The organism is Sporolactobacillus kofuensis (assembly GCF_024125425.1).
GTDB lineage: Bacteria > Bacillota > Bacilli > Bacillales > Sporolactobacillaceae > Sporolactobacillus > Sporolactobacillus kofuensis.
Genome location: NZ_JAMXWN010000002.1, coordinates 1 through 115,343, shown reverse-complemented (window position 1 = coordinate 115,343; position 115,343 = coordinate 1). Strand labels below are relative to the sequence as shown.

The window sequence follows — 115,343 nt, the reverse complement described above, 5'->3', positions numbered from 1 at the left end:
TCCAACCAACACTTGAGCACTTCCGGGTTTCTTTCTATTTTTTTCGTTGATCTTTCGCACGATCTTCGAAAGTGACACATCCGTTCCACTTATAGGCTCAACTAAGTAGATCATCTGATGCTCTTCCCGAATCGATGCAAGTAGCTTATATTTTTTCGAAAATTCTCCTTCTATTATATAAGTGAGTGCAGGCGGAATGCTCTGATCCGTACCAAGCGTACACACAACAATTGCAAACGATCCATCTATTTTTATGTTTAATTGTGTAAACGCATGAGCAACATCATCACTCGAAACATGATGATATAGGAGCTTCGCTAGTGCATCTTTCGTTTGCGTATGCGTCTGCTCCGCCATGGCCAGATACTGCACGGTGATTTTCACAAAATCAGCCACCCTGTACACCCATGGCATTTCAAAGACCGGAAACTGATGCACATCTGCAAATCGTATCACCTGATCCGGAATCCGAGGAATGTATGGACCAACATTAAGAATAATACCGGATGCATGGCGATCAAATGCCTGCCGCACCATCGCAATGACCTTCTGCTCATCCCTTCCCATATTAATCCCCGTTGTCACGAGCAACTCATTTTCTTTAAAAAATTCAATTAATCGGTCACTTTCCATGACATTAACGCCGGTAATCGGCCGACTAATGCCCTCTTTCCCGGCTACAAGTTTAATTGGTGCAAGTTCAGGCAACGCAAACACATGATTCAGTGTGATCATCACATACCTCCATGGAACCAAGTTCAACAAAATCATCAGTGATTAAAGGGAAGTAATACCATGAAAGGTATCCAAGATTTTAGAAATAAATAAAAAGCAATAAAACCATATTCATATGTTTGAATTGTGCCAATGTTGTCACATATTAATAGTTTCACTATAAAGCGATCCCTTGACAATGTCTAATTTCAGCAGGGTAAAAAATGGGGAATGATTGATCCTTACTTACGAAAACATCACATCCATCAAAAAAAGCTGCCCCATCAGTTAACGAAGTAACTAATGGACCAGCATAATTATTTTTATTTATAGTAAGCGTTTACACAAACATGTTTAATATGAGCACCCCAGCCAGGCCAACGAGCGAAAGAATAGTCACCATAACCGACCAGGTTTTTAGTGTCTTTCCGATCGAGAGATTAAAATATTCTTTATAAATCCAGAATCCTGCATCATTTACATGAGAGAATGTAATACTGCCGGCTCCGGTAGCAATCACCATGAGTTCCGGACTAACATGAGTCATCGCAACGAGTGGAGCAGATATGCCTGCTGCCGTTAACCCCGCTACGGTCGCCGAACCTAGGGAAATACGCAGAATGGCAGCGATAAGCCAAGTCAATAGAAGCGGTGATAGTGTACTCCCTTGCATGATGTGAGCGATATATTTATCGACTCCGCTATCGATAATCACCTGTTTTAATGCACCGCCACCACCAATAATAAGTAGAATCATACTAATTGATGTAATTGCCGACGGTACTGATTTCATCACTTCTTGTAACTTCATGCCCCTGAAAATGCCAAGTGTAAAGAAAGCAATAATAACTGAAATCAGTAAAGCGATTGATGGTTCACCGAAAAAGGTCACTGTGCTCAAGAGTGGTGATTTCGGGAAAAAGATTTCTACTAAAGCTTGAACAGACATTAAAATGACCGGAACAATAGCCGTAAATAGGCTGATCGAGAAACTCGGCATTTCTTCCTCTGTGAACTGTTTCGGATTAAAAAGTGCCTTTGGAATTTCAGCATGTAAATCTTTCATCTTAAATAGTTTTGTAAAAAGCGGTCCACCTGCAATAACCGCAGGTATCGCTAGAATAATGCCATATAATAATGTTTTGCCAAGATTGGCATGAAAAACTGAAGCGATTGCTGTTGGTCCTGGGTGTGGTGGCAAGAAACCATGAACCGTGATTAACGCCGCTACAATGGGCATCCCAACATAGAGAATCGGTAATCCAGCTTCGATGGCAATTGTAAAAGCAAGTGGAATTAAGATTACAAAACCTACTTCGTAAAAAAGTGCAATACCGACAATAAATCCGGTGAGTACCGCTGCCCATTGTACATATTTTTTCCCAAATCGATTAATCAGAGTGATCGCAATGCGATGCGCAGCACCCGAGTCTGCCATCAATTTACCGAGGATCGCACCAAAACCAAGCACCATCGCTAGGTTTCCCAAAGTACTTCCCAGACCGGTTTTAACCGAAGTGATCGCGTCAATCGGTGCCATTCCCTCCATAATACCTACAACAACAGATACCAGTACTAACGAAATAAAAGCGTTTACTTTCAATACAATCATCAATAATAGCAACAAAGCAACTCCAATACAGACAATAACGATCGGCATGATGTTCTTCCTCCTATTTCTGAATAAGGTTCAGCAAATACTGTGCACAACATGAGCCCTAAGCATCAGATTCTTTAGGAAACGTTTGCAAATAGGCGTATAAACTTTCTCATTGCCAGCTCTGCTGCAATCTGCATTTTCGAAGTATGTGTCGATAAATGTGCAGTTGAATGCGTCTCAAAAGAGTTTTGCAAACTACGTACCGCTGCAATGGATATTTCTGTATTGACATTGATCTTTGTAATGCCACGTTGAATTGCCTCACGAATAACCGCATCAGGTGTGCCGGATCCCCCATGAAGAACCAATGGAACGGATACAGATTCACGGATTGCACTTAATCGCGCCAAATCAATATGCGGTTCCCCTTGATACATACCGTGAACGGTGCCGATTGCTGCAGCAAGAAAGTCGATTCCTGTACGTTCTACAAATTGTTGAGCATCGTGTGGATCAGTGAGCACTCCCTCCCCCTCTGCTTCATCGGAGTAGCTTCCTCTCTTCAAGGAACCAACCTCTCCCTCAACAGAAACACCCACCAGATGAGCCAATTCAGCGATTTCCTTTGTCTTGATGATATTTTCTTCCAAATTATATTTTGAACCGTCATACATCACCGATGTGAATCCACAACGAATGGCTTCAATAATTGATGATTTGTGCTCCGCATGATCCAGATGCAGAGCAACAGGTAGGTTTGTCTTTGCTGCCAATGTCTTAACCATGGCCGAGAAAGCATCCATTCGGACAATGGGCAAGTAGCGTTCACCTAATGCGAGAATGATCGGTTGCCTCTCTTCTTCTGCTGCACGAAATGCAGCTTGGACAGTCTCCATATTGTATACATTAAAAGCAGCGATCGCTCGCTTTTCTTTCTGCGCTACTTGCAACAATTCTAATGTATTGACGAGCATCAATGATCCTCCTATCGCACCATCACATAGATGGAGATGTGTTTATGATGAAAATTCTGTTTTTTGTTTCTCTAAAATATCCACAGCTTCTCGAAGTGCCGAAGTAGTTCCAACATTCCCAGGGAAGATGACATAGGAAATGCCAGGGTATTTACTTTCACTACCGATTTGCCAAACAGGGATCCCTGGTAGAATTTGGCCAAGTACCTTTGCCTTTTTCACACCTAAACCTTTTGTACCAATATCGCTTGATGTGATACCGCCTTTGGCGATCACATAACTTGGCTGAACCTTGAGATCGCGGACAATCCGTGTTACCGCGTTCGATATGCTTACGGATAATTTCAATTCCTCTTCCTTTTTCCCAGGCCCTAGATCAATGCGCTTTCTGCTCGTATACACAGTCACCGTTTGACCCTTTCTAATTTGCTCTTCACATTGATGAACGACGCGGCTTAGCTCCTGGTCTGCCGTTGAATCATTAATAATCAATTGAACGTCTAATTCAATAAAAGTAATATTTGGATTTTTTTTCAGTTCTTGGAGTTGATTCGTTGTCTTTTGAACATGAGAACCAACAATAATCAAACCGCCATGATCAGAATCATTAGGGCAAAGTTCTGAACTGGACAGAAGCGCGCGATCTGAAACACCGCCAATCGCCTTAGGAAATGCTGCTGCGGTACGGAACAGAAAATTTTTCCCCGATTTTATTGCTCGGACAAAAGCAATCGCAGACACCAAGACATCTGACTGATCTACAGCATTAACTACAATTTTGTTGAAATTCTTCACTAAACAGAGTTGATTTGTCATTGAATCAATTGCCAGATTTCGAATTTGATCAAGAGAGAGATACGTTGTTTCATCGGCCGTATAGTCACCGTTTGTCTTCTCCTCAATCCATTCACCTAAGTGAGAACTCTTGTAACCAAAAGTTCGATCTTTGGCAAATTCCGTCTCTCCTGCAGGTACGAGATCTTCTCCATATTGTACATAGTGAATATTGTTATAGGTGAGACGCCCACCCTCTTTGAAAAACGGCATGATCAATTCTCCATCATAAGAGAGATCCGTCATTTTCTCGATCGTTTCTTTCAACACCTGAGTTTCTGTAGGGTAATGACCCCTCAATGTTGAATCTCCGCGACTAATGATGAGAAACGGCCGATTAAATTTCTTATAAGCGTTGACAATATGTTCAGCGATTTCCCTATGTGCACGAACAGTTTCCTCATGGGTAAATCCTCTGGAATTGGTCAGAATAAAAAACATTGAGTTTTCTTCCTGAAACCCTAGATCAATACTCTCTTGCGACCAATCCGTATATACCGAGACATCATGCACGGTTTGAACACCGGTCGGATCATCGTCGAGGACAACAATCTTAGGTGTAAAATCAGCGAGCTCTTTGTTCAACATGTGTTCTGCAAGTTCTTTATCAATAACAGGCAAACGGTTTAGGATATCCATAGTTAACATTTTCGAATCCACCATCGATCAACCCTTCTTCGCTACTAGTTTTTCATTGGTACGATTTACTGTTACGTTTGCTACTTTTTCGTAAAATTGTATGATGCCGCTGTGATCCAGATTGACCTTTCCATCAGCCTTTAGCGCATGAAAAATTTCTAAAAGTTGACTCGTCAACGGAAGCGGTACATCGAGATCATGTGACGTTGCGATAACATTAGTAATATCCTTCATATTGATCGCAATTTTTCCTCCGGGATTAAAATTGCGTTCGAGAATCATCGGCACCTTTGCATCCAATACCGTACTACCCGCAAGGCCACCACGAATTGCTTCGTACATTTTTTCAATATTGATCCCAGCCTTTGCAGCAAGAACGAGTGCTTCAGACATTGCCGCAATATTTAAGTTAACGATGATTTGATTTGCTAGTTTTGCAGTTGAACCGCACCCTGTTCCACCAACTAATGTCACACTCGCTCCCATGGCATCGAGAACATTGCGAACGCTTTCAAAAACAGTCTGATTACCACCAACCATAATTGCTAACGTACCATCAATCGCCTTTGGTTCACCGCCGCTCACCGGCGCATCCAGCATTTCAATCTTATGTTCAGCAAGTCCTTTTGCAATGTCTATTGATTCTGCCGGAGTAATCGAACTCATATCGATAACGATCGTTCCCGGTTGTGCACCCTCGATAATGCCATTTGATCCTAATGCAACCATTTTGACATGTTGCCCTTTTGGAAGCATAGTGATGATTACTTTACAATTTTCTGCGACTTCTTTTGCAGAAGACGCAGCTGATGCGCCTAATTGTACCAATTCATCAACTGCCGAACGATTGAGATCGTGTACCATCAATGAATAATTTGCTCGAATCAGATTGCGTGCCATAGGTTTGCCCATGATTCCCAAACCGATAAAACCAATTGTTTTTTCCATCCCACTAACCTCCAAATAGATTCATAGTTTCACAGAACATATATAAGCGCTTTCATTTATTATAAAAAAATAGTTGTATACAAATATCACTATTAATGTATACAATTTAATTCGTTCTGTATATTTCATTATATCCTCATCTTTGTGTGATATCAATCATTTACTTTTTTATTTTTTTATATTTATCTAAGTAGGTATTATGGAATGTCATCACCACTTTGCTATAATTGGATAAGATTTTACATACCACGGATTGGAAAAAGGTGACGCTCATGCAGAATAACTCAGATGATTCCCAGCAGACTTCCGCTGCTTCAAAAGCCTATGAAGTGCTACGAGATATGATTTTAAACGGAGATCTCCCTAGCGGAGCACGAATTACAGAGGGTAAAATCGCAACGATGGTTGGGGTAAGTCGAACCCCGATCCGAGAGGCGATTCAAAGGCTTGAACATGAGCATCTCATTGTCAATAAGATTGTCGTCAAACCAACAGAAACGGAATTACGTCATACCTTCCAAGTACGTATCTTGCTTGAAGGTTATTCCGCGCGTTGTGCCGCAATGTTCTTCACAGAAAAGGATTTTGAAAGCTTAGCTGAGTTCGTCAAAATCGGAAGGACAGGTTCATTAGATGAAATCATGCGTGCCAACGAACAATTTCATGAGACAATTGTTCGTGCAAGTAATAATCCGATCATGATCGATATCATTGAAAGTATGAAATCAATCATTTATCTTTTTAGCCGCACTGTCGTCACCCGTGAACGCCCTTTTCTCATCGACGAGCATGAAACAATCTATGAGACAATTAAAGCTCATGATGCAGACAAAGCAGAACAATTAATGAACCAGCATCTTCAGGCAGATCTCGATTTTTCCCTGCATTTTATTAATAATTAAAGAAGACCAACAGCACATCATGTCTGTGGTCTTCTTTTGCATACACTAATACACTAATCTACAAATCAATCAAAACCGAATTTATACCCCAAATCATTTGGTAATGATGAAAAATAACTGACTTAAGTATCCGATTACTAATCGTAAACGTTCTTACAAGGACGTCCTATTATTCTTTTATGGAAGATCCAATTGGTTATGCAATAACTTATCTTCATTCTTTATTAAGTGCTCTAATATATATTTTCGAGAATCATGTTCATCATGTTTCCTCAGAGCATTAATAATTTGTACGTGTTCTTCTTGAGCTATCTTGAAATAATGATAAGACATACTCTTTGATTGTTGTTTGGTAATCTTAACCGCTTCTTTAAAATACATAGCCATCATTTCAAACATTTTTTCATAAATCGTATTGTGTGATGCAAGTATAATTAAGTTATGGAAGAGAAAATCCTCATCAATACCTAATTTACCTTGTTCATTTGCTAAAATCAGTTGACTGTTTGCTTCTTCAATAGCTAGTAATTCCTCATTTGTGATTCTTTTCGATGCAAGCGCTGTACCTTCTACTTCAATTCCTCGTCTAAATTCAAGAATTTCTAATAAAGACTGCTTCCCCATGATCAATTTATTTGTCACTTCATCAAGCATGATTGATCCATTAATTTCTTTGACAACACTTCCCACTCCTGGGCGTTTTTCTATAATTTCTTTAGCAGCCAGTACACTTAAAGCTTCTCTTACGACAGTCTTACTTACATTAAAATCTGCAGCAAGAACATTTTCAGAAGGCAGTTTATCACCTGGCTTTAAATTCTCTCTCTGGATAAAGTCAACGATTTGCGTTACAATTTCTTCGTATAAATTTTTCTTATTAATTATTTTAAACGACATTATTTCACTACTCTCTATGGTTGTCGTAAACGATTTGATCGAGCACACTTTAATGCTTAGGAGCGGGAACGTGGACGAAAATAACTTCACTGTACATCGTCAAGATAGAGTATTTGAACAAGTTGCAAAACAAATCATTCATTTTATAAAAAGTAACAGTCTAAAACCTGGTAATAAACTTCCTGCAGAACGTCAGCTTTGCCAATTACTAGGTGTAAGCCGCTCCTCAATACGAGAAAGTATTAAAATTCTTGAGTTGTTAGGCTACGTTACTTCCAAACAAGGTGGAGGTACCTTTGTTAATGCTCCACCTCTTTATATTATCCCTGGCAATACACTTCATTTTAAAATAGACCACTCTGAATTAATTTCTTACTACAGTGTATTTCTCATGTGTTCAATGAAAATTGTATTACAGTCCTTAACCGATCATTCAACATCTCAAGAAACAAAACTGTACGTTGATGATGAAGAATCCAGTTATTGCATGCATCCCTTTTTCAATTCATTCATTAATTGGATCCACACGCTAATTAATAATAATGACAATATTCGTTTTCAAGATTTGTGGTCCTCAACGTGTATATTTTTACAGCACCATCAATACTTTGATAATTTACCTGAAGTCGACACTCAAGAGCTTCAATTATTTCTATCAGCATATCATCAAAAAGATTCTGCTGCACTATTTCTTTTATTTGAAAACCTAGACTTTAAATGATCATAACATTTGTTGAATACCTTTTATGCAGCAGAAATCACATAGCGATCACTGATTCATTTTTAGATAAGCATTGTTTTGTTCAAAATATTCTGTCCAATGGTGTTCCTCTTCATAGTGCTTTCCAATAGATAATAATTGATCTTCAGAATACGGTTTCCCAATGATCTGCATACCAACAGGTAATTTTTTTGATGAGAATCCACATGGTACAGTTAATACTGGATAACCCAATAAATTTCCAATAGGGGTCTTTCCTAAGTCAAAAATATTATTAATGCTCTCCTCTGGACTTCTTTCCCCTACGTCAAACGGAGTAATTGAATGTGTTGGCGAAAGAATATAATCACATTCTTTCATAGCCTCTTTTACATTTTCCAGAAAAGATCGTCTTACACGTTGGGCTTCAATATATTCTGATGCTAAAACCTTAGATCCAGAATTCAGTCGAAATTGAACATCCTTTCCGAAATCATTTGGATACTTTTCAAATGTATTTTTATGAAATGTATAAGCTTCAGATTTGGAGATTATTTTTTGAGCATTTAACCCCTCTGCTATTCCCGGAATTTTTATGTCGATAAACTGAATACCGATAGCTTCTAGGTCGTACATAGCTTGCTCAACAATCATCTGAATTTCCTCTTCGATTCCATCAAAAAAATACTCCTTACATATTCCGATTTTAATCGAACGATGCTTTATCGTATGGATATTTTCAATGGAAAGGTCTAATCCATGATTTTGAATCATTTTCGGATCTACGATTACCTGAAGAATCAATGCACAATCATCAACTGTTCTTGCCATGGGACCAATATGATCAAATGACCAGCTTAACGGTACACAGCCCTTACGATTTACAAGATTAAATGTCGGCTTGAGACCTACGATACCGCATAATGATGAAGGCAGTCTGATCGAACCTCCAGTATCTGTCCCAAGTGCCCCATAACACATTCCAGCTGCCACAGCAACAGCAGAGCCTCCACTTGATCCGCCGGGTATCTTGGTCAAATTCCAAGGATTACGAGTTGGTCCATAATGGGGATTTTCGGTTGTAGAACCCATTGCAAATTCGTGTAAATTAGTCTTTCCTATAATCACTGCACCGGCATCTTTCAATTTGCTGACAACTACTGCATCTTGAGCAGGTTTCCACTTACTCAATACTTTCGAACCAGCTGTTGTTATGCTTCCTTTCGTCTCAAAGATATCCTTAATTGCAATTGGTACCCCATGTAATGGACCACGAATATTCCCACGAATAATCTCGTCATCCGCTTTCTTAGCCTGTTCCAAAGCAGATCCATCCATGACTTGAATATATGCATTCAAAGCAGGATCCAATTTATGAATCCGATCGAGCATCTTTTCAGTGATCTCCACCGAAGAAATTGATCCTGATTTCAATTGTAGGGAAATTTTTCTGATGTCTTCAAAAAATAAATGATCCATTATTATTCATCTTCTTCACTAAAAATTTGAATGGTATCATAAACGAATGCTGGCTCAATCATGGCGTCTTCGAAGTTTGATTCTACATCCAAATTTTCTTTTAGATATTGTGATAATTCCATTTGCCAATCACTCCTTCATCTAAACTAAATATAGTTCGTTTCAATTAATAGAATTGATTTCATAAGCTTCACTCTTGATTTCATTTAAACTACCATCAAGAGTTAATATTGAACCAAGCAACTTTTTTGTTACTTTATTTTGCGGATGCCGAAAAATTTGTTGTGCTGTATTTACTTCAACAATTTCTCCCTTATACATAACTGCAACCCGATCACAGAAGTATGCTACCAGGTCAAGATTATGAGCGATAAAGAGATAGGTAAAATTAAATTCTTTTTGTAAATTTTCAAGCAGACTAACAATCTGTGCTTTCACAGATACATCTAATGCCGAAACAGGTTCATCTAATACAAGAAACTCAGGATGAAGTACAAGAGCTCTAGCTATTCCAGCTCTTTGGCGTTGACCGCCGGATAATTGATGTGGATAACGATTCGCAAAATCTTTTCTCAGGCCAACCATTTCCAAACAATGATAAACTTCTTTCATGGCCGCATCTTGACTATATTTCTTATTTTTAATAAGTGGATAGGCAATCTGTTTGCCGATTGGTCGCCGTGGATTAAATGCAGAACCAGAATCTTGAAAAATAATCTGAACTTTTGAGCGATAGTCTTTCATTTCCTTTTTTGAGAAATGACTGATCGATTTTCCATCATATAATATTTGACCATCTGTAGGATCCATAAGCTTCATGATCATTCTTCCAATTGTCGTCTTCCCTGAACCTGATTCTCCAATTAATCCAAAAGTTTCACCTCGATTGATTGAAAGGCTGACATCTTTGACCGCATGAATGCTTTTACTCTTAGAAAACAAACTTCTTTTTCCACCAAAAGATTTAATCAAATGATCTACTTTCACAAGTGGGACATCAGCTTTTGTCATCATTCTTAATCCTCCTTGGCAAAGATACACCGTGACAAATGTTCCATATTATTCTCTGAACTTAGAGCATTAACTTTCTTCAATTCTGGTTGAATTTGAGAGCATTGAGCGACAGCTTTAAAGCACCGAGCAGCAAAGCGGCAACCTGTAATTTTCTTTGTTAAATCTGGTACTTCTCCTGGAATATTGAATAATGAAGTATTATTATTCGAATTACTGTATATCCATTTTAGATCCGGTATGCATTTTAATAGACTTTTTGTATACGGATGCTGTGGATCATTTATGACATCTTTTGCTAATCCCGTTTCAACAATTTGCCCAGCGTACATGACAACCACTTTATCTGCCATGTAAGAAACAACCCCAAAATCATGTGTGATCATCAATATAGTGGTTCCAAAGTTTCGATTAACATCCTTTAATAAATCCAACACTTGTAATTGAACAGTTGGGTCAAGAGCAGATGTTGGTTCATCTGCAATAATTATTTCCGGATTACAAGATAATGCCATCGCTATAATAACCCTTTGTCTTAGCCCACCACTGAGTTGGTGAGGGTAAGACTGATAAATTCTCTCCGGATCCTCAATTCCCATTTTCTTTAATAAATCAATAGTTTTTCCTTTAGCATCTGCCTTTGAGACATGCTGACTGGCGAGTATAATTTCTACAATTTGTTTTCCAACCCTATAAGAGGGATCAAGGGAAGTCATAGCATTTTGAGTAACTAATGAAATCTTATTTCCTCTTAATTTCCATTTATCACGGTCATTCATAGTTAGAAGGTCAGACTGATCTAATTTGATTGACCCTTCATAACCTTTTAGAAGTTTCTTAGGAATGAGCTGCATGATTGAATTAATGGTCATCGACTTGCCTGAGCCTGATTCACCAACAACGACCATAATTTCACCTTTATTTAACTTCAAATTAATATCCTCTATAACACTAACTTCACCCGAAGATATTTTGATCTTTGTCGTTAAATGTTCAATATTCAATACCGGATCTTGACTATCCGTCTTTTCAATCATGTTCATATGCTAAATCACTCTCCTTTCACCACTCATCATTTTTGCGTTGGATCCAATAAATCTCTTAACCAGTCGCCAAGGGTACTAAACGCAAATGCCAGGATAATTATTGCCAATCCAGGAAACAAAGTAACATAAGGGTCTCCTTGCATTAATACATTTTGTCCCTCACTTGCCATGAGACCCCAGTCTGCAGTTGGAGGCTGTACACCCAATCCTATAAAGCTTAGTCCTGCAACGGTGACAATCGTGACACCGCATAAAGTTGCTGAATAAACGATTAAAGAAGGTAAAACATTTGGCATAATTTCACGAAACATGACTGCAGCCCTACCCATCCCATATGCTCTAGATGCTTCCACATATTCTTTTTGCATTTCCTGAATAGTATCTGTGTAGACAATTCGAGTCATATATGGAATTCTCACAATAACCATAGCAATACATACATTTAATAAACCTGGTCCAAGAATCGCAGCAATAGCTATTGCAAGTAAAACTGAAGGAAATGCAAAAAATACATCCATAATCCTCATTAGTGAGTTACCAATTCTCCCTTGGAAAAAACCTGCAATAATTCCAAGACACATGCTGACCACAGCTGAAATTACTACCGGAACAATGGAAGAAAACAATGAGGTTCGTGTTCCATATATAATTCTGCTTAAGATGTCACGGCCTTGATCATCTGTTCCGAAGAGATGACCAGCAGTTCCCGGCATTGCCAACCGTTGCGCAGTATCAGCAGCTGAATTTGGCCCATATGGTGAGAGCCAATCTGCAAAAATAGCAACTAGTGCCGTAACGATAATAATCGTGATTCCTAGAGCAGCAGTTTTATCCTTTCCGAAGATCCTCATTACTTTGCTACCCCAGCTAAGTTCTGTATTCATTCAGCAGCACCCCTTTCAGCTTGTTTTATTTGCTCACTGATTCGTGCAATTTCGGGTTAATCATAATATTTATGATGTCTACGATTAAATTAACAAAAACAAATCCACAAGCGATTAACAAAATACCCGCTTGAATCATTGGATAATCCTTAGATGAAATTGCTGTATACATTGCCTGCCCAACACCCGGCCATGAAAAAACAATTTCACTAAATAATGCACCCCCAATGATATAACCTACCTGCAGGCCAATTATATTAATAATTGGCGGTAGGGCATTTCTTAACACATGGAAAATATTGATGTGTACTTTTGATAAATTAAAAGATTTAAAAAAGGAGACATAGTCTTTCTTAATCTCATCAAGAACAGCATTTCGCGTTAATTGAGCAATAACCGCAACAGATACAAGTGAAGTAGCAAATGCTGGAAGAACTAAGTGATATAAAAGATCCAATGGGCCTCCGTTTCCTCTCATATTGACCATACCGTTTATAGGGAAGATAGGATATTGTAAAGCAAGAAGCCACATCAGCATGAGCGCAATCCAAAAAACAGGTATACTGGCACCGATCGATGAAATTGCCATAAAAACTTTATCAAAAATACTTCCTTTGTATATTGCACTAAGCACTCCTGAACCAACACCTAAAATAATAGCAATGACTAAACTTGCAAGAGTTAAGATTATGCTGTTCCAAAATTTTGGTAATAATTCACTTGCAATATTCATGTGTAAGGTATAGGAGAAACCTAGATTTCCTGTTATTATTTTCTTCAGCCAATCAAAATATTGAATAATCAATGGTTGATCAAGGCCCATCTGACTCCGTAATTTTGCTAATGCACTTTTTGTTGCTTCTCCACCAAGAATTGTTTGAGCTGGATCGCCAGGAATTAGATGTATCATTAAGAAAACAAGAATAGTTACTCCAATCAAAACCGGTATCACATATAATAATCTAGAAATGATATATTTGTACAAAGTAATCACCTCACATACTTTCTTAATGATCAATCATGTAGCGATGATAAAAATTTTCCCGTCATTTATCTTAAATAAATTTAGAAAATGACGAGATTATTGAAATCAAACTTCTAATTTTTATCACCTAATAATCAGTGATTAATTTTTATTTTCAACCCAAACTTTTGCAAGTGAGTACCATTCCTCAGCAGGTATTACAAACCCATGAACGTTCGTGCTCAGTACATACGGTGCGGAATCGTTAACAATAGGTGCCCATCCTGGGTTTGTCATCATCATATTTTCAGCTTTTTTCCATAACGCAAGTGACTTTTTCTGACTAACTGCAGTCGTTGCATCGTCAAGAACTTTATCAAGTTTCGGATCATGGTATCGACCGGAATTATATCCACCTGGTGCCATGAATTTTGAATTAGCGATCATCGATAAGAAGTATGGCGTTGTACGTCCTGAAGACATCTGATTCATCCCTACACTCTTTGGCATCCCCATATTATATTGAGCAACATAGGCAATCCATTCAGTTGTGCTGATTTTTAGATTGATGCCCACTTTTTTCAAGTCACGTTGTATCCATTGCGCAATTGCTGTCGGCATAAGCTGACCTGATCCGTCAACTGAAGTTTGCAATGTCGTTGAGAACCCGTTTGGATATCCGGCCTGTTTCAACAATTGTTTCGCCTTTGCCGGGTCATAGGAATACCACTTTTTTGAAGGATCAAAAGCGAGATTTGCCGGACTTTGAATCGTATATGCGGGTTTAACAGAACCCTTAAGTAAGTTATTGGCTATTTGTTTTCGATCAATCGCATAATTGATTGCTTGGCGTACTTTAACATTTTTCATAATCGGATTATCCATGTTAAATGTTAGATACCAAACATGTGGTGGTGTACCACTCAAGATCTTAAACTTTTGCTGTTTCAATTTTGCAAGTGCATCCGCAGGCGGCACAGCAATCATATCTACTGAATTATTTTGCAATGCTAATACCCTACTTGATGAATTAGACATTGGTCTAAAAATGACTTTATCAAGATATGCTTTCTTTCCCCAATAATCTTTGTTCTTAACCAATGTAATATTTGATCCACGCTGACGACTTTTAAATTTAAATGGTCCTGTCCCCACTGGGTGATTACCCAATTGTTCATTGCCATATTTTTTAACTGCTGCAGGACTGACAATCTGAAGCGAGTTAATTTCGCCTAGCATTCGAGGAAAATCTGCAAAAGGCTTGGACAATATGATCTGAATTTTATAATCGTTTATTATTTTGTACCCTTTATTGTATTGCAATGCTCGGAATGTTCGTGCTGCTCCAAGCTTGTAGTAATATTTAAACTTTGGATCTGTTAGTCTCTTCAAATTAAAAGCAACTGCTTGTGCGTTAAATGGCGTACCATCCTGAAATTTTACATTTTTTCTGAGATTAAAAGTGTACGTTTTTCCATCATCAGACTTGCTGTAACTCGTTGCCAAAATAGGAATAAGTTTTGGAACAGGAGCTTCTTTGGAAGACTTACTTAAATCCTCACCAATCAATGGTTCATAGATTTGATTATTTATTCTCATCGTTACCCATCCACTAGCAGAAGATGGGTCTAGAGTATCTGCTTCTGATTCTATTCCAATGATCAGCGTTCCACCGTTCTTCGAGATATGCTTACCACCGGCGACCCCTCCACCACAACCAGATAATACAAGGAGCATTGCAAGTAAAATAACAGCTAACCGTTTAATTGGCATTTTGCATCTCACCTTTTTTCATGAAATATGTAAAAATAAAAATTCCAACCATATTACCCAGAATTATCTCAAATAACATTATTTTCAGATTTTAATTTGTGAATAATCACCACCTTTTTATCAAAATAGATAATCAATACTGACAGTTATGCTGTTACTATGGTCTGACCAATAAACGAAAAATTTTTCTTCGAAATCAATACTACTCCTGAGAAATCCTTTTTCAATACTATTGTCAGAATTTATAACAAACTTTTTTTTGCGTTTTCACTACCTCCACCTATTGAATCATCTGGTACTCTCTAGTGAGAATATCACTTATGTCCTCACAATGAGAATCATCATGGATCAAGAAACAACGCTTTACTAATGAGTCATTGTTATGAAACAATCGGCAATTGTGAACTTGAACTAGACAATGTAACGACACATTTGAAAATTTATCACAGTGATGATCGATAAGCACAAAAAATCTTGTTCAAAAATTTCAATCATGGTATATAAAAACGAGAGGAAAATTAAGTCCTCTCGTTTTTTGTAATGTTGGCATGGATGTGTGGAGAGAAAAGATGAAACTCATCTCTCCACACATTTATTTTTTTGAAGATCTCGGAATAGTATTTTATATTCTATGAATCTTACAACCCATTAACCGTGTAATACCAAATGTTCTTGTCGACTGCACCAACGACTCCGCTTGATGTACCGCTGCTCGTATATTGCCAAATATCGACATTAAAGTTTGCACCCGGACCTTGATTCGTTTCTTGACCGCGATAACGCGAAAGCCAGATTAAGAATTTCGGTTGCGCAGGCTGTGCCCTAGAAATCGCAGGTAGATTGATATTGTTATTAAAGAAATAGAGATTCGAATAGATACCCAACTGATTGAAACCGTTCGTCCTCATTTGTTTAATAAAGGCAAGTACATTATTCGTCAGTGTATCTTTGTCCACACCGTTTGTGGTTTCCACATCGATAAACAGATAGTGAACCTGAGCGCCTTGTGCATTTGCCGCACGAATCTGATTTGAGAAGACATTTGCTTCATTCTGAGCACCTGATACATTTGATGCGCGGAAGAAATGATAGGCATCGACGGAAAGCCCCGCCTTGTTTGCCGCTACAGCATTGCCAACAAACGTACCATCCGTACTGCCACCTTCAGAAGCTTTGGCAATAATGAAACTGTTTCCATCTTGCTTGATTGCACCAAAATTAATTTGGCCATCTCCAGCATCATTCTGATAATGGGAAATGTCTAATCCAAACTGAGAACCGCTCGTTTGAGGCGGATCAGTCGGCTGGCTACCGTAAGATGCCGGCTGCGTAATATTTAAATATTGAGCCTGAACATAGCCTGTAACATTACCAAATTTCACCTGTGCATATTTATTACCTTTACCTGTTACTGTTACACGATTACCCATACTCATAACCAACTTAGTGCTGTAATCCACGCTGGCATGATCACGAATTCTCAAAGTATTTGAGGTCACATAAGCAGTGTATGCCTGGAACGGCTGCGAATTCAAATGAATGTTTTGGACGTAACCAATGGTGCCACCATAATTCACAAGTGCATATTTATTCCCTTTACCGATAACAGATACTTTGTCACCCATGTTCAATGTGCGTTTCACTGAATAATGAGTACTTGCTTGACTACGCACTTTCAATGTATAAGAGGTCACATAAGCATCCATTGATTGAAATGGCTGCGGATTTAAATGGATATTTTGAACATATCCTGTCGTTCCACCATAGCTGACAAGTGCATATTTATGACCTTTACCAAGTACCGTAACTTTGTTTCCCATGCCCAGTACACGTTTTGTTGTGTAATGCACACTTGCACGGGTTCGTACCTTCAGCGTGTAAGAAGTAACGTAAGCGCTGAAGGATTTATACTTGCTCCGGCTCAGGTGCTGAGTCTGAACATAACCTGTTGTACTGCCATACTTAATTCGGGAATATTTACCATATCTACTGGTCACCGTAACTTTATTCCCCATATTCAATGTGCGTAATAGACGATAATGAGTGCTTGCCTTACTGCGGACTTTCAATGTGTAAGAAGTGACGTAGGAACTGTACGAAGAACTTGCGTGTGCGGTACCGGTCGTGACATTCAACGAAAGCGCAATCAATGCTAAAACCACAAAACCGGTAATGAACTGTCTTACATGTAGCTTCACTTTTCACTCTCCCTTTGAATCGTTGAGACCTCATATAGTGGCTCAAGTCTATTATCTGAAAATATGTACTATGTACTCTATTAAAATAACATTTTACAAGTAGCGTGTATGTAGGTCAATGCGCTCATTAAATGTTAAGAAATCCCAACGAATAATTTACAAAAATATTACTGATCATTACTCCCTAATTGATATCAATCCACATCGCTCATAAATCAGTTTTCTTAACTCTAAAATTATTAAATGTTATGATAAGTAAAAGTATTTTCTGAGAATTGCTCGAAGAAAGGCTCAAAATACGCAGCAAGACCAGATTGAGATTTACGATTAAAATGAGGGATTAAATATGTTCTATCTTTTTGAAGGCTTGGTTTTTACAAGTGTATTGGTGAGTATTCTCTCCCTTTTCTTCCTCCTCTCATCACCGGTGATTGAGAAGGAAATTAATTTTCTTGAATTAGAGAATACAAAGGCACATTTGCAAAATAAGCTTCAGGAAAGTGAATTATTGCAGCTGAGCAGGCAAATACAACCGCACTTTATGTTCAATACATTGAATGTCATTTTATCGCTTGCCCGTTTAGATAGAAAAAATATATTGGTAGAAAGCATTGAAAGCTTTTCAAAATATTTGCGCTACAAATATACAGATAAAAAGGACCTTATTCCATTCCATGAGGAACTAGATCAAGTCAAAAACTACTTCTATATTCAAAAACTGAGGTTTGGGAAAAAACTTCAAATCTCTGTACAAGTGGAGCAATCTGAACTGACAACAGGCATCCCACCCTATACGTTGCAAATTCTGGTTGAGAATGCGTTCAAACACGCTCTCGAAGAAAAAGAGGGCGTCATGAAACTGACAATCATTCTTCAACGGATCGGAAACTGGGTGGAACTGCGCGTGATCGATAATGGAGACAAGCAGTTGGATCTTCAAGCGGAACATGGGATTGGGCTGGAAAATATCCGAAAACGATTGAATCTCATTTTCGATTTATTTACGGAAGTGAGCATAACCCGAATTAAAGATGAGGAAACCGTAGCAAGAGTGATTTGGCCATATATGATTGTGGAGGATTAAACATGAACGTATTGATCGTAGATGATGAATATTTGGAACTCGAACAACTCAGCCAATTAATCTATTCGCGATACCCTCATTGGCATCTCATTATGGCAGAAGATCGAAAAGATGCATTGAAGATTGCTGAAGAAAACGCGATTGGATTAGCTTTGATCGATATACATCTTCGTGGTGAATCAGGCCTGGATCTTGCGGAACATCTGAAGACGATCCATAAACACGTCAAGATCATCATTGTCACCGCCTACCAAAATTTTGACTATGCCAAGCGAGCGATTAAATTAAATGTTATGGATTACATCGTAAAACCCATTATTCAAGAAGAACTTTACGAACTGCTCGATCTTTACGAAGAACAAATTAATAGTCATTCGGTAACACCTTCACTACGAAAAGCACTGAACTATTTGCATAAACATTATGATCACAATGTGCATCTACAGGATGTTGCTGACTTTATTCATGTATCGCCGAATTACCTGAGCAAGAAATTTAATGATGAGCTGCATCTCTCATATAATGACTATTTGTCTAAAATCAGAATTAATAAAGCAAAGCAATTAATGACCAATCATCCGGAGTACTCCTTTCAATACATCTCCGACATGGTTGGATTCTCAAGTCAGAATTACTTTACTAATTCTTTTAAAAAACATGAAAATAAGACACCAACACAATACAAGAATGAACAGTTTGAGGCCCAAGATGAATGAGATTAACCTATTTGTCCCTTTTCTATTTCTTTTAATTTTTGTTCTTCCCTATCTTAATAAAGTCAAATCGATTTCTGAATATGTACAAAGCACATCAAAATTGGGTCTTAGTGAAAGTGCGCCACTATTGCTCGCTCATTTAGTTAAGGGGTTCATGATTCTCATTGCTTTTCAATTTATTTCCCGTCACAATTTGACTTTGGGTGTACTACTCTGCACAATCCTTTTCCCTATTACTGTTCTCTATGAAAAGTGGATTCATTCTGCAATCTCGACGCATCTGAATAATCCGAATCAAACCCCACTGACTTATTTTAAGGCAAAGAGCAGCCGAATCGCCTTTTATGGCATCCTGTTTATCATGGCGAGCATTGCTTTTTTTGCATTTTTCGCTGAAATAACGTGGATGACGCTTTCAATCTCTTACTTATTTCAAGTATCTAGAGGAGTAATCTTTATTTCGTTACTCTTTCTAGCCTATGTTTATGCAATTGCCGGTGGCCTGTCGGTGCTTGTCAGGGTGAGCAGAGTAATGATGATCTTCTCCTTTTTCGTCTTAATCTGCTTACTGCTCTATACCTATCTCACGAATGGCATTTATTCAATCTATAACAACTGGATGAGGATGCAGTCGCCAGTGAGCACGATCACTTTTCCCAAAGTAAGCCATGTTAGTCTTTGGTTCTTGGCAATCCTCTTTGTTTACGTTGGCTATCTCCTGACCAATTTATCACTCTGGCATATTAATTTCTCCATGAAAGAAAATAGAATCAAGACCATTTATAGTTGTACCTCCTTTTGTTTTACAAGTCTCCTTATGACCTTGATGATGATTGTTGTCTTTGTACTCAGTTCTCAACCCGACCATACGTCCTCTGTAAATCAAATGCTTCATACGTTGTCACACCATGCTCCTTTTTTTGCTTACTTATTAATCATGGCACTTCTCTCCATAGGTCTGATGAGTGCTTTTGTAAGTCTAAAATCAATCATCGATGCATGTGTATTAGCTCTGCATACAGAACAAAAAGAGAATCCTAAATTGTTCAGAGGCATTTATCTCACCTCTTGTGGATTGCTTTTACTCCTGTTCATTGTTCTGCGACCCACGCATACGTTCCTTTTCACATGCATTAAACTTTTTTCATTGCTCTGTATTGTCTCGATTCCCACGTATTCTTTGATCATGCTCTCCAAACAGAAGATTACTGTATTGAGGCTACTTCCTTTGACCATTGGATTTTTGACAGGATTGTGCCTATTTACGCAGCCTTCTTCCCTTCTTGCAGATTTGTTTTGGAGTTTCTCCGTCAGCCTTAGCCTTCAATTATTTCTACTTTTATGTCAGAAGTTCTTACATAAATAATAGATTATTATAAAAATTGAACATTTTTTTATAAAATTGCAAGCACCCATCATTTTATACTAGAAACAACAACGATTAGGGGGTGCATCGATGGTGACAACCATTAAAAAAGGAACACCAATTTATGCGTTCAGTAAGGATAATAGTCCTGTGGCCAGTGTCGATCCGGGAGAGCCAGTGACAATTGAAACGTATGACTGCTTTGAGGATCAAATTATCTCGGAAGATACAGATTTTGGCGCAATTGATTGGAACAGAATCAATCCTGCTACAGGTCCGATTTTTATTAATGGGGCCACACCAGGAAAAACATTGGCCGTCCACATTGACAAAATTGATGTAAAAAGTAAAGGTGTCTTGTCGACTGGAAAAGATTTGGGTACGATGGGCCACAGACTCGATGGGCTCCAATTCAAGATCGCTCCCATTGAGGAAGAACATGTACTCTTTAATGACAAGATAAAAATTCCTTTCAATAAAATGATTGGGGTCATTGGCGTCGCGCCTAAGGAAGGTGCAGTGAACTGTGGCACACCTGGCGAACATGGTGGAAATATGGATACCACGCTAATCACAGAGGGGACCACTCTTTATTTTCCTATTTTTCATCCAGGTGCACTCTTTGGTTTAGGCGACATGCACGCGGCGATGGGTGATGGAGAAATTGGCGTTTCTGGTGTGGAAATTTCCGGATCAGCGACGGTTCATTTCGAAATAAGGGACGACCTGTCCATTCATTATCCAATGATTTCGAACAATGCGGGCATCGCAATGATTGTGTCAAAGGACACATTGGACGAAGCTGCGAAAGTAAGTGTTGAAGAAATGATTGATTTTCTATCTCCGCGTACGGATTTAAGCCTTGGAGATCTAACCATGTTGATGAGTGCGATCGGCAATGCTCAGATTTCCCAAATTGTTGATCCAAAGTTAACGGCACGCTTCCTTGTTCCTAGATGGTTTCTTAATGCCTATGACATTCAATCAATCTAAATCTGAGGTGAGAATAAATCATGACTGAATCCAATATTACTGGAAAACAAGAATTTGGCTATAAACAAGAACTAAATCGCGCGTTATCTTTTGGCGATTTGCTTATCTATGGATTGATCTTTATGGTCCCGATTGCACCTTTCGGTATTTACGGCCAGATCGCCATTGGATCCCACGGGATGGTCGCTCTTGCGTATGCAATTGGTATGATCGGAATGCTGTTTACAGCCTTAAGTTATTCTAAGATGTCTTCAGCAATACCAATTGCCGGGTCGGTCTATTCCTATGCACAAAGAGGGATTAACGATAATGTCGGCTTCATTGCAGGATGGCTCATTCTCTTAGACTATATATTCATTCCTGCTCTACTCTATTTAGTTAGTGCCGTGGCACTTGCTGATATTGTCCCGCAAATTCCCGTCTTGGTTTGGCTCATTATTTTCATTGGTTTTAACACAGTCATTAACATTCGTGGTATTGCGTTCACAGCGAAAACAAATAAGATCATCCTTATTCTGGAGTTCATTGTTTTAACCATTTTTCTTTTTGCAGGTATAACGGCAATTGTTGAACACGTAAATGGAGCAACATTTACCATCAAACCGTTGTATAATTCCAGCCAATTTTCATTACCGACCGTCATGGGTGCTGTTTCCATTGCCGTCCTTAGCTTTCTCGGCTTTGATGCCATCTCTACGTTATCCGAGGAATCTAAGGGGGGAAGGAAAGCAGTTGGCCGTGCAACGATTTTTTCACTCATAATCGTTGGTGTGCTCTTTATTATCCAGACTTGGGTTGCTGCGCTGGTGTTTCCGAATTACAATGCGTTTAAAAATCCGGACACTGCATTTTATCAAGTAGCGGGTATCGCAGGCGGTAATTGGCTCAAGGTCATGACCATTGTGGCGACCGCAGTATCATGGGGTATTGCCGATGCGTTGGTTGCACAGACTGCAATCTCCCGTATTCTCTACAGTATGGCGCGTGATCGTAAACTGCCGCATATTCTTGCGAAAGTTCATCCAAAGTATAAGACTCCTTACATCAGCACACTACTTGTTGCGATTGTCTCACTTGTTGTGACAACAATTTTTTCTTCACAGATTGGAAAGTTAGCATCTGTTGTCAATTTTGGGGCGCTGACCTCATTTCTGATTTTGCATCTTGCAGTGATGAACTTTTACTTAAGAAAGAAGAAAAGCAAACAGTATTTCAGATATCTCGTCATGCCGCTGATCGGATTTCTCATTATCGGATTTGTTTGGTGGAATCTGGATTCACTTGCCAAAACACTGGGCTTTTCGTGGTTAGCCATCGGCATTATCTATTTAATCTTTTTAAAAATCTTCGGTAAAGATACCAAGATTTCCGATGACTTATCCTAAATTATTAACCCGAACACAAATCGGACAAGTCGCCCGGTTTGTGTTTTTTAATTAGAAAATAATGCCGAGGAGGTTCTGCATATGCGAAAGCCTGATCTTGATTCGTTGAAAAAGATTACCACAATGTATCACCTATCTATGGATGATGAGGAACTCAAAGCCTATCAAGAAATGATTAATGAAAGTTTCTTGGAGTCCTACATGCATGTAGATCATATGGTTGAACCAGATCTTCCAGTTAACTATAAACGCACGCCTGGACATCGCCCAACCAAAGAGGAAAACCCACTCAACGCATGGTATTGGAAAACTGAAATTGATCATGCTGAAACCGGAAAATTATCCGGCAAACGGATCGCGTTAAAAGACAATATCAGCGTAGCCGGAGTGCCGATGATGAATGGAACCAAGGTGCTGGAAGGATTTATCCCCCAAATCGATGCAACCATCGTCTCCAGAATTCTTGATGAGGGAGGAAAAATAAAAGGAAAAGCTGTTTGCGAGAGTCTTTGCTGCGATTGCAGTAGTTTTACTTCAGACACTGGACCTGTACTTAATCCGCACAACACCGCTTATTCTGCCGGAGGTTCATCAAGCGGAAGTGCTGCTTTAGTTGCGAGCGGTGACGTTGATATGGCTATCGGATGTGATCAAACCGGTTCGATTCGTATGCCAAGCTCTTGGTGCGGCATTCTTGGCTTAAAACCCTCTTGGGGTCTCGTTCCATTCACGGGAATTTTTCCCGTCGATGTCACCTTAGACCATGTAGGACCAATGGCGCGGACTGTTGAAGACATTGCTCTGCTTCTTGAGGTGATTGCAGGGCCCGACGGACTTGACCCTCGCCAGTATGATCTTCAATCGAAGAACTATTCACAATACTTGACCGGTGATACCAAGGGGTTACGCATTGGTGTTGTTGAAGAAGGATTCAGATGGCAGATTTCTGAAATGGATGTAGATCTCACAGTCAGAGAGGCAGCTGAATCCTTTCAGCAATGCGGAGCAACGGTAGAATCCGTCTCCATCCCCATGCATCGTGAAGGCATCCATCTGTCTAATATTATTAATACTGAGGGATCTACTGTGCAAATGTTCAGAGGCAATGCACTTGGGACAAGTTGGCGCGGATACCACCAGACACAGTTGCTTGATGCTTTTTCGAGCGGAATGATTGCGCGTGCAGATGATCTTTCAGCTGCGGCAAAAATAACGATATTAACCGGGGAATATATGCAACAAGCATATCACGGCCGATACTATGCCAAAGCCCAGAATCTCGCTCGTCAATTGAAAAAGGAATACGATAAAGCATTCCAGAAGTTTGATGTACTGATCATGCCGACAGTACCATACAAAGCAACAAAGCTTCCTGATTTTGATGCGGATCTTAAAGAAATCATTGATCTATCTTTTGGCGTCGACACGAACACAGGTGTTTTTGATCTCACCGGGCATCCGGCATTAAACGTCCCCTGCGGAGCAACAAACGGACTTCCAATTGGGATGATGTTAATTGGAAGAGTTGGTGAAGAAGAAACGATCTTACGTGCTGCTCACGCTTTCGAAACAATGACACACGGCATTTATGAACAACCGGTCGGACTTAACGCTCAATCGAAGCATTCATGAAATATAGTTTAATAACTAGTGAAAAAAGATCCTGAACGGACAAAAATAATGTCGACTCAGGATCTTTTTGTTTTATCTTCTATTATCTGATTAACCGGAGTATTCGTGCTCAAGCTCGGGATAACTACATCAACGGCCGAATAAAACGTTGCAACGGCTGGATAATCCGCGATGAAGACCCAATGGATGATCGGCAACGACTAGATGATTCGTGATCGAAACCAAATTGGCTGCCGTCGAACAATGAAATGGTCGGTAAAGCTTCAAAACCCGCCAATCACATCTGCATCCAAAGATTTTAGAATCTCAGTCACGAGTTTGAGTGTCGAAACATAATCTTCAAAAGCTACATAACAGTATGGGGTATGCGCGTAACGAACCGGAATGCCAATCACCACGGTTGGTGCACCCTGATAGAGGTTAATCACCGCACCATCATTTCCGCCACCTGTTCGCACTGCCCGTTGCACTTTGATTTCATGCGCACCAGCCTTGTCCAAACAGTATTTCTGAAACCTTGGATTGACAATGATCGATGTATCAAGATCACGCAGCATCGGTCCTCTCCTCATCCCAGTCTGAATCAAATAATCCGGTGTGAACGTATCATCCGCCGGCGGTCCCTCAAGAACAATCGAAAGATCCGGTTGAATTTTCCGTACCGTAACCTGTGCCCCTCGGTCTCCGACTTCTTCCTGAGCAGATAGCGAAGCAACGAGATCAACATGAAGTTCCTGATCCTTCAATTCATTCAAGATGTCTACCATACATGCTGTACCAATACGATTGTCAAACGCCTTACCTAAGAGTAAACCCTTGTCTTCCAAATAGTCAAAAACCACATCTGGAACCACTGGAGCACCGATATCAATTTTGAAATCATTTCTCACTTCTTCAGCTGATGTCGCACCAACATCAATAGCCATTTCGGAAATCTGTGGCACACTTTTGCGCTGCTCCGCAGTCATAAAGTGTGGCGGTGTACTCGTGATTACTGCGGGGAGATAGCTCCCATCCCGATTGCGGACGCGTACCTTATGTGCTGGAATGTTCACAGCAGCCCAACCACCAACCGTTACAAAACGAAGCGTCCCATTCGGTTTGATCGCCTGCACCATGAATCCAACTTCATCACTATGAGCGTCCAACTGAACGACCGGCCGATGACCACTATTCCCCTTTCGCTCCACATACACATTACGCATAGTATCTTCAGTAACTTTACCTAAGCCCTGTACCGCTTCTGAAAATATATGTACAACTTCGTCCTCAAATCCCGAGACACCATACGCATTTGATAGTTTTTCTATTAAGTCTAAAGACTTTTGCTTGTCCATTTGTCTTCCCTCCTCTACTATCATTCATTGTACTGCATTGAGACAAGTCTTATTAATAGTTCTGTTCAACCCTTCTCACTTATTATTTAGAAAGACTATCCTGTACAATCTATGGCTTCGCTATGTCTCTCGAAGACACCGTCGCGCTTATGCTAAATTTCGCTAATCTTTTAAGATTTAATAATTTTGTATGGTATAAAAAAACCGGATGCCGTCCCATGGACAGTGCACCCGATTATATACCTAGTGTTATTCCCATTTTAAAAAGAGCTGCTCCAACAACTTTGCAATGAGATCCGATATTTTTCCAAGCAGTGCATAAATAATAATGCTCAGTACAATAATGTTCATTTGCATAAAGTCACGCGCATTCATAGCCATATAGCCGATACCAGAATTGGTCGCAACAGTCTCGGCAACAATAAGTGTCAGCCACATCACACCAAGTGCATAGCGAATGCCTACAAAAATAGATGATAGCGCCCCAGGAAGAATAATGTTCGTAAAAAGAGCAAAACGATTCAATCCATAGACCCTGCCCATTTCGATCAATTTTGGATCCACGGAGCGGATACCGTGTAGCGTGTTAATGTAAATAGGAAACAATACCCCTAGTGCTACGAGGAACACCTTTCCTGTCTCCCCAACTCCAAACCAGACAATAACAAGCGGCAATACCGCAAGATGGGGAATGTTACGGAGCATTTGAATCGAGGAGTCTGTAAACCAGTAAAAGCCTTTAAATAGGCCATTAAAAAGTCCAAAGATGAAGCCTATGCCGCCACCAATGAGAAAGCCGATAATGGCTCTACCTGCACTGATCCCAATATTACTTTCCAATTCTCCATTCTTCATCAATTCAATAAATGCTTGAATAACGTCTGAAGGCTTCGGAAATACATTGGATGGAATGAATCCATTAGCAGTAAATATCTGCCAGAAAATAAGCAATAGTAGCGGTATGATCCAAGGAATGACTTTTAATAGATATCTTGATCGTTCCTTTTCGTTCACAATTTGTCACCTATCTTCCTGTTCAATCATTAATGTCACATTTGATAAAATACTCATGAACGCAGCGGAATTAAAACATCCACAGACGATCATGAGTCTATAACTTTCTTAAGAAATGGTTGCGAAAGGAAACAACGAGGACACTTTCGCAGACTTTTTATCTTTATTAATTATTTTTGAAATTCCAATTGTAACTTTTGTCGTAAGCATCAATCTTTTTCGGGACAACCTTCAAATCATAGAAGGTATTTGCTTGAGTTTGGAACATAGAGAGCAAATCATGAGTAATCGGTACAATTTTTCTACTTCCAGCTCTTTCTTCTTCAGTAAGCATGATCTTATAGTCACTGTTATACGCTTTTGACAATAATTTTGCTGAAGCTTCAGGATTTTTCTTTGCCCACTTGCCAGCCTTTGAGAGTTCATCAAGAATAATCTTGACAACGTCCGGATGATTCTTCACTAAAGACGGAGTTGCGAAGTAATACGGCGCCGTCTGTAAACCTGCTTCCTTGCCAAATACTGATCCATTATCAGCGATTACTCTTGTCTTTGTGCTCGCTTGAGCTTGAGCCGTAATTGGATCCCAAATCGCCCAAGCATCAAATTGGCCACCTTTCTTAAATGCTGCCAGCGCCTCAGATGGTTGAATGTAAAGCGGCTTAATATCACTGTACTTCATTCCTGCTTGCTTCAATGCACTAACAAGCAAATATTGTTGAGCAGAACCTTTTGTTACAGCAACGGTCTTCCCTTTTAGATCGGCTACACTCTTAATTGAAGAGTTTGCACGCACAAGAATGGCGGAGCCATGACTGATCCAATCCTGAGCGGCTACTTTAACAAATTTCTTGCCGGACGCTTGAGCGAAAATGTTTGCCGTTGCACCGCCACCACCAAAATCAATACCATTGGACACGCCAACAGCATTCATCATGTCTGTCGTTGAACTAAATTGATGCCACGACAATGAAATACCCTTTTTCTTCAAGCGTTCAGCGAGTTTTCCTTGTTCCTTCACTGTTGTTAACAATGGAACACCTTGCTGATAACCAATAGATAAGTGCGTGAGTTTCCCGTTATTCTTACTTGATTGTGATTGACCCTGCGCACCGCATCCGGCAAGCGCAAGAATAAAAGCCATAAGTATTGATACAATCGATACAAATCTGAATTTTTTCATGATGTTCTCCCCTTTATCCGATCAAGATGGCCAATTAAGCGATTCATTCGCTTGCGTGAATCGTTCAATACCGTCTTTGGTAACTAAAAATTCGTCTTCAATATTGTAACCGCCCTTAGTACTGTAGTAAGGGACTTCCAAGCAGAAAACCATGTTCTCTTGAAAAACAAGATCCTGATTAGGCGCAATAAAAGGGGCTTCCTCACTAAACGCACTCACACCAATGGAATGCCCCTGGTGACCCCTGAAATAATTCGGAATACCAACTTTTTGAATTGTTCCATTTACTGTCTCAAAAAGGTCGGCCAGACGTACACCAGGTTTAACTAATGATAAACCTTTTGAGAAACCTTCGTACAAGGCGTCAAACTTCGATTGCTGTTCCTCAGTTGCATGAGCGCCAATGACAAATGTACGCGCAACATCCGACTGGTACCCATAATAATTAACGCCGCCGTCCAAGCGTACGATGTCGCCATCCTTTAATGCATAGTCTCTCAAGATGAATGGCGCCGAATAATTAGGACCAATAGATGTCACAAGCGTCGTATTAATCGCGTGATTATCTAATGCATCAATATGTTTGCGATAGATGGCATTCATATCGAATTCATTCATTCCAGGTATTAATTCTTGCGCGGTGAGTTGTGTTGCCTTCTCAGCAAGCTTTGCTGCGTGTCTGAGAATCTCAATCTCCCATTCTGTCTTAATCACCCGGACTTTAAGTAATTCATTCGTCACATCAATAACATGATCCGCACCGTAATCTGAATACAATTGTTCCGTCAGTTTCCACGTTAGTGAAAGAGGCTCTACGCCAATGACCGGTGTAGGACTGATCTTCGAAATGAGTTCTTGAACGATCTGATAAGACTGATTCAGGTTCATTTGTGTTGTTTTCTTATCTGACTTTTCTTCTCCATCATCAATAAAAATCCAAGAATCATATTGAATGATATCAATATTCTTGCACTGCAGATCAGCAGTTTGCTTCTCAAAATTATTAATGATTAATTTACATGTGCCCTCAGCTGGAACAATAGCATAGGCTACACCCGGCTGCTTCATAAGAGACAGAAATTTACTTGAATAACCTGTCGCATAGAAGATATTTTCCTGACTGGTCAATAACAGAACATCAATATGATTCTGCTTCATGTTTGCCTGTAGCTTCTGTTGAAACTCTACTTGATTTCGTTCTTTTAAGGAAACCATCATTCTCCTCCATCTCTCTTTTTATTTTGCAAGTATTTTACTTAATACGTCATTCTCGATTTGTGCGAATTCTACGCTCCCCCGCTGCCTTGGTCTTGGTAGATTCACCGGCTTATCCAGCTTCACCGCACCATCTTCAATCAAGATAATGCGGTCAGCGAGAAAGACCGCTTCGCTGACATCATGAGTGACGAGAACGGCTGTGAATTTTTCATCTTCCCAAATGCTTGAGATCAGGCTCTGCATCTCAATACGTGTCAATGCATCGAGTGCGCCAAGGGGTTCATCCAACAGGAGCAGTCTAGGTTTACTTACAAGAGCTCGAGCAAGTGCCACACGCTGCTGTTGGCCACCAGATAATGATTTTGGCCAATCTGTCTCTTTGTCTGATAAACCAACACTCTGTAACGCGGTTCTCGCACTCTGAAGATTATCTTTCTTCATATTAAGACCGACATTATTCAGGACGCGCTTCCATGGAAGCAATCGCGAATCTTGGAACATAATACGTACGTCTGGAGAAAGACCTTTGAGACGAGTAGAATCATAGTTAACTGATCCTTCTGTTGGCTGATCCAAGCCCGCAATTTGACGTAACAACGTGCTCTTTCCGCACCCACTTTTGCCAACTATGGCGACAAACTCCCCCGAAGAAATTTTTAAGTCAATGTTTTTTAACACTTCATGGTTTCCAAATTTCTTCTGAACATGACTTAATTCAAGGATGATGCCTTTTCTTGAAGTATTAACCATATTGTCCTCCCTTTTCATGAAAAATCACTTTTTCATATAAATTTACTCGGGATAAAGGCAACAAAAAAAACTCTTCCAAGAATCAAAGAGTACCAGATACCTTATCGTTAAACATTGTTGGATTCACGATTTAGCACATACTTTATGGTTGCTTAGAAAACATCAGAAGCTATGTTGCCAACTCTTATTAGGTTGTTGCATATAATGGAATTAATTCTAAATTCAGAGCTAGAATATGTCAACAAAATGCACTCGAAACTACCTACGAATAATAGAAAACAAACAACTGATTAGTTGTCCACTTCTTCTCCCGCTTCAACGTAGAAACGATACAGAAAATACCCCACAAGAGCACCGGTTGTATTCAGAATGACATCATCAATATCCGTCATTCGATTTGGCAGGAAAAGTTGAACCCATTCAATCGTCGCTGAGAAGAGTGCACCAAAAAATCCAATTTGTCCGAACTTAAACTCTGGAAACCTCATCGATAGAAAAAGTCCAAAAGGAATAAATAACATAATATTCCCCAGGTCATCGACGAGAAAATAAAAGAGTGAGTCTGTTTTAAAATTTTGGAAGATCAGCAATGGATTTAAATTGTAATTGAATCGCTGAACAACTGCTCCATTCACATCCCCTGTGTGAATGAGTGCATGAGGTATCATCGTCAGATACAGCACAAATAGGATAGAAAATGCCAATAAAATATTAATGAGTGCGAGTTTTACTTCTTTCATAGGAACCCCTCCTCACAAACGAATTTTCACAGCGAAAATGAACGTAACTTTTTCATGGATTAATCAATACTCAATTCATCTCATCTTATTTTTTTATTATAATCGTTTCGTATATAAAAGATCAAAATGACTCAATTCAATAAAATAAGTTTGCTGCAGTTGGTTACAAAGAATGAAGGAGGCATCCCCTACATCTTTGGAAATAAAATGAGTTCAGAAAAAGAACACGCCTCATCGCAAACCTAACATCGTTGCAATGAGGCGTGTTCCCTTTTACCGAGCGTTAAATTGTCCGCTCAGAATTTCATTTCACCTTTATCTATGGTCTTCTGATCATCAATCAATACATCAGGTTGATTAAAGACGCAATCAATATGAACGCCGGCTTCCACCGTACCGCCAAAGGTTAGGTTGCTGCCAAAGGCGATATGAACGGTTTTGTAGACTTTCTCATCTTCGAGAACATTCCCTGTGATGCGGGCACTCTTATTGGTCCCGATGCCGAACTCGGCAACTGAGCGGCCAAGCCCGTCGCCCAGAATGCTGAGTAACTTATCCGAGTGTTCACCTTCCGCATTGACCAATCGACCTTTTTCTACCGTGAGAATCATTGGTTGATCAAGTTTACCAACACCAACCACCGATCCATCAATGTAGAGCTGCCCATTGGCGGTTCCTTCAACAGGTGCAATGAACGCTTCACCAGATGGCAGATTCCCAGATTTACCAGGATGAACGTAGACGCCTGTACTCGGAATACTTGCTCTTCCTTTAATGGAGAATGAGAATGAATAACCATTCTTATTAATCACGACATTATTGCCTTGATCCAAAATGTTCTTCATTTTGTAGGTCAGCTGTTCTACTTCATGGTAATCAGCAGTAATTGCTCCATTCATGAACATATCCTTTGAGATACCCGGCATGGTTGCTAATCGTGTACCAGCCGCAACAGCTTCTTTACGTGCTTTCGTATGGGTCAGTGAACATTGCGTAATGCATACCGCAACATCTGCTGCCTTCATTGCCTCTGCAATAGCATCTGGAGGCTCTTCACCTGATCGAATCCGATCTTTCATAAGTGTTAGCATGGACTCTGCACCCATTTGTTTGCCTGCTTCGTAAATAGGACGCGCGAGTTCTTCTTTAGTTTCATCAGTAACAACTAGAAATGTTTCATGTTCTTTAAGTGCCATACATTTCTCAAGGATATTTCGGCACACTTTAATCATTTGTTCATCCATTACGATTACTTCCTTTAAATAGGTCTTCAGATAAATTCTGAGATGATCTTTGCCATCAAGGCATTAGAAAGCAGGACAGGCAAGTGGGTATAATGAGCAACCCAACTTCTCATCTCTTCATTATAGCCCATGCAATCCATTACGATAAGATCTACCTGATCCTTTAAAACCATTGCCGCTTTAATAAAATCATCCTTATTCTTTTCATAGGGTGATGCATGTGTGAGTAGAGGATCCAAATCTACATCAGAAAATTTATGATCAATATTTGCCACCTGTTCTGCCAAAGGCACAATGACGCCTAACCTTTTATTTCCCAGCATGAGTTTAATTACCTGTGGAAGCACATGATCTGGTTCAATGATCTGTGCCGTTTTTGTTGTCAATTGCGGGAAGACGCCTGTACAAAGCAGAAGGATATGATTGACATTCTCTTGCTCGAAATCATTAATTCTCTTCTGGACAAGTGGCTGAAGCTTTCGCCGATCCATTGCAACATGGTCACCGTTCTTCAAGCGTGAGGTTAAGATATAGTCACTGTGCAATGCGTTCGATGGCGCCAGTTCCTTAATCCTTTCCTTCGAAAGACCATCCAAAGCACCTTTCTGAATCAGGTCAGTATTTTTTGTCAGATGAGCTTCAATGATCGGCTGCACGTCCGTTCGTGGAGCTTGTCCAATAGTAAGGACACCTAAAGAAGCCACCACAATCAGCTCCTTACCGAATGACCCTGTGTCTGAAGAATATTCATCGTTCCATACAAGTCTTGAATCCGATCAAATTCCCCTACATCATAGAAAGCGCAAGTTCCATTCGTTGTTTCCTTTGCCACTTCGACAGCGAAGGTAGCAGCTGCAGCAATGTCTTCTTCATGACTTGCGCCCGTCCCACAGCCCGGAACAACCGATTGTGCGGTAATTGCGACGCCGACAACCGGTGCGGATGTTGCAACTGCCGGCTGCAGAATCGAATTCATGTGATAAAGTCCGTTGCCATAGGGTGTAATGTCCTGGTTACTAATCGGAATGGTGAGTGCGCATTGTCCTGTCGTCATCTCTTGTATCCGAAGTAGGTCTTCACTGACGCGCAAGATATACCCTTCTTTGACAGTAGGTGAAATGGCAATACCCTTTTGATTAACAATACGATTGCCTCTTGTTGTATCAATCGATAAAATGACATCCATTTCAGGTGATACTTCATGTTCGTTCATCGTTTGAATATCAATGGGCGAATCCATAAAGTCAACCGGCTCATGCTTCAATGTTGGTGCTGTTGGACAAATGTGTGTGGCAACTATGACATCACCCTTTAGTTGGTCTCCTTTTAATTGCATCTCTGCCAACTTCAATGCTGCGGTAAGTGCAGCAACGGCCCCATCACCATCGGATACGAGCCCAATTCTGGAAGGACGCGCCCCGATTCCACCGAGCCGTCCGATAATGCCAACCGTCGGTGCTTGACCAGACACAGTTTTTCCTTCCGTTCCCGGAATAATAATCTTTACAAAATCTGTGCTTCCTTTTTCACCTTGAACGGTTTCATATGTTGCCTTCACATTTGGAAATTCATCGAAAAAGTGAACGACTCCATTACCGTTTATATGGATATCATCGAGTTTATTAAGTACAGTTATGGCCTGGCTAAGTAGCATGAAAGTACCTCCATTTATGTTCATTTAATTAATTCATAGAAATATATAGTAAAAGTTTAAGCGGCTCTTAGTTTCTCTATATAAAATTACTGTTTTTCATTTGTATGTCTATTTCTGAAATATACATAATAGTCAAGGTTGATTTGATGGAAATTGAGCAGTGTATTCAGACGATCTGCTGTTTTTTTGACCGCTGCCCCGATTTCTTGTTCATCATTTTCTTTCACGCGGTAAGTAGGCTTCGCAATGGTAACTGAGCCAATCACATGGGCGTTCAAAAACAAAGGTGAAGCAACTGCAATAATATCCGGTGTAAATTGACCATGACTGGAAACCCAGTGATATTTCCGAACAAACGCCAGTTTCTCTTCCAATAATTGCGGTGTTAACGTACGAGGTGAAAGCAATGCTTCGAATGATCCTTTTTCAGTGCGATTAATGAGATCGTTGCCAAGATAGGCAAGCATTGACCAATAGGATGCGCCTGCATAGAGTGGAGCTCTTCCGTCCAGTGCTATTGAAAAGCCCACTTTATTTTCAGGTACAAGAGCATCCAAAGTGACACCCTGTACACCATTTAAACCAACAAGAAAAACCGCTTCCCCAGTTTCATGCATTAACTTTCGCATTTCGGGGCGAAGGAGTTCAACAACATCCCGTTTCTTACCTGCAATTTCACTTAATTGAACCAAACGCTTTCCCAATTGATACTGTTTCGTAATGTCATTCTTAATGACATAATCGCCTTGTTCAAATGATTCAAGAATGCGATACACATTCACCTGAGGAAGGTCAAGTTCTTCAGAAAGTTCACGTGCTGTCCAGGAAGATTTTTCAATGGTGAATTTATTAAGAATCATCATTGCTGTCTGCAACGTCTTTAACATCGCCACACCTCATTCATTAGAGTTCAGAGTATATCTGGAAAACCATTCCATCATTAATAATAACCTCTTTACACGTAGAGAGGGGATACCGCTTCTTGACAATTCATGGGATGACTGGGGAAAACGAATAAATTCTGCTACCTTATTGTCATATTTCAATGCGGTATACCATTGTTCTGCCTGCTCCATCGGGCAACGGTTATCATTCTCGCTCTGCATAATAAGCATTGGTGTTTCAACATTTTGGACATAAGCTAAAGGCGAATGCTTCCATAGTGTCTCAAAGTCATGGATATCCGCAGCCATTTCATCAATAAAAAAGTGATAGCCGATATCCCCGGTCCCAAATAGGCTAATAAAGTTCGACATAGACCGCTGAGTGACTGCAGCCTTGAAACGATGCGTATGTGCAACGATCCAGTTCGTCATAAACCCACCATAACTGCCTCCAGTAACAAACAACGAATCTGGGTCAATAAACCCGTAATTGGCCAAAACAAAATCTAAACCATCCATCAGATCTTGATAGTCGCCCTCACCATAATGACCGGTCACCTGACTAACAAATGATTGCCCATATCCGAAGCTGCCTCTGGGATTCAGAAGTAATACAGCATAGCCAGAAGCAGCCATAACCTGTACTTCATGAAAGAATGTTGCGGCATGCATCATATAGGGACCACCATGAATATTCATAATCAGTGGATATTTTCTGCCCTCTTCATAATCTGTTGGATAGACAAGAAAACCACCTAATGTTTGATGATCAAAGGTACGGCAATGGATGGGTTCATACTTTGCCGTTCGTCGTTGATGAAGTATTGCTTCATTAACATGTGTGAATACGTCATCATGATGATCCGTCAGATCAAACATGTAAAGTTCGCTCGGTGAATCAGGTGCACTCAGTCCAATCATCGCCTGGGGCTGAGCAGGATTTAATACAAACTCGAAAAGATGCTGATGAAAATGTGTCACCTGTTCAAAAACGTGTTCAACGGTCACTCTAAAGAGTTCCACATAGCCGTCCACGCTTGCCGTAAAGTACATTGACTTGCTGTCGCATGCCCATTGGATTCGCGGACGCATGCGATTCTGCTGAAAGTCACCGACTGCCCAGTCGCCTAATTGCATGTCCTGTTCGGATAATAAATCAATCAATGCTCCGCTTTCTCGGTGATACAAATATACCGAAAACTGATTGGGCGTCTCATAGCGTTTTGGATTTCCAAATAACGCAATATACTTCCCATCTGGGGAAAAAGTTGCTTCACCGAATACACCAGTCTCATAGTGCTCTGTAATCCACTTTTGTTCTCCGGTCTGCAAATCAAGCAACCAAGCACCAGTATCAAAATTAAATGCATTCTCTTTTTCTACTTCCCGTTCGCATAATAAGTAGCGTCCGTCTGGTGAAACATCACCAACCCTTGTTAGCCCATAGCCAATTGCATAATCCGAAATGACCTTATTATCAGTCCCATGGATCGATTTCAGACAAATCTTGTTCTCCAAATCGGGATCGAAAATACCTTCTGCATCTGTTTTGTAGCTAATTTTGGTTATTCTCTTAATCTCGAGCTGTCCCGAAGAATCAGTTGAACCGGCTTGTTCATGCGTCGAATTCACTTTTGTACTATAAAAGAAGTGCTCGGAGTCGGGGTGCCAAAAGATATGGTCGATGCCATGATCCGCTTGTGTGATTTTTCTCGGTTGCCCTCCATTAGAAGATATAACATAAGCCTGCTTGTCCCCGCCACGATCAGATAAGTACATCAGCATGGATCCATCCGGTGACCAAAGTGGAGAATTATTTGAAGCGTCATCCTCTGTCAACCGCTTTTCAGCACCTGTTTCTAGGTCGCGAAAAATCAGTTCAGAACGGTAGCGATTCAAAGCCTCATCAATGTTGGTTTTGACGTAGACGAGTTTTTTCCCATCACGGGAAATATCCGGAGAAGAGACCGATGACAGCTTCAATAAGTCTTTAATCTCAATTCCTTTTCTGTAATTCATTGAATAAGATTCCTCCTCTGAGAGAAAGTTCCAGTAAATGGATGACCTTATGCTTGTAGAAAATCAAGTGCAGCAAGGACGTATACAAGCGCACAATCCACAACATCCTGAACTTTCACACGTTCATCGAAGCCATGAATCGTTTCGGTTTCAGCTGGCCCATATTGAAGCACCGGAATGTTATATTCTCGGAAGTGACGCGCATCACTGCATGCCCATTGCAACACACCATAGCCATGATCGTTCTTTACGTAGCTGATATTATCAACCACTGATTTGCAAATTGGGTCTTCTGCTGGAGTGTAGTTCGCATTACTACGGAAACCGAAACGTTCAATAGAATAGTCAATGCCAAGTTGATTCAATTTTGTTTTCACATAGTCGTATACTTCTTCCTGAGTCGTACCGAATGGCAGGCGGCAGTCGAATTGAACTTCACACTTATCCGCAACTACGTTAGAGCTTGTTCCGCCTTTAATCGTACCTACGTTGCACGTGATTTTCTTTAATACTTTATCGTAGCCCTTCATTCCTGACCCTCGAATGTACTCATTGGAAAGATCGATGAGGGGTAACACGTCTTCCGGAATTTTGATTTCCAAATCCGTTACGGTTTGTACTTCTTTAATTGCACGCATACAGTCAACAATTGCACTGCGTCCAGCAAATGGTGCAAGGCTTCCGTGTCCCGGCTTGCCGTAAACCGTTACTTTGAAGCAACAGGAACCCTTTTGACCAATGGTTGGGTTAAGTGGAGATGCCGGCTCTGCAATCAAAGCTCCGTCTGCAGAAAGGTGATTATTCTTCAATAACCACGGAACCCCATAGATATCGCCGCATTCTTCATCAGGAACAAGCGCAAGTGTAAGATTCCCAGGCAACGAAATGCCTTCTTTTTTTAAAAAGGCCATCGCGAAGACAATGCCTGCAACTCCGCCCTTCATGTCACTTGCACCGCGTCCTAATAAGTACCCATCCTTCACTTCACCGGAGAAAGGATCAAAGGACCATTTTGATCGATCACCTGCAGGTACTGTATCCGTATGTCCGCAGAGGATCATACGTTTATTGCCCTCACCTTTAATCTCACTAATGAGATTAAAGCGTTTTGGAGCAGCCTCATAGATCTTTGTTTCCAACCCTGCTTCTTTCAGATATTCATCAATAAACTGTGTGATTTCGGTTGAGTCGCCCTCAGGGTTTTCACTATTTATTTTTAATAGATTGGAACACAATTCAATCAGTTCTTCTTTTCGACTGAGTAATTTTTGAATCAGTTGGTCTTTCGCTTCACTTTTCATGTGTTTCTCCATCTCCATTATTGATCTGTTCATCTAGTGTCCCTAATTTTCGTTCAAAGGGAGAGTCACTTGGAATCGCACTAAGCAATTTTTTCGTATAGTCTTCTTTTGGATGTGAGTAGATCTCATCCGCGCTTCCCATCTCAACCAGATTTCCATAGTACATCACGGCAATGCGATCGCAGAAATACCGAACCACATTCAAGTCATGTGAAATGAAAATGTAGGTAAGTTTGAATTCATCTTGCAATTGATTGAGAAGGTTGAGTACTTGTGATTGAACGGAAACATCCAGTGCCGAAACTGCCTCGTCGCAGATGATGATCTTCGGTTTAAGCATCAGCGCTCGTGCAATATTAATACGCTGCCGTTGTCCTCCTGAAAATTCATGAGGATAGCGTTCTGCATGCTCAGGCTTCAAACCAACCTTAACGAGCATATCGAGTGCTTGCTTCTCACGTTCTTTCTTCGTGCCAATCCCATGAATCACAAGTGGTTCAGTTAACAAACTGATAATTCGTTTTCTCGGATCAAGCGTCGCATATGGATTCTGAAATACCATTTGAATGTCACGTCTGAAATGGTGTAACTGATTTTTATTGAGCTGTGCAAGATTCTGTCCTTCATAAATAATCTCACCGGAAGTAGGCTTGATTAATTGAGTAATTAAACGCGCCATTGTCGATTTGCCGCAGCCGGATTCCCCGACGATTCCCAAGGATTCTCCTTTCAGAACGTCAAAACTCACATGGTTCACCGCTTGGTTGTAGCTCGCTTTTCTCATAAAAAGACTGTTTGACGGTAATTTAAAAGCCTTGCTTAGATCGCGCACCTTCAAGAGTGTTTCAGCCATTCTGATCACGCTCTTTTCTGCTCAAGTTTCTCGTCTTTGTTTGAAAATGACAAGCGACTTTATGTCCTTTATTCTTCTCAACATATGCCGGCTTCTCTTTGAAGCAGACTTCCTCGGCGTACGGACATCTTTGAGCGAAGGGACAGCCCTGAAGTGGTTGGCTCAAATCAGGAGGACTTCCTGGAATGACGTGAAGAGCTTCATTAGGATCCGTTCTCTTGCTGATTTGTGAATCATACAATCCCCATGTATACGGATGATACGGATTTTCATAGAGTTCTTGTACCGTCGCTTCTTCCATGGCCTGGCCTGCATACATGACAATCACTCGATCACACATTTCCCAGACAACGCCCAGATCATGAGTGATTAATATAATAGAAGCATTAAATTTGATCTGTAACTGCTTCATCAGCTTCATGATTTGTGATTGAACGGTAACATCCAGCGCTGTCGTTGGCTCATCTGCAATTAATAGCGATGGATCACAGGCAAGCGCAATGGCAATCATGACACGCTGCCTCATTCCACCTGAGAATTCATGCGGATACATCTTTAACCGTTTCTCTGCTTCATGGATCCCGACCATCTCAAGCAAAGCGATAGCCTGCTTTATCGCTTCCTTCTTGCTGACTTTCTTGTGAAGGCGAATCGCTTCGATCAGCTGATTGCCAATCGTATAGGTAGGATTCAAACTCGTCATTGGATCCTGAAAGATCATGGAAATTTCGTTTCCGCGAATTTTTCGCATGTCCTTCTCTTTGTACTGAACCAAGTCCTGACCCTTATAAAGAATTTCTCCTGAAGCAATTTCTCCAGGCGGAGTAGGAATCAGCTTCAGAATTGATGCAGCCGTCACACTTTTCCCTGAACCGGATTCACCGACAATGCCGATAACCTCTCCCTTATTTAATTGAAAGGAAAGCCCATTGACTGCACGAATGGTTTTCTTATTTGTATGAAATTGAACATTAAGGTTCATTACTTTAAGCAGCGGCTGTGACTCGCTCATTCCAATCATCTCCTCTCCGCTCAGACTCTTGTTTTCGGATCAAGCGCATCACGCAACCCGTCGCCAAATAAATTAAAACCGAGTACGGAAAGAAAAATAGCCATCCCTGAAAACAAACAAATATGTGGTGAAACCTGAAGATAATCTCTACCCTCTTGAAGAATATTGCCCCATGACGGATTTGGCGGCTGAATGCCCAGTCCAAGAAAACTGAGCGCAGCTTCAGAAATGATTGCGCCCGCAATTCCCATCGTCCCATAGACGATGATTGGACCAGAGCAGTTCGGCAGAATATGCTTAAATAACAGATTGAAATCCCCTGCGCCTAAAGAGCGGGTCACTTCAATAAACTCTTCTTGCTTGACCGCAAGCACCTGTCCACGAACAATACGTGAGAACGTCGGCACATTGGCAATCCCGATCGCCAGAATAACATTTCCAAGCCCGCTGCCAAGTACAGTCATCAAGACAATGGCAAGAAGAATGAACGGAAATGCATACATGCCATCCATGATTCTCATAATCACTGAATCCACCCATCCTCCATAGAATCCGGAGATAAGTCCGAGGATGATACCGATTGCTCCACCGACAACAACAGCGCCGACACCAACAAATAGAGAAACTCGAGCGCCAAATACGATTCTGCTAAAGACATCTCGCCCGTAACTATCCGTTCCTAGTAGGTGCCCATCTTGACCTGGACTTTGGAGCGCATCATTAACATCCATTTTCGTTGGGTCAAAATGAGCGATGAATGGCGCAAAGATTGCAACCAATGTAAAGAGAACGACAATGATCAAACCGACAACGGCTAACTTATTCGTAAAAAGCCGTCTCAGGAATAAATTTTCTCTTCTCTTCTTTCGCTTACCTTTGGTTACGGATAATGCATTTGGAGGAACCATCTCATTTACCTCCTTTTGTGTCATAACTAATCTTTGGATTAACAACTTTGTAGAGAATATCTACTGCCAAATTAATCAAAACATAGAGAACTGCTAGGAAGATGACACTCCCCTGGACCACGATATAATCGCGTTTATTAATTGCTTCAACAATCAGTTGACCCATACCCGGCCAGCTGAATATTGTTTCAGTTAATACCGCTCCGCCAAGCAATGAAGAAACCTCCATACCGGCCACCGTTAGAATTGGGGTGAGTGCATTCTTAAATCCATGTTTCATTACAACAAAAAAGTGTGAGACACCTTTAGCCTTTGCAGCCGTAATATAGTCCTGATTCATCACTTCCAGCATGCTCGCACGTGTAATCCGCGAGAAATTCGCCATTGGAATCGTCGAAAGTGTCACACTTGGTAAAATTAAATGCGTAATGAACGCAAGTGCACCATCTCCTGACGAAGCCATTCCTGTTGCTGGCAACCACCCAAGCGTCACACTGAATAAGAGAACAAGCATCAGTCCAAGCCAGAATACCGGGATGGAGATTCCAAACAACGAAGTCACGGTAAATAAATAATCCATCCATGAGCCCTTCCGCGTTGCGGCAATCACGCCCGCAGGTATGCTGACGAGCAAGGCAATGAAAAATGCACAGAACGTTAGGATTAATGTATTTGGAAAACGTTCCAAAATAAGTGTCAAAACGGGTTGCTTATAGGCAAAGGATTGGCCGAGATTGAAATGAATCAAATCATTTAAATACTTGATAAATTGGACAAACACCGAATCATTCAATCCGAGCTGTTCTCTCAGCCGATGGACATCCGAAGCGCTCGCCTGTGGTCCAAGCAGAACACTCGCCGGGTCACCGGGGATCATCCGGGTAATGATAAAGACAATAGCAGCAACGATGAACAGTGTCGGGATTAAATTAATTAATCGTTTAATAATAAATTTAAGCATAGAACTCATTTCCTCCCCCAGATATCTGATCATGGGATTGTTGTTGTACATTCACCGTCTAAAGCAAATTATAAAATTGTGCCGATACAATCTGTATCAGCACAAGAGTAAACACTAACTGCCGTTATTATTTGCTTAACCAAGCATTAGTCTGATCACTGGCAATCGTTATCGAACTATCTGGACTGATCGTAAACCCATGAACCTTCTTACTTGTGCCATAGACAACATCCTGATCAAAGAGATTCACATGCGGAATATCTTTATTAATGATTTCAAGTGCTTGTCCATAGATCGCTTTTCGTTTTGCTTGATCTGTTGTATCTGCAGTGGCCTTCGTGAGCAATTGATCGAGTTGCTTGTTCTGATAACCACCACCGTTACCAAGTGAACCGATTTGTTTTGAATCGAACATCTGGTAGAGGAAGAAGTCAGGATCCGGATACCAAGACCAGCTCATGATATACATTGGTGCTTTTGCTTTTGATACAGTATCACTGAATGTGCCCCATTCAACCGTTTTAATCGAGACATTAATTCCAATTTTCTTCATTTGTGATTGGAAAATAGTCGCAATCGGAACGCGTGCTGGCACAACATAGACATTGGTATTAAATCCATTTGGATAGCCCGCTTCTTTAAGTAACTTCTTTGCCTTTTTCACGTCAACAGTCGTTTTATTTTGATCTGCTAACTTCTGGTCATAGCCCCATGAAGCACGTGGAAGAGGAAGATCTGCTACTTTTGCGCCACCGTATTTAAATGAGCCCTTGAGCAAGTCTTCTTTATCCATTGCCAGTTTAATCGCTTGACGTACTTTTAATTTCTTCGTAGGACCACTCTTAAAGTTGAAGGACAAATAGGAAACTTGAAGACCTTGATCCGACACAAAGTTAAGATTTTTATTCTTTTTAATTGTTAAGATGCTTGGTCCTTGCAAGTTCGTCGCAACATCAATATCACCAGATGCCAGAGAATTAGACATTGTATTCGGATCACCGATAATTGCGAACTTCACAGCGTCAAGATGAGGTTTCGGTCCCCAATACTTGCTGTTGCGATCAACAAGAACATAGGAATCAGCTACCCATTTCTTAAATGTGAAGGCACCTGTGCCAACAGGGTGCATACCGAATTTGTCGCCCCATCCTTTAACTTCTTCCTTCGGCACAATCGCATTCCCCATATCTGTCAGCATTGGCAAGAATGCTGCATAAGGCGTATCAAGATCAATCTTCACCTGATGATTGTTAATCACCGTAATTTTCTTAATATCACGGATTCGGTGCATTGCCGATTGGTTCAAGGAACGCTCTAAAGAATATTTAACATCAGAAGCAGTCATCTTTCTGCCCTTTTGAAATTTTCCTTTTTGAAAATACACATTGGTCCGGAGATTAAAGGTATACGATTTATTATCTTTGGAGATTGTCCAGCTTTTTGCTAGAGAAGGAACAATCTTTGAATTATCGTTGTTATATTTCACCAATGTATCAAAGATACTCCGCATCACATTTGATTCATAAGTTGACGTATAGCCAATTGGGTCAAGCGAAGCAATATTTGATGACAAACCAATTTTCAGTGTTCCTCCATCGACCGCTTTGCCAGAGCCTGATGAAGTTGTGTTCGTACCACAGGCGGTAAGTGCTAACAGACAGGCAACAATAATCAACGCAAAAAACTTTTTCAACAAATCCCCACTCCGTTTCACTATATGTAATTTTCTTTCACATTATTAAATTAAAAATAATATACGACATTTAATGTATTTAGTCAATTTGTTTTTTTGAATTTATTCCTTATTGGGTTAATTTTCTGATTAGTATTAGTGTTGGTGTACATCATTCATTTGTTGTTTGTATCCTACCCAGAAGGGCGGACGCTCATCATGATTGCCAAGATTGGCAAAGCCAAACACCCCAAGCATTTCCTTTTTTCCTTAATCAGTTTTTTCAAAGCTCTATAATCTTCAGCAGACCCTTCATGAATTAAATCACCGCTGATCACAAAACTGCTCTCACTAATTGCTGTAAGTTTTCAGAAAAGAATGGTCTTTTGAGGCCATCAATCATCATGATTCGTATTATCCAGAATGTGGGAAAAGTAGCTTTTTTGATGAAGTAGCGATGAATTAATCTGATTATCATCATCATCATCCAATTAAAGTATTAACTTGTTTATCACCCCTTGTTTCAACACAACTCGTTTTCTATAATTAAAAAATGGGCTATTTGTTTTCCCAAAAAAGATTGTGATTTAATCGATGATCTACGAGGAAGATCAGGCATTAGCAATCTAGTCATAGCTTTTCCATTCTTGTTCATGAGATTATGGGCAAAACTATTTTACTGACTCCAAAAACTACATTTAATTCTTCATAAAAACATCGGAGGCATCATCAATGCAGAAGGCAAAATTTATTGTTCCCGCATTAATTAGTAGCGCTGTTTTTTCAGCAACTGCCCACCAAGCTTATGCAGCTACCGGAAAAGATCTTGTATCAAATTCCATGAAATACCTCGGCATTCCTTATAAATACGGAGCGGCCGCATATTCAACGCAATCTTTCGACTGTTCATCGTTCACTCAATATCTGTTTAAAAAAGTGTACAAAATGACGCTACCTCGAACATCGACGCTACAATCTCAAAAGGGATTAGCCGTGAACAAGGCAAATTTAATTAATGGCGATCTACTCTTTTTCGATACCTCCGGTGATGGTAGCATTGACCATGTCGGAATCTACATAGGAAATGGAAAAATGATCAGTTCAGAGACATATGTTGGGGTTCATATCACAAATGTATTCAGAGGTGGAGGTTCGGAGCATTATTGGAAACCCCGTTTTATTAAAGCACGGAGAATCAACCCAACACCAACGGTTTCGGAGTTATCTTATCAACCACCTACGAAGTCAAAAAGTAGTACATCAAAATCAACAACGAAGATCACTTACACCGTTAAGCGTGGCGATTCGCTATCTAAAATAGCGAACAACTATCATACAACAATCACGAAATTAAAATCACTCAATAAGTTATCTTCTAATATGATTCGTGTAGGTGAGAAACTAACGATTTCATCCTTCAGTACGTCAACGCCAAAAAAGTTGAGTGTTAAACCAGTCCTTAAGAAGTCCGTTTCAAAAACGAGTACGAAGCATACGGTTAAATCCGGCGAATCCCTTTGGGAAATTGCAACACTGCACGGCACAAGTATTAATAAATTGATGAAAAAAAATAATTTGAGTTCTACGCTTATCTATCCAGGTCAAAAAATATATATTTGATGAGCGAATTTAAAAGCTAAAGTCGCTTATAAGAATCGAACACCACTCGGTTAACAGCCGGGATTTTTATTACATCGCAGGCTCCCATGTATCAAACATATATTAAAGGTTGGCAAAATTAACGTAATAATTCGTGAAATTCCTGGTTACATAATAATCGATTTAAAAAAAGTAATCGGTCCTAATTCCTACCACTTAAAAAAATAAAAACTTCTTTAGAAAGTGACCTGTGATGGACAAATTACCTATTAATAAAGTTATTAGTATGCTAAATCAAGGTCGAGAAGTTGATCTCGTGTACCAGGGCACATTATATCAAATCTCTCACACGAATAGGCTAACGTTAATTGCCAGTATAGATGTCCAGAAAGAATATAAATCTACCGAAGATCTCTTTCGTCACTTTAAAATAGACGGTAAAACATTCGCTGAGATTTGGGACAAAATTGAAATTGACCATATTTTTTAGGCAACAAAAAAGACCCGAACCCATTTCAGTAATGGATTCGGGCATTTTTTTATCGATCCCAATATCTCAGAGTTTTTAAATTGCTTACTTCTGGGATAAGTTTTTATTTCTCCCTACTTTTACAATGATTCCTTCACTACTTTGCGTTCAAATGGATCTGAACTTATGCCTTCTGCCACAATTTTTTTCGCCCATTCTTTTGCTGAGAAGAGTGAGTGATCGCGATAATTGCCGCAACTTTCAATTGTTGTTCCTTGAACATCGTCCCATGTCGCTTCGTTCGCGATAAATTCCAGAGAGCCTTTCAGCGCTTTTGCAACGTAAATCGGATCGTGCTCCCCCCAAAGAATCAAATGAAATCCGGTCCGACAGCCGAACGGCGAGCAGTCGATTACTCCTTCAAGCCGATCCCGTAGCAAACTGGCAAGCATATGTTCAATGGTATGCAGCCCGGCTGTAGGAATCGCATTTTCGTTGGGCTGCACAAATCGTAAATCATAATTTTGAATCAGGTCGCCTTTAGGTCCTCTTTGTGTCGTAATTAATCGAACATAGGGAGCTATCACTTTCGTATGATCAAGAGTAAAACTTTCAACCTTTGCCATAATTAATCTCCTCACCTGTCTATATTTTTTTATAAACATTAATGCCCCTAATTTCTAGGTACTATTTCTTGCATGATAACATAAGACCTATGCTTAATACTTGAAGGCAGGAACATAAACACCATTGTAAAGATTTTTAATTTTATTTCCGACCGATGCAGTATGGTAAGCTTGCACAACTTTCTTATAGGTGCTGTTATTCTTATCAGCCGTCCGCGCAACAATGACGTTAATCCACGGTTTATTATTCGGATCATTGAGATCAGGTTTAATGCGATAAATCGAATCAGTTACCGGGTTCATTTTATTATCAATAATAAAGTTACTGTTTGTTATGCCCGCTGCAAAATCCGGGAGCAGACTTGGAATCTTGGCTGGATCCACTTCGACAATTTTCACGTGATGCTTATTTTCTGTAATGTCTTTCACAGCCGGGGAGTATCCTTTACTTGGATCAAGTTTGATCAAGCCTGCACTCTCCAGAACTTTAAGTGCTCGTCCTGCATTGGTAACATTGTTAGGAATAGCAATTTTATCACCGTTTTTAATCTGACTGAGACTTTTAATCTTTTTTGAGTAGACATTTAAAGGAACAATGTATGACTGACCGATGACGGTAAATTTATAGCCCTTTTGCTTTTCTTCCTGATGCAGGAAAGCATTATGCTGAAATGCGGTGAGATCAAGTTCTTTATTGGCCTGGGATTGGTTGGTAATGATACCGTCAGTGAACTTGACAAGCTTTACCTGAATGTTTTCTTTTATTAAGTTCTTATTGACTTGCGCCCAGATGGGATCATCACTATTGCCGACAACCCCTACTTTCACTTCTTTTACTTTATTAGTGCTGCTGTTTGATGCTGATGAACTGCATGCCGCAAGCACCAGAGCAAAACTGAGGATAACGATAAAACTGCTTAATTGGAAAATCCTTTTCATGATAAATGCCTCCTAATGAGTGGTTTTTTTAGAAATTAATGTACCTATTATTTGAACGATGCTAACAAAAATGAGTAGAACAATAATGGATACATAAGTAGCATCTAATTGATTTTGCTGATAACCGTAACGGATCGCAAAGTCCCCTATTCCTCCACCTCCGACAACACCGACAATCGCAGTCAGTCCGATAAGACTAATGATGGTGATGGTTGATACTCGCGCAATGGACGAGATTCCTTCTTTCAAATAGACGGAGATTATAATTTGAAATGGCGATAAGCCCATGGCAATCCCTGATTCAACCAATCCCTCATCCACTTCATTAAAAGCAGATTCGATCTGCCTAGAGAAAAAAGGTGTAATTCCGATGATGAGCGGAAATATAGTACCCTGTACACCGACAGCCGTCCCAGAAATCAATCGAGTAAGCGGGATCAGAGCCGCAATAAGAATAATGAATGGAATCGAACGGAACAGATTGATTACTTTATCAAAGAAATTAAAAACGAATAAATTCTCTAAAATACCGCTTTTTTTCGTAGATATAAGCGCAATGCCGATAAATAAGCTGAGCACAAAAGAAATCAGCCCTGATAGGAAGACCATCTGCAGTGTTTGAGCAATCGATAGATAAAATTCATCCATGACTTGAGAGACATTTGGAAGAAAAAATTGTATCAAGTTATCCATGATTCAACACCTCAATAGCCACATGCTTTGGTATTAAGTACTCGAGCGCATGATCAATAGTCGACTTCTGACCACTTAAAATAATAATGAGTCCACCAAGCGGATTATCGTTCAAAATTTGAATATCACCAAACACAATATTGGCATCGACATTATAAGTTCTCGAAATATAAGAGATAAGCGGTTCGGAAACACTGTTTGTCGTATAGCTTATTTTCAGCAACAGCTGTCCCGGTTGCAGCCGGACAACTGGAGAGTTTGTTTCAATTAATGTCTTCACACTGCTCAGTGCAGACGTCGTTTCAATAAATGACTGTGTCAATTCCTGCTGCGGATTGGAGAAGACGGAATAAACATCGCCCTGTTCAATAATCTTCCCTTTATCAAGGACTGATACCTTCTGACAAATTTCCTTGACAACAGACATTTCGTGAGTAATCACCACAATCGTTAAGCCTAGTTCTTTATTCAATCTCTTCAATAAATAAAGGATTGATTTTGTTGTTTTTGGATCCAAGGCGCTTGTTGCTTCATCACACAACAGGATTTTCGGATGATTCACTAGTGCCCTGGCAATGGCCACGCGCTGTTTCTGTCCGCCGGACAACTGAGAAGGATAGGCATTCCTCTTGTCCGGCAAATTAACAAGTTGCAGTAACTCGGTAATCCGCTTATTAATCTGCTGCTTTGACAAACCGCTATGTTTCAAAGGAAGCGCAATATTATCAAAGACTGTTCGGGAAGGCATGAGATTAAACTGTTGAAAAATCATGCCGATTTTTCTCCTTATCGATCTCAGTTCCCGTGCTTTTAATCCGACAATATTTTGGCCTTCAAAGAAAATACGACCTTCAGTTGGCTTTTCAATACCATTAAAACATCTAACAAGCGTCGATTTTCCAGCTCCACTATAGCCGATGATGCCGAAAATCTCTCCCTTTTCTATAGAGAGATTCACATCTTTTAGTACAGGATGAGCCTTTTTATCTACGGTAAAGACCTTAACTACATGGTCCGTACGTATGATTTCTGATGTTGACACGGCTTCGTGCCTCCTTTCCTATGTTTTCTAATTGAAATACTTGGTTTTATGGTTTATTATTTCTTCGCCAAATAGGCCTGTGTGCACAACTCAAGCTGTTGGATCGCTTCAAAAACAGTTGCCTCGTTCACTTCAAAGGGAAGCAAATGGATCGTCTTATCTGGGCTTACAGAAAAAGCTGCTAACTTGTGAATATCTTGTATAGAACACGCCTCAAGATGCAGATCCTGAAGATTCGTCGGCAACTGAAGCTGCTGATAAAATGGCAGAAGCTTCAGTATCTCCTCCCATTTTTTTTCAAGGGCTAATTGAACCAAGACCCCATAAGCAACCTTTGCGCCATGCAGGAGATGAACGGTTTCTGGGAAATAAGTCAACGCGTCATGGATGGAATGCGCTGCGGTCGCGCGTCCGTATTCGTCCCCGAAGCCACCCACCAGACCACCGGCAATAATATTTGTTTCCATCACCAGCTGCCAGGCGTTGGATAAAATGCCCCGCTTCATATCATCTACAGCTTGTATTGCATATTTTAGAGGGATGTCGTGACAGATTTTTGCCGAATCACGCGCATATAAAAGAGCTAGATGATTGGTGCCAATATGTGTAAGCAGACTGTCGGATTCATACCATTTGGCCAACGTATCGGCGATTCCGGCGATAAAATAGTCCACCGGAGAGTCTAGGATGACTCTAGGTTCAATAAGCACAAGACTAGACTGTCTTGGGTAAAGTTCATGTCCGATAGAAATGCCGTTTTCCTCATAAAGAACACTGAGCGCAGACCATGCAGCGCAGTTACTGGCCATTGTCGGTAGAATTATCAAACGACAATCACCTGATTTAACGGCAGCCGCTTTCGCTGTATCAATCACCTTTCCACCACCAAGACCGATGATCAAATCAATGTCTAAATTTTTGATTTCTTGAATGACTCGATCAATTTCTTTGTGCGAACATTCACCGCTGAATGTCATTTGAAACACATCAAATCCTGCTTGAGCAAGATTTGGGAAATAAGGTGCTGCCTTACGCCATGACTTGATGCCATGAAGAATAAGGAGTCGATTAGCTGACAGCGACTTAAGAAACTCCGGAAGATAGTCATATGCATCTTTTTCAGAGAGATATTGTTGCGGTCCCACCCTAGAAACAACATGAAAAGACATTATACTGAACTCCTTTAACGGCAGGATGAGAAAATACTGCCCGCCTTTAATTCATGGTCATACCGCCAGTCACATTAATCGCCTGACCAGTCATATACGAAGACAGCGGACTGGCTAGAAACAGAGCTACATTTGCTACATCAGACGGAAGGGCTGTTCGCCCCAGCGGGACTTGTGAACAATCTTCTTGGTAGATCTCTTCTGGCGTCATGTTTCTGAGTTTGGCACCGTCAATCCGTTCCCTATGCTTCATACTCGTTTCCACTATGCCGGGACAGATCGCATTAACCAGAATCTGCTGAGGCGCTAATTCGATAGCCATAACCTTCGTAAATCCGATCACTGCGTGTTTTGAGGAGCAATAATTTCCCATACAGCGATATCCGTTTTTCCCAGCCTGGGAGGCAATATTAATGATCCGCCCCTCAATTCCCCTTTCCTGCATCTGGCGGGCAATCGCCTGTGATACCAGAAAAGTTCCTTTGGCGTTTACCTCCATAACTCGGTCCCAATCTTCTTCCTTAATGTCAACCGCATAATCCATTGTTGAGATCCCCGCGCTGTTTACAAGAATGCTAATGGGACCCAGCAGATCAGCTGCTGTCTTCACCGAATGCTCAACATCCTTTTTATTTGTTACATCCAGATTAAGATGAACATGACGATCTGATTTCTGCTCCACCTTTTTTTCAAAGGCGACATCAGCTACAGCTACTCCGGCACCGGCTTCAAGAAATAATTCAGCAATTTCCTGGCCGATCCCCGAGCCGCCTCCTGTAATAAGTACATTTTTATCTGTTAAGTCGATTGTTATCATTTTTCGCTTTCAATCTCCTAACCTATTTGAATAAGTGTAGCGCTTCAATACGCTTAACAGCCTCAGCCAGCACTTCCTCACTGTTTACCAAACTGATTCTGATAAAGGAATCGCCTTTTTCCCCAAATCCGATTCCTGGTGCAACAACAATATGTGCTTTCTGAAATAACAGTTCTGAAAAAGACTGGCTATCATAGCCTGCAGGGACCCTCAGCCAAGCGAAAAATGTACCGGGCGGGGAAGCAACCTTCCAGCCAATACGCCGTAATCCATCAATGAGCACATCTCTTCTTCGCTGATAGATACGTAGGAGATTAATCGCACATTTCTGCGATGATTGCAATGCACACGCTGCAGCGTCCTGAACCGCACCAAACACCGTACTGTAGGCATGTGTGTGAAATTTGTTGAAAGCCTTTATAATCGAGGCATTACCTACCGCAAAGCCAAACCGCCATCCTGCCATATTATATGTTTTCGACAGAGTATACACTTCGACAGCAACGCTTTTCGCATGCTTTGTTTGCAGAATGCTCAACGGCTTGTTTTGATCAAAGCCGAGCGAAGCATAAGCAAAGTCATTAATGACCGGAAGACGATGTTCTCTGGCAAAATCAATCGTTTTTCGAAAAAAGTCCTTGGTTGCCAATGCCCCAGTAGGATTATTTGGATAATTGAGCATGAGAAGCCGCGCCTTTTTCAATACATCCCCTGGGATGCATCGATAATCCGGAAGAAAACGATTCGATTCCTCTAGCGGAAGGGCAAACGTTTTCGCCTGTGATAGAGTGGCCGAGGAATAATAAATTGGATAACAAGGATCTGTAATCAGCATATAATCTCCAGGATTAAGCAGCACTTGCGGTATTCCAGTAATACCGATGTGAGACCCATGAAAGATAGCTATCTCATTGATTGGGTCTAAGAGCACTCCATACTCTTTTTTATAAAATTCGGTAATCGCTAATCGCACGTTTTCCTTACCGAGGAAAGGTGGATAAGCATGATTTTTCGGTTGATCCACAGCTGCCTTAAGGGAAGCAACAATGTGCTCAGGCGTCGGCAGATCCGGATTTCCCTTGGAAAGGTTAATGAACGGCAACCCTGTTTGTTCTGATTCAGCTAATTTATTGTCCAACCGATCAAAAAAGTTAACAGATAGCTTCTGGGCACGTTCAGAAGGTTGAAAATAAACCAAATCGTCTCCTCCTTAAATCCTCCAACACTACATCCTATCTTCTTTCTTAATTCCAAAAACCAATGGTGCGAGCTGTTCAAGATATGTGGCATCCGTGGAATCAAAGTTATTGAATAATGGACTGTCTAAATCCAGAACACCAAAGAATCGATTGCTCTCCGGCCAAAAAACTGGAACGACAATCTCTGAATTCGAACGCGCATCACAGGCGATATGCCCAGGAAACTGATGAACGTCAGGGACGATTTCCGTTTTTTTCGTAAAGGCCACTTTACCGCAAACTCCTTTCTGAAGCGGAATATGCATACAAGCAACCCTGCCTTGAAACGGTCCTAAGATTAATTCATCGTTTTTCCAACGATAAAATGTTGTTCCATTCAACCCGGGCACTCTCTCGAAAATAAGTGATACCATATTGCTCATATTCGCGACTAAATCCAGTTCCTCATCAAACAAGGCTTGTAACTGTTGAATCAAATCACAATATACTTTCTCTTTCTCCATGACCTCACCTCAACTGTCCTCCAGATAAAAACAATAAAGAAGCCGAAACTCCTCTCTTATTGACTAATGATTATTCATATACATAATTCTTATATGTTAACTTGGAATTATGTATCATTTTATCGTCGTAGGCGGATTAAATGCTCTCTCTGATATATCACCTCTTAATAAAAAAATTGCCTTCTTTGAGATAAGAAGACAATTGTCGCTTTCATGATTCATTGGATGAATTGTTTCTCTTATCTTTCAGAATAAATCTGCAGGAATTAACACCATGCGTTATACCGCTGGTTGTTGGGTTTCATTGGGCCAGTCCCTCCACCACTCTTGATAAGAAGATGACTATTAAATTATCAAAGTAATTCTATGGGGATTATTGTATATTATATTGCTTACAAGTGCAACACTTTTTTATCAAACTTACACTGCATGCATACGGCATCTGCATCTGTGCGTTCGCCGACTTGATCTACAAAACTCACCAGCTCCTCTTCAGACCAGTAGCTTGTCTTTTTCGGTCCAATTTCCTTTTAAAAATGCAAGTTAGTTGTTTCTCAGATTTCATCTCTACTTATCTGGCAGCAGGGTTTTGAGCATAGCCTTGTCCCATTTGCCCGTCTGCGCATTATAGATTCCAAAATAAGATGCAAGTTCCCAGTACCCCCAACTGAATCCAAAGTGTTCGGCCTGCTCGCGTACTTCTTCCGTCCAGCGAAGTCTCGATTCATAGGGTGCTTGATTGTTCGCACCGAACTCCCCAAGATAAACTGGAACATGATGCTGATCCGCCCACCTTTTGACACGGGCAAACCGTTCGTGTATCTCGCTAACTTCCTGGTTTGTACCCGTCCATTGAATATCATGATACTGTGAAAACCCTAAGTAAGGATTAGCCTGGAAGGTGAAATTATTGGGTTCATAATAATGAAAGGAGACGATCAGATTCCGGTCAGTCGGTATCTGGAGCGCATCAAGACGATACAACGAGTAATAATTGTCTGGGCCAACAATGATTTTACGCGTTGGATTTGTTTTTCTGATGATATGGATGGCTTCCCCCAAGTACTGATTCCACAGCCCTCCATTCAGATTATCTTTCGGTTCATTCAGTACTTCGAACAGGAGATGCGATGAGTAATTCTGATAACGCTCGGACAATTGTTCCCAGATGCTCAGGAAACACGCGTGATACTGCTCCGGATCCTGCATGATTTCCTCGAAATGATGAAAATCAAGGATCACATATAAATGTTGCTGCAGCGCATCCTGGAGGTAGCCATCCAACTTTTTCATAAAAGTCGGATCGAGCGCGTAATTCGGATTATCTTTCGCATAATCTGAAAATCGGACCGGTAATCGGACAGCATTAAACCCCGCTTGCTTAATCGCCTTAAAATATTCAGACTTCATCTGAACATCCCAAGGCGTATAACGCGGTGCATCCAGTGCATTTCCTATATTCATAGAACAAAATCGAACCATTTGCTTGCCCCCCGAACTTCTTTGCTGAAGATAAGGAATGAGTGATGAAATCAGAACGATGACAATAAAAATGAGCGTGAACATAATAAGTTTTTTCTTCATCGCTTGAACCCCTCTGGCATGTTTCATCGAAGCTTTTATTAAAAGTTTTTCCGGCAACTTGGACATGACTGATCAAACCGTGAACACGAACGCAACACTGTATGTCCTATATCTATCCCACTAACAGGAGAATAATGCATCCTAACTGAAGACGTAAAAAGCAAAACCCATCATTTGCGTAGCCTAAAATCTTCCACTTGTGTTCACCATGCACCGTTAGTCTGCTTTTGTTTTCAATAAAGATTTGATCGGATTATTCCTATATCGGTACATACGACAAGCAAATTTAAAATGGTACAAAAAAACACGATCCAACAGCACCTACTTATCTATGAATTGCGCATAAAAAAAGATCCCTGCTCGACTCAAAACCGAACAGGAATCAATTTATATCGCGTTTATTTTTCTTCAGTTAAGACTCATAAATTAATTAAACACAATCCCACCGTCGATCAGTACAGACTGTCCGGTCATGTAGTCGGAATCGCTCGACGCCAGGAAGGAAACAAAGTTGGCGATATCTTCGGGCTCTTCGCTCCGTCCAAGGGCGATACTTTCGATCGCCTGCTTGAATGCTTCACCTTTCTTGATCCCTTGATAGTTCGTCATCACATCATCAATCCGCTCCCACATGCCGGTGCCAACGATGCCCGGGCAGTACGCATTGACGGTAATATGATCTTTGGCCAGTTCCTTTGCCGCAGCCTGAGTAAAGCCACGCACAGCAAACTTAGTTGCCGAGTAGAGCCCCATCATCGGGAAACTCTGATGTCCGGCAATACTGCAGGCATTGATAATCTTGCCACCGGTCGACTGCTTTTTCATTTGTTCCGCTGCTGCCTGAATTCCGTATACCGTGCCATAGACATTGACTTTGAACAACAGATCCAGATTTTTCTCTTGCAGGCCAATCACCGGACCGACATGGGCCACACCAGCATTATTCACGAAAACATCGACACTGCCGAATGTATCCGCCGCATGCTGAACGAGTGCTTTCTGATCCTCGAATTTGGTGACGTCGCTGACGAGCGACGATACCTGGTAGCCGGCATTTTTGAATTCATCAACTGCACTTTTGAGTACGGTTTCATTGACATCGCTCAGGACAACAGCAAATCCGTCCTTGGCCAAACGTTCTGCAATGCTCTTTCCAATCCCTTGCCCTGCGCCTGTGATGACTGCTGTACCTTTCGACATAATTCCAACCCCCCTGGTATAGATCCTAAAGCGGTATAGCGCAATCGAGCGGTATTAAACTCCTGGATGGATGATCGTTTAAACAGCTTATTGTCCGGAATGCGCTTTCATCATTGTAAATGTATATGCTTGTATCAATTAGTTATGTCACGGTAAAAAACATATTTACCAAGCGTTTAACGTGAGTTCGCATGTGATCAAACGAGTCTATTCCCTTTCTGAGTACGGATGACCACTGCAACCGGAACATCTAGTCATAGTTTTAATAAAAGCAGCGTTACGGATCATCGGAGTAATCAAGTAAAGGAAGGCGGAGATTCCCGGTTTCACTTCCTTAATCCTGAAAACAATGGACTTCTACGATTAGTGCTGATCAAGCCAATCCAGTGCAGTCACAATCTCCTCGTCCCACAGATCCCAACTATGTCCACCTTCTCGATCTTTAAAGAAATACGGTAAATCAGTTGCCTCCATGCGCTCTTTAAATGCCAGATTGTCCGGATAAAGCGCATCTTCTCGTCCACAAATCTGCAAGAAGGACGTGCCACTCGTTAATGGAGATCTTTGATCCAGAAGATGGTATAAATTGTTTGGTGATGTTCCAAATTCCTGCGGTGAACCGAAAATCAAGTGAAATTCTTGATCCCGAGCCTTACACTCTTCCCGCATTCTGGTGACATCAATCGCCGGAGACAGCGCAAACACTTTTGCAAAGCTTTGCGGCTCAGATAATCCCCATTTTAATGCACCATATCCGCCCATAGATAGCCCGCCAACATAGGTGCTTTCCCGCTGTTGATTGATCGCAAAAAGGGCGTGAACAATCGTTGGAAGTTCTTTTGTCAGAAACGTCCAGTACTTACCGCCGCTTTGCATGTCTGTATAATAGCTCCGATGCACATTCGGCATAAAAACAGCCAGATTTCTATTTTCCACATAGCGAATAATCGAAGAGCTTTGAATCCATTGCTTGTCATCACCAAAAAGACCGTGAAGTAAGTACAATACCCGCAGATTGTTTGAACGTTCGCGTGGCAGTATCGCTTGAAAAGTTGTTTGAAAACCAAGAATTTCCGAATCATAAGCTACAGATAGAACAGCCATGCTTTCACCCGATTTCTTTTCCAATTATTTCATTCCGGAAACGTTAAAACCTTGCAAAATGTACTTTTGAAGTGCCAGAAACACAATCACAATTGGAATGACCATAAATGCTGAACCCGCCATCTGCAAAGCATAATTACTGGCATGCTGTCCCTTAAGCAAAGCGAGACCGACAGACAGCGTGTAGTACTTTTGATCGTTCGCAATAATCAATGGCCAAATAAAAGAATTCCAACCTGCAATAAAAGTTAAGATCCCCTGAACGGCAAGCACCGGCCGAGAAATCGGTAAGATGATTTTCCAAAAGATATAAAACTCACTGCATCCATCAAGACGGGCAGCTTCAATAATTTCATCTGAAATGGTTGACATAAATTGGCGGAAAAGGAAGATGCCAAATGCACCGACCATACCTGGAAGCGCAATTCCTAATAATGTATTCGTCAGATGAGCCATATTCAGTAGTAGATACACCGGGATCATCGTCACCTGACCAGGAATCATCATGGTCGCAAGCACAAGGTAAAATAAACTATTTTTCCCCTTGAACCGATACTTGGCAAATCCATAGCCAGCTATGGCATTAAGAAACATGCCCACAAATGAGAACAACACGATAATAATTGTATTTTTAAGATAAACAAGAAAGTCCATTTGCGTAAAAAGGGTAATAAAATTATCCAGTGTAAATGACTTTGGCCATATGGATGGCGGAATCTGGAGAATCTCCATATCCGTTTTCACAGAGGACAGCAGCATCCAGATAAAAGGTAAAACCATCAAAATGCCGCCGACAACTAAAATGATGAGCACGATGAATTTCGATAACTTACTGTGCTGGATGGATTCATTCAATTTTCTTCACCCCTATTACATCTGATTATCCTGTTGCTTTCGCTGTCCTCGGAACTGAATCAACGTCACAACAATAATAATGACAAACAAGATCATTGAACCAGCGGCAGCATAACCGAATTTACTGAACTGGAACCCATTTTGGTAAATAAACAAGGCAATGGAATTCGTACTATTCAATGGACCTCCGCTCGTCATGACCAAAGGTTCTTCAAAAAATTGCAGCCATCCGATTAACGTGGTCACCGTGACAAAGAAGGTTGCAAACCGAAGCATCGGAATTGTGATCTTTGTCAGTCTCTGCCAGCTATTGGCGCCATCAATCTGAGCCGCTTCATAATAGGCTTTCGGAATTCCCTGCAGTGCTGCTAGAAAAATGAGCATATTGACACCAATGGCACGCCATAGTGCCAAAATAATCAAAGAGATTTTTGCTATGAACGGATCCTGTAGCCACGGTACCGGGCCAAGGTGAACAAACTGCAGCATATAGTTCAACAGACCAAATTGAGGATTGTACAAATAATTCCACACCACAGCAACCGCAACAACATTCGTGATGGACGGCGCATAGAAAATTAACCGAAAGAGTCTGAAAATCCAGCTGTCACCAAAATTAATTAATAAAGCGATCCCCATGGAACAGGCAATAACGAAGGGCACACCAATGACCACATAAAAAATACTGTTGCCGATCGATTGTAGAAAAGCCGGATCGTTAAATAAATTCACGTAATTTGAGAGCCCAATGAAATGGATTTTCGACCAATCTGCTAGGCCAGTTATATTGATATCTGTGAAGCTAATGATCAAGGAGATGATGATGGGAACGATTGAAAAGATCAACAATAGAAATAATGCAGGCGTGATAAATAGATATGGACTGTTTTTATTCAGAAATGTTTTCATCCGCGATGTCCCCAATCTAATAATGAAGGCATGTCATCCTTCCTTTGACATGCCTCAGTTATTTGATTATTTATTATCCAATATTTGCTGAGCACTTGAATTATATTGATCCAGCGTTTTCTGGACATTTGCACCGGTTCGATAGATTTTTTCCCAGCTCTTCAAATAGCCTTGGGCCATCTCTTCAAACTGTGGAACCAGTGGAAGCGGTTCTGCTGTTTTTGCTTGTTCACCAAACGCTTTGTAGAACGGATTATCCTTTAACTGATTGCTGTTCCACGCTGAGCTAACGGCCGGCATATCCGTACTGATTTTTAGCCATTTGAGCTGTGTCTCTTCACTGCTCAGATAGTTTAATAACTTAGCAGAATTCGCTTTGTTCTTTGAATACTTGAAGATGGTCAGATCAGCGCCGCCCAGGATGGATTTGTTGTTATCTTTGCCCTTAGGTAGTACTGCTGTTGCCCATTTACCTTTGACATCGGGAACCGTTGTGTTGATCGTCTGAATGTTCCATGATCCACTGATAAACATTGGGACAAAGCTCTTTCCTCCAAAAGATTGAGTCAGATCAATCCCAAGGTCCGTCTTCGGCGTTGCACCTTGTTTAATAAATTTATCCATGTAAGTGACCGCATCAACAAAGGCCGGTTGATTGAATTGTGTTTTGCCGTTTTCAATTAGGTTCGAACCATTTTGCCGAGCAAACATGAACGCTGTGCTCTGTTCTTTAGGATCGATATTAAACCCGTAGTATCCTTTCCCTCGTTTTGATAACTTTGTCGCCGCATCAAGCAATTCATCCCATGTCTTCGGCGGTTGAGTGTACCCAACTTTCTTCAGGAGGTCCGTTCTATAGAATAAGACACGTGTATCAATATACCAAGGAGCACCATAATACTTGCCGTTGTACTGTGCTGTTTCTACGGATCCTTTAAAGAAATTGCTCGGTTTCAGGTTCGGATTGTCTTTGAGATAAGGCGTCAAATCCGCGAGTGCACCCGCTTTTGCAAATTCAGGCATCCAGGAAGATCCCATCGTGATTACATCCGGACCTGATTTGGAAGCAACCGCCGTGAGCAGTTTATCATGAGCATTCGCCCAAGGAATTGCCTGAACATTAACATTTATACCGCTCTGTTTCTGAAATTTAGCAACAAGATCTTGAAAAGGCTTGGGTTGATCGCCAAAGAACCAAACCGTGATTGTTTTCTTTGTCGTTCCAGTTGATGAAGAAGAACACCCGGATAAAGCAAATGATAAAATGAGTAAAAGAGAAACAAAGATAACTGCAATACGTTTACCAGCTTTATTCATTGAACAGCACCTCCAAGAATTTTATCGAAACGTTTCTATATGCATTATAGTATATGTTGTAACCGTTTTCAATAATAACTAGTTTATTTTTATTTTTCTAATTATGCAGGTCCCAAATGGTTTAAGCGTTTACAAGTTTTCGATGTTTTTTTATACTATATCTAGTGGGTATACGTACACATCAACAGCAGGCGTAGTAAATGACCAAACAAGGGGTTAGTACATATGGCTGGAATCAAGGATATTGCAAAAAAAGCCGGCGTTTCCATATCAACAGTATCATACGCTTTAAATGGTAGTCCTAAAATTCCAGAAAACACACGAAAAAGAATTCAGGAAATTGCGGACAAGCTTAATTACATACCAAACCGTGCAGCGCGCACGTTGAGAAATCAAAAGACACAAACAATCGGTGTTTTTCTAGTAAATTACGGGGGTCACTTTTACAGTCAGATGATTGACGGCATGAACACTATGCTTGCATCAGCGAATTATGATTTAATTGTCTGCTGCGGTACACGTACACATCACTTTATCCCTGAAAAGATGATTGACGGAGCGATTATTCTGGATAACAGCTTTGAAACAAGTGAAATTCTGAAGTACGCACAATCTGGAAGCAAAATGGTTGTTCTTGATCGTGTTCTGCACCACCCGAATGTCAGCCAAGTGCTTCTCGACAACAAAAAAGGGATTTGGTCGGCGCTTGATCATTTGAAAAGTTCTCCCTCATATAACACGCTTTATCTTCTCACTGGACCTGAGGGAAACTACGACAGTCGAGAACGGATAAAATCCGTCACTATGTATCTTGAAGAGGCAAATTACGCAGGAAAGCTCACCATTCTCCAAGGAGATTTCACAAAGAAATCTGGAGAACGTGCAGCTAAGCAAATTGAACGTGAACTCACAAATGAACCGATCAGTATTCTCTCGATGAATGACGAAATGGCATTTGGTCTCTATGAACAGTTCAGCGAAAAGAAACCAAGCATCGGCAAAGATATTTCGATTATCGGATTTGATAACGATATACTCTGTAATTATCTGTCACCAAAACTGACCTCAGTCAGTTATTCAAAGTATGAATGGGGCTATCACGCTGCAGAAAAAATGCTTGATCTGATCAATGGGGATAAATCTAAGATTCAGATGATTCCAACAGAACTTGTGACTCGAGATTCTGTGCTACTGTAATTCACTTTTTATTCACCAAACTTGTACTTCAAAGACACGCCCAGTTGCTCCCATCAACTGGTGCGACTGCGGACGATCGGGACCCTCCTCGGTAATACGCTATCTGTGGTCTCTGGCTCGCATCAACAGATCCGGCCCTGCAGGAGTGTCGCACGCCCGTGATTAAACAAAAAACATGGCAACAGATCGCCGGGCATGAACGTTCCCTATTAAAAAAAGAGATGTGGTGTTTTATCACCCATCTCTTTTACGTTCCCTGTAATTATTCTTGAAGATAAATATCGATCACATTACGATCAGTGAGCAGCTTCTCCACTTCTTCTTTTCGCACATACATGCCCCCAGCCCGGTAACGATTCTTCGTTTGTTCAAAGGGAACTTCAGTACCGTTGATTTCTAGTTTGTTTGTACCCTTTTTTAAGAGATGATAGGCATAGCGTGTTGGTTTCCCAAGGCAGGTGAATTGAACCTTTAACCCATCGTGAACCGCAGATAGAACCGGATCGATAACCACTCCACCATCTTTTCCGCGAATGCCGAGACAGTTGGTTATGAATTGATTCATAAAAATTCCCGGGCCACTTGAGTAAATTCTCCAGCCTCCTTTAACCGTGATGTTGCCTTGACGGAGCTTTTCAAAATCTTTTTGTGCCCCATACCGTGTCTTGAATGCACCATCTGAGCTGCTGAAATAGGTATTCGACTGCCGCAGTCCTGCATTTTTCACGGAATGACTTAAGTTAATGGGATTAATGACGGACAGACCTTCCCATACTTCTTTTGCATCGCCAAGCTTTGCCATTGCCTCAATATAGCGGATGTGTGCATGAACGTACATAAGCCCAATTTCTCTTCCGAAGTTGGCTGCTTGTTCCGCCCGTTGGAAATGTACGCTGACACCGCCACGATACTCCGCGGGCTGACTCATCAAGCGTACACCATCTGGAAATTTTAAGTACTGATTAATTAATCCTACATGCCGTTCTGCCTGCTCCGGTGTAAAAAGCTCCGCAATTATTGATCGCGTCATCGGCAGTAACCGATACTGAATACCTGTCTTTTTATCCTCCGGATGAATGATAAACTCCGTTTTCTGATCATCGGACAGATAAAGAAAGCCGGGAATCACCTTATCTGCCAATATATAGTTGTTAAAATCTTTTTTGATGGCTGCCGATAAACGGCCAAGCTCCTGCGCATAGCTCTTTTCATAGTTCTCCAATACGACACTTAATCGCCGAATTGTCTGATAGGTGAGTGCAACCGTCCAGCTGCTAGCCATATGACGCTTCATATTGGCATCATGGGGCTGTAGTGTGTCGTCCCAATCACCGTTGCCATAGCATGACAAATACGTAGTATTAAGAAAATGATCCGTAATGTACTTGATTTCACGTTTCAAATGGTCGTAAAGTGACTCTTGACCTTCCGAATCGGTAAAACGATGATCACTCCGTTTGGTGTAAGGAATGGATTGATCAAGAATGGAATAATCCCCGGTCGTATAGAGGTAATCGCTCAAAGCCTTCATCGGCCAAACAATAATATCACCGTGACTCTCATCAAACTGAATCTCTGAATAGCGATCGAACATAAACCATTGCGGCCAGTTGCCATCCTCTCGATACTGATGTGCATAGACCTTTTTCAGAATGCTTTTTGCAACGTCATAATGCTGCGACGCCATAAAGAATTCGAACGGTCCCTGACAGACATCACGCGTCCCCCACGCAGCACCTCCATACTGTTCCAGACCATGCGGGGACAGGTAGTGCACGAGCATGTCATAGGTATACCACCAAGCCATCGTTTCCAGTTTGCTCAGTTCCTCGGATAAGGGCGCATTGGAAAGTTCAAAACCATTCAGTATACCGGACAGAAAATCACGATAGCAATCAACTTCCTTGGTTCGATCCATGACAATCCGGCCATCACCTTTTCCCTGAACACTTCCGCAAATCATCAGTTCAAAATGATCGGTCTCATGCGTTTCAAGGATGACTAGCGATGCCGAATCAGAACGTGCCCCTTTTAGGAGCCGCCCCTCATTGTCTAGTTTGAATGGTGTACCGGAAATCCGCATTGAAAAAGTGAGCTCCGGATAGGCGGATCGGATCAATTGATTGTCCTTGTCCGGTGAAAAGTACAAAACATTATCTGACCGTTCCATAATGTACGTTGACTGATACTCACAATCATCCATAAGAATCTGATTGGTCACAAGAAATGCGTATCGTCGCCCTGAAGACGAACCGACATTCAGTTGCACGCTTGGTTCACTGGCTGACGTAAAAAGTGTAATCACGATCGAATCGTCCGGCATAGAATAGATCCATTTGACGTAATTGAACCCGACTTCAAATAAGGATGGCAACGTGAGTAGTCGATAGGCCCCCTCTATTCGGATATAGATCCTCTGCCCTGAAGTCTTTAACACATTGAGCGCATTTCTCGCATTGGACATCATTTTATTCATTGATGTATTCCCAATGACCACTTGAGAATTAAAGATGCCGTACATGAACGCTGTTGTCGCCAGCTGATGGTCCTCAACATGAAGCGTGCGGCCGCTCATCAGAATATGACCATGAGGACGTTCCGTCAGTAGTTCTTTTTGTTTAAGAATGACATGCGACTTCTCGGGTGTGAAGAACGACAGCAATTGTCCATCAACCCGTTCCTCATGTTTTCGTTCTGGATATAATTTATTGATGGCATCCAAACTTAGCGCCTGTGCAGTTAGCGGTACGCCAATATCCTCTGCGTGAGCGAGCGAATCAACGGTCGTATAGGGTGAGGCGTCTTCCCTACTTGACTCCATCCACAACTGCTCAATTTCGTGAATGTTTTTGTGCTGACTTTGCTCTAGGCTACCCTTTAGATCCGGATGAAGTTGTGCAAAGAACACAACAGTTTGCTCTTTACCTTCGAGCTGAATCCTCTCTGACTGTAAGCCGATCATTGCGAATTCATATTGATTAATCTCGCTTGGAAAAACTTCCTGGGTGAGCGCTTCAGGGCTGTTTGTTTCTTTATAGGACAATCCGAAAAACTGAAAGCCATCGGTAAAATAACCTCGGGTATTCGATAACGCCCCTTGCCAAATCGCAGGAAAGTTTCCTTTCTTCTGCGCCTGGTTTTGCCGCGAACCAATAATAAACCCTTGATCGGTTGTCTCCACATAGTGATCAATATACTGTGAGACATACGCCTCATTCGCTTGAACAGCAGCAACATTAGCCAGTCCCAAATCTTGGGTATAGATGATGTCCGTTTGTATATGATTCCCGTTTAGTGTCACGGTCCAGAACCAAACATTCTGATCGGTTAGTGTGAGCAGTACCTGATAATGAACACCTTTAAAAGTTCCCTCCCATCTTCCCTTATTTTCTTTGTATGAGAAAAGGCTTGATGAGCGGATACCCAGCAAAGGAACAAAATCAATACGGTCTTCCTGAAAAACACGCAAATAGATGTTGTTTAACGAACCATCCGGCACATTACTGCGTACCTGATTAACCATCACATCATCATTCATCAGATCAAACACATCTCCGCTTGGGAGAAAGCGAAAGGTTGTCTGACCATTTTTAATCTGCATCAAGTGGCCGTGTTTCTTCATGCATCCATCCCCCCTGTTGCTCTAAAATAAAATGAGTCATTCAGTGTATGCGCACTATCCTGTCCAATCATAAGATTAAAGGTCCCGGTATCACTTTTGAATCGAAGATCGGGGTGCCAATATCGGAGCATTCGCTCAGTGATCTGAAATGCAACGGTCTGCTGCTCGCCAGGCTGCAAATAAATTTTTCTAAAAGATTTTAATTCCTTTAAAGGACGCACAACATCCCCCGCAATGTCTCTAATATACAGTTGCACAACTTCTGCACCGGCAGCATCACCGGTGTTTTTAACATCTATAGACACCCTGATCTCTTCATTAACGGTGATGCTTTTTTTCGACATGCGTAGATTATTGATTTCAAACGATGTATAACTGAGGCCGAAACCGAATGGAAAACGCGCATCATTGGCGCAATCGATATATTTAGAAACATATTTTTTTTCATCTTTGTTTTCTGACTCAGGGCGACCGGTATTATTAGCATTGTAATAAACGGGGATCTGCCCAACGCTTTGCGGAAAGGACATCGTAAGTTTACCGGATGGGTTAACTTTTCCTGTCAGTAACCGGACAATGGCTCGTGCACCTTCCGATCCTGGATACCACGCCTCCAATACTGCGTCAGCATCATCGATGACTTCGCTAAGTTCAAGCGGACGGCCATTAAACAGAATGATCACGATCGGTTTGTTTAATGGTTTCAATAACCGTAGCAATTCTAATTGACACTCGGGTAAGGTGATCTTCGTTCTACTCGCTGCTTCTCCGCTCATTTCCGACGATTCACCAAGAGCAAGAAGAATGAGCTCCGATTCTTCTGCTTTCTGGATTGCTTCACGCAGCAACTTGCTTTTACTTTCCGCTATTTCGCATCCCTTTGCTGTCAACACATTAATGCCCTCAGCGCTGAAAACTTCAGTAAGCGTTTCAGTACGCTTCGGGTCTCCTTGCCAAGACCATGCGCCAAGGAGATCACCGTGATCAGCAAACGGGCCAATAAGCGCCAACTTTTTAGAACTATTGATTGGTAAAATGCCGTTATTTTTAAGGAGAACGCAGCTTTCTTCGGCAGCGCGTCTTGCCCATTCACGATGTGCATGGCAATAGACAAACTTTTGTTCTTGAGCCTCATCAGCTCCTCGGTACGGATTTTCAAAAAGGCCCAGATCATTCTTTAATTTCAAGACATTCCAGACAGCCTGATCAAGGGTACTTTCTTTAATTTCTCCGCTCTCAATCAGTTGACAAAGAGTATTGGGGTAACAAAGCGTCATCATTTCAATATCGACCCCAGCAATCAGTGCTTTTCTCGCTGCTTCCTTTTCATTCTCAGCAACTCCGTGTGGGATCAGTTCACGAACCGCACCCCAATCCGAAATGACAGTTCCGTCAAAATTCCACTCTTCACGGAGGACTTTACGCAATAACCACTGATTTGCCGATGACGGGATACCATCAACCGTATTAAAGGAAGTCATCACCACTTTGCACCCTGCATCAACGGCTGCTTGATAGGCAGGAAGATATTCCTGTCGCATACGGAGCTCAGACAGATCAACAGTGTTATACTCCCGTCCGCCCTCCACAGCCCCATAACCTGCAAAATGCTTCACACAAGCCGCCGTTCTATTGAGATCATCCTTTAGATTATCGCCTTGAAACCCATGGACAAAGGCTGCGGCAAAAACAGAATTCAGATAGGGATCCTCACCTGTTGATTCCATGACACGTCCCCATCTGGGATCTCTAACAAGGTCCACCATAGGGGCAAAAACAACATGAATACCTGACACGGCTGCTTCATGGGCAGCAATCTCCGCTGTTTTTTCCGCAAGTCCAGGATTCCACGTACAGCCAATTGCTAACGGGATCGGAAAAATCGTTTTATATCCATGAATCACATCAGCCATGACAAGTAATGGGATGTGCAATCTGTTGTTCTTAAGCTGGCTATCAATTATTTTCTTCACATTTCTTGTTCCAGTAGCCCCCAACACAGAACCACTGTTTGTCACCAATTCGTCAGTTACACCCATTTCAGCCATAGGTCCAGTTATTGCTCCATTGGTATCGGAATAAAAATCACTTGCCAGTTGAACAAGCTGCCCAATTTTTTCATTAAGACTCATTGTCTGTAAGAGTTCTCTGAGCTTTGATTCCTCCACTATTCATCCTCCTCTCATTTATTGAAACGTTTCACTCGCTTAATTATAAGCGCTTTCATAATTTGAATCAATTCATTTTTAATTAATTATTTAAAGTAATAGGTAGCAAAAGAGTACATACAGCTCCACCATAGAAAAACACGATCAACCGCATCTTGCCTGCAGTTGATCGTGTTTGCACAGAATCTCTTTAACTAACCAATTACCTTTCCCTTCCAAAACCTGCATACCGTTTTGCGCTTTCCCTCATATGCGCATGCGTAACCGTGGCATAGATATGTCTGCCACGCTTGCCTAGCTGTCTGAACGAAAAAGTAAGGGATGCACTATTAATGAAGATGTTGGAAGAAAGGCTTATCATTTGTGTATACTCGAATCTTCCATTTGTGTTGATCATACACAGACTTTTTGATGAATGAGAATTCAATAATAAAATAGCGCAAAAAAATACAAGAATACTATCGAGAATTTCCAGCCCATATTTGAGTATTCATAAAAAAAGATCCCTGCTCGGTTCAAAATCGAACAGAAATCCTATCATACCATTTTCGTTTTCTTCAATAAAAGTCTCCTAAGTAACTAATTACGATACAGCCATTGAGGATTGTTCAGTCTTCATTACCTTTGGCTATCATTTTCTATCCCTTTCACTATAGATATCTCTACTTTATTATTGTACTCTCTGCTTTAATAAATTCTTTTAATTCATCAGCAGAAGGATACGATGCTTGAGTCCCTTTTCGAGTGACACTTAATGCGGCGAAAGCCGTTGCCATTTTTAATGCATCAACAACATCCTTCTGTTCATTCAAGTAATGAGCAAAACATCCGATAAACGAATCACCGGCACCTGTAGTGTCAACTGCTTGAACAGAATACGCAGGAATATGTTTTGTATGACTTTCCGTAACCCAAAGCGATCCTGAATGGCCCAGTGTTACAATGACATTTTTCATTCCCTGATCAATGAGAAGCTTTGCGGCTTTACTTGCTTGCTCTGCTGTTTGAACCGGAAAACCAGTTAGAATCTCCAGTTCGCTCTCATTAGGCATAAAGTAGTCAACATGGCGAATGAGTTCAAAGTTTAGATTTTTTACAGCAGGGGCAGGATTTAAAATAACTGGTATGTTATGGACATTACCGAATTGAATCGCATCATAGACCGTTTCGAGTGGAATTTCTAACTGCAATACAATTAAAGAGCATTTCTTTAATTGATCTGAGGCTTGCTCGATATCATTTGAAGAAAGCTTCTGATTTGCTCCTTTTACTATCAAAATACTGTTTTTTGATGAAGAATCCACAAAAATCGGAGCCACTCCACTGGAAGTTCCAGGAACTTTTTCTACAAAACTAGTGTCAATGCCATAACTTTTCAGATTACTAATAGTACCATCACCAAAAATGTCATCGCCGACCTTAGTGAGCATCATGACTTGAGATCCTAATTTTGCTGCGGCAACCGCTTGATTAGCTCCTTTACCCCCGCAACCCATTTCAAAATTAGGAGCTTCCAGAGTTTCACCTTCCTTAGGCATCCGATCGATATACGTAATTAAATCAACCATATTGGAACCAATAACCGCAATCGTCACTTTGTTTCACCCTCTCATTTTTTTCCAGTAAGGACATGGAAATGTCTCTCTTCCCCGGCATTCAAATATATTAATGATCCCGCCTTCTTTGCAGCGGTAAATCCTTCAGGTCTACATGTGCCCGGCAAGACAAATGCAGCTACCTGCTGATCACTGTTGTATAGCAACCATCGCGTTGCGTATGGAAAGCTATCAGTTGAAAATTCAGTGAAAAAGGTTACATGATCTGGGGACTCTATCTCAAAATGGACATTCTGCCCATATTGATCCAGGTGATCTGCAAAAAACACAATCTCCGGATCATACATCTCTGGATCATCCAGTTTAGATAAGGTGCCTCCCCTTTCAATAATCTCTTTATTATATCTCAGCCATTTTTCTGTCGGTTTTACATGATCAGGTACAGTTGTTCTTAGCAAAAAAGATTGATCTGGGATACTTTGAGTCATGACCGCATCAGCCAAATAGGCATAATTCATGTGGCACATATACTGCAGCGGCATTTCTGATCCAGATAGATTTTTAACATCCATATCGATAGCGATAGACGTTTGATCCTTAAAGAGTGTCACACTTGGTTTGGCTAAATAATGGTGACCAAAACCTTTGACATACTCATAAGTACCGCAGAGTTTTACATAATCAGAGCCCAACTCAATCCAGGCTTCATCCATACTCGCGCAGGGCATCTCACCATGTAACGGATAATCATCTTCAGGTCCTGGGCAGCCATTGCTGAGCAATCCGGAATGGAAAGCAAAGCATCCATAGGTATCCACAATACATTCAGCTTTTTTAGGATATCTAAAAAAATTCTTCATCTTTAAGTCAATATCATCAAAAGTTAGATCCCATATGATCTGCCCAAAATAAGGAAGTATAACGGTTTTTCCTCGAGTATTGATGATCTCGACTGCCTCAATTTCCGTTGGATAGCGAAATAAATTAATAGTAAACGCGTCGCTCTTATATATGGTTGTTTTTATTTCTGAAAAATAGTATTTCTTCAGTTTAATCATTTCCATCTCAAAGACCTCCTTCTTATTCAGAGATGGTTTCATCTACTGTATTGTTTTGTGGTATCATTTTTTTACTATTCTTTAATTCACCAAAAAAATAGATGCTAACATATATGAAACACAGCATTGGCACAATGAATGAGAGTCGCATGGAACCTAGAAGATCAGAAACAAGGCCTTGAATAGCTGGTATGATAGCGCCTCCAATAATAGACATGACTAAGATAGCACCAGCTGTTTCGACATACTTCTTTTCTTTAACGACTTCAAGCGTATGGGCGTAAATGGTTGCCCAGCAAGGGCCAAACATGATGCTGACGCCAATTGCCGCATAAACCGCCGTCATATTAGGCACACACACGACATAGATCAAGAGGATCGAACCAATGCCTGAATAAGCAAGCAGTACTTGATTAGGTGAATAACGCGTCATAAGAAAATTAGCAATAAATTTGCCGACAAAGAAAGCAATAAAGCTATAAATCATGAAAGTTGATGCAGATCGTTCATTAATTTCTGGATTCAATACAAGGGCAAGCCGAATCGTGAATGACCAAACAGTCACTTGCATGCCAACATAAATAAACTGAGCAATAATGCCTCTTTTAAAACGCCGATTATGCGCGAGATATTTTAATGTTTCTCCAATTCCCACCTTAATACGACCTTTTTTCTCTTTATCAACATCCTCTTTAGATTTGCACAGAGGAAATTTTGTCAAGAGAAACAAAATCAATACTGCCAATAAGACAAAAATTAGAAAACGATATGGGGAAAGTGTGTGCTGAAGCATTTTTTCGCCGAATGCATGTGCTTCGGCCGGCGACATATTAGCCATCTGTTTTGCTAGACTTTCGCCTTCGCCAAAAACTAAATACTTCCCAAGTAAAATTCCTAAAATAGAACCAAGTGGATAAAAAGTTTGACTGATATTTAAACGTAACGTTGCATATTTACTTGGTCCAATCATTGAACTATACGTATTCGCAGATGTTTCCAAAAAACTTAAACCAATTGCAATCGCGAAGATGGCAGCCAAAAACATCGTATATGTGGCCATGTGAGAAGCTGGAAAAAATAGAGAACATCCAATAATGTAGAAAGACAATCCTGTTATTATTGCAATTTTATAGCTTGAATTTTTTATAACTAGTGATGCAGGAATCGCAATCAGAAAGTAGCCTCCATAAAATGCGCTTTGCACTAAAGCGCTTGCAAAATCACTCAATGAAAAGACGCTTTTAAACTGGGTAATCAAAATATCATTCAGACTGGCAGCAGCTCCCCACAGAGGAAAAAGCAGCGATACTAATATATATTGAAAAATAGGTGTCCGGCTAAGATAACCATCTTGCAATTGTTGAATTGTCTTTTTTGACATTCATTGCGCCCCCTTTTTTTGATCACCGTTCTTCGTGAATAATTTTCACTCCCGCACTTGCGCCTATCCGTGTTGCACCAGCATGAACCAATTGCTCGACATCGTTTCTCGTGTGAATGCCTCCCGATGCTTTAACACCTAATTGGTTCCCGACCGTTGTTCTCATCAATGCTACGTCTTCAGCCTGTGCACCACCGGTTGAGAATCCTGTTGAGGTTTTTACATAATCGGCACCTGCTTTCATCGCTAGCTCACACGCTTTAACGATTTCTTGACGACTTAATAAGCAGGTTTCAATGATAACTTTAACGATAGCCTTCCCTTTCGCAGCATGAACAACAGCCACTATATCCTTTTCTACAGCCTGATCATCTTTTCCTTTCAGAAGTCCGATCGGAATCACCATATCCAGTTCATCTGCTCCGTTCTCTATTGCCTCTTTAGCCTCAAATGTTTTTACAGCTGTTGTCGTTGCGCCTAATGGGAAACCAATAACCGTACATACTTTAACATCAGAATCTTTAAGTTTTTCCGAAGCTAAAGGAACCCAAAGTGGGTTGACACATACAGAAGCAAAATGATAGGTCTTCGCTTCATCAATCAATTGGAGAATATCTTCCTTTTTTGAATCCGCTTTCAAAAGTGTGTGATCAATTATTTTAGAAATATCCACAATTGCCCCTCCCATACATACAGAGATTAATAGTACATAAGTAAGAATAAACCGTGAATGAACATTTGTAAATACAGAAATTTACTTTTGTTCAAAATCTAACAAACAAAAAAATTTTATTTCTTTTGCAACTATTAATTAATGCTTTTGGGAGTTCCTATTGTGTTCTGCTGCTTGCATTTCTAACAGAGATCTTCCTGTAAATTGATCCGTTATCAAAATATTTGCATATCCTGCAGTTAATGCAGTATGCATAGCCATCAGTTTACGTTTTCCGCCAGCAACAAGAATACTTTTTTCCTTCGTTGATAAATCATCTAATTCAATACCAACCGTACGTTCATTAATACGTTCATTACAAATTTTTCCATAGCGATCAAAGAAGCGTGAACAAATATCACCCACTGCCGAGCGACTTAACGCTTCCTTCTCGTCTTGACTCAAGTAACCAAGATTAAATAGCAATGAATCGTCGCGAACCGTGCCTACTGTGAAGACCACTATATTTGCTTGTTTACCCAATTCAAGGATTTGCTTAATATTGCGATCCTGTTCGACCATCTGCTTCACTTCTGGGCTGTCAAAGATCACAGGCAAAGGCAAATATCGAGCAATCGTGTTAAATGCATCTGCAAAATCTTGAACGATCTCAAAGGAATAATTTTTCAGTCTTGAGTGCGTTACCCCGCCTTTCAACTGTACAACTTCTATTCCCTGTGCATGTGACTTTTTCAACTGAGATGACACTGAGTGCAGCGTCCGTCCCCAAGTTACACCGATAATATCTCCATTCTTCATTGTCTGATTTAAAAATTCTGCTGCAACTCTGCCGATGTGTTTCCGTATTTCCTCATTTTTATTTAACGGGGAGTATGCAATACGAACACTGTCCAAATGATACATTTTTTGTATTTTATCAGAAAGATCATCCATCTCCTCTAATGGATCATAAATATGAATATTAACATAGCCTAGATCTTTTGCTCGTTGCAATAATTTAGACACTGTAGGACGCGAGATTTGTCTTAAGTGAGCAATTTCCTGCTGGCTATAGTTGGATTCATAATAAAGACGAGCGATATCAATACACATACGGTCCTTCTCTCTATCGAGCATTTAATTTTCCTCCATAATCATGTTTGTCTAATTGTATTTGAGGTTGAACCTAATTAATGTCCGCTAATTGAAATTAGCCGATTACTTGCCTTCATTATGCCATATAAACTTAAGCGACAGTTACTAACACAGATTATTTTAAGTTTAGTATCCTGATTATCTGCCAGTATTTGTCTTGCAAAAAAAAATACATTGTGGGTCAATCTCATATTCTGTATATATTTTGATTCCCATACCAGTATCAACATCCCATCCTATGAAAACACGATCAACCGCATCTTGCCTGCAGTTGATCGTGTTTGCACAGAATCTCTTTAACTAACCAATTACCTTTCCCTTCCAAAACCTGCATACCGTTTTGCGCTTTCCCTCATATGTGCATGCGTAACCGTGGCATAAATATGTCCGCCACGCTTGCCTAGCTGTCTGAACGAAAAAGTAAGGGATGCGTGACCAGCATGTTTCTTGGCAATGATCTTTTTCTTTGAATTATAGATCCGTATATAATCGCCTTTCTTTATTCTCCTTACTGTAACCGTATCTCGTTTGTGTCTGTAATTCCGTATCTGAATCTGACTTCTGCTTAATGTTCCGGAAACTTCGCCGCTGAACGAAATGGCTGTTTCGCTGCTTGGTATCCATGAAGGATGCGTATAGGTCAGGTAGATTTTCCCAGATTTTGTTCCTAGCTGTTTCACGGTCAGTATCAGAGTACTTCCACTCGATGTTCCCGAAGCCAGAAGGTGTTTTCCCGAGTTATATGCTTTGACGACGTCACCCGGAGAGAGATTCTTGATATAGATTTTATCTGATTTTCCCCTATTGTTGGTCACTTTGATTTGATTTCTTTCAAGAGGAGCAGTCGTCCTGACGATCTGAGTCGGACCATTACTATCACTCAGATTATAAAATGCCAGATTCAAACCCGCATCATTGGGAATTGCTAGAGATTTTGCCGACATCACCACCGCGCCGCCACCCCGCAAATTCACCGATGATCCATTGTAAATTTTCCGAACGATGTTCGTGAAACCCGATTCACCATGGAACCCATATAAACCGATTGGACTATTGTAGTAGAGTGCTAACCGAAAATCCGTCATAAATTGGCCGAACGATAGATTCGGATTAATATATTTATGGATAAGATCTTGAACAGCCTTATAATTACTATTCGGATCATCAATCAGTTGTTTATAAATCTGGTTTCCCTGACCACTCTGAATCCGTAGATATTCCATAAACAAATAGGAAAGTGCATAATTAGCGAGTGTATCCCCATCATCATCCCAATAAAGTAGCGACTGTCCATCGCTAATCGCCGAATCCGCATTATAATAATCAATCTCATCTTGCAAAGGCGCCCCGGTATATACCTGTTCAGCTGCCATCGCTAGCCCTTCATCCATCCACGTATCCATGGGACTGTGCCCTTCCGCAAGGACATTCTGGCTAAAATTGATGAGATGCTGAAACTCATGCGCCATAGTGGGGTACGCTTCAGTAACATCTTTGGTTGATCCTGTACCCATGGCAGGATAAGTATCCATATATAATATTTCCGAATGATTCGAATCCGTTCCGTTTGTTAGATCATTGGGGTCAAAATAACCGGCAACGTAACCGCCACTCTTATCGAATCCATCCTGAATATCAAAACAAAGAATATTGATCTTGCCGTTGCCATCCACATCCAAAGGATTCCCAAAATTGTCAACGTCCGATGAATAAATGGAGGAGTCAAATTGATCACCGAGCTTGTCTGCATCATCCGAAGAAATTTGATCATTAGCCACCCAAACGTTTGCATGCGTTCCGCTATAATCAAGCCTAAAATTTAATTGGGTATAGGCATTCGTCTCAAGATTCGAGACCCAGAAATTCCGGCTATCGCCAATCTGTTCCGAAGCACGGACCGACCGCGTTAGCATTCTATTTTTTAATAGATGGTCGCCATTTTTTTCAGGGTTGAATGGTTTAACATAATCCAGTTGATAATCTTTATGATTTAGTTCCTTATCTAACACATATCGTTCGTTATTCAATCTGAAACTGTCCGAACTTTCCGATTGATTGCCATTAACCGACTCATTACTGACAAGAATTTGAGCAGTACTTCCCGTTGGTTGTGTATCCGCCAGCGCACCCACAGGAACCAAAAAAGTCATCAGAATGGCCGCAAGCGCTAATCCAATCCCCTTTATCTTTTTCATTTCAGAACCCTTCTCCCAATAGCCAATGATTGTTAATTATAATCTATGAAACAGTCATGATCGTTAATAATCAAATTAATTTTATATCATCTTAATAGATTCCGCCAAAGAATACGAGTGAAATAGCTGCAGCCGATAATCATAGGCGTAATATGAATCTTCTAGAATCTCCCCAAAAAATAATGATCTGGAAAAATTAGGATTTTATCCGTGAAAATTAGGTTTTAATCCGTGAAAAGATCATTTTAATCCGGGAAAAATCCTGTACAATCCGGGAAAAGTTGCACCTAATCCGGGAATCGTGATTGAGTTCAATCTTTATCCGGCAAAAATCCAGATCAATCCGGGAAAAGTTGCACCTAATCTGGATTAATCCTTTTTATTGCATCAATTAATCCGACATGAGTCGTAACCTGAAACACGTACATCAATGACCGGAATATCAACGGATTGCTCAATAAGCTTAGCTGTCCCACCCCGGCTGACAATCACATCAAACTGGTGAAGATCCGCTTTCTTCGCAATATCAACTCCATCATTTAAGTCACCAATCTTCACACTAATTTCCAGATCTGCTTCTTCGGCACTACATTCTTCAATCAATGGTTTCATAGCTGCATACGGCACAATAAACAGTAATCTGATTTTCATCCCAATAATCCACACCTATATGTATGATTTCATTCCAAGCAAGCAGAGGCTTATATAACTTACTAAGTAAATTAGTATTTTCTATACTATAGCAGATGAACCGTTTCAACTGTTATTTGGCTACCTTTAATTATCATAGGAAATAGTACTGTGAAGTTCTGTACAAAAAAAGCAGAGAGCAGTTTCGGCAGATAACAACACACTGGTAGCTCAAGCACACCCTATCTCTACCACGATTAAAATCGATCAAATGCTAGAACTTAACCGCAATCGCCAACTCTTTTTTCTTTTTAATACTCACTGAGCGCCTTCATATTAAATTTATTCGAATTTTTAGTCATATTAAGGGCCCCAGAAGTCGGATTTTATTGTTCAACTTCTAGGGGTCAGTTCACAAACATATCATGTTTGAGCGGATGATCCATAACATGAGCGGAATTACATAAGCTTTAGACCAATATTCAAAAAAGTTTATTGACAAAAATATTTACGAGTTTCCACATTTCCATATATAATTATAGTTGTTAAGACATATACCACTCATAATCAGAAAGGAATGAACGAGATGACCGAAGAACTCAAGTTAATGCTCACAGAAATGAAACAAGGATTTAAGGAAGTAAACCAAAGGCTCGACGGAATGGATCAAAGGTTCGACAAAATTGATAATCACTTGGATCGCATTGAGAAGAAAGTTGATGGCATCCAAAAGCAAGTTGTTAACAATTCAGAAGCCATAACCGAACTCAACGTGAAAGTTAATGAACAAGCAACGGTCCTGGCTACCCTTTCAATGCGATCAATCACCCAAGAAGGCGAAATAAGAAATTTGAAGCAAGTTCAATCATTATAATAAGCATTAACCCGCCGCAAAACATGTACCTTACCGGACCAAGATAATTGGCCAATTCCGGAACCCGCAGTTTCCACCTCAGTCATACATGCACGACCATGCAACGCCACTTTCACTTTTTCGATTTCAGATATACAAAACACTTGTGAACCTCTCGTTCAAATGGATCAATACTTTAATTGAGCAGACATCTTCTAACCGAAATGAATTTACACACAAATAAGGACTTGACCTCAAAAACAGAATAGACTTCCCCCATCACTTACGAGAGCAGTCTATTCCGCATGTTTATTCAGTTTATTTTTCTTAATTCGTCATCCGTTCATCATTTTCTCCGAGATAGCTAAGGGCAAGTGAAATATAAAAACGAATCGAATCATAAAAATTATTAATAGCGACCCATTCGTCGGGTTGGTGCGCTTGATCAGGATTGCCCGGTCCAAAAATCAGAATTGGCATTTCTTTATTTTCCTTAGTAAATAAAGATCCGTCTGAATAGTAATTGGCACCCCCGAATATGGGCTGTTTATTCAGTGTTTGTTCCAAGACATCTGCCGCTAACTGAATAAATGGATGTTCTTGTGCGGTGCTCACATAATGCATATCATTCAGCACTTTGATTTCAAACGAGATATCCATTGTTTCAGATAAAGCAGATAAAAGATCTTGGGCACGACGGTAGACATCTTCCGACTCAAGTCCTGGGACTGTTCGCATGTCAAAAGTCATCTGACAATAATCTGCAACCATATTGGGTGCAATTCCTCCATTGACTAGTCCTAAATTCATCGTCGGTTGTCCAAGTATCTTATCGTGAATAGGTTGAAATTTCTCGAATTCACTCACAAAATGATGCATGGCTGAAATGGCATTCACGCCTTTATCCGGCCATCCGGCATGAGCCGTTTTTCCATGAATCGTTACCTCAAGCCAAAGCACACCCTTATGAGCGATCAGCACTTGATTGTCGGTCGGTTCACCGATCACCATTGCCGTAGCGGTGGAAACATCACCTTTAAGAATAGCCGATCGCGCACCTCGCCCATCGACTTCTTCGCCAACTGTACCAAGAAAGGAGAGATCCCCCTGTAGTTGGACATTTGATCGACTTAGCGCTTCAAGCGCAAGAATCATGGCGGCAACGCCGCTTTTCATATCAGAAGATCCGCGCCCATAAAGTTTACCAGCATGTACTTGTCCGCCCCAAGGCTCCTCGGTCCATTCTTTATTTCCTAAAGGAACCGTATCTAGATGTCCACTAAAAAAGAGATGCTGTCGCGGGTGTTTTGAATCTACAGATCCATTTAAAGTAACCGTGATATTCGATCGATTATCTTCTAGATGATTCACTGCTACATCAAGCCCACTATTCTTTAACCATTCTTCGATATACTCTGCGACCAAACGTTCATTTCCCGGGGGATTAACACTATTGATTTGGACCAGTGACTGAAGGAAGAATAAAGCTCTGTCTTGATCAATTGATTGAAAGATATCGTCTGTACCCAAACCGTTCACCTTCGTGTTCTTGTGGAGATGCTTATTGAGATAATCAATAAACTACAGTTGCTTTTTCATGTAAGCAATTGGCCAATCAATGAACACATCCGTCATATCTTGAGGCGTTTAAAGAAAAGCCTGCCGTATTATTTTAGAGTGACATTTTTGCTTTATTTACGGATAGAGAGCCCAGAAGTCTGGACCAAAATAGAGAATAATATTTCCAATTCACAAAATCCATTGAACCCCAGTGAGGGGCACAGTCGCTTAGAAATACTGCTGTCTTTCCTTTTTTATAGTAGCCCGTTGCAAGGATTGGATCACTATTTACTCGTAATAATTCTTTTGCATCATGTTTAACCACAACTCTATTATAGCCGAGCAGTTTTGGCCATTCTCCCAAATCACCGATGATCGGATCATCATTCACACTCACTGGGATAAATCCTTGAGGAACCTCGACCCTATCATCTCTGTCCATCATCTCTACTGGCAAAACGTCTGCTAATGGTGTGTTTTTATAGTTTGCTTTGGCTTCAATTCCCATAAAAGACAGATAGCCTCCGATCATTAATAAACCTCCGCCATTTCCGACGAAATCTTTTATCAATTCAAGCCCATTGGAGGAAATCTTCATGTCATAAAAAGTATGATTCTGCAGCAGGAAAGTATTTGCACCGATATCACTTAAGACAATTGCATCATATTTTTCCAATTCTTCAATGGTCTGAGGAAAACGAACCTGAACTTCATGAGAGGGTAGATAATCAATATCAAAATTGACTTTTCTCAGTTCATCCAATAAATAGGTAGCTCCCTCTTCATATTTCGTACTCGTAAAGCAATCAAAACCCTTTTGATGAATCATATGTATCACCCATGATTCTCCGACAAACAGTACTTTTGTTGCCATATCTTTTTATTCTCCTTTATCTTTGAAGGTAACATTCCCACCATACGCAATTTTTTTGGTAACAAGTATATTATTAAAGACGATAGCTAAAATTAAGAGAATACCAAGAATCGCCAGTTCCCAGACTGAATCTATATTGGCAATCTGAAGTCCGGAATTCAGTACAGTTACAATCAACACGGACAGCATGACCGATCCAAGATGTCCTTTCCCTCCGGATACAATAATCCCGCCTAATACAGCAACAGTGATCGACTCCATTTCCATTCCAGTTCCGGCATCAGCTCGTGCAGTCATTAACCAAGAGCAGGTAACAACAGCTCCAATTCCAGATAATAGACCCGACAAAGTAAAAATTAATGTTCTTATTTTGTTGACCTGAATACCTGAAAATTTTGCGGCAATATCATTTGTCCCCAACAAATAAATTTCTCGGCCTGCTCTGGTTCTATACACCATAAACCACATAATAATATAGACCGGAACAGCGACTAAGACGACCTGGATCGGTATTCCGATTATCATTCCCTGTCCGATAACACCAAATGAACTAGGAAAACCACTGACGGGTGTTCCACTGGTGAGATAAAGTGCGATCGAACTGAAGAGATATTGTGTACCAAGCGTGGCAATTAATGAATGAATGTGACAAAAGTTGACCAGTACTCCGTTAATAAGACCAAGTAATCCTCCAAATAGGATTGCTAGAAGGGACGCTACCCAGATATTCATGCCCGCCTGAAAAAGGACCCCTAAAAATACTCCGGATAAAGAAAGCATGGCACCGACCGAAAGATCAATTGCGCCTCTTCCGCTTAAAATGACCAAGGATTGCCCAATTGCGAGTAGTGATAATACGGCCCCAAATTGAGTAATACCCACGAGATTGTCAATACTGAGAAAATCCTGGTTCAAAAAGGACATAATCGCAATCGTAATGATAAGTAAGAGAGTTAGCATAAATCCCCGTTTATCAGCGATTGCCCAAATTGTTTTCATAAAATCATCACCCTCTGGTCTTAAGAAATAGTTAATCTCGTTTTTGTCTCCACTCTTCTCTTCTTGATTCTTTTTCTTAATAAAACATCAATGATTATCGAGATAATAATCAGAGAGCCAACAATAGCGTGATCCAGTAAGGATGGCACACCAAGTAATACGATGCCATTACTCATTACTGCAACAAACAGTACACCTGCCAACGTTCCAACGACTGATCCTCTTCCACCTGTGATCGATGTGCCACCAATGACCACTGCAGCAATACACTGCATAGCCAAATCTGAACCGATTGTCATTTCTACAGTACCCATTCGATCAATGTAAAATATTGCCGACAACCCAACCAAGGCACCCAATAGCATATATGAAGCAAATTTCATTTTTTTCACTTTAATACCATTCAGTCTTGCGGCTTCCATATTCGTGCCAATTGCATATAAATGTCTTCCGAACGGTCTATAAGTGAGCACAAACCAAAAGACGAAGTATAAAATCAGAATAAAGAAGAGTATGTTTGGTATGCTGAATGTTATTCCAGATGCGATATTGTTAAATACCGTAGGAAATCCTGTCAGCCAGCTTCCACCGAGCATCAAAAAGATAATTGCTCGCCAAAAGTTCATAGTGGCCAAAGTTGCGATAAGTTCAGGTACCTTTAGCAGCGAGACCAACAAACCGTTTGCAGCCCCTGCTACTATTCCGGAACAAATGGTCAATACAACGACTAAAATTGGATTGACACCCATGGCTGATAACCTTGCAGCGACGATCGCACAAACACCTAGGACTGAACCAACAGATATATCAATGCCACCGAGAATAATGACTATGGTCATCCCAATACTAATAATCGCTATTTCTGAGGCATTCTGAATAATCTGAGTGACATTTTGTTCAGTGAGAAATTTGTTCGACAGTAAAGCAAACAATACAAATTCAGCGCAAAGAATGATAAGCGTAAAATATTCTCGATAACCAGGCAATGGAATATACTTTTGTTTCAAATTCTTCACTCCTCGCTGATACCGCACCAGTCTATAATTGTCATTGCGATCATTTTCGTCGCTTTGATTAACTCATCCACTTCTAAATATTCATCACTGTTATGAGCAGCTCTCGAATTACCAGGCCCGAAGTTTATAGTGGGAATTCCAACATTTATTGGCCAACCCATGTCTGTGTGGCAAGTCGTACCTTCTATCTTACTGTCAATGGCTAGTTGTTTCAGTGAATTTTCGCAACACTTAACAAAGGGATCTTCAGCACTTGTCTCGCCACAATCCGCATCAATGAGCCATTCAATTTTTGGAGGGTTTTCCTTAAGCCAAGGATCAAGTTGCGCCACTTGGTGAATAAATTCTTGAATCTCTTGTTTCACATTTCCGCCCAACCAGTTTTTGTCTTTCTCAGAAGGAAGATACTGAGCATCAAAAACAATCTCGGCACTATTCGCATAAGAGGTGGGATATTCACCAGCATTAATTTGAGCAACATTTATCTGACATGGCAATGGGAGCAAGGGATGAGTTTTTTGAACTGCCCATTCCTTATTCAAAACTTTAAGATTTTCTAAAATAATCATTGCTTTATCAATTGCATCAACCGCACCATTCGTTTTCCAGTTTCCCATTGGCATCTCAATATGACCGCTTCTTCCTGGAATAATGATCTTACCCCATAAAATGCCCCGGCAGAGCGGTGCAACATTCATTCCTGTTGGTTCAGTCAGAATACATCCATCGGCTCTATAACCCTGTTGAATGAAATCCAGAGTGCCCATTCCGCCAGCTTCTTCATCAACAACTGTTCCAACGATGATGTCGCCTTTTGTGTTAAAGCCGCTCCTTTTAATGGCTTCCACTGCCATAATCATCGCGGTAACTCCGCCTTTCATATCGACAGTTCCGCGCCCGTATATTCTATTGTTTTCACGGATACCTCCAAAGGGGGGGGTTGTCCAACCTTCTCCAGGTTTTACAACATCGATATGACCCGTTAATAAAATAGATTTTCCCGAATCAGATGTTCCTTTAAATGTCGCAGCCAGATTAGGACGATTCTCAAACTTATGATCTGCGTAATACCCTGGTTTATCTTTAAACTTAGCCAATTTAGCCGGATCCGGTTCCCATTTATTAATACTCGCACCTATTTTTGATAGACGTGATGCAATATAATTCTGAACCTCTCCTTCCTTTGTAATTGTTTGGTCATCAGTGAACCAAGGGTTAACGCTCGGTATCTTTATGATATCTTGCAGAGCCTCAATGATTGCTTGCTCATGTTCATCAATCCAGCTCATTACTTTTTCTTTCTCTGACATGGTTTAAGACTCCAATCTTTTTAAATTTTAAGATTTTCCGCTTTAGTTAATCCCAAAGCCATTCGTAAGATTTGATCCTCAGAAACATCATTTCGTTTCGTGTTCCCGATGATTTTTCCTTTGTTCAAGGTCAAGATTCTATCCGACAACCCGATAATCTCCGGCATATCAGATGATATTAATAGTACAGAGATTCCCTCACGAGCAATCTTCATGATTAATTCATGAATCTCAAGCTTTGTTCTCATGTCAATACCACGAGTCGGTTCATCTAGGATAAGTAAATCCGGCTTGTTTAATAACCACCTGGCAATTATGACTTTTTGCTGAGAACCTCCACTTAATGACGTGATTAATTGCTGCTGATTACTGACCTTTATCGAATATTTTTTTATCTGTTCGTCAACCATATTCGTTTCTTTTTTCAGGTTTAAGAAACCGAGTGAATTGGACACAGAATCTAAAAAAGAAGATGTCAAATTGTATTTCAATGAATGGAGTTTGAATATTCCTTGGTTCCCACGATCTTCAGGCACATAATAAATTCCTTTTTTTATTGCGAATTTTGTCGGATACGAATCCTTTAATTTATCGCCTTTAAAATAGACAGTTCCCCCGTCTCTCTTCATTTCACCGAAAATCGTTCGTGCAATCTCTGAGCGTCCCGCACCAATCAGACCATACATGCCCACAACTTCACCAGAATTTACAGAGAAAGAAATATCTTTAAAGTAAGGTGACTTTGTTAAATGCTCAACTCGAATGACCTCTTCCATTTCCGACTGTGTAGGTGGCACATAGACATTTCGATTAATTGTTCTACCAGACATTGCGGCAATAATTTTATCTTCGGTCATCGTGGAGGGATCCAAATCCTCAGTTATTTGTCCGTCTCTCAACACAGTGACCTTATCTGAAATTTGAAGAATCTCAGGGATTCTATGACTGATATAGAGAACACTTATTCTTTTGGATTTCAGATCTTCTATTAAACTAAATAATTTTTCGGATTCTGCTCCGCTCAAGATTGATGTTGGCTCATCTAAAATGATCAATTTTGACTTATAATAGAGTCCTTTCGCAATCAATAATAATTGCTGTGTTCCAAGGGAAAGATCGCCCATCTTCAGCTGTAGGTAGGATTGATCCAGTCCTACTAAATGGAGCATTTTTGTACCCTCTTCATAAGTTTTCTGCCAATTAATGTTGCCTAAAGGCGACTTTATTTCATTACCTGAAAAGAGATTCTCAATGACCGACAGCTCGCTGAATACACTTGGCTCCTGATGAACCATCACAATACCAAGCTCAAAGGCATCTTTCGGATTTTTTAATGTCACAGGCTTGTTCTCAAATAGGATGGACCCCGCACTGGGGCTAATTACTCCCGATATGATTTTCATCATTGTTGATTTCCCTGCTCCATTCTCACCAACAATGGAATGAACCTGTCCTTGTTTGACCTCTAAATTAATCTGGCGAAGCGCATGGATACCGCCAAAAGACTTGTCGATATCAACCAATTTCAACAAGATTTTATCCTCGCTCAAAGTCATTCCCCCAAGCTCTGCAAGGTGAAAATATAGAATGAGTTTCTATCAGCTTCAATCTACGATTAGAACCCATAGTTATTCACGTTATCTTTATTAATGACGAGCGGTGGTCCAAGTAATAAGACTTTTGTCTTCGAATCATACTTCACTGGATTAGACAAGCCCGGGACATGGTTAACTGCCTTGAACTTATTTCCTTTCGCCAACTGAATTCCTGCCCATACCGTTAGATAACCAAGATCTTTTGCATTCCATAGAATAGATTCTTTCATGACACCACTCTTAATAAAAGGTTTAACGGTTTTCGGTGATCCATATCCGATCACAGCGATTTTTCCAACCTTATTAGCCTTTTGAACGGCCTGTGCAACCCCTGGCACCGCACTAGAAGCGACGGCAACGAGTCCCTTCATTGATGGATACTTTGACATCAGTTCCTGAGCTTGATTCATTGCATCTTCACTGCTACCTCCACTTGTATAACGCACTTCAACGATTTTTAGATTAGGATACTTCGATGCAGCACGCTCCTTCATATACTTAATCCAAGTATTTAAATTTGTTGCAGTCGATTCTCCAGAAATAATACCTACCTGACCTTTGCCATTCAATTGTTTGGCCAATCTGTCAATAAGGGTATAACCTAAAGCTTTGTCCGTTGCCTGAGCAACATAAGTACTACGCTCACTTGTAGCGCTATCACTGTCAGCTGTGTATACTTTTATTCCTGCAGCTTTTGCCTTAGCAATTTCTGGGTTTATTGATGAACTATCCAGAACAGATATGGAGAGTGCGTCGACTTTTTGTCGAATCAAACTATCCATAATCTGGACTTGCTTCTGAGCACTTGCCTGAGTAGCTCCAGAATAGATAAATTGAGCACCAAATTTCTTTGCAGCCTCATTTCCACCATTTTGCATGGCCGTAAAATAGGGAATGCCGATAAGCTGAGGAATAAAGGCAATCTTAAGTTTTTGGTTCGAGGAATGAGAGGAACCGTTCGAGTTACCCGTTGAACATGCAGTCAAACTCAAGGCCAAGCAAAGTGCCATAATCAAAATGAATACTTTAGACATTTTTCTCAAAGGTTTATCCCTACCTTATTCTTATTTTTTAATATTTTAGTTTTTTTACAAAAAATCCCATGGTTGCAATCAAATAGATTTTCATCATTGTTTGGAATCAATAGCTGATTTTACAGTTGATTCTCGTATAACAAGTTTTGCTTTAAGTTCAATGCTTTCTGTTTCATTAAAAGAGTGATTAATTCGATAAATTAATCTTTCTGCTGCTAGTTCACCCATTTTATAAATCGGTTGTTCAATGGTTGTGATTTCTGGTGAAGTAATTTGTGTTAGTGTGATTCCATCAAAACCGCAAACAGCAATTTGTTCAGGTATTTTTATCTTTAGCCGATTTAATTCCTTAACGACGCCAATTGCAATCAAATCATTTCCCGCAAAAATGCCGTCAATATCAGAATGCTTTTTCAATAGTTCCTGAATCGACTCGATACCGCTCATAATGGAAAAATCGCCTGGGTATTCAATACCTGATGAACCCTCTTGATGCTTCATTGACGTTTTAAAACCGCGTAACCTGTCTTTAGCAGTAGCATCATATTGCGGACCATAGATATGAGCTATTTTCTGGCAACCTATGGAAAGAAGATGTTTCGTTGCCTCAATCGCTCCATGATAGTTGTCCACTTTTATCGTACATAAATTTTCAATATCCTTATCGGCTTCCAGAATAACCATAGGCGATTTATAATTTTTCTTAAGGACTTCTACGTCAATGTCATGCGTCGCTATAATAAAACCATCAATGTACTTATTCTTTAAAAAGTTCATATAATCCGCATTTTTTTCTGGATTGTTTCCTCCGGTATTTCCCAATAGTAAAGAATAGCCAAGTTGTTGGGTGATTTTTTCTGCTCCCTTGGCCAACTCCGAAAAAAAAGGGTTTGTAATATCCGTGACCAGCAAAGCAAGCGTTTTTGAACTTTTTTTTGTTAATCCTCTTGCAACTTGATTCGGCTGAAAATTCATTTCTTTGATGACTTTATCAATGATTTTTAACTTTTCTTCACTGACATAGCCTTTATTGTTCAATACTCTTGATACTGTTGCCGGAGACACTCCAGCTAATTTTGCAACATCTCTTATTGTTGTCAAATGAAATTACTCATCCCCTTTTTGCGATCTAAAACCGGTTTCATATCGAATAAACTGCCTCGATTTTTCACTCGCTTTACAGTTTTTCTAAAACCGGTTTCACACTAAATAAAAAAAAATTTCTAAAACCGGTTTCACAATGTGCATAAAACAATTAACAAAAATACTTGAATGTTAAGATAACCTATTCTGCACACCCAACACCCATTTCTGATTTATTTGTTTGTAATTTCAAACAAATAAATCATGTAATTCATTATAGTCTGAAAAATCTTTAAGCGGTGATTTTTGTCACATAATCTAACATTCTTTTTTTCATTTTTTTATTTCCCGGATATGAGACCATTTTCCCTGGATTACCTTGAACTTCCACCGGATTAACCAGCCTTTTTACCCGATTAAATCAAAATTCTCTCCCAACAAAATTTCACCGCCACTACTCTCTTCAATGACACATATCACAAATTTGTTCAGATTTTGTCTATTTTCTGAAAGTAAAATAGAAAATAAGACACAAATCCCCTTTAAGCAAAAACAGATCCGTTAAAAGACATGGCCTTAAACGAATCTGAGTTGAAAGAAGAGAAAATAATGTCTACCAGCCTATCGACAAAATTAATTCGGAAAACGTTTATAAAACTACACAGTGATAACAAACAACTAGACCTTCAGATACTCGCTATAAAAAATGAATTGGATCGCATCAGGGCTAAATATGAACAGGATATGAGAAACTTGCAGACAACGCAAGAACATCTCAATCAAATTGAAAAGGAAATCAAGCACTTTCCAAAGGATGGCTCAAAATGAAGCGATTCGGTTGGAAAAAAAACAAAACCCTATCAAATATTGAAGCAGCAGTCACTTCAAAAACAGAGGAAATTCAGCAGTTAACCATTGAAAACGAGGAAACAAAACGACGCCTACAATTACATTTACAAGCGTCTCAGGAAGAAATCGCCGCCTCGTATGAACGCATTGAAAAAGCATTAAATGAGGATCCGCAGAAGTGGACCTTGATCAAACAACAAATTCAGAAGAAGAGTGACCATCAGGCTACATTTTTCCCACATTTGCGCATTGGGGAACGCCTTTTACTCTTAGGCATAATTACCGCCAAACAGCTTAATCAAAGTTTAAAAGAACAGCAGATTCATGGTGGAAGGCTCGGCGACATCGTGGTTCGTCTAGGTTATGTTAGCGCTGACCAGCTAAAGCAAATTATTGATCAATCATTCCAACGCCTTTTATTAGGAGAACTGCTTGTGCGTTCTGGATACCTCAGTCGTGAAGAACTGGATGAGGCGCTGCATTATCAAGAATCTGTCGGTGGAGATATTGGCGAGATCCTTGTCGCGATGGGCTTGATTACACCAAATCAACTTACTGAAGCACTTGCTTCCCAAAATCAGACAGGAAGGCTCATCACTTATGACAAAAATGTTGTCCTGAAAGCGAAACTACCTGAAACCGTGGCGCGAAAGTTTAAGGCCTTGGTGATCAGACATTCAGTTGATCAGTGCATTATCGCCGTGGAATCACTGCTCAATGAAGAAGAACTCCATCGACTTGCCAAAATCGTAGATGCACCAATCACACAGGTCCTTGCCTCCCCATGGGAAATGGAACTCCTTTGGGATCAGGTTTATCAAGAAGAACTGCTCCACGAAAGCACAGAAAAATTAAAGAACGAACAGCCGGAAAACTCAGCGAGTCAAACATTTACGCTCACGCAGATCATCGTCATGATTGTGATTGGAATCGTCATCGCTGCCGCATTAATGTGGAACTGGTTTTATACACTCGTGTTCATCAATATCATCATTCAGCTGATGTATTTCTCGATGACCGTAACCAAATTCGTCATGATCCTATACGGTACAAAGGAGAACGCGCAGATTCGATTTAGCAAGCAACAAATTCAAAGCATCGATGAACGGGAACTCCCCATGTACACGATCTTGGTGCCCATGTACAAGGAGAGTAATGTCATCCCGCAATTAGTTCGCAATTTAAATCGACTAGATTATCCAAAGAATAAGCTGGACATACGATTGCTCATTGAAAAAGATGATGTTGAAGCTCAGGAAGTGATTCAATCACTGCATTTACCGTACTCCTTTCAGATGATTATCATTCCTGATGGTCAGCCAAAAACGAAACCGAAGGCGTGCAATTATGGACTCATTCGTGCCAGAGGAAAATACGTGGTCATTTATGACGCCGAAGATCGTCCGGATCCGGATCAATTGAAAAAGGTTTTTCTCGCTTTTCAGCAAAGTCCGGACAACACGGCCTGCATTCAAGCGAAGCTGAACTACTTTAACAGTAAGCAGAATCTACTGACCAAATTTTTCACGCAAGAATACAGTAACTGGTTTGAATTACTGCTCCCAGGCATTATGCAGATGAATATTCCGATTCCATTGGGCGGAACATCGAATCATTTCAAAACGGACATGCTCAAGAAACTCGGGGCTTGGGATCCTTATAACGTGACCGAAGATGCCGATCTGGGCATCCGTTTGTATAAGCAAGAGTATTCGACCAGGGTGGTTGACTCACGCACATTAGAAGAAGCGAACAGTCAATTCAGGAATTGGATCCATCAGCGTTCGCGCTGGATTAAGGGCTATATGCAAACCTGGCTGGTGCACATGCGCCATCCCATTAGACTCCATCGTGAACTTGGAATCAAAGGTTTTTGGGGCGCACAATTTATGCTTCTGTCCTCGCCATTATTGCCGATGTTGAACCCAATCTTCTGGTCCCTACTGATTATTTGGTATATGACGCATGCCGGATGGATTCCTGCATTCTTTCCAGGCATTATTTATTATTTAGCAGCCGTCCAGCTGATCCTTGGCAATTTTCTTTTTATCTATACGAACATCGCTGGCACGTATTGGGTCGTTCATGAATTGTACCGGAAGAAGGAAAACTGGCTGTCCTACAGTCTCGTAAGATACGCCCTGTTGACACCGATCTATTGGGGCATGATGAGTATCGCTTCGATCAAAGCGCTTTGGCAGTTAATCAGAAAACCTTTCTATTGGGAAAAGACCGAGCACGGGTTTGATCAAGAACGTTATGACACAACAAAAAGCAGCAGTCTGTGAAAAAAAGGAGGTCGCAAATATGGATATCAGTGTAATTATTCCAACATTTAATGAAGGAAATAATGTTCAGACTATCACCAATCGTCTAAGTAAGGCGCTGCAACCAACCGGTAAGTCTTTTGAAATTCTCTTCATGGATGACAGTACAGACAACACACCGGAAATACTCGATCAGCTGAGCCAAGACGCATCATTTGTCCGTTATATCCATCGGACAAACAAGCGCGGGCTAGCGACCGCGGTTATAGACGGACTGAAGGATGCCGAAGGCGAGATTCTCGTCGTGATGGATGCTGATCTTCAGCACCCTCCCGAACTGATTCCCACAATGATTGACAAGCTTAACGAAGGCTTCCAAATGGTCATCCCCTCACGGTTTGTTCCTGGGGGCAGTGACGGAGGACTGAACCTCTATCGGAAATTTGTTTCCTGGACAGCACGAATGATCGCCCGTCTAGCATTAAAAAGGCTGCGGAAAATTACCGACCCAACGAGTGGATTCTTCGCCGTAAAGAAATCTGCGATCCAAGGGAACATTTACCATCCGATTGGTTGGAAGATCATGATTGAACTCATTGTTCGGGCCAATATTACGTCAGTCGCAGAAATTCCTTATCAATTCCAGTCGAGAGATTTGGGAAGCTCGAAAATGAGTGGCAGCGAACAAGTACGCTATTTAATCCATCTTGGGCGATTAGTGATGATCAGCGAGGAAGATCGCAAATTCTTTTCATTTTGCGCGATTGGCTTAAGCGGAGTGATTGTTAATTTGGCTATTTATAAAGTGATGCTGCTCTTAAACAGCCCAGTGGTCATTGCCTTTATTCTCTCTTCCATCGTCAGTATGATTTCAAATTATCTATTAAATAGTACGTTAACTTGGAAGTCTCGTGTGATGCACCAGACAAGCGGTCGAATCATTCAATTCTTTCGTTATCTCCTCGTATCCACTGCGGGGCTAGCTATTTCCAGTGGTTTTCTATCATTCCTCTTCTATATCCTCCATGTCCACCCGATGTTGAGTGGGATTTTGGGCATCGTAACCGGAGTGATCTGGAATTACGTGGTGAATGATAAATGGACCTTTTCTACTCATCGATTAATCAAAACGGCAAAAACAATGGAAACGGTGACAAATGATGGTCAAAAATAAGAGAATACCCTATTATTTCGGCATTGCCCTTTTTATCATTGAGGTATCCTTCGGCATTTGGATGGCCCATTGGAACCACTTTGTCCCCGGTGATGCGGTCAGTCGTGTCGCTAATGCCTATTATGTCTTATTTAGCCATGATCCGCATCTTGGCGCGATTGGTTTTGTTTGGAATCCATTACCCAGCTTACTCATGATCCCGATTCTATTGCTCACACCCTTGTGCAAAGCACTAGCTTCCGAAGGAATTGCCGGGATCATCTTGACTTCATTATTCGCGGCATTCACCGCTGTGCTGTTGTTTAAGTCCTTATTACGCAGAAAACAGCCGTTCTTATTCAGCTTTGCGATTGTGCTGTTATTCTCGTTCAATCCGTTTCTTTTTCTATACGGGGCTAATGGGATGAGTGAAATGCTCTTCATTTATTTCATTATGTTTTGCGTCATTGCTTTTGTCGACTGGATGGATGAAAAGCGTAGTGTTGCTTCGATGATTATGATTGGCTTTGCCTTAGCGCTTGCCTTTCTCACCCGATATGAATCGATTCTATTTGGCGCTGCCTTAGCACTTTCCCTTTTGATCATCATCTGGAGCAAACGAAACAAAGAGGAAGCAGCAGTTTACGGGATCACATACACCTATAATAAATGGGAAGCCAGTGAATGGCTCGCCCTTTTGCCCGTCATTTATACCGGTATCATCTGGATTGTGCTCAACTGGGTCATTATGGGCGATGGCTTGTTCTTTTTACGATCAAACTATTCCAACCTCGCACAGTCTGAAGGTTTGAGTAAAAATCCAACCATTGGTCCGGTCATCGGCCATTATGGAGCGACACTTCTCTTCGTGTTAGAAAGAAGTATTCCATTCCTTTTGCCCCTACTCACTATACTCATGATTCGAATCATCAGACGGCGGGTATTCAGTGCCGGCTTTCTCTGCCTGATTCTATTAGTGTTGTCCATACCGGTCATGCAGATCTATATGTTAGATAAAGGTGCCTCATATGGATGGCTGCGTTTCTTTGTTTATCCTTTTGTGATTACCCTTGCTTGGCTTCCCTACGAATTACAAAAGCTGAAAGAACAAGCGAAGCATCTCTATATTCTTGGCGGCTGCGTCACTCTAATCCTCTTAAGTGCATCTGCTTATGCAACCGGCTATGCAATGAACAATGAGCGACTGGCACCCGAAGAATACCAAGCGATTCATTATAACCAAAGCCCCACCTACTTCAGCAACAGGCTATCGCTGCACATCGCCGACGATCTCGATCAACTCTTGCACAAGCACAAGCATGCTTCACTACTGGTTGACTCGTTTAATGGATTTCAAATCATTCTCGACATGAAACAAACGAACCAACTGATCATCACTAGCGACCTAGATTTCAAGAAAAAGCTCAACAATCCGGTAAAAGAAAAGGTAACCTACATACTAATTCCAAAGCCAGAAGGGGTTGCCACGCTCAATGCCGTTAACGAACACTATAAAAACTTTTATTATAAAGGCGCAGATTTCGCCAAATTAGATAAAACCTATGATGACCAATGGCGATTGTATCGTGTGGTTAATCCGGAAAAAGGAAAACGGTAAGGAAAATAGCTTGATTTTGTTTCAATACCTTCCCTTAAATCAACAAATAGAAAAGCGGAGAGAATTTTGAATACACTCTCTCCGCTTTTGTTTTCTAACTCTCTTTTCTGTTTAAAAGCCAACAACTTTTCCAATCTTAGTGATTCAATCGTTCGTCTTATTAATATTAGTCCTTCGCACCCGTCGCGATCAACGCGAGTTCCGCCGCCCCGTACAATCCGGCATTTTGCTGAAAATGCGAGAGTACCAACTTTGGCGGATAGGGAACGCACTGGTTCAGGCGTTCTTCAATCGCCTCTTGGATCATAGAAAATGATGCAGTCATTCCGCCGCCCATAACAATCTTTTGTGGGTTCCAGATGATTGCAAGATTTGCAATTTGATAACCAATCTCGCTCGCCGCCTCGTCAATGAATGCACGATAATCTTCATCGTTCCTTGCCAACTCAAAGACCATTTTTGTTGATAACGGCTTTCCAAAATGGTCACTTGCACGGCGGGCAATACCGGAACCGCTGGCAAACTCCTCAAACGAAGCATGTCCGGATTGATAAGCGCTTTTATCATTTCGATTCTGCATTAGGTAGGCAATCTCTCCGGAAGCGCCGTTGTGTCCGCGCATCACGTGATCGCCGCAAGTCAGGCCCACCGAAACACCTGTCCCAAAATTGACATATAGCCCGTAATCCGTGCCCTTCAATTCACCGCGATGCAGCTCGGCCAGTGCCGCTGCCTTAACATCGTTTTCCATGTGCGCGGGAACATGAAAGGCATCAGTCATAATTGCGCAAAGATTCAACTTTTCCATCCCGTACAAATTCGGTGCCAGCTCGACATGATCACCGGTAACCGCGCCACACATGCCAATACCGATACTGACCAAGTTTGCTCCGTCCACGCGCGCCAGCAAGCCTTGTCCGCAAGAGATCACCGTTTTTAGAAATTCCATTCCGCCACTTTTCAACGATTCAACTTGATCCTGAACCAGCAATTGCCCTTGGTAATCTGCTAATGCAGCGGCAACCTTGGTGCCACCAAAATCAAAAGCTAAAACAACATCCATCTGTCCGTTCACCTTCTTAAAAATTATAGCTCTTTATCTGTCTCAACAATTTCTGGTTTATGAAATGGCCAATCATGATGTGCTCGTGCCCAGAACAGGTAAATGATTGCACCGATCAAGGTCCACACAACAGCTAAACCGATCGCTGACCAGCCTGAAGAGTAAAACACAAACGCCCAACCAATAAACGCAAGAATGCTTGGCAGCGGATAAAGCCATTGTTTATAAGGCCGCTTCAAATCCGGACGGCGCTTGCGCAGGACGGTCAGCGCCACAATCTGGCCCATGAATTGAATCACGATCGTCAGTGCCATCAGCGCATTGATAATGGTTGTCAGATCAAAGAAACAGCAAATCGCCATCACGCCACCAAGAATTAACAGCGACACATTTGGAAAATGATGCTTTGGATGTAGCTTGGCAAAAGGTTTGAAGAACAAACCGTCTTTCGCTGCATTGTAAGGAAGCCGCGATGCACCCAGTAGACCATTGAAAACCGAAGCAAAGCATGTCCACACAATCAAAAGCGTAATAATCACTGCACCTGGAGTTCCCCAAATACGTTCCATAAATAAGGTTCCGATATTGCTACTCTTCATTGCTTCTTGCCACGGAATAACGCCTATGATACCGATATTCATTGATAGATCAATAACAGCAACGAGTACAATAGATAGCGTAATCACACGTGGAATCGTACGTCCCGGATCCTTTATTTCATCGCCAAGATAACTGCTTGTAAAATACCCAAGATAATCATAGATCGAAAGCAGCATACCTGCACCAAGTCCTGCAAAGAACGAAGCGGGCTTAAATGCATCTTTCGGAAAATCGAATGCTAGACTTGGATTGAAATGCATAATAGCTGTTCCGATGACCAGCACAACGGTCAGAATCATTCCGGCCCACAGTATGGTCGAAATCTTAGCGACTGAATTAATACGCCGATAAAGCAGAATCACCGTCAATAGCGTAACACCGACCGCCACAAACTTTGTTTCAAGCGGCGTGATATGCGGAAAAAAGTAGCTTACATAGTTCGCCAGGCCGATTGCCCCGGTCGACATGGTCATCGGTGTTGCGATCAATGCCGACCATATAAAGAGAAACGGCATCAGCTTACCTGTACGGTATTTGAACGCTTCACGCAAATAAATGTAGGTACCGCCTTCGCCGGGAAGTGCAGAACCCAATTCGCTCCATACAAGTCCGTCAAGCAGTGCGAGCACCGCGCCAATCAGCCACCCGAACATCGCCTGAGGTCCACCCATGACTGTTAATATAATCGGTATCGTAATAAAAGGACCCGCACCCATCATTTGCGACATATTAATCGCGGTTGCCTGCAGAGTGCCAATACTCCGAACCAGGCCGTTACCTTTTTTCTCCATCTGAAATCCTCCTTGCTTGTTATGAGATTTGCCCATTTTTCTATATTTTTTTACTTTCTGCCTTATATCTTCCGAATCATTTGATCTTTCATCGAATCAAGTAACCCTTTGATCGTGCCCATTGCTGACGCATCTTCACCAAGTGCCCCATACTCAATTACTGTTGAAATTGGAACGAGGCGCTGAACAAGCCCCTGGATTTCAGGGATCATCGCTTTTAAAATCGTTTCATAATAGCCCCCGATGATCACCTTCTCCGGATTCAGTAAAATGCAGACATTACTCATCATCAGTGCCATGAGATGGACGAGACGATTACGTGCCTCTTTTGATGACTCACAAGTATGTAGCAAAGAAGTGATTTTACGTTCAAACGTACCGAACCGGCCTTTTTCATAAACGGTTCCTTGTTTGATGTCTTCCTCAGTCAGCATATAACCAATTTCCCCAGCGGCCTGCTCAAAACCGGCAACCAGATCACCACCAGAAATAATTGCAGATCCAACGCCTGTCCCAACCGACAAATAAAACAGGTCATCAACCAGACTGCTCTGTCCGATCCATCGCTCGCCAAACGCTGCAGCATTAACATCATTCATTACAAAGACATCCAAGTCGAACGCCTCGCTGAGCACCTTGGCCAAATTCACGTTGTACCAGCCGAGAGAAGGTGCATCAACGACAATTTGATGATCCTTTACTATTGAAGGGACAGATACCCCGATACCAAGCACCCGATAATCAGGCTCAATGCGTTCTAAATAACGGCTTAAAATCGTTTTCAGTTCATCTAAATCTTCGTTAAATGGAATAGTTTCCTTTTGTTCCACCGTACCGCTTAAATCAGCGAGCACACTGTTTATCCGATTCTTCTGTAGATCCATCCCCAACAAAAATGCCGAACGCGGATTGAACCCAAGCATCTGCCCTTTTCGACCGCCATTCGCCGTCGAATCGCCCATTCCCAGTTCAATGACCATCTCCTTCTCCTGCAGATCATTCACAATCATCGAAACAGTTGAGCGGCTCAGTGACAACTTTCGTGCCAGATCCGCCCGTGAAATGGGCTGATCGCGTATGATTGCATCCAGTACCAGCCGCCGATTCAAGTCACGAATGAGGTCAAGATTTCCTTTCTGCACGCCCATCGCTCACTTCTGTTTTAGTTTTGTGTTTGTTCGTACTTCGAACAAACAAATTATGTCCTTTATTATAGTCTGAAAAATCTATAAGAGGTGATTATTGTCATATTTTCTGACATACTTTTATACGTGTCCCTGATCAAACCTCCTATTCACCACTCCCTTAAATTTAGTTACTCCAAAACAAATTCCAAAGTTAATGGCCATAAATAATGCTAAAATAGAAACCATATATCTAGTAAACTTCATCTCGAAAGAAGGCCCCATTCTTGAAAAAACTTTATGTAGTTTTGGCTCTTATTTTAGTGTTTTCCGCGTTAAATCTTTTTACTATGAAAGGCAATCAGAGCCCTATTAAGAAACTTGATGTTCATTATCAAATAAGCGGGCGTACATACTCAAGTAAACCTTCACTTTCAAAAACAAAATTATCAAAACGAACAAAACAAATTCTGCTTGTAATCGGAAAAGGGAGCCATGCACAGATTCAGTTATGGCAGAAAAAGGGGAAGAAATGGTCGAAGAACATGTCCACCAACGGCCATGTGGGCAAAGATGGAATTGGAAAGACACACGAAGGATCCATGAAAACGCCTTACGGTGCCTATAAATTAACCTTTGCTTTTGGTACGAGCAATCCTGGAACAAAGCTACCATTTCGGCACATCACACCAAATTCCTGGTGGGTAGAGGACAGCAATGATCCCAACTATAACACATGGCAGGAAGGCAGCTTTTTCAACAAACCAAGCGAGCACCTTATTAACTTTCCAGTGCAATACAAATATGGAATCGTCATCAACTACAATGCGAAGCGAACCCCTTGGAAAGGGTCCGGATTCTTTGTTCATGTATCAAACGGCAGCTATACTGCAGGATGCGTTTCAGTGCCACGTACAAAAATGAAGTATCTAATGAGAACGATCAAGCCCGGGGCATATATACTGAACATTACCAATCTAAATCAATTAAAGCATTTTTAACGTTCACGTTTTAGTTACTGACACTATTCGAATCTATACCTATTGTGATAAAAGCATTAGTCATCGTATTGTATTTTCCTAAAAATATATTCGTAATGGCGTAGGGGGATTAATATGTCAACAACTAGTTTGACAGAAAGTAAATTGACACAAGTATTAGATTGGACATATGAAAAAGCAATCAATGGACTACCAGGAACAGAGACAGCAGCGGAGTTAGCAGAAAGTTATTTAAGGAAACATTCATCTGTTGAAGCTGCTATTGATAGCCTTATTCGTTGGCAAAATGCTAAAGGGGTAACGAGTGGTTTTGTAACAGGCTTAGGAGGACTGATTACTTTACCTGTTTCTATTCCAGCCAATGTTGCATCCGTTATGTATGTACAAATTAGAATGATTGCAACGATAGCACATATGAAGGGCTATGACTTAAAAGATGACCAAGTTAAAACCTTTGTCTTTGTATGTTTAACAGGACAAGCTGCATCAGATATTATGAAGCAAGCTGGCATAAAGTTAGGTACGGCTCTTGCTACACAAGCTATAAAAAAAATACCTGTAGAGGTCATAAAAGCAATTAATAAAGCAGTTGGGATTAAACTGATAACAAAATTTGGACAAAAGGGAATTATTAATTTAGGGAAAGCTGTGCCGTTACTTGGTGGGGTAATTGGCGGGGCTGTGGATGGTATAGGTACGCATACCATAGGAAAGACAGCTAAGAAAGTATTCTCTTGATCAATATAGAGGAGTTTTAAAGAAAGCATATCATTACACACAAATAAAGCGAGTGCCACAAAGGGCCCTCGCTCATTTTTATTTAATGTATTTAATTAATAACGTCATTCCGCATGATGTTTTCTTCTTAGCACAATGGTTAAAATCACACCGCTCGCAACCAAAAGTACACCTACGATCATTGATAATAATGAGTATTCCGTATCTCCGGTTGTCGGGAGGATTTGTTTACTTTCAGCAGAGGTGCTTTTCGTATTCGACGGTGCCGCAGTTGCCTTGGCAGTTGCTGATCCAGTTGCTGATTTCGTAACTGTTTTCGTTGTAGTATTGGTTTGCGGAGCGGGCGCTGTCTGTGCTTGATTGTCAGCATTTTGTGTTTGTGTCTTTTGGGTTGATCCAGTCGGTACTGTATTCGCTGTTGATTGACTCGCAGCGGTTGTTTTCTCCATGACTGTATACTTACTAAAGTGGCTGGTGTAGCCGTAGACAATTCCGTTCTCATATTTGCTGTCGATTTCTACGAATTTGCCTTGATTATCGATGTAATACACAACCGGATTGTCCGCCTTTTGATCAAGATGGAAGGTAAGGGTTACTTTATCTTTGAATTGATGAATGGCTTGTCCATTTTGTTCGAGTGTAAATTCATAGACATCCGTTAATGCATTCGCAACCGGAGCAGCCTTCGCTATGGAAATCGTGGCAGCACCTGTGTCTCCCAAGTTAGCAGTTGGAAGGCTGAGCGTAACGCCTCCGGTTTCAATCGTCACATTCTTATGCTTTTTGATCTCATTGACCTGATCTGCACTAAGCGAAACGGATGTGTTCTTTTTATCCGAAGATTGAGGAAGGTTAAGTTGAACGTTGTCCCCAGATTGAGCGACATAGCTTGTGAAGGTCGCATCGTTTGCCATATTGTATGTGCCATCTGTATTTGCGCTTGGCTTATAGATGTCTCCAGTAGATGGATGATTAGAGTCAGCGCCACCAATCACTTTTAGAGAAGGAATGGTGACGGTATTATCAACGGTTCGATCTGGAAAGCTTATTAACCAATCTCCATCCATTGCATCGTCAGGTACAGTAAATGTTCCTTGAAACACTGAGTAATCATCCGTTGATGCAGCCGTTTTATCCAAGGTGACTCGATCTGTTGCGTTTTCATTTTGCAGATCACCATCATACTGCCAATTCTTATTTGTTAATTGAGCATCAATATCGCCGATCTCATAATCTCTTGTTTCTGCTGTTGTTTTCACGGTGATTTGTACTTTATCTTTTGGAGCGGCTGTGCTCTTGTCAAGAGTTACACTAATAATTCGTGGTGCTTGCGTTGAATCTGAGTTTGACGGAGGTGTTGAAGGTTCAGTATTGGAATCTCCAGGATGATCAGTAGAGTCCTCCTCAAAATCACTATCTGTTATCGTTACTGATGAATAAAGAGAATCGCCCGGTTTAATCATTTCTCTGAATCGATTAAATGCTTGATCAACAAGCGAGACGTATGATACGTACCAAGTGCCCGTATCATTCATAGCCGCTTCAGCTTCATATTTCTTACTCTGGGGATTGTAAGTGAACGAGAGCTGGCTGTCGTCTTCTCCACCATTAGTCGTTGCAAAATAAGCATTGATACTTCCAGCTCTAACCGTACTCGTTGGATCACTAGCATCAATTGAAATTTTCACTTTGTTTTTTTGAAGTTTGGTTAGTTGGAGACTATTAACTGTCGGGTTATCATGGTCTTCAGGTAGTCCACTAATTTGAAAGGTGGGATTCAACTCCGGATGGTCATCTTCTCTTGGCATACTGCTAAAGTAAATGTGCGAGGTAGGATTGCCAGCGCTAAGTTCCCACACAGACCAAGTTCCATTATCGTTATAAGAAGGAACCGTAAATTGGCCAACATATTTTTGTGATTCCGAATCATAATGCATCTCAACTTCTTGATAACCTGAAGGATTACCTTCGAAAGTTATCGTGAAATACTTGAGATCCGGATGTGACGTTGTTTCTGCAAACACATCAACTTTATCCCCCGCCTGTAGATGACTGACATCAGAAGAAATACCCACTTTTGTCACTTGAAAGGTTCCTTGGTCATCTGCCAATGCACTGGTCAGCTGACTAAAAGAAAAGGAAAAGATTAATACAAAAGCTGCAAACGCCTTTAATAAAATTTTTACATGAGTCAATGATCGTTCCCCCTGATTCTCTTTCAGTTCTCTTGTAAATCAGAAATAAAAATTCCAACTTTCTTTGCATCTTTCCACAAATTCAAAAAAGGATTAGATCTTGAAAAATAGCTTCAGAATAAAAAAAGTAGAGTTAATCAATTGAGGATGCTGAGAGATCGTACGAAGCTGCCAGTGAGGCTATAAAACGTGAGATTTACCAAATTAACACATAACAATACAGAGACTATGTAACTGAAAAAAATGATCGTTTAAGCTACTATCCCCCTCTCTTTGGAATAATTTCAAATATATTCCAAAACAATGATTCTATTATAGTACACCTAATTTCCTATTTTGTCTGTAATATATTTTCCATTTTTTTAATGATTTACTTATATTTACCATTTCAAATACAAATTAGTTCCGAACGAAGTTCTAAAGCAGTATTCGAAGCACTTTCACCAACATCCTGAACAAATTCATTATTGAGTTTTTTCCCCAACCATTTGATGGGTTCACCCGTAATAGTACCCACTGCTTTTCCTAGAAACGAACCTGTTTTTTTAATCATCATTGGTTTGCCTGCCTACTGATAAATTCTAGATTGGTTATTCGTTGAGATAATAGGGATTAATTTCTTACAGTGATGTTTTTGTTAGGAGGCGGAACTCCTCAAATCTCTGTACTAAAAATTTTTGTGCTAACTGCATAACAGCCGCATCTAGATACATGATTAACTGTTATTCTTTCAATAGGTTCAGTACATTGCTTGAAAGTTGATCCGCTTGACTGAGCATGTCCATCGCAGATTGCTGGAGGATATTGCTTTTTGTTAGCTCCATGACTTCTTTGGCAACGTCTGCATCGGATATTCTTGATTCGGCTGAAGTGATGTTCGTCGCATAATTTTCGACATTGCTTGCTTCGTGGGCAAGTGCATTTTGATAGCTGCCAAACTTGGCACGCTGAGTAGAGATCTTCTCGATAGCGTGATCAATCATGCCAATGGATTTTTCTGCTTCTTCGATAGGATCAACAGCTACATGATCAATACCTAATTGAGCTGTTCTTGCGTCGAACAGTTCGATCGAGAATGTTTCTCCGGAATTCGCACCGGTTTGCAGAGTCAATACCGGCATCTTGTCATCATCAGCTGAAGAGCCCGAATCATCAACGATCTGTTCAGCCAGTGCATCTAATTGCGTAGAAAATGGTCCATATAAGTTAAGATAGCTTCCGCCAGTTGTGTCGGATAATCTTTTCAACTGAACGCTGGCTTCACCCGAAGTAGGGCCGACTACTGTCAATTTAATGTGATCTTCAGCCAGTTTCTGAGCTGTATCATCAATGTCATACGCGGACAATCCGTCACCGCCATCTCCATCTGCTGACGTGTCATGGACAGGCGCATCCGTGATAAGAATAAATTGTTTCGATGCATCTGGTCTTAAAGGCAGCGATATAGCACCTTTTTCAGGATCCATAATTCCTTCCAGGCCGGATTCATTCATATCTCCGCCACCGAGCATGTGACTTCTCATCGTTTCCATATTGTTCTTAAATGCTGCAACATCATCTGTGAACGCCCATTTGGATAATGGTTCGCCTATAGAACTATCACTATAAGAAACCAATCCTAACTGATAATCTACGCCTTGGCTTTTAAGCTTATCGACAAAACCATCTAAATTGGAAATGACATTATCGATTGTTCCGCCCATACTGCCGGAGACATCGACGACAAAAGCAATATCGGACTTGCCGCTCGTTGATGACGGGGGCGTTGTTTCAATAGGAGGGCTCAATAGTTTAATCCGGTTAAACTCTGTATTTGTAGCAATAGCATTGATACTACTTTTCAGCCCCTCTAGTTCCTCTTGAATCATGCTCCGATCTTCCGAACTTAACGTCCCATTCGCTGCTTGAACAGCCAGCTCACGCATGCGTAGCAAATTCGGATCTTCGATTTCCGATAATCCACTCTCACCTGTTTGAAGCAATGACATTCCATCCTGAATATTCCTCCGCGCTTGTTCCAACCCGCGGATTTGCGCCTTCATTTTCTGAGAAATTGCTAGTCCGGCAGCATCATCCGACGCACGTGTAATGCGCGATCCTGATGACAATTTTCTCAGTGCCTTCTCATTAGCACGATTATTTACATTCAATTGATTGCTTGCAAGTAGTGCACTAATATTATGGTTAATAATCATAGATAACCCGTTCCCCCACAGTGATGATTGAATGATTACAAAATAAAAAAGTATACTGAGAGCAACATTGCCATTGAACAAATCGCTCTATTCTATTAGTTAACTAATGCTAAAAGAGTTTTTTTGATTGAGAGAAAAGAAATGCGGATCATTGAAGAAGAAATGATGAAGATAATATTTAAAACGTAGTGCAAATAAATAGGACATTATACCCATTTCTATTATAGTTAGGTGACCACTTTATGTAAATATATTCCATCAATGTTTTTTCTTTTTTTCGATGGTTATAACCGTTTCTCAACTTCTTTCTTCATTTCGTCAATAAGCCTCTCCTTATAATGGATAACCGTTAATTGAATCACCGACCATCGCTCTGTATCCTCAACCAACCTAACAAATGGTTTGATTTTGAGCAGCCACTTTAATTTTTGCATTTTATCTAATGTAAAATTATTTGGCTGTCTCCCGGGTAGAACTGCTCGTTCGAACAATTGGTTCCGAATCCACCATGATTCATCCAAACGGACAATGTCATTTAAAAGTGGAAAACTCGAATTATTTTTTAATGCTTTTTTTACAATAGGTTCCGGAATAGCAGGATCGATTAAATAACGCTTAATATCAGATACATGAACACCAATTGCCTCAGCAATAAAAGAAATAGATTTTTCCTTACGCATAAGATCAGCTATCTTTAAATGCTTATCCATCCATCCGGAATTTCCCGAATACATCCATTGCAGCTGCTCCAGTCTTTTAAATACTTCATCCGTTCTTGGCTGGCAAAAACAACTGACGAGCTTATATCCACACTTCTGATAGGCGAGATAATTATCATAACCGGCAACGAGCCAGAAATCATTCCCGCTTTCTTTCTTCTCAACAATGATCATTTTAGGGAGTGCAGCATCCGCCCGAAGTTGCTTCACTAGTTTATTCAATTGCCTTTTCGATATCTGTGTATCATATGTCGGACAAATCATATCTACAGGTACTTGAATCATGGAAAATGTGATCAACATGTGCGCCACTCCCGAATCACTTCTACGGGAGATTTTATGTTGTCCTCAATTTGTCCTATTCCTAATAAATCAATGAGGCGCAATAATAAGATTGAATGAATTTCGCCACGATACTCATAACCAATCCCCGAGTGCATTTGCCCAATCTTATTGATTTTCATTTCCTTATCAGAATGAATATTAGATTTTTTGTCACAATTTTACAAATATTCCTATTGATAACAAATCTAGCTTTCTAGCATAATACACTTATAAACATTTTATCCTATGCCTTTTCCCCTATATAACCGTTTACGGATACGCTCCCCCAAGCGAATTCAATGAGCAGATCAAAACTATTTATCCGAGTGATGCTAAACTGAAAAATCTATGTTCAAAGTTATTAGAAAATAGCGAAATTTAGATCACCAATTTGTTAATGGACTCCTATTTAGGAAGTGTAGGAGGGACATTAGACTTGGACTTTGCTGCCCTTTCTTTATCTCTCGACAAGTACATTTCCATAGGAGGATCTCCAAAGAATGCCATTTACTGACTATTTTGCCGACCCGTCCGAATCTCAGAATCTCGCCTTTGAAAGACTGAAGAAAAAATATGAACCACTAATCTTCAAAACAGTGCATACATACTTTCAACGCTATAAACGTCACCTTGGTGGCGCTACTGATCGCGAGGAACTGGAACAAATTGCCGTAATCGCATTATGGCAAGCGAATCTCCGATTTAACGTATCAGAAGTTGGGGAGAATCGAGAACCTGAAGCCGTCTTTATCGCCTATGCAGCATCAACCATACGTGGCAATGTGTCCGACTACTTAAGAAAGCTTTCGAAGCGAGGAAACTATGAAACGTTAACGCAATCAGACTTGCCCCTTGAAATTCCGGACAGCTCACCCAACGACAGCATTCACGATCAAATGCTCGCCTACCTCAAAGACTACCGTTCACTCCTTAGCCCACGCGAGAACCTATACCTTGAACTCAGTATCATCAAAGGATGGACCACCAAACAAATCGCCGAATTCACCAATGTATCCGAAAACACCGTACGCTCTTGGAAGAAAAGCTTATGTAAAAAATTAAAACCGCTTAAAGGCCAAGTATTGAACCGATAGTTGCTTCCTTGAAAAAGTTGTCCTAACGCATTTTGTATTACTTTTTAGCTCAGACCACTGCGTTGTTTCGATAAAAAAGGACCCCTGCTCAGTCAAAACTGTAAACCTGAGCAAGAATCCCGCTAAACCGCTTTCATTTTATTGAAAAAGTTTCTTGGATTAATTAAACACAATACCGCCGTCGATCAGTACAGATTGTCCGGTCATGTAATCGGAATCGCTCGATGCCAGGAAGGAAACAAAGTTGGCGATATCTTCGGGTTCTTCGCTCCGTCCTAGTGCAATACTTTCAATTGCCTGTTTGAACGCTTCACCTTTCTTAATCCCTTGATAGTTCGTCATCACATCGTCAATACGTTCCCACATGCCGGTACCAACGATACCTGGGCAGTACGCATTGACGGTAATATGATCTTTGGCAAGTTCCTTTGCCGCAGCCTGAGTAAAGCCGCGCACAGCGAATTTGGTTGCTGAATAGAGCCCCATCATCGGAAAGCTCTGATGTCCGGCAATACTGCAAGCATTGATAATCTTGCCACCGGTCGATTGCTTTTTCATTTGTTCCGCTGCTGCCTGGATTCCGTATACCGTGCCGTAGACATTGACTTTGAACAGCAGATCCAGGTTTTTCTCTTGCAGGTCAATTACTGGTCCAACATGGGCAACACCGGCATTATTCACGAAAACATCGACACTGCCGAATGTATCCGCCGCATGTTGAGCGAGTGCTTTCTGGTCTTCGATTTTGGTGACGTCACTGACGAGCGACGATACCTGGTAGCCGGCATCTTTGAATTCATCGACTGCACTTTTGAGTACTGCTTCATTAACGTCACTAAGGACAACAGCAAATCCGTCCTTTGCCAAACGTTCTGCAATACTCTTACCAATCCCTTGTCCTGCACCTGTGATGACTGCTGTACCTTTTGACATAATCCCCAAACCCCCTGGTATAGATCCTAAAGCGGTATATCGCAATCGAGCGGTAATATCCCTCTGGATGGATGATGGTTTTAACAAGTTATATTTTAGAATGCGCTTACATTTTTGTCAAAGTATACGCTCGTTTTAGTGATTTATGTTATTGTGCAGGGTGTGGTGGTGCAATCATTTAACTTATTCTTTTGAAAGACTGAAGAAGAAATATGAACCACTGATCTTCAAAACTGTTCATACATACTTTCACCGCTATAAACGTCATCTTGGTGGCGATATTGATCACGATGAACTGGAACAAATTGCAGTGATCGCATTATGGCAAGCGAATCTCCGATTTAACTTATCAGAAGTTGGTATGGATAGAGAACCTGAAGCAGTCTTTATCGCCTATGCAGCTTCAACCATACGTGGCAATGTATCCGATTACTTAAGGAAGCTTTCGAAGCGAGGAAACTATGAAACGTTGACTCAATCAGACTTGCCACTTGAAATTCCGGACACATCACCCAACGACAGCATTCAAGATCAAATGCTCGCCTACCTCAAAGAATACCGCTCACTCCTCAGCCCCCGCGAGAACCAATACCTTGAACTCAGTATCATCAAAGGATGGACAACCAAACAAATTGCCGAATTCACCAATGTATCCGAAAACACCGTACGCTCTTGGAAGAAAAGCTTATGTAAAAAATTTAAACCACTTCGAGTACAAGTATTGAAAGGATAGTTAACTCCTATTCCATCTTATTTTCATTCATTTTGACCTATATTTAGTCATTGTTCACTATATTTTCAAATTTTTCCATATTTTTAGATTGCCTCCTTCCTATTTTTCCCTGCATAATAGATTTATAAACGATACGGTATGTCCAAAGTCCAAGATGCAACAGGACTAAAGACATGCTTATGTATGGGGATATCCCAACCCAAACTCGATAAACTATTCTTTTGGAGGCGTAATGATGAACAACGGCAAGGAAGCATTTATTCAAGCATGTACCGATGCGATTACAACTTTGGACACAAGCAGCACCCACTATCTGTATGAGCTGAAGTCCGGTGAACAGGTGTATCAAGCAAGACATGACCTATGTTTCATGCAAAATGAAGACGGTTCGCCAGCAAAATTAATCGGTTTGTTCGAGCCCTCATTTATCCGTAGCTACCACGTAGAACTGTCCAACCATCTTGATCATGTAAAAACATGGATCAATCAAGAATTAGAAGAATTTCTGATCGCCTTCAATAACCCGGACTACGAATTTTAAATTCAGCATGACTTTTACACTCACCACACAAGACCTCAATCTTCTATTCACTTGCACATGTAAACCAATCATTCATTTAATAACAACAGTACAGATCATTCTCTCAAAATTACTTTCCGATTTAAAATCATTTTTGGCCTAGTATTTCGTATCAAGAAAACGGACAAATACCCGCGCAATTTGATGATGCGTAGGTTATTTGTCCATTTAATTATGGGAAATTAATTAAAGCCAACGTTTGCCTCTAATCAGGCATCAAACGAGATGGAAAACAAGCGTCGTAATATACCGGACATAAATAAATAGCAACGCCATGATTTGACCTTTCACCAACCTTGCAATAACGAAATGATACTATCTAAATGAATACGATCCATGCCCTCTTCATAAAAAATCATGCCGGCGATCCTGATATAGGATCGCCGGCATGATCATCGAACACAGTTGAAAGATTTAACCAGATTCACTTTGCCGCAGGGGCATTCTTTTTTACATAATCGTAGACCACTTTGCCTGCCTGCTGTACTTCCTGGTTGGCTGTGTTGAAAGCTATATTCCAATCTGGGAAGTCTGACGGATTAAACGAAGTCATTACTGAGACAGCGACCTCATGCCCATCCACCAAAATATAACCTGTATCATGGCTGACGTCTGTATTCTCACCTGTTTTATTTGCCAGTTCGTCACGCGGAATGACCGCCCCGAACTTTGTATTCACCTGCTGCTGACGCATCCAGGAGATAATCTGAGAACTCGATGCCCGGCTCAGGAACGTGCTTCGGTAGATCATATCAAGGAGCTGCACATCCTCATCCGGTGAAATCCAATTTTCCTGTTCTGCTGAATGCGACAGGATCATTTTCCGTCCGAAATGCAATCCGGAATCAGCTAACCCAAGAGATTGCGTGAAGGCATTGATTTTGTCAAACCCACCGGAAAAATCAATTAGCACATTGGTAGCGGTATTGTCACTCACGGTAATCATCAAACGCATTAATCGCCCCAGGGTAATGTCCTGAGGGTACGCTGCAGCACCGGCGTTCTGAAGTGTTCCACTCCCCCCGACAATATCGGAAGGGTGAACCGTTACTTTTGTATCCAGCGACCATTTTCCTTGATCAACACCCTTCATGATCAGGGAAGCCAGACCCAGTTTAATCGTGCTGGCTGCTTTATAAGGACCCATGCTTCCGATGTTCAGGCTGGCACCATTATAAGCTCCGGAAACATCCTTAACAGAGATGCCAATCGTTACATGTTTTGAGGTGGCATCTTTGACAACAGGATCCAGTTCCTTTTGAAGTGACGTCCACGGCCGATCTTTTCCGGTCTTTACTTTAGGTACATTCTTGTTCACATAGTCATAAATAACTTTTCCAGCCTGCTGAACTTCCTGATTGGCTGTATTGAACGCTGTATTCCAGTCCGAGAAATCTGATGGATTAAAGGACGTCATCACGGAAAGCGCTACTTGATGGCCATTAACCAGAATATAGCCCGTGTCATGACTGACGTCTGTATTTTCACCCGTTTAGTTGGCTAACACATCGCGCGGAATGACCGTACCAAACTTTGTGTTCACCTGCTGCTGACGCATCCAGGAGATAATTTGAGAACTTGATGCCCGACTTAGGAACGTGCTCCGGTAGATCATATTAAGGAGCTGCGCATCCTCATCCGGCGAAATCCAGTTTTCCTGTTCTGCTGTATGCGGCAGGATCATTTTCCGTCCGAAATGCAATCCGGAATCCGCTAGCCCAAGAGATTGCGTAAAGGCATTGATTTTGTCAAAGCCACCAGCAAAATCAATTAGCACATTGGTAGCGGTATTGTCACTCACGGTAATCATCAAGCGCATTAATCGCCCCAACGTAATGTCCTGAGGGTACGCTGCAGCGCCAGCATTTTGCAATATTCCGCTTCCTCCGACAATATCGGAAGGGTGAACCGTTACTTTTGTATCCAATGACCATTTGCCTTGATCAACACCCTTCATGATCAGGGAAGCCAGACCCAGTTTAATCGTGCTGGCTGCTTTATAGGGACCCATGCTGCCGATATTCAGGCTGGCACCATTATAGGCTCCGGAGACATCCTTAACAGAGATACCAATCGTCACATGTTTCGCGGCGGCATCTTTGACAACAGGAGCAAGTTTCTTTTGAAGTGACGTCCACCGCCGGTCTTTCCCGTTCTTTACTTTAGGTGCATTCTTGTTCACATAATCATAGACAACTTGTCCAGCCTGCTGAACTTCTTGATTAGCTGTATTGAATGCTGTATTCCAGTCCGGGAAATCTGATGGATTAAAGGACGTCATCACGGAAAGCGCTACCTCATGGCCATTAACCAGAATGTAGCCCGTGTCATGACTGACGTCTGTATTTTCACCCGTCTTGTTCGCCAACACATCGCGCGGAATGACCGCACCAAATTTTGTGTTCACCTGCTGCTGACGCATCCAAGAGATAATCTGAGAACTCGAAGCCCGGCTCAGAAATGTGCTTCGATAGATCATGTCGAGCAGCTGCACATCTTCATCTGGTGAAATCCAGTTTTCCTGCTCTGATGTATGCGGCAGAATCATTTTCCGTCCGAAATGAAATCCGGAATCATCTAACCCAAGAGATTGTGTGAAGGCATTGATTTTATCGAACCCTCCGGCAAAATCAATCAGCACATTGGTAGCAGTATTATCGCTCACCGTAATCATCAATCGCATTAATCGCCCCAACGTAATGTTCTGAGGGTACGCTGCAACACCGGCATTTTGCAATGTTCCGCTTCCTCCAACAATATCGGAAGGGTGAACCGTTACTTTGGTGTCCAGCGACCATTTTCCTTGATCAACACCCTTCATGATCAAGGAAGCCAGACCAAGTTTAATCGTACTAGCAGCTTTGTAGGGACCAACGTTTCCGATATTCAGACCGGCACCATTATAAGCTCCGGAAACATCCTTTACTGAAATACCCATTGTAATGTGTTTTGCCTTTGCATCTTCAATGACGGGCCTGAGCAATTTCTCCAAAGTCGTCCATTGGCGATCCCTTGCTGCTTTTTGTTGTTTCACTGGGGATACTCCTTTAGGAGATGTTGCAGCAAAAGCAGGAACTGAAGTAGCAACCAAAACAAATGAAAGCGTAATAAAAGCCAAGCGTCTCAATGATTTAATCAATAATTTCGTTCTCCTTCCCAAGTCAAAAATATTTTTTTGTATAGAAATCGCAATATATAAAAACTTTTCACAAAATTTATAGTACTCTGTCGACTAATTGCTGTAAACGATTTGTATCGAAATATGTATAAATGAGCCAAATTGCCCATTTCAATAAAAAAGTATAATTGATGTTAAACTTTGGCCAGAAGTTGACAGTAGTGTCCGTCCATTCATTGCCAGATCATGTCCGTAGGACGTTATTGGGGAATTATTTTGTCAAAAGAAAGAGGACATCCCTATTTGTATAAACGCGACTTCACACAAAAGATATCCTTTCACTCAATTCGTGACTATTATATTAGACTACCAGCACCAGAGATGTTTGGGACAGAGAACCTGTTGATGGCACCATGAACCAACTTTGTATCAATGGGAACATTTTGTCTAGTTCAAAAACTCGGGAAATCAGCTGCTCTCTTTTTCCTTTCCATTGTTCGGTGAGATCCAGAAACTCATTACGATACTCCTTATAGTCACGCTCTTTCAATGGAGATTTCTATTGAATCGACAAGTCCTTCGTTAAAAAAGAGAGTAATGATGGTGAAGACGCCAAGAGTTGGTGATTAAAGCCTGCCCTTCTATTGTTGATATAATGTTGAATCAGAAATTTGCTTTCCTTAATTGCTAGATAAAGCCATCTACATAAGCAATCTAATTTACATAAAGGTTAAAGCGCTTTTTTACCATCTTATGATTTGTTCTTGCTGATTTTTAGGACTAACATTGTATATCAAAAATAAAGACTTACTGTCTTTAGATTTGGATAAATAAATCCTTCCTGAATTTGAATAATATTTTTATAAACATCATTTTGCCTGATCCCATTAATGTGACTGTTAAATTTATACCCTGAGCAATTATATTACATTTCAGCAACCAAGTTTTCCCATTATTTTTCATGTAAAAATAAAAAACCTTAGAAGGTCAAAGAATGTATGTTTCCTTTTTTGAATTATAAAAAGGAACCTAGCAAGGTTCTTTACAACGAAGTTATTGTGCTGAAGCGTCCGTATAGGTATTTTTATTGGTTCTCGACTTTTTCTCCCTCATTACATCACGAGCTATTTTGACACCCTCTATAATTAAATTATATAGCAATTCTCGTAATTGTTTATTTTCAATGATTTTGACAATAAACATCTTAAAAAACTTAAAAGCAGAGGATAGCATTGACATTATTTATTCATCCCTTTTTTCTTTTATTAGTTTTCTAGCCATTTTCCTTATAATGCGACTTTTATGACTTTTCGAAAATTGTTTTAGAATTTCAATAGCAACTTCCTTATCAGTTTTTGAAGGATCCTGATTAATAATTTTTGAAGCTCTATTAACCACATCTACCGTATCGATATTAAGTAACCCATCGGATAAAAACGAGGTCACTTGTGCTTGAGTTACATTTGGTATTAATGTTAGTTCATTACTAGCCTGTCGTTCAAATTCTTCTTGCAACTGTTGAATTTTAGTAGGTAAATTATCAGAAGCCATTATGTCCTCCCCCTTTATTTATCTTATCGGACTTTGAAATAGTATTTGAAGTGTCTTAACAATAATTATTGATTACCACTGGTTAATACTTGTACTGCTGGCTTGTATTTGATAAGCGTTTCGCTCACATAAAAACGTGCCACATGATTTCCAATTCTTAGCTCATATTCCTTATGAGTGAGCGTCAAATAGCCCACACCTAGTCAAATGTTAATGATACCGTGGTATGTCAACGCTAAATCGAACAATTTTTTAAAAGTGCTGTAACTTGTGTTTTTGTCAATATGAAATTGAGCCAGAGTGATCACATCAAAAGTGAGCCATTTCATTATGAAACACTCCCAATTATGGGAGAATATGGGTGTTAGGGGGAACTGGCCCTCCCCGGGCCAGTTCCCCCTAACACCTGTGCTGACACTATTCCTGTCCTACGTTTTCTTTTCTTTCCATGCTCTGCCTAAATCGGTAAGATTCGCCGTTAAGCAGATGGATGTGACAGCGATGCGTCAGCCGATCAAGCAGGGCAGCCGTCATCTTTTCATCGCCGAACAAACTTGTCCATTCGCTGAATTCAAGATTTGTTGTCAGTATGAGACTGGCACGCTCATACCTGCCTGAAAAAAATTGAAACAGGAGTTCTGCTCCGGTTTTGGAGAAGGGAACATAGCCGAGTTCGTCCACAATGACGACATCAAATTTGAGCCACCTTTTCTCCAAGGCACTTAGTTTCTGTTCCTCATAGGCCATGAGCAGCTCTTCGACTAATTCAGAGGCCGTTATAAATTTCGTTTTAAACCCGTTTTGAATCATCTCTATTCCCAGCCCAATGGCCAGATGACTCTTTCCCGTTCCACTGTTACCGAGAAAGATCACATTCTCTTTTTTTCGGACAAACTCACCTTTGGCCAAGGTGAGAAAATGGTTTCGGTTCAGACTTGGCATCAAACTGAAATCGTACGTGTCCAACGTCTTAGAAACAGGAAAGCGTGCCTGTTTCAAACGCCTTTGTCGCTGATTTTCTTCTCGACTCTGCGCTTCAGCTTCAAGCAATGCCAAAAGATAATCTTCATAACTCAGATTGTGATCCTCAGCTTCCCGCGCCAGAGACCGATACTGTTTAGCTAGAGTAGGCATTCTGAGCTGCCTGGTCAGGTGATCCAGCAGAAGTTCCGTGGTCATTGGTTTCCCTCCTTCACGAGTTGCCTGTATTGGTTGATATCGGTCACTTTCACCTTATAGTTCTCCAAGGATTCAGGAGCTTGACCAACCGGACCGGCCACATTACCCGTCATCTTTTGAATGGCCTCATGAACCGCTTCATAGGTGAAGATGTGCTTCCGTTCCGCTTCCTGAATCGCTTGGGTTAAAAGATCCATGCCTAGTTCCCGGTGGAGAAGAAGAAGCCGGACAAATTTGCGGTCTCCGGCCGCTCCTTCAGTCTCACGCATCCTGCGGTGGAAAAACCGGAAGACTTCAGGAATATCTGGATTCTGAAAAGGATGCGCATCTCGGACCGCACGCGGTTTTTTCAAAAGTGCCTCCAGATAATGGTCCAAACGAGTGAATAGTTGATTTCGTCCGTACGAACGGGGATATTCAGTGATCACTTGATTTTGAGCCACAACGATCAGACGATCGACAAACTTTTTAACCCAAACTGCTTGTCCAACATAGGCGCAAGGAACAGAGTATTGATTCGTCTCCACATGGATGAGAGACAACTGATTGACGTGACAGGACATCAATCGGCAAGCTTCAAAAGGCGTTCCCGGAAGGGAATGGAGCGTAAGCTTTTCTTTGACCCAAACTTGCGCGACCGTTTCATCGGTACGTGGAACATGGATGTGAGCCGCTTCTTTAAGGCACCAATCCAGAAGATAATGATTGAGTTCGTCCATGGATTGAACGTCTGGATAAGGGACCAACGCGTTGCGTCGGATATAGCCAACCGTCCCTTCAATCCGACCCTTTTCATTTCCCCTTCGGGGATTGGCAAAGGTAGCCTTGAACCCATAATGCGCCTGGAGCGCGATAAAGGCTTCTTGTTCTAAGCGATCTCTCCCCTTCAGAATTTTGACCACGGCTGTTTTTAGATTATCAAAGAGACCTTCGACAGGTACACCACCCAGAAATTCAAAAGCGTGTACAAAGCCATCCAGAAAAGCCTCCTGTTTCTGATGCGTGTAGGCACGGACAAACCGAAAACGACTGGATGAAAGCTGCAGACAAAAAAGAAAGATTCGTTGTGTTTTTCCCTGAAGAATGACATCTGCCTCGCCCCAGTCGAACTGGAATTGAAGGCCGTATCGGAACTCAAGGGGAATGAATACGTCCCGCTGTTTCTGTCTTCGCCTAGCGACAAGCTTACGAATGTTGGAGGACGAGCCCTTGAACTGATATTCCTCAACTAATCGTTGATAGATTCTCGCTGCAGTATGTTTTTGTTTCACCCAATGTTTCTGGTCCTCAAGAAGCCACTGATCTATGATCGGCAGGATACGTTGGGTTTCCTCCGAGTATTCTTTCTTCCCGTATGAGCGCTGCCGAACTGGAAGGGTCGGGGCTTCTTCTTGTTTCAGATATTTACTCACTGTATTCCTTGAAATTCCTAGCTTTCTCGCAATCTGGCGTTGTGAAAGACCTTCAACCTCCTTCAGAAATTTGATACGATGATAGTGAGCCATATCGATCATCCTTTTTCTACCTCTCCCTTATGTAGAATTGCTGGTTACTTTTCTATCATAGGGAAGATGGGCTAAGAATTGGAAATCATGTGGCTCATTTTTATGTGAGCGAATCGCTTATCAATGGCTCAATTCTAGATTATCAAAAACAACTTGTATTCAGTCGGTGTTAGATAGTCTAAATGAGCCATGGATGCGAAGATTATTGAACCAATGGACATAATCAAATAATTCAAGATCAAGAACGTGTTGGTTAGGGAAAACACGCCCGCTAATAAATTCAGTTTTGATGGTCTTAAATGTTGCCTCCGCAACGGCATTGTCATAAGGCGACCCCATCCCACCATCTCCCCCACTTCTATTTGAATCTCTTCATTATTTTCACTTCAAGCTGATGTATGCTTTGATGGGATACATGATATAACTTAGCAATTTCTGAGAGGGTGTGTGGTTCATAGTCACCGATTCCAAATCTTAGCCGGATGATTTCTGCGTCGCGTGGTTTTAATGAGTTCAGCATGTGCTTGATTTTATTTTGCAATTCTTTTTTCTCGAGTACTTCTTCGAGTGGCAATGTATGCAATGGAGGAGTGGCGGTTGGTTCGATTGTCCCATTCAATGGTAACAGATCTTGGAGATTGCTCGTCCTATCGTTCCCTATCATAGCATCAATAGAAAGAGGCTTATCCATTTGATAGATAATGCGCTTGATTTTCCAATAATCATCAACACCCATTTCCAGGATTTCACATATTCGTTTTATATCAACAAATCCATATGTATGTTCAAACAAACGTTCCGCTTTTTTCACACTCATCACTTGTTCATGGATGTGAGCAGGAAAACGAATGAGCCGAGCTTCATCCGCAATACCTCTTGTGATCATCTGCCTAATCCGCCATGTTGCGAATGTTGAAAATTGGCATCCCCTGTCCGGATCAAACTTTTTGATGCTTTCCAATAAACCAATTGTTCCTAACGAAATCACGTCTTCAATATCCATACAGGTTCTTTTGATGATCTTCGCATAGTTGCCCACGAGATTCATAACTAGTCCGAGATTCATTTGAACAATCTGATAAAGTTTTGTTTCCTTTTCATCAGCGGTCTCCGGTTTCTCTTGATATTCTTTGATTAATTGTGTATTTAACATGAAGTCAATTGTCTTCTTTTTTTCCTCTGAAACTGTATTTCTGGATGAACGGAAAAATTGATCAAGGACATCTGGAAGCATTTGTTGAAATGCCGTCTTAGTTACCATAAGAACCCCCTTCTAAAATAGATAATTCTCAATCATCTGATTATTTTAGCGCTATTCATTTAAATAGTAGCATGTACATAAGAAAAAGTGCTAAAAACGATTATTCGACAAGATCATCAAATTATCCTTTATATTTTATTTTTTCAACCGGATTAAGCAAAATGTTAACTCGTTTGCCTGTCCAACCTTTCCAGCTAAAATGTCCGCCGAACCATAAAAGACATACAAATCTGTTAAGAAAAAGACATTTGAGATGCCAGAGAGCAGGCAATGTTTCAAATCTTGCCTCTTCGTTGCATGGACTACAGTCCCATAAAAACGAATGCTCAAATCTGTCTCTCTATAAACGGTATCAAATCCCAATACTATATTTGCCTCTCACAATTCACTTAACTTTGAGACAATATAGTATTGATTTCACCTACAATTGCATTCAAAACTTTTTCTGAATCGTTACTCGGCCTACTTTTCTATCTTTCTAATTTATACTGTAGGGCTGCTGTTATTTCAAACTCTTTCAAATTTTCCCATGGCACTAACTCACATCCACCATTATTCTTCAGATACTCACTGGTATTTTTATCTTCCTGCATACTATTTCGGGTCACCAAGATCAGTGGTTTGTTAGCTGTTACTGCTTCAGCAATTGTTCCCCAACCAGGTTTAGAAATCACGTAGTCACTTGCAGCGATGTAGTTTTGCGATTCAGTCTCCTCAACAGGAATTTTATAGATGTTGTTACCTGTAATATCTGTTTTGCTTGATACGAGAAAGACACAATCTTTGCTGTGCCAGAGATTTAATGAAGCAAGATACCCAGTCCAAAAAAGACAATCTTTAGATTGTCAAATGAGTTAATGCGCTTTCGAATTCTATGTACAACTCCATTTCCGGACTGCGTGAAAAGAAATCAAATGATTGATTGCCCTTATGCCCCCACCCCTTTTCGTCATTCCCAGCTAAAGAGAAAAAATAGTCCATGTCAACATAACAGTTATATAAAGGCTGAAGTTCAGTATTGTCCAAAAAACTCATATAAGCTGTATACCAGGCAAAATTGGATATACCGATCGATGGGATACCGACTATTTGCGCAGCTCGAAAAGGTGCCGGAGGAATATCTCCAATAACAAGATCCACATGATATGTTCTTAGAAAATCCACTTCCCTTTGAACTGCAGATGGAAGCATATTACTAAAATGCTTATAAATTGTTTTGAATTGATCACTATCCGGTGCAAGCGATTGAGACTGCAAGATATAACCGATATCATTATGTAACTTTCGCAAATGGATTCTA

96 protein-coding genes, 2 pseudogenes and 1 riboswitch (1 of these 99 running past the window's edge) are annotated in these 115,343 nt (G+C 40.9%); of the genes and pseudogenes, 20 read left to right on the top strand and 78 right to left on the bottom strand.

What is annotated here, in order from left to right:
* The 5 genes from NIE32_RS02050 to garR form a co-directional block, all read right to left on the bottom strand.
* Positions 1-735: the 5' portion of a PucR family transcriptional regulator gene (locus tag NIE32_RS02050; protein ID WP_253052514.1), read on the bottom strand. The gene continues 417 nt to the left of window position 1, outside the view; only the first 735 of its 1,152 coding nucleotides appear in the window; its start codon is at positions 733-735; the stop codon falls past the left edge of the window.
* Between the two features lie 319 nt (positions 736-1,054).
* A complete protein-coding gene (locus NIE32_RS02045; RefSeq protein ID WP_253052512.1) occupies positions 1,055-2,374 on the bottom strand; it encodes a gluconate:H+ symporter in 1,320 nt (439 codons plus the stop codon).
* 74 nt (positions 2,375-2,448) lie between these two features.
* On the bottom strand, positions 2,449-3,288 hold the full coding sequence (locus tag NIE32_RS02040) for a class II fructose-bisphosphate aldolase (protein WP_253052509.1): 840 nt from the start codon (positions 3,286-3,288) through the stop codon (positions 2,449-2,451).
* Between the two features lie 42 nt (positions 3,289-3,330).
* A complete protein-coding gene (locus NIE32_RS02035) occupies positions 3,331-4,785 on the bottom strand; it encodes a four-carbon acid sugar kinase family protein (RefSeq protein ID WP_253052507.1) in 1,455 nt (484 codons plus the stop codon).
* A gap of 3 nt (positions 4,786-4,788) precedes the next feature.
* Positions 4,789-5,709, bottom strand: a complete 921-nt coding sequence (gene garR / locus NIE32_RS02030) for a 2-hydroxy-3-oxopropionate reductase (RefSeq protein ID WP_253052505.1) — start codon at positions 5,707-5,709, stop codon at positions 4,789-4,791.
* 272 nt (positions 5,710-5,981) lie between these two features.
* Between garR and NIE32_RS02025 the strand changes: the two genes are divergently transcribed.
* A complete protein-coding gene (locus NIE32_RS02025) occupies positions 5,982-6,611 on the top strand; it encodes a GntR family transcriptional regulator (RefSeq protein ID WP_253052503.1) in 630 nt (209 codons plus the stop codon).
* Positions 6,612-6,788: 177 nt separating this feature from the next.
* Here NIE32_RS02025 and NIE32_RS02020 read toward each other — a convergent pair whose 3' ends face one another.
* Complete coding sequence (locus tag NIE32_RS02020; RefSeq protein ID WP_253052501.1) at positions 6,789-7,508, bottom strand: FadR/GntR family transcriptional regulator; 720 nt, start codon at positions 7,506-7,508, stop codon at positions 6,789-6,791.
* Positions 7,509-7,578: 70 nt separating this feature from the next.
* Here NIE32_RS02020 and NIE32_RS02015 point away from each other — a divergent pair, with 70 nt between their 5' ends.
* Entirely contained in the window at positions 7,579-8,229 is a 651-nt protein-coding gene (locus NIE32_RS02015; protein ID WP_253052499.1) for a FadR/GntR family transcriptional regulator, read from the top strand.
* Positions 8,230-8,277: 48 nt separating this feature from the next.
* Here the strand turns inward: NIE32_RS02015 and NIE32_RS02010 are convergent, their stop codons facing one another.
* The 7 genes from NIE32_RS02010 to NIE32_RS01980 all read right to left on the bottom strand — a co-directional run bounded on the left by NIE32_RS02010 (position 8,278) and on the right by NIE32_RS01980 (position 17,563).
* Positions 8,278-9,687, bottom strand: a complete 1,410-nt coding sequence (locus NIE32_RS02010; protein ID WP_253052497.1) for an amidase — start codon at positions 9,685-9,687, stop codon at positions 8,278-8,280.
* Positions 9,688-9,849: 162 nt separating this feature from the next.
* On the bottom strand, positions 9,850-10,701 hold the full coding sequence (locus NIE32_RS02005) for an ATP-binding cassette domain-containing protein (RefSeq protein WP_253052495.1): 852 nt from the start codon (positions 10,699-10,701) through the stop codon (positions 9,850-9,852).
* Positions 10,702-10,703: 2 nt separating this feature from the next.
* A complete protein-coding gene (locus tag NIE32_RS02000; protein ID WP_253052493.1) occupies positions 10,704-11,741 on the bottom strand; it encodes an ABC transporter ATP-binding protein in 1,038 nt (345 codons plus the stop codon).
* Positions 11,742-11,770: 29 nt separating this feature from the next.
* On the bottom strand, positions 11,771-12,628 hold the full coding sequence (locus tag NIE32_RS01995; RefSeq protein ID WP_253052491.1) for an ABC transporter permease: 858 nt from the start codon (positions 12,626-12,628) through the stop codon (positions 11,771-11,773).
* Between the two features lie 25 nt (positions 12,629-12,653).
* A complete protein-coding gene (locus NIE32_RS01990) occupies positions 12,654-13,613 on the bottom strand; it encodes an ABC transporter permease (RefSeq protein WP_253052489.1) in 960 nt (319 codons plus the stop codon).
* A 141-nt stretch (positions 13,614-13,754) separates the two neighbouring features.
* Positions 13,755-15,365 (bottom strand): ABC transporter substrate-binding protein, encoded by a 1,611-nt coding sequence (locus NIE32_RS01985; protein ID WP_253052487.1) that lies wholly within the window; start codon positions 15,363-15,365, stop codon positions 13,755-13,757.
* A 638-nt stretch (positions 15,366-16,003) separates the two neighbouring features.
* The gene (locus NIE32_RS01980; protein ID WP_253052485.1) at positions 16,004-17,563 is read right to left on the bottom strand and encodes an SH3 domain-containing protein; all 1,560 of its coding nucleotides are present in this window, start codon (positions 17,561-17,563) and stop codon (positions 16,004-16,006) included.
* A 346-nt stretch (positions 17,564-17,909) separates the two neighbouring features.
* Here NIE32_RS01980 and NIE32_RS01975 point away from each other — a divergent pair, with 346 nt between their 5' ends.
* The 6 genes from NIE32_RS01975 to NIE32_RS01950 all read left to right on the top strand — a co-directional run bounded on the left by NIE32_RS01975 (position 17,910) and on the right by NIE32_RS01950 (position 24,739).
* The gene (locus NIE32_RS01975; RefSeq protein WP_253052483.1) at positions 17,910-18,647 is read left to right on the top strand and encodes a sensor histidine kinase; all 738 of its coding nucleotides are present in this window, start codon (positions 17,910-17,912) and stop codon (positions 18,645-18,647) included.
* A 2-nt stretch (positions 18,648-18,649) separates the two neighbouring features.
* Positions 18,650-19,363, top strand: coding sequence for a response regulator transcription factor (locus NIE32_RS01970; protein ID WP_253052481.1), 714 nt, complete (start codon positions 18,650-18,652; stop codon positions 19,361-19,363).
* The gene (locus tag NIE32_RS01965; protein WP_253052479.1) at positions 19,356-20,729 is read left to right on the top strand and encodes a hypothetical protein; all 1,374 of its coding nucleotides are present in this window, start codon (positions 19,356-19,358) and stop codon (positions 20,727-20,729) included. Before NIE32_RS01970 ends, NIE32_RS01965 begins: the two co-directional genes overlap by 8 nt.
* 90 nt (positions 20,730-20,819) lie before the next feature.
* Positions 20,820-21,722: an acetamidase/formamidase family protein gene (locus NIE32_RS01960; RefSeq protein WP_253052477.1), complete on the top strand. Its 903-nt coding sequence runs from the start codon at positions 20,820-20,822 to the stop codon at positions 21,720-21,722.
* A 20-nt stretch (positions 21,723-21,742) separates the two neighbouring features.
* Positions 21,743-23,107 (top strand): APC family permease, encoded by a 1,365-nt coding sequence (locus tag NIE32_RS01955; protein WP_253052475.1) that lies wholly within the window; start codon positions 21,743-21,745, stop codon positions 23,105-23,107.
* A gap of 81 nt (positions 23,108-23,188) precedes the next feature.
* Positions 23,189-24,739: an amidase gene (locus tag NIE32_RS01950; RefSeq protein ID WP_253052473.1), complete on the top strand. Its 1,551-nt coding sequence runs from the start codon at positions 23,189-23,191 to the stop codon at positions 24,737-24,739.
* Between the two features lie 263 nt (positions 24,740-25,002).
* Here the strand turns inward: NIE32_RS01950 and NIE32_RS01945 are convergent, their stop codons facing one another.
* The 17 genes from NIE32_RS01945 to NIE32_RS01865 form a co-directional block, all read right to left on the bottom strand.
* A complete protein-coding gene (locus tag NIE32_RS01945) occupies positions 25,003-26,076 on the bottom strand; it encodes a M42 family metallopeptidase (RefSeq protein WP_253052471.1) in 1,074 nt (357 codons plus the stop codon).
* Positions 26,077-26,325: 249 nt separating this feature from the next.
* The gene (locus NIE32_RS01940; protein WP_253052469.1) at positions 26,326-27,090 is read right to left on the bottom strand and encodes an ABC transporter permease subunit; all 765 of its coding nucleotides are present in this window, start codon (positions 27,088-27,090) and stop codon (positions 26,326-26,328) included.
* A 166-nt stretch (positions 27,091-27,256) separates the two neighbouring features.
* Positions 27,257-28,273 (bottom strand): aliphatic sulfonate ABC transporter substrate-binding protein, encoded by a 1,017-nt coding sequence (locus NIE32_RS01935; RefSeq protein ID WP_253052467.1) that lies wholly within the window; start codon positions 28,271-28,273, stop codon positions 27,257-27,259.
* A gap of 21 nt (positions 28,274-28,294) precedes the next feature.
* Positions 28,295-29,491 carry a M24 family metallopeptidase gene (locus tag NIE32_RS01930; protein ID WP_253052465.1) on the bottom strand — a complete coding sequence of 399 codons (1,197 nt, stop codon included), beginning with the start codon at positions 29,489-29,491 and terminating at the stop codon, positions 28,295-28,297.
* An 18-nt stretch (positions 29,492-29,509) separates the two neighbouring features.
* Positions 29,510-30,241 (bottom strand): ATP-binding cassette domain-containing protein, encoded by a 732-nt coding sequence (locus NIE32_RS01925; RefSeq protein ID WP_253052463.1) that lies wholly within the window; start codon positions 30,239-30,241, stop codon positions 29,510-29,512.
* Between the two features lie 290 nt (positions 30,242-30,531).
* Entirely contained in the window at positions 30,532-30,981 is a 450-nt protein-coding gene (locus NIE32_RS01920; RefSeq protein ID WP_253052461.1) for a VanZ family protein, read from the bottom strand.
* A gap of 296 nt (positions 30,982-31,277) precedes the next feature.
* Entirely contained in the window at positions 31,278-32,225 is a 948-nt protein-coding gene (locus tag NIE32_RS01915) for an aminopeptidase (protein WP_253052459.1), read from the bottom strand.
* Positions 32,226-32,251: 26 nt separating this feature from the next.
* Positions 32,252-32,929, bottom strand: a complete 678-nt coding sequence (locus tag NIE32_RS01910; RefSeq protein WP_253052457.1) for an AroM family protein — start codon at positions 32,927-32,929, stop codon at positions 32,252-32,254.
* Between the two features lie 5 nt (positions 32,930-32,934).
* Positions 32,935-33,879 carry a DUF1177 domain-containing protein gene (locus NIE32_RS01905; RefSeq protein WP_253052455.1) on the bottom strand — a complete coding sequence of 315 codons (945 nt, stop codon included), beginning with the start codon at positions 33,877-33,879 and terminating at the stop codon, positions 32,935-32,937.
* Between the two features lie 86 nt (positions 33,880-33,965).
* Positions 33,966-34,766 (bottom strand): IclR family transcriptional regulator, encoded by an 801-nt coding sequence (locus NIE32_RS01900; RefSeq protein ID WP_253052453.1) that lies wholly within the window; start codon positions 34,764-34,766, stop codon positions 33,966-33,968.
* Between the two features lie 9 nt (positions 34,767-34,775).
* Complete coding sequence (locus NIE32_RS01895; protein WP_253052451.1) at positions 34,776-36,782, bottom strand: S9 family peptidase; 2,007 nt, start codon at positions 36,780-36,782, stop codon at positions 34,776-34,778.
* 47 nt (positions 36,783-36,829) lie between these two features.
* Positions 36,830-38,083, bottom strand: coding sequence for a M20 family metallopeptidase (locus tag NIE32_RS01890; protein WP_253052449.1), 1,254 nt, complete (start codon positions 38,081-38,083; stop codon positions 36,830-36,832).
* Positions 38,073-38,936: an ABC transporter ATP-binding protein gene (locus NIE32_RS01885; RefSeq protein ID WP_290443394.1), complete on the bottom strand. Its 864-nt coding sequence runs from the start codon at positions 38,934-38,936 to the stop codon at positions 38,073-38,075. The genes NIE32_RS01890 and NIE32_RS01885 overlap by 11 nt, the downstream gene beginning before the upstream one ends.
* Entirely contained in the window at positions 38,929-39,948 is a 1,020-nt protein-coding gene (locus NIE32_RS01880) for an ABC transporter ATP-binding protein (RefSeq protein WP_253052445.1), read from the bottom strand. Before NIE32_RS01880 ends, NIE32_RS01885 begins: the two co-directional genes overlap by 8 nt.
* A gap of 20 nt (positions 39,949-39,968) precedes the next feature.
* A complete protein-coding gene (locus NIE32_RS01875; protein ID WP_253052443.1) occupies positions 39,969-40,856 on the bottom strand; it encodes an ABC transporter permease in 888 nt (295 codons plus the stop codon).
* Position 40,857: 1 nt separating this feature from the next.
* Positions 40,858-41,817 carry an ABC transporter permease gene (locus NIE32_RS01870; RefSeq protein ID WP_253052441.1) on the bottom strand — a complete coding sequence of 320 codons (960 nt, stop codon included), beginning with the start codon at positions 41,815-41,817 and terminating at the stop codon, positions 40,858-40,860.
* Between the two features lie 127 nt (positions 41,818-41,944).
* Positions 41,945-43,510 (bottom strand): ABC transporter substrate-binding protein, encoded by a 1,566-nt coding sequence (locus NIE32_RS01865; RefSeq protein ID WP_253052439.1) that lies wholly within the window; start codon positions 43,508-43,510, stop codon positions 41,945-41,947.
* A gap of 711 nt (positions 43,511-44,221) precedes the next feature.
* On the opposite strand from NIE32_RS01865, the gene NIE32_RS01860 reads away from it, so the two are divergent.
* Positions 44,222-45,109 carry a C40 family peptidase gene (locus NIE32_RS01860; RefSeq protein WP_253052437.1) on the top strand — a complete coding sequence of 296 codons (888 nt, stop codon included), beginning with the start codon at positions 44,222-44,224 and terminating at the stop codon, positions 45,107-45,109.
* A 588-nt stretch (positions 45,110-45,697) separates the two neighbouring features.
* On the opposite strand, the gene NIE32_RS01855 is transcribed toward NIE32_RS01860, so the two are convergent.
* From NIE32_RS01855 to NIE32_RS01790, 14 genes are all read right to left on the bottom strand, one after another.
* Entirely contained in the window at positions 45,698-46,183 is a 486-nt protein-coding gene (locus NIE32_RS01855; RefSeq protein ID WP_253052435.1) for an S-ribosylhomocysteine lyase, read from the bottom strand.
* A 93-nt stretch (positions 46,184-46,276) separates the two neighbouring features.
* Entirely contained in the window at positions 46,277-47,122 is an 846-nt protein-coding gene (locus tag NIE32_RS01850; RefSeq protein ID WP_253052433.1) for a MetQ/NlpA family ABC transporter substrate-binding protein, read from the bottom strand.
* A gap of 12 nt (positions 47,123-47,134) precedes the next feature.
* Complete coding sequence (locus tag NIE32_RS01845; protein WP_253052431.1) at positions 47,135-47,815, bottom strand: methionine ABC transporter permease; 681 nt, start codon at positions 47,813-47,815, stop codon at positions 47,135-47,137.
* The gene (locus NIE32_RS01840) at positions 47,808-48,857 is read right to left on the bottom strand and encodes a methionine ABC transporter ATP-binding protein (RefSeq protein ID WP_354326847.1); all 1,050 of its coding nucleotides are present in this window, start codon (positions 48,855-48,857) and stop codon (positions 47,808-47,810) included. The genes NIE32_RS01845 and NIE32_RS01840 overlap by 8 nt, the downstream gene beginning before the upstream one ends.
* Positions 48,858-48,913: 56 nt before the next feature.
* Positions 48,914-50,026, bottom strand: a complete 1,113-nt coding sequence (locus NIE32_RS01835; RefSeq protein ID WP_253052429.1) for an iron-containing alcohol dehydrogenase family protein — start codon at positions 50,024-50,026, stop codon at positions 48,914-48,916.
* A 46-nt stretch (positions 50,027-50,072) separates the two neighbouring features.
* Positions 50,073-50,843 carry an SDR family NAD(P)-dependent oxidoreductase gene (locus tag NIE32_RS01830; protein ID WP_253052427.1) on the bottom strand — a complete coding sequence of 257 codons (771 nt, stop codon included), beginning with the start codon at positions 50,841-50,843 and terminating at the stop codon, positions 50,073-50,075.
* A gap of 22 nt (positions 50,844-50,865) precedes the next feature.
* Complete coding sequence (locus tag NIE32_RS01825; RefSeq protein WP_253052425.1) at positions 50,866-52,041, bottom strand: aminotransferase class I/II-fold pyridoxal phosphate-dependent enzyme; 1,176 nt, start codon at positions 52,039-52,041, stop codon at positions 50,866-50,868.
* Positions 52,042-52,068: 27 nt separating this feature from the next.
* Positions 52,069-52,545, bottom strand: coding sequence for a GAF domain-containing protein (locus tag NIE32_RS01820; RefSeq protein WP_253052423.1), 477 nt, complete (start codon positions 52,543-52,545; stop codon positions 52,069-52,071).
* 236 nt (positions 52,546-52,781) lie between these two features.
* A riboswitch (SAM riboswitch) is annotated at positions 52,782-52,882 on the bottom strand.
* Positions 52,883-53,112: 230 nt separating this feature from the next.
* Complete coding sequence (locus NIE32_RS01815; RefSeq protein WP_253052421.1) at positions 53,113-54,129, bottom strand: glycoside hydrolase family 5 protein; 1,017 nt, start codon at positions 54,127-54,129, stop codon at positions 53,113-53,115.
* Between the two features lie 426 nt (positions 54,130-54,555).
* Positions 54,556-55,329, bottom strand: a complete 774-nt coding sequence (locus NIE32_RS01810) for an acetoin reductase (protein WP_253052419.1) — start codon at positions 55,327-55,329, stop codon at positions 54,556-54,558.
* A 363-nt stretch (positions 55,330-55,692) separates the two neighbouring features.
* Complete coding sequence (locus tag NIE32_RS01805; protein WP_253052417.1) at positions 55,693-56,457, bottom strand: alpha/beta hydrolase; 765 nt, start codon at positions 56,455-56,457, stop codon at positions 55,693-55,695.
* A complete protein-coding gene (locus tag NIE32_RS01800) occupies positions 56,458-57,288 on the bottom strand; it encodes a carbohydrate ABC transporter permease (protein WP_253052415.1) in 831 nt (276 codons plus the stop codon).
* Positions 57,289-57,303: 15 nt separating this feature from the next.
* Positions 57,304-58,197 carry a carbohydrate ABC transporter permease gene (locus NIE32_RS01795; RefSeq protein WP_253052413.1) on the bottom strand — a complete coding sequence of 298 codons (894 nt, stop codon included), beginning with the start codon at positions 58,195-58,197 and terminating at the stop codon, positions 57,304-57,306.
* A gap of 66 nt (positions 58,198-58,263) precedes the next feature.
* The gene (locus NIE32_RS01790; protein ID WP_253052411.1) at positions 58,264-59,514 is read right to left on the bottom strand and encodes a sugar ABC transporter substrate-binding protein; all 1,251 of its coding nucleotides are present in this window, start codon (positions 59,512-59,514) and stop codon (positions 58,264-58,266) included.
* Between the two features lie 225 nt (positions 59,515-59,739).
* Here NIE32_RS01790 and NIE32_RS01785 point away from each other — a divergent pair, with 225 nt between their 5' ends.
* Positions 59,740-60,711: a LacI family DNA-binding transcriptional regulator gene (locus tag NIE32_RS01785; RefSeq protein WP_253052409.1), complete on the top strand. Its 972-nt coding sequence runs from the start codon at positions 59,740-59,742 to the stop codon at positions 60,709-60,711.
* 262 nt (positions 60,712-60,973) lie between these two features.
* Here the strand turns inward: NIE32_RS01785 and NIE32_RS01780 are convergent, their stop codons facing one another.
* The 9 genes from NIE32_RS01780 to NIE32_RS01740 all read right to left on the bottom strand — a co-directional run bounded on the left by NIE32_RS01780 (position 60,974) and on the right by NIE32_RS01740 (position 75,149).
* Positions 60,974-64,333 carry a GH36-type glycosyl hydrolase domain-containing protein gene (locus NIE32_RS01780; RefSeq protein ID WP_253052407.1) on the bottom strand — a complete coding sequence of 1,120 codons (3,360 nt, stop codon included), beginning with the start codon at positions 64,331-64,333 and terminating at the stop codon, positions 60,974-60,976.
* Positions 64,330-66,501, bottom strand: a complete 2,172-nt coding sequence (bglX, locus tag NIE32_RS01775) for a beta-glucosidase BglX (RefSeq protein WP_253052405.1) — start codon at positions 66,499-66,501, stop codon at positions 64,330-64,332. Before bglX ends, NIE32_RS01780 begins: the two co-directional genes overlap by 4 nt.
* Before the next feature lie 662 nt (positions 66,502-67,163).
* Positions 67,164-68,096: a ribokinase gene (rbsK, locus tag NIE32_RS01770; protein ID WP_253052403.1), complete on the bottom strand. Its 933-nt coding sequence runs from the start codon at positions 68,094-68,096 to the stop codon at positions 67,164-67,166.
* A 14-nt stretch (positions 68,097-68,110) separates the two neighbouring features.
* Positions 68,111-69,121: an aldose 1-epimerase family protein gene (locus NIE32_RS01765; RefSeq protein WP_253052401.1), complete on the bottom strand. Its 1,011-nt coding sequence runs from the start codon at positions 69,119-69,121 to the stop codon at positions 68,111-68,113.
* Between the two features lie 16 nt (positions 69,122-69,137).
* Positions 69,138-70,472, bottom strand: a complete 1,335-nt coding sequence (gene fucP / locus NIE32_RS01760) for an L-fucose:H+ symporter permease (protein ID WP_253052399.1) — start codon at positions 70,470-70,472, stop codon at positions 69,138-69,140.
* Positions 70,473-70,518: 46 nt separating this feature from the next.
* Positions 70,519-71,169 carry a deoxyribose-phosphate aldolase gene (gene deoC / locus NIE32_RS01755; protein ID WP_253052397.1) on the bottom strand — a complete coding sequence of 217 codons (651 nt, stop codon included), beginning with the start codon at positions 71,167-71,169 and terminating at the stop codon, positions 70,519-70,521.
* Positions 71,170-71,307: 138 nt separating this feature from the next.
* Positions 71,308-72,285: a DNA-binding transcriptional repressor DeoR gene (gene deoR, locus NIE32_RS01750; protein ID WP_253052395.1), complete on the bottom strand. Its 978-nt coding sequence runs from the start codon at positions 72,283-72,285 to the stop codon at positions 71,308-71,310.
* Positions 72,286-72,611: 326 nt separating this feature from the next.
* A complete protein-coding gene (locus tag NIE32_RS01745) occupies positions 72,612-74,498 on the bottom strand; it encodes a M30 family zinc metallopeptidase (protein WP_253052393.1) in 1,887 nt (628 codons plus the stop codon).
* Between the two features lie 387 nt (positions 74,499-74,885).
* Positions 74,886-75,149: a PrpR N-terminal domain-containing protein gene (locus NIE32_RS01740; protein WP_253052391.1), complete on the bottom strand. Its 264-nt coding sequence runs from the start codon at positions 75,147-75,149 to the stop codon at positions 74,886-74,888.
* A 565-nt stretch (positions 75,150-75,714) separates the two neighbouring features.
* On the opposite strand from NIE32_RS01740, the gene NIE32_RS01735 reads away from it, so the two are divergent.
* Positions 75,715-76,002, top strand: a complete 288-nt coding sequence (locus tag NIE32_RS01735; protein ID WP_253052389.1) for a hypothetical protein — start codon at positions 75,715-75,717, stop codon at positions 76,000-76,002.
* A gap of 306 nt (positions 76,003-76,308) precedes the next feature.
* Here the strand turns inward: NIE32_RS01735 and NIE32_RS01730 are convergent, their stop codons facing one another.
* From NIE32_RS01730 to NIE32_RS01695, 8 genes are all read right to left on the bottom strand, one after another.
* Positions 76,309-77,511: a M20 family metallopeptidase gene (locus tag NIE32_RS01730; protein WP_253052387.1), complete on the bottom strand. Its 1,203-nt coding sequence runs from the start codon at positions 77,509-77,511 to the stop codon at positions 76,309-76,311.
* 142 nt (positions 77,512-77,653) lie between these two features.
* Positions 77,654-78,415, bottom strand: coding sequence for a glutamine amidotransferase (locus NIE32_RS01725; RefSeq protein WP_253052385.1), 762 nt, complete (start codon positions 78,413-78,415; stop codon positions 77,654-77,656).
* Between the two features lie 6 nt (positions 78,416-78,421).
* Positions 78,422-79,414 carry an ABC transporter permease gene (locus tag NIE32_RS01720; protein WP_253052383.1) on the bottom strand — a complete coding sequence of 331 codons (993 nt, stop codon included), beginning with the start codon at positions 79,412-79,414 and terminating at the stop codon, positions 78,422-78,424.
* Positions 79,415-79,434: 20 nt separating this feature from the next.
* The gene (locus tag NIE32_RS01715; protein ID WP_253052381.1) at positions 79,435-80,421 is read right to left on the bottom strand and encodes an ABC transporter permease; all 987 of its coding nucleotides are present in this window, start codon (positions 80,419-80,421) and stop codon (positions 79,435-79,437) included.
* Positions 80,422-80,426: 5 nt separating this feature from the next.
* Positions 80,427-81,740, bottom strand: coding sequence for an ArgE/DapE family deacylase (locus NIE32_RS01710; protein ID WP_253052379.1), 1,314 nt, complete (start codon positions 81,738-81,740; stop codon positions 80,427-80,429).
* A gap of 20 nt (positions 81,741-81,760) precedes the next feature.
* Complete coding sequence (locus NIE32_RS01705) at positions 81,761-83,290, bottom strand: sugar ABC transporter ATP-binding protein (RefSeq protein WP_253052377.1); 1,530 nt, start codon at positions 83,288-83,290, stop codon at positions 81,761-81,763.
* Positions 83,291-83,355: 65 nt separating this feature from the next.
* On the bottom strand, positions 83,356-84,369 hold the full coding sequence (locus NIE32_RS01700; RefSeq protein ID WP_253052818.1) for an autoinducer 2 ABC transporter substrate-binding protein: 1,014 nt from the start codon (positions 84,367-84,369) through the stop codon (positions 83,356-83,358).
* Between the two features lie 93 nt (positions 84,370-84,462).
* Entirely contained in the window at positions 84,463-85,470 is a 1,008-nt protein-coding gene (locus tag NIE32_RS01695; RefSeq protein WP_290443391.1) for a LacI family DNA-binding transcriptional regulator, read from the bottom strand.
* Positions 85,471-86,061: 591 nt separating this feature from the next.
* Between NIE32_RS01695 and NIE32_RS01690 the strand changes: the two genes are divergently transcribed.
* Genes NIE32_RS01690 through NIE32_RS01675 form a run of 4 tightly spaced genes read left to right on the top strand, consistent with a single transcriptional unit; the run spans position 86,062 to position 91,339 of the window.
* A complete protein-coding gene (locus NIE32_RS01690; protein ID WP_253052375.1) occupies positions 86,062-86,280 on the top strand; it encodes a hypothetical protein in 219 nt (72 codons plus the stop codon).
* Positions 86,277-88,589, top strand: coding sequence for a cyclic di-GMP-binding domain-containing protein, MshE-related (locus tag NIE32_RS01685; RefSeq protein WP_253052373.1), 2,313 nt, complete (start codon positions 86,277-86,279; stop codon positions 88,587-88,589). The genes NIE32_RS01690 and NIE32_RS01685 overlap by 4 nt, the downstream gene beginning before the upstream one ends.
* A gap of 19 nt (positions 88,590-88,608) precedes the next feature.
* Entirely contained in the window at positions 88,609-89,742 is a 1,134-nt protein-coding gene (locus NIE32_RS01680; RefSeq protein ID WP_253052371.1) for a glycosyltransferase, read from the top strand.
* Positions 89,726-91,339, top strand: coding sequence for an ArnT family glycosyltransferase (locus NIE32_RS01675; RefSeq protein WP_253052369.1), 1,614 nt, complete (start codon positions 89,726-89,728; stop codon positions 91,337-91,339). Before NIE32_RS01680 ends, NIE32_RS01675 begins: the two co-directional genes overlap by 17 nt.
* Before the next feature lie 166 nt (positions 91,340-91,505).
* Here NIE32_RS01675 and NIE32_RS01670 read toward each other — a convergent pair whose 3' ends face one another.
* From NIE32_RS01670 to NIE32_RS01660, 3 genes are all read right to left on the bottom strand, one after another.
* On the bottom strand, positions 91,506-92,402 hold the full coding sequence (locus tag NIE32_RS01670; RefSeq protein ID WP_253052367.1) for an ROK family protein: 897 nt from the start codon (positions 92,400-92,402) through the stop codon (positions 91,506-91,508).
* A gap of 23 nt (positions 92,403-92,425) precedes the next feature.
* Entirely contained in the window at positions 92,426-93,793 is a 1,368-nt protein-coding gene (locus tag NIE32_RS01665) for an APC family permease (protein WP_253052365.1), read from the bottom strand.
* 62 nt (positions 93,794-93,855) lie between these two features.
* Complete coding sequence (locus tag NIE32_RS01660; protein WP_253052363.1) at positions 93,856-94,941, bottom strand: ROK family transcriptional regulator; 1,086 nt, start codon at positions 94,939-94,941, stop codon at positions 93,856-93,858.
* A 263-nt stretch (positions 94,942-95,204) separates the two neighbouring features.
* On the opposite strand from NIE32_RS01660, the gene NIE32_RS01655 reads away from it, so the two are divergent.
* Together NIE32_RS01655 and NIE32_RS01650 are read left to right on the top strand one after the other, a co-directional pair.
* Complete coding sequence (locus tag NIE32_RS01655) at positions 95,205-95,918, top strand: L,D-transpeptidase family protein (RefSeq protein WP_253052361.1); 714 nt, start codon at positions 95,205-95,207, stop codon at positions 95,916-95,918.
* Positions 95,919-96,032: 114 nt separating this feature from the next.
* Positions 96,033-96,656 (top strand): EcsC family protein, encoded by a 624-nt coding sequence (locus tag NIE32_RS01650; protein WP_253052359.1) that lies wholly within the window; start codon positions 96,033-96,035, stop codon positions 96,654-96,656.
* Between the two features lie 104 nt (positions 96,657-96,760).
* Here NIE32_RS01650 and NIE32_RS01645 read toward each other — a convergent pair whose 3' ends face one another.
* From NIE32_RS01645 to NIE32_RS01630, 4 genes are all read right to left on the bottom strand, one after another.
* Positions 96,761-98,851 carry a hypothetical protein gene (locus NIE32_RS01645; RefSeq protein WP_253052357.1) on the bottom strand — a complete coding sequence of 697 codons (2,091 nt, stop codon included), beginning with the start codon at positions 98,849-98,851 and terminating at the stop codon, positions 96,761-96,763.
* Between the two features lie 388 nt (positions 98,852-99,239).
* On the bottom strand, positions 99,240-99,407 hold the full coding sequence (locus NIE32_RS01640) for a hypothetical protein (RefSeq protein ID WP_253052355.1): 168 nt from the start codon (positions 99,405-99,407) through the stop codon (positions 99,240-99,242).
* 166 nt (positions 99,408-99,573) lie between these two features.
* Positions 99,574-101,046, bottom strand: a complete 1,473-nt coding sequence (locus NIE32_RS01635; RefSeq protein WP_253052353.1) for a flagellin N-terminal helical domain-containing protein — start codon at positions 101,044-101,046, stop codon at positions 99,574-99,576.
* Positions 101,047-101,330: 284 nt separating this feature from the next.
* On the bottom strand, positions 101,331-102,068 hold the full coding sequence (locus tag NIE32_RS01630) for a hypothetical protein (protein ID WP_253052351.1): 738 nt from the start codon (positions 102,066-102,068) through the stop codon (positions 101,331-101,333).
* Between the two features lie 521 nt (positions 102,069-102,589).
* Here NIE32_RS01630 and NIE32_RS01625 point away from each other — a divergent pair.
* Complete coding sequence (locus NIE32_RS01625; RefSeq protein WP_253052349.1) at positions 102,590-103,183, top strand: sigma-70 family RNA polymerase sigma factor; 594 nt, start codon at positions 102,590-102,592, stop codon at positions 103,181-103,183.
* A 159-nt stretch (positions 103,184-103,342) separates the two neighbouring features.
* Here NIE32_RS01625 and NIE32_RS01620 read toward each other — a convergent pair whose 3' ends face one another.
* On the bottom strand, positions 103,343-104,116 hold the full coding sequence (locus NIE32_RS01620; RefSeq protein WP_253052347.1) for an acetoin reductase: 774 nt from the start codon (positions 104,114-104,116) through the stop codon (positions 103,343-103,345).
* Between the two features lie 160 nt (positions 104,117-104,276).
* Here NIE32_RS01620 and NIE32_RS01615 point away from each other — a divergent pair, with 160 nt between their 5' ends.
* Together NIE32_RS01615 and NIE32_RS01610 are read left to right on the top strand one after the other, a co-directional pair.
* Positions 104,277-104,849, top strand: coding sequence for a sigma-70 family RNA polymerase sigma factor (locus tag NIE32_RS01615; protein WP_253052814.1), 573 nt, complete (start codon positions 104,277-104,279; stop codon positions 104,847-104,849).
* A gap of 232 nt (positions 104,850-105,081) precedes the next feature.
* Positions 105,082-105,390, top strand: a complete 309-nt coding sequence (locus NIE32_RS01610; RefSeq protein ID WP_253052345.1) for a hypothetical protein — start codon at positions 105,082-105,084, stop codon at positions 105,388-105,390.
* Positions 105,391-105,853: 463 nt separating this feature from the next.
* On the opposite strand, the gene NIE32_RS01605 is transcribed toward NIE32_RS01610, so the two are convergent.
* The 9 genes and pseudogenes from NIE32_RS01605 to NIE32_RS01565 form a co-directional block, all read right to left on the bottom strand.
* A complete protein-coding gene (locus NIE32_RS01605) occupies positions 105,854-106,846 on the bottom strand; it encodes a serine hydrolase (RefSeq protein ID WP_253052812.1) in 993 nt (330 codons plus the stop codon).
* Between the two features lie 75 nt (positions 106,847-106,921).
* Positions 106,922-108,568, bottom strand: a complete 1,647-nt coding sequence (locus tag NIE32_RS01600) for a serine hydrolase (protein WP_253052343.1) — start codon at positions 108,566-108,568, stop codon at positions 106,922-106,924.
* Between the two features lie 1,221 nt (positions 108,569-109,789).
* The gene (locus NIE32_RS01595) at positions 109,790-110,098 is read right to left on the bottom strand and encodes a hypothetical protein (RefSeq protein ID WP_253052341.1); all 309 of its coding nucleotides are present in this window, start codon (positions 110,096-110,098) and stop codon (positions 109,790-109,792) included.
* 417 nt (positions 110,099-110,515) lie between these two features.
* Positions 110,516-111,277: an IS21-like element helper ATPase IstB gene (gene istB, locus NIE32_RS01590; protein WP_253052339.1), complete on the bottom strand. Its 762-nt coding sequence runs from the start codon at positions 111,275-111,277 to the stop codon at positions 110,516-110,518.
* The gene (gene istA / locus NIE32_RS01585; protein ID WP_253052337.1) at positions 111,274-112,782 is read right to left on the bottom strand and encodes an IS21 family transposase; all 1,509 of its coding nucleotides are present in this window, start codon (positions 112,780-112,782) and stop codon (positions 111,274-111,276) included. The genes istB and istA overlap by 4 nt, the downstream gene beginning before the upstream one ends.
* A 134-nt stretch (positions 112,783-112,916) precedes the next feature.
* Positions 112,917-113,118: pseudogene (locus tag NIE32_RS01580) on the bottom strand (IS3 family transposase); the annotation flags it as partial.
* A 22-nt stretch (positions 113,119-113,140) separates the two neighbouring features.
* Positions 113,141-114,043: a sigma-70 family RNA polymerase sigma factor gene (locus NIE32_RS01575; RefSeq protein ID WP_253052335.1), complete on the bottom strand. Its 903-nt coding sequence runs from the start codon at positions 114,041-114,043 to the stop codon at positions 113,141-113,143.
* 470 nt (positions 114,044-114,513) lie between these two features.
* Positions 114,514-114,768, bottom strand: coding sequence for a glycosyltransferase (locus NIE32_RS01570; protein WP_354326942.1), 255 nt, complete (start codon positions 114,766-114,768; stop codon positions 114,514-114,516).
* A gap of 112 nt (positions 114,769-114,880) precedes the next feature.
* A pseudogene (locus NIE32_RS01565) lies at positions 114,881-115,343 on the bottom strand (hypothetical protein); the annotation flags it as partial.

Coding starts and splice junctions, on each gene's coding strand:
- NIE32_RS02045 (WP_253052512.1), bottom strand. CDS start 2,374: ATGCCGATCGTTATTGTCTGTATTGGAGTTGCTTTGTTGCTATTATTG.
- NIE32_RS02040 (WP_253052509.1), bottom strand. CDS start 3,288: ATGCTCGTCAATACATTAGAATTGTTGCAAGTAGCGCAGAAAGAAAAG.
- NIE32_RS02035 (WP_253052507.1), bottom strand. CDS start 4,785: ATGGTGGATTCGAAAATGTTAACTATGGATATCCTAAACCGTTTGCCT.
- garR (WP_253052505.1), bottom strand. CDS start 5,709: ATGGAAAAAACAATTGGTTTTATCGGTTTGGGAATCATGGGCAAACCT.
- NIE32_RS02025 (WP_253052503.1), top strand. CDS start 5,982: ATGCAGAATAACTCAGATGATTCCCAGCAGACTTCCGCTGCTTCAAAA.
- NIE32_RS02020 (WP_253052501.1), bottom strand. CDS start 7,508: ATGTCGTTTAAAATAATTAATAAGAAAAATTTATACGAAGAAATTGTA.
- NIE32_RS02010 (WP_253052497.1), bottom strand. CDS start 9,687: ATGGATCATTTATTTTTTGAAGACATCAGAAAAATTTCCCTACAATTG.
- NIE32_RS02005 (WP_253052495.1), bottom strand. CDS start 10,701: ATGATGACAAAAGCTGATGTCCCACTTGTGAAAGTAGATCATTTGATT.
- NIE32_RS02000 (WP_253052493.1), bottom strand. CDS start 11,741: ATGAACATGATTGAAAAGACGGATAGTCAAGATCCGGTATTGAATATT.
- NIE32_RS01995 (WP_253052491.1), bottom strand. CDS start 12,628: ATGAATACAGAACTTAGCTGGGGTAGCAAAGTAATGAGGATCTTCGGA.
- NIE32_RS01985 (WP_253052487.1), bottom strand. CDS start 15,365: ATGCCAATTAAACGGTTAGCTGTTATTTTACTTGCAATGCTCCTTGTA.
- NIE32_RS01975 (WP_253052483.1), top strand. CDS start 17,910: ATGTTCTATCTTTTTGAAGGCTTGGTTTTTACAAGTGTATTGGTGAGT.
- NIE32_RS01970 (WP_253052481.1), top strand. CDS start 18,650: ATGAACGTATTGATCGTAGATGATGAATATTTGGAACTCGAACAACTC.
- NIE32_RS01965 (WP_253052479.1), top strand. CDS start 19,356: ATGAATGAGATTAACCTATTTGTCCCTTTTCTATTTCTTTTAATTTTT.
- NIE32_RS01960 (WP_253052477.1), top strand. CDS start 20,820: ATGGTGACAACCATTAAAAAAGGAACACCAATTTATGCGTTCAGTAAG.
- NIE32_RS01955 (WP_253052475.1), top strand. CDS start 21,743: ATGACTGAATCCAATATTACTGGAAAACAAGAATTTGGCTATAAACAA.
- NIE32_RS01950 (WP_253052473.1), top strand. CDS start 23,189: ATGCGAAAGCCTGATCTTGATTCGTTGAAAAAGATTACCACAATGTAT.
- NIE32_RS01945 (WP_253052471.1), bottom strand. CDS start 26,076: ATGGACAAGCAAAAGTCTTTAGACTTAATAGAAAAACTATCAAATGCG.
- NIE32_RS01935 (WP_253052467.1), bottom strand. CDS start 28,273: ATGAAAAAATTCAGATTTGTATCGATTGTATCAATACTTATGGCTTTT.
- NIE32_RS01930 (WP_253052465.1), bottom strand. CDS start 29,491: ATGATGGTTTCCTTAAAAGAACGAAATCAAGTAGAGTTTCAACAGAAG.
- NIE32_RS01925 (WP_253052463.1), bottom strand. CDS start 30,241: ATGGTTAATACTTCAAGAAAAGGCATCATCCTTGAATTAAGTCATGTT.
- NIE32_RS01920 (WP_253052461.1), bottom strand. CDS start 30,981: ATGAAAGAAGTAAAACTCGCACTCATTAATATTTTATTGGCATTTTCT.
- NIE32_RS01915 (WP_253052459.1), bottom strand. CDS start 32,225: ATGGATGAACAAATGATTAAAGTGTGCCGAAATATCCTTGAGAAATGT.
- NIE32_RS01905 (WP_253052455.1), bottom strand. CDS start 33,879: ATGCTACTTAGCCAGGCCATAACTGTACTTAATAAACTCGATGATATC.
- NIE32_RS01900 (WP_253052453.1), bottom strand. CDS start 34,766: ATGTTAAAGACGTTGCAGACAGCAATGATGATTCTTAATAAATTCACC.
- NIE32_RS01895 (WP_253052451.1), bottom strand. CDS start 36,782: ATGAATTACAGAAAAGGAATTGAGATTAAAGACTTATTGAAGCTGTCA.
- NIE32_RS01890 (WP_253052449.1), bottom strand. CDS start 38,083: ATGAAAAGTGAAGCGAAAGACCAACTGATTCAAAAATTACTCAGTCGA.
- NIE32_RS01885 (WP_290443394.1), bottom strand. CDS start 38,936: ATGGCTGAAACACTCTTGAAGGTGCGCGATCTAAGCAAGGCTTTTAAA.
- NIE32_RS01880 (WP_253052445.1), bottom strand. CDS start 39,948: ATGAGCGAGTCACAGCCGCTGCTTAAAGTAATGAACCTTAATGTTCAA.
- NIE32_RS01875 (WP_253052443.1), bottom strand. CDS start 40,856: ATGGTTCCTCCAAATGCATTATCCGTAACCAAAGGTAAGCGAAAGAAG.
- NIE32_RS01870 (WP_253052441.1), bottom strand. CDS start 41,817: ATGCTTAAATTTATTATTAAACGATTAATTAATTTAATCCCGACACTG.
- NIE32_RS01860 (WP_253052437.1), top strand. CDS start 44,222: ATGCAGAAGGCAAAATTTATTGTTCCCGCATTAATTAGTAGCGCTGTT.
- NIE32_RS01855 (WP_253052435.1), bottom strand. CDS start 46,183: ATGGCAAAGGTTGAAAGTTTTACTCTTGATCATACGAAAGTGATAGCT.
- NIE32_RS01850 (WP_253052433.1), bottom strand. CDS start 47,122: ATGAAAAGGATTTTCCAATTAAGCAGTTTTATCGTTATCCTCAGTTTT.
- NIE32_RS01845 (WP_253052431.1), bottom strand. CDS start 47,815: ATGGATAACTTGATACAATTTTTTCTTCCAAATGTCTCTCAAGTCATG.
- NIE32_RS01835 (WP_253052429.1), bottom strand. CDS start 50,026: ATGTCTTTTCATGTTGTTTCTAGGGTGGGACCGCAACAATATCTCTCT.
- NIE32_RS01830 (WP_253052427.1), bottom strand. CDS start 50,843: ATGATAACAATCGACTTAACAGATAAAAATGTACTTATTACAGGAGGC.
- NIE32_RS01820 (WP_253052423.1), bottom strand. CDS start 52,545: ATGGAGAAAGAGAAAGTATATTGTGATTTGATTCAACAGTTACAAGCC.
- NIE32_RS01815 (WP_253052421.1), bottom strand. CDS start 54,129: ATGAAGAAAAAACTTATTATGTTCACGCTCATTTTTATTGTCATCGTT.
- NIE32_RS01810 (WP_253052419.1), bottom strand. CDS start 55,329: ATGTCGAAAGGTACAGCAGTCATCACAGGCGCAGGGCAAGGGATTGGA.
- NIE32_RS01795 (WP_253052413.1), bottom strand. CDS start 58,197: ATGAAAACATTTCTGAATAAAAACAGTCCATATCTATTTATCACGCCT.
- NIE32_RS01790 (WP_253052411.1), bottom strand. CDS start 59,514: ATGAATAAAGCTGGTAAACGTATTGCAGTTATCTTTGTTTCTCTTTTA.
- NIE32_RS01785 (WP_253052409.1), top strand. CDS start 59,740: ATGGCTGGAATCAAGGATATTGCAAAAAAAGCCGGCGTTTCCATATCA.
- NIE32_RS01780 (WP_253052407.1), bottom strand. CDS start 64,333: ATGAAGAAACACGGCCACTTGATGCAGATTAAAAATGGTCAGACAACC.
- NIE32_RS01765 (WP_253052401.1), bottom strand. CDS start 69,121: ATGGAAATGATTAAACTGAAGAAATACTATTTTTCAGAAATAAAAACA.
- deoR (WP_253052395.1), bottom strand. CDS start 72,285: ATGCTCGATAGAGAGAAGGACCGTATGTGTATTGATATCGCTCGTCTT.
- NIE32_RS01745 (WP_253052393.1), bottom strand. CDS start 74,498: ATGAAAAAGATAAAGGGGATTGGATTAGCGCTTGCGGCCATTCTGATG.
- NIE32_RS01740 (WP_253052391.1), bottom strand. CDS start 75,149: ATGAAAATCAGATTACTGTTTATTGTGCCGTATGCAGCTATGAAACCA.
- NIE32_RS01735 (WP_253052389.1), top strand. CDS start 75,715: ATGACCGAAGAACTCAAGTTAATGCTCACAGAAATGAAACAAGGATTT.
- NIE32_RS01725 (WP_253052385.1), bottom strand. CDS start 78,415: ATGGCAACAAAAGTACTGTTTGTCGGAGAATCATGGGTGATACATATG.
- NIE32_RS01720 (WP_253052383.1), bottom strand. CDS start 79,414: ATGAAAACAATTTGGGCAATCGCTGATAAACGGGGATTTATGCTAACT.
- NIE32_RS01710 (WP_253052379.1), bottom strand. CDS start 81,740: ATGTCAGAGAAAGAAAAAGTAATGAGCTGGATTGATGAACATGAGCAA.
- NIE32_RS01700 (WP_253052818.1), bottom strand. CDS start 84,369: ATGTCTAAAGTATTCATTTTGATTATGGCACTTTGCTTGGCCTTGAGT.
- NIE32_RS01690 (WP_253052375.1), top strand. CDS start 86,062: ATGTCTACCAGCCTATCGACAAAATTAATTCGGAAAACGTTTATAAAA.
- NIE32_RS01685 (WP_253052373.1), top strand. CDS start 86,277: ATGAAGCGATTCGGTTGGAAAAAAAACAAAACCCTATCAAATATTGAA.
- NIE32_RS01680 (WP_253052371.1), top strand. CDS start 88,609: ATGGATATCAGTGTAATTATTCCAACATTTAATGAAGGAAATAATGTT.
- NIE32_RS01675 (WP_253052369.1), top strand. CDS start 89,726: ATGATGGTCAAAAATAAGAGAATACCCTATTATTTCGGCATTGCCCTT.
- NIE32_RS01670 (WP_253052367.1), bottom strand. CDS start 92,402: ATGGATGTTGTTTTAGCTTTTGATTTTGGTGGCACCAAGGTTGCCGCT.
- NIE32_RS01665 (WP_253052365.1), bottom strand. CDS start 93,793: ATGGAGAAAAAAGGTAACGGCCTGGTTCGGAGTATTGGCACTCTGCAG.
- NIE32_RS01660 (WP_253052363.1), bottom strand. CDS start 94,941: ATGGGCGTGCAGAAAGGAAATCTTGACCTCATTCGTGACTTGAATCGG.
- NIE32_RS01650 (WP_253052359.1), top strand. CDS start 96,033: ATGTCAACAACTAGTTTGACAGAAAGTAAATTGACACAAGTATTAGAT.
- NIE32_RS01640 (WP_253052355.1), bottom strand. CDS start 99,407: ATGATGATTAAAAAAACAGGTTCGTTTCTAGGAAAAGCAGTGGGTACT.
- NIE32_RS01635 (WP_253052353.1), bottom strand. CDS start 101,046: ATGATTATTAACCATAATATTAGTGCACTACTTGCAAGCAATCAATTG.
- NIE32_RS01630 (WP_253052351.1), bottom strand. CDS start 102,068: ATGTTGATCACATTTTCCATGATTCAAGTACCTGTAGATATGATTTGT.
- NIE32_RS01625 (WP_253052349.1), top strand. CDS start 102,590: ATGCCATTTACTGACTATTTTGCCGACCCGTCCGAATCTCAGAATCTC.
- NIE32_RS01620 (WP_253052347.1), bottom strand. CDS start 104,116: ATGTCAAAAGGTACAGCAGTCATCACAGGTGCAGGACAAGGGATTGGT.
- NIE32_RS01610 (WP_253052345.1), top strand. CDS start 105,082: ATGATGAACAACGGCAAGGAAGCATTTATTCAAGCATGTACCGATGCG.
- NIE32_RS01605 (WP_253052812.1), bottom strand. CDS start 106,846: ATGACGTCCTTTAATCCATCAGATTTCTCGGACTGGAATACAGCGTTC.
- NIE32_RS01595 (WP_253052341.1), bottom strand. CDS start 110,098: ATGGCTTCTGATAATTTACCTACTAAAATTCAACAGTTGCAAGAAGAA.
- istB (WP_253052339.1), bottom strand. CDS start 111,277: ATGACCACGGAACTTCTGCTGGATCACCTGACCAGGCAGCTCAGAATG.
- istA (WP_253052337.1), bottom strand. CDS start 112,782: ATGGCTCACTATCATCGTATCAAATTTCTGAAGGAGGTTGAAGGTCTT.
- NIE32_RS01575 (WP_253052335.1), bottom strand. CDS start 114,043: ATGGTAACTAAGACGGCATTTCAACAAATGCTTCCAGATGTCCTTGAT.